This window comes from Paracoccaceae bacterium (assembly GCA_019454225.1).
Taxonomy (GTDB): domain Bacteria; phylum Pseudomonadota; class Alphaproteobacteria; order Rhodobacterales; family Rhodobacteraceae.
In genome coordinates this window covers 610,001-725,343 of sequence record CP075370.1, presented here as the reverse complement: position 1 = coordinate 725,343, position 115,343 = coordinate 610,001, and the positions used below count along the sequence as shown (strand labels likewise).

Annotated in this window: 102 protein-coding genes, 1 tRNA gene and 2 rRNA genes (2 of these 105 running past the window's edge); 29 read left to right on the top strand and 76 right to left on the bottom strand. The window is 67.4% G+C overall.

Annotated features, from left to right (window positions below; all coding sequences use genetic code 11):
- The 8 genes in view from KF887_03470 to KF887_03435 are tightly spaced (at most 38 nt apart) and all read right to left on the bottom strand, a layout consistent with a single transcriptional unit that may run on beyond the window.
- Positions 1-817, bottom strand: partial view of an aminotransferase class V-fold PLP-dependent enzyme gene (locus tag KF887_03470; GenBank protein QYK42201.1) — the 5' portion only. 452 nt of this gene lie to the left of the window's left edge; 817 of the gene's 1,269 nt are visible here — the first part of the coding sequence; it begins with the start codon at positions 815-817; its stop codon lies off the left edge, out of view.
- 9 nt (positions 818-826) lie between these two features.
- Positions 827-3,244, bottom strand: coding sequence for a GcvT family protein (locus tag KF887_03465; GenBank protein ID QYK43417.1), 2,418 nt, complete (start codon positions 3,242-3,244; stop codon positions 827-829).
- 38 nt (positions 3,245-3,282) lie between these two features.
- The gene (locus KF887_03460) at positions 3,283-4,821 is read right to left on the bottom strand and encodes a trimethylamine methyltransferase family protein (protein ID QYK42200.1); all 1,539 of its coding nucleotides are present in this window, start codon (positions 4,819-4,821) and stop codon (positions 3,283-3,285) included.
- Positions 4,818-5,387: a hypothetical protein gene (locus KF887_03455; protein ID QYK42199.1), complete on the bottom strand. Its 570-nt coding sequence runs from the start codon at positions 5,385-5,387 to the stop codon at positions 4,818-4,820. The genes KF887_03460 and KF887_03455 overlap by 4 nt, the downstream gene beginning before the upstream one ends.
- Positions 5,387-8,182 carry a (2Fe-2S)-binding protein gene (locus tag KF887_03450; GenBank protein QYK42198.1) on the bottom strand — a complete coding sequence of 932 codons (2,796 nt, stop codon included), beginning with the start codon at positions 8,180-8,182 and terminating at the stop codon, positions 5,387-5,389. The genes KF887_03455 and KF887_03450 overlap by 1 nt, the downstream gene beginning before the upstream one ends.
- On the bottom strand, positions 8,179-8,433 hold the full coding sequence (locus tag KF887_03445; GenBank protein QYK42197.1) for a sarcosine oxidase subunit delta: 255 nt from the start codon (positions 8,431-8,433) through the stop codon (positions 8,179-8,181). Before KF887_03445 ends, KF887_03450 begins: the two co-directional genes overlap by 4 nt.
- Positions 8,434-8,443: 10 nt before the next feature.
- Positions 8,444-9,685 (bottom strand): FAD-dependent oxidoreductase, encoded by a 1,242-nt coding sequence (locus KF887_03440; GenBank protein QYK42196.1) that lies wholly within the window; start codon positions 9,683-9,685, stop codon positions 8,444-8,446.
- Positions 9,686-9,687: 2 nt separating this feature from the next.
- Positions 9,688-11,043: an MmgE/PrpD family protein gene (locus KF887_03435; protein QYK42195.1), complete on the bottom strand. Its 1,356-nt coding sequence runs from the start codon at positions 11,041-11,043 to the stop codon at positions 9,688-9,690.
- Between the two features lie 147 nt (positions 11,044-11,190).
- Here KF887_03435 and KF887_03430 point away from each other — a divergent pair, with 147 nt between their 5' ends.
- Entirely contained in the window at positions 11,191-12,090 is a 900-nt protein-coding gene (locus KF887_03430; GenBank protein QYK42194.1) for a LysR family transcriptional regulator, read from the top strand.
- Positions 12,091-12,200: 110 nt separating this feature from the next.
- Here the strand turns inward: KF887_03430 and KF887_03425 are convergent, their stop codons facing one another.
- From KF887_03425 to KF887_03345, 17 genes are all read right to left on the bottom strand, one after another.
- Positions 12,201-13,118 (bottom strand): N-carbamoyl-D-amino-acid hydrolase, encoded by a 918-nt coding sequence (locus KF887_03425; protein QYK42193.1) that lies wholly within the window; start codon positions 13,116-13,118, stop codon positions 12,201-12,203.
- The gene (locus KF887_03420) at positions 13,115-13,462 is read right to left on the bottom strand and encodes a RidA family protein (GenBank protein QYK42192.1); all 348 of its coding nucleotides are present in this window, start codon (positions 13,460-13,462) and stop codon (positions 13,115-13,117) included. The genes KF887_03425 and KF887_03420 overlap by 4 nt, the downstream gene beginning before the upstream one ends.
- A 13-nt stretch (positions 13,463-13,475) precedes the next feature.
- Positions 13,476-14,594, bottom strand: a complete 1,119-nt coding sequence (locus KF887_03415; GenBank protein QYK42191.1) for an FAD-binding oxidoreductase — start codon at positions 14,592-14,594, stop codon at positions 13,476-13,478.
- Positions 14,591-16,072: an amidohydrolase family protein gene (locus KF887_03410; protein QYK42190.1), complete on the bottom strand. Its 1,482-nt coding sequence runs from the start codon at positions 16,070-16,072 to the stop codon at positions 14,591-14,593. Before KF887_03410 ends, KF887_03415 begins: the two co-directional genes overlap by 4 nt.
- Positions 16,073-16,089: 17 nt before the next feature.
- Positions 16,090-16,512 carry a RidA family protein gene (locus tag KF887_03405; protein QYK42189.1) on the bottom strand — a complete coding sequence of 141 codons (423 nt, stop codon included), beginning with the start codon at positions 16,510-16,512 and terminating at the stop codon, positions 16,090-16,092.
- Between the two features lie 88 nt (positions 16,513-16,600).
- On the bottom strand, positions 16,601-17,404 hold the full coding sequence (locus KF887_03400; protein QYK42188.1) for a hypothetical protein: 804 nt from the start codon (positions 17,402-17,404) through the stop codon (positions 16,601-16,603).
- A 60-nt stretch (positions 17,405-17,464) separates the two neighbouring features.
- A complete protein-coding gene (locus tag KF887_03395; GenBank protein ID QYK42187.1) occupies positions 17,465-18,862 on the bottom strand; it encodes an FAD-binding oxidoreductase in 1,398 nt (465 codons plus the stop codon).
- Between the two features lie 3 nt (positions 18,863-18,865).
- Positions 18,866-19,255 carry a rhodanese-like domain-containing protein gene (locus tag KF887_03390; protein ID QYK42186.1) on the bottom strand — a complete coding sequence of 130 codons (390 nt, stop codon included), beginning with the start codon at positions 19,253-19,255 and terminating at the stop codon, positions 18,866-18,868.
- Position 19,256: 1 nt separating this feature from the next.
- On the bottom strand, positions 19,257-19,820 hold the full coding sequence (locus KF887_03385) for a peroxidase-related enzyme (GenBank protein QYK42185.1): 564 nt from the start codon (positions 19,818-19,820) through the stop codon (positions 19,257-19,259).
- 4 nt (positions 19,821-19,824) lie between these two features.
- A complete protein-coding gene (locus KF887_03380) occupies positions 19,825-22,140 on the bottom strand; it encodes a molybdopterin-dependent oxidoreductase (GenBank protein ID QYK43416.1) in 2,316 nt (771 codons plus the stop codon).
- An 11-nt stretch (positions 22,141-22,151) separates the two neighbouring features.
- A complete protein-coding gene (locus KF887_03375) occupies positions 22,152-23,699 on the bottom strand; it encodes an acetolactate synthase large subunit (protein ID QYK42184.1) in 1,548 nt (515 codons plus the stop codon).
- Complete coding sequence (locus KF887_03370) at positions 23,696-25,207, bottom strand: carbohydrate kinase (GenBank protein QYK42183.1); 1,512 nt, start codon at positions 25,205-25,207, stop codon at positions 23,696-23,698. Before KF887_03370 ends, KF887_03375 begins: the two co-directional genes overlap by 4 nt.
- Before the next feature lie 5 nt (positions 25,208-25,212).
- Positions 25,213-25,890: a class II aldolase/adducin family protein gene (locus KF887_03365; GenBank protein ID QYK42182.1), complete on the bottom strand. Its 678-nt coding sequence runs from the start codon at positions 25,888-25,890 to the stop codon at positions 25,213-25,215.
- A 9-nt stretch (positions 25,891-25,899) separates the two neighbouring features.
- A complete protein-coding gene (locus KF887_03360; GenBank protein QYK42181.1) occupies positions 25,900-26,943 on the bottom strand; it encodes a 2-hydroxyacid dehydrogenase in 1,044 nt (347 codons plus the stop codon).
- 10 nt (positions 26,944-26,953) lie between these two features.
- Positions 26,954-28,150 (bottom strand): CoA transferase, encoded by a 1,197-nt coding sequence (locus tag KF887_03355; GenBank protein ID QYK42180.1) that lies wholly within the window; start codon positions 28,148-28,150, stop codon positions 26,954-26,956.
- 28 nt (positions 28,151-28,178) lie between these two features.
- A complete protein-coding gene (locus tag KF887_03350) occupies positions 28,179-28,934 on the bottom strand; it encodes a CoA synthetase (protein ID QYK42179.1) in 756 nt (251 codons plus the stop codon).
- Positions 28,931-29,767, bottom strand: coding sequence for a CoA synthetase (locus KF887_03345; protein ID QYK42178.1), 837 nt, complete (start codon positions 29,765-29,767; stop codon positions 28,931-28,933). Before KF887_03345 ends, KF887_03350 begins: the two co-directional genes overlap by 4 nt.
- A 306-nt stretch (positions 29,768-30,073) precedes the next feature.
- Here KF887_03345 and KF887_03340 point away from each other — a divergent pair, with 306 nt between their 5' ends.
- From KF887_03340 to KF887_03320, 5 genes are all read left to right on the top strand, one after another.
- A complete protein-coding gene (locus KF887_03340; protein ID QYK42177.1) occupies positions 30,074-31,171 on the top strand; it encodes an ABC transporter ATP-binding protein in 1,098 nt (365 codons plus the stop codon).
- The gene (locus KF887_03335) at positions 31,168-32,946 is read left to right on the top strand and encodes an ABC transporter permease subunit (GenBank protein QYK42176.1); all 1,779 of its coding nucleotides are present in this window, start codon (positions 31,168-31,170) and stop codon (positions 32,944-32,946) included. Before KF887_03340 ends, KF887_03335 begins: the two co-directional genes overlap by 4 nt.
- Positions 32,947-32,980: 34 nt before the next feature.
- Entirely contained in the window at positions 32,981-34,072 is a 1,092-nt protein-coding gene (locus KF887_03330) for an extracellular solute-binding protein (GenBank protein ID QYK42175.1), read from the top strand.
- 108 nt (positions 34,073-34,180) lie between these two features.
- Positions 34,181-34,936 carry an IclR family transcriptional regulator gene (locus KF887_03325; protein QYK42174.1) on the top strand — a complete coding sequence of 252 codons (756 nt, stop codon included), beginning with the start codon at positions 34,181-34,183 and terminating at the stop codon, positions 34,934-34,936.
- Between the two features lie 33 nt (positions 34,937-34,969).
- On the top strand, positions 34,970-36,409 hold the full coding sequence (locus KF887_03320) for an NAD-dependent succinate-semialdehyde dehydrogenase (protein QYK42173.1): 1,440 nt from the start codon (positions 34,970-34,972) through the stop codon (positions 36,407-36,409).
- Between the two features lie 321 nt (positions 36,410-36,730).
- Here the strand turns inward: KF887_03320 and KF887_03315 are convergent, their stop codons facing one another.
- From KF887_03315 to hutI, 7 genes are read right to left on the bottom strand one after another with little or no spacing between them, the layout of a single operon-like run.
- Positions 36,731-38,281: a TRAP transporter large permease subunit gene (locus KF887_03315; GenBank protein QYK42172.1), complete on the bottom strand. Its 1,551-nt coding sequence runs from the start codon at positions 38,279-38,281 to the stop codon at positions 36,731-36,733.
- A complete protein-coding gene (locus KF887_03310; GenBank protein QYK42171.1) occupies positions 38,278-38,778 on the bottom strand; it encodes a TRAP transporter small permease subunit in 501 nt (166 codons plus the stop codon). The genes KF887_03315 and KF887_03310 overlap by 4 nt, the downstream gene beginning before the upstream one ends.
- Before the next feature lie 55 nt (positions 38,779-38,833).
- Positions 38,834-39,925 carry a TRAP transporter substrate-binding protein gene (locus KF887_03305; protein QYK42170.1) on the bottom strand — a complete coding sequence of 364 codons (1,092 nt, stop codon included), beginning with the start codon at positions 39,923-39,925 and terminating at the stop codon, positions 38,834-38,836.
- 58 nt (positions 39,926-39,983) lie between these two features.
- Positions 39,984-41,669, bottom strand: coding sequence for a urocanate hydratase (locus tag KF887_03300; GenBank protein QYK42169.1), 1,686 nt, complete (start codon positions 41,667-41,669; stop codon positions 39,984-39,986).
- Positions 41,670-41,671: 2 nt separating this feature from the next.
- A complete protein-coding gene (gene hutG / locus KF887_03295) occupies positions 41,672-42,466 on the bottom strand; it encodes an N-formylglutamate deformylase (protein ID QYK42168.1) in 795 nt (264 codons plus the stop codon).
- The gene (hutH, locus tag KF887_03290; GenBank protein ID QYK42167.1) at positions 42,463-43,989 is read right to left on the bottom strand and encodes a histidine ammonia-lyase; all 1,527 of its coding nucleotides are present in this window, start codon (positions 43,987-43,989) and stop codon (positions 42,463-42,465) included. Before hutH ends, hutG begins: the two co-directional genes overlap by 4 nt.
- Positions 43,986-45,185: an imidazolonepropionase gene (gene hutI, locus KF887_03285; GenBank protein ID QYK42166.1), complete on the bottom strand. Its 1,200-nt coding sequence runs from the start codon at positions 45,183-45,185 to the stop codon at positions 43,986-43,988. The genes hutH and hutI overlap by 4 nt, the downstream gene beginning before the upstream one ends.
- A 68-nt stretch (positions 45,186-45,253) precedes the next feature.
- Here hutI and KF887_03280 point away from each other — a divergent pair, with 68 nt between their 5' ends.
- Positions 45,254-46,618, top strand: coding sequence for a formimidoylglutamate deiminase (locus tag KF887_03280; GenBank protein ID QYK42165.1), 1,365 nt, complete (start codon positions 45,254-45,256; stop codon positions 46,616-46,618).
- Position 46,619: 1 nt separating this feature from the next.
- Complete coding sequence (locus KF887_03275; GenBank protein QYK42164.1) at positions 46,620-47,312, top strand: UTRA domain-containing protein; 693 nt, start codon at positions 46,620-46,622, stop codon at positions 47,310-47,312.
- A gap of 30 nt (positions 47,313-47,342) precedes the next feature.
- On the opposite strand, the gene KF887_03270 is transcribed toward KF887_03275, so the two are convergent.
- From KF887_03270 to KF887_03215, 12 genes are all read right to left on the bottom strand, one after another.
- Positions 47,343-48,287: a hypothetical protein gene (locus tag KF887_03270; GenBank protein ID QYK42163.1), complete on the bottom strand. Its 945-nt coding sequence runs from the start codon at positions 48,285-48,287 to the stop codon at positions 47,343-47,345.
- A gap of 531 nt (positions 48,288-48,818) precedes the next feature.
- A complete protein-coding gene (iolB, locus tag KF887_03265; GenBank protein QYK42162.1) occupies positions 48,819-49,640 on the bottom strand; it encodes a 5-deoxy-glucuronate isomerase in 822 nt (273 codons plus the stop codon).
- Positions 49,637-50,533 (bottom strand): myo-inosose-2 dehydratase, encoded by an 897-nt coding sequence (gene iolE / locus KF887_03260; protein ID QYK42161.1) that lies wholly within the window; start codon positions 50,531-50,533, stop codon positions 49,637-49,639. Before iolE ends, iolB begins: the two co-directional genes overlap by 4 nt.
- Positions 50,530-52,353 carry a 3D-(3,5/4)-trihydroxycyclohexane-1,2-dione acylhydrolase (decyclizing) gene (gene iolD / locus KF887_03255; protein QYK42160.1) on the bottom strand — a complete coding sequence of 608 codons (1,824 nt, stop codon included), beginning with the start codon at positions 52,351-52,353 and terminating at the stop codon, positions 50,530-50,532. The genes iolE and iolD overlap by 4 nt, the downstream gene beginning before the upstream one ends.
- Positions 52,354-52,357: 4 nt before the next feature.
- Positions 52,358-54,262 carry a 5-dehydro-2-deoxygluconokinase gene (iolC, locus tag KF887_03250; GenBank protein ID QYK42159.1) on the bottom strand — a complete coding sequence of 635 codons (1,905 nt, stop codon included), beginning with the start codon at positions 54,260-54,262 and terminating at the stop codon, positions 52,358-52,360.
- Positions 54,262-55,263, bottom strand: coding sequence for an inositol 2-dehydrogenase (gene iolG / locus KF887_03245; GenBank protein QYK42158.1), 1,002 nt, complete (start codon positions 55,261-55,263; stop codon positions 54,262-54,264). Before iolG ends, iolC begins: the two co-directional genes overlap by 1 nt.
- Before the next feature lie 10 nt (positions 55,264-55,273).
- The gene (locus KF887_03240) at positions 55,274-56,044 is read right to left on the bottom strand and encodes an SDR family oxidoreductase (GenBank protein ID QYK42157.1); all 771 of its coding nucleotides are present in this window, start codon (positions 56,042-56,044) and stop codon (positions 55,274-55,276) included.
- The gene (locus KF887_03235) at positions 56,041-56,811 is read right to left on the bottom strand and encodes a sugar ABC transporter ATP-binding protein (GenBank protein ID QYK42156.1); all 771 of its coding nucleotides are present in this window, start codon (positions 56,809-56,811) and stop codon (positions 56,041-56,043) included. The genes KF887_03240 and KF887_03235 overlap by 4 nt, the downstream gene beginning before the upstream one ends.
- An 11-nt stretch (positions 56,812-56,822) precedes the next feature.
- The gene (locus tag KF887_03230) at positions 56,823-57,896 is read right to left on the bottom strand and encodes an ABC transporter permease (GenBank protein ID QYK42155.1); all 1,074 of its coding nucleotides are present in this window, start codon (positions 57,894-57,896) and stop codon (positions 56,823-56,825) included.
- A gap of 99 nt (positions 57,897-57,995) precedes the next feature.
- Complete coding sequence (locus KF887_03225) at positions 57,996-58,937, bottom strand: substrate-binding domain-containing protein (protein QYK42154.1); 942 nt, start codon at positions 58,935-58,937, stop codon at positions 57,996-57,998.
- 87 nt (positions 58,938-59,024) lie between these two features.
- Positions 59,025-59,843 (bottom strand): TIM barrel protein, encoded by an 819-nt coding sequence (locus KF887_03220; protein QYK42153.1) that lies wholly within the window; start codon positions 59,841-59,843, stop codon positions 59,025-59,027.
- A gap of 128 nt (positions 59,844-59,971) precedes the next feature.
- On the bottom strand, positions 59,972-61,003 hold the full coding sequence (locus KF887_03215; protein ID QYK42152.1) for a LacI family DNA-binding transcriptional regulator: 1,032 nt from the start codon (positions 61,001-61,003) through the stop codon (positions 59,972-59,974).
- 192 nt (positions 61,004-61,195) lie between these two features.
- Between KF887_03215 and KF887_03210 the strand changes: the two genes are divergently transcribed.
- From KF887_03210 to KF887_03200, 3 genes are all read left to right on the top strand, one after another.
- Positions 61,196-62,272: a fatty acid desaturase family protein gene (locus KF887_03210; GenBank protein QYK42151.1), complete on the top strand. Its 1,077-nt coding sequence runs from the start codon at positions 61,196-61,198 to the stop codon at positions 62,270-62,272.
- 10 nt (positions 62,273-62,282) lie between these two features.
- The gene (locus tag KF887_03205) at positions 62,283-62,597 is read left to right on the top strand and encodes a Rieske 2Fe-2S domain-containing protein (GenBank protein QYK42150.1); all 315 of its coding nucleotides are present in this window, start codon (positions 62,283-62,285) and stop codon (positions 62,595-62,597) included.
- Positions 62,598-62,680: 83 nt separating this feature from the next.
- Positions 62,681-63,808: a Gfo/Idh/MocA family oxidoreductase gene (locus tag KF887_03200; GenBank protein ID QYK43415.1), complete on the top strand. Its 1,128-nt coding sequence runs from the start codon at positions 62,681-62,683 to the stop codon at positions 63,806-63,808.
- Between the two features lie 8 nt (positions 63,809-63,816).
- On the opposite strand, the gene KF887_03195 is transcribed toward KF887_03200, so the two are convergent.
- The 4 genes from KF887_03195 to KF887_03180 all read right to left on the bottom strand — a co-directional run bounded on the left by KF887_03195 (position 63,817) and on the right by KF887_03180 (position 69,825).
- The gene (locus KF887_03195) at positions 63,817-64,584 is read right to left on the bottom strand and encodes a hypothetical protein (GenBank protein QYK43414.1); all 768 of its coding nucleotides are present in this window, start codon (positions 64,582-64,584) and stop codon (positions 63,817-63,819) included.
- A 38-nt stretch (positions 64,585-64,622) separates the two neighbouring features.
- Positions 64,623-66,083, bottom strand: a complete 1,461-nt coding sequence (locus tag KF887_03190) for an amidohydrolase family protein (protein QYK42149.1) — start codon at positions 66,081-66,083, stop codon at positions 64,623-64,625.
- 146 nt (positions 66,084-66,229) lie between these two features.
- Positions 66,230-67,879, bottom strand: coding sequence for an alpha/beta-hydrolase family protein (locus KF887_03185; GenBank protein QYK42148.1), 1,650 nt, complete (start codon positions 67,877-67,879; stop codon positions 66,230-66,232).
- Complete coding sequence (locus KF887_03180; GenBank protein QYK42147.1) at positions 67,876-69,825, bottom strand: adenylate/guanylate cyclase domain-containing protein; 1,950 nt, start codon at positions 69,823-69,825, stop codon at positions 67,876-67,878. Before KF887_03180 ends, KF887_03185 begins: the two co-directional genes overlap by 4 nt.
- A gap of 382 nt (positions 69,826-70,207) precedes the next feature.
- On the opposite strand from KF887_03180, the gene KF887_03175 reads away from it, so the two are divergent.
- The 10 genes from KF887_03175 (at position 70,208) to KF887_03130 (ending at position 79,440) form a co-directional block, all read left to right on the top strand.
- Positions 70,208-70,534, top strand: coding sequence for a LysR family transcriptional regulator (locus KF887_03175; protein QYK43413.1), 327 nt, complete (start codon positions 70,208-70,210; stop codon positions 70,532-70,534).
- 61 nt (positions 70,535-70,595) lie between these two features.
- A complete protein-coding gene (gene modA, locus KF887_03170) occupies positions 70,596-71,354 on the top strand; it encodes a molybdate ABC transporter substrate-binding protein (protein QYK42146.1) in 759 nt (252 codons plus the stop codon).
- 31 nt (positions 71,355-71,385) lie between these two features.
- The gene (modB, locus tag KF887_03165) at positions 71,386-72,084 is read left to right on the top strand and encodes a molybdate ABC transporter permease subunit (protein QYK42145.1); all 699 of its coding nucleotides are present in this window, start codon (positions 71,386-71,388) and stop codon (positions 72,082-72,084) included.
- Positions 72,081-73,169 (top strand): molybdenum ABC transporter ATP-binding protein, encoded by a 1,089-nt coding sequence (modC, locus tag KF887_03160; protein ID QYK42144.1) that lies wholly within the window; start codon positions 72,081-72,083, stop codon positions 73,167-73,169. The genes modB and modC overlap by 4 nt, the downstream gene beginning before the upstream one ends.
- 140 nt (positions 73,170-73,309) lie before the next feature.
- Positions 73,310-73,786 (top strand): formate dehydrogenase subunit gamma, encoded by a 477-nt coding sequence (locus KF887_03155; protein ID QYK42143.1) that lies wholly within the window; start codon positions 73,310-73,312, stop codon positions 73,784-73,786.
- Positions 73,783-75,300 (top strand): formate dehydrogenase, encoded by a 1,518-nt coding sequence (locus KF887_03150; protein QYK42142.1) that lies wholly within the window; start codon positions 73,783-73,785, stop codon positions 75,298-75,300. The genes KF887_03155 and KF887_03150 overlap by 4 nt, the downstream gene beginning before the upstream one ends.
- On the top strand, positions 75,297-75,503 hold the full coding sequence (locus tag KF887_03145; GenBank protein QYK42141.1) for a DUF4287 domain-containing protein: 207 nt from the start codon (positions 75,297-75,299) through the stop codon (positions 75,501-75,503). Before KF887_03150 ends, KF887_03145 begins: the two co-directional genes overlap by 4 nt.
- A gap of 4 nt (positions 75,504-75,507) precedes the next feature.
- A complete protein-coding gene (fdhF, locus tag KF887_03140; GenBank protein ID QYK42140.1) occupies positions 75,508-78,402 on the top strand; it encodes a formate dehydrogenase subunit alpha in 2,895 nt (964 codons plus the stop codon).
- A gap of 5 nt (positions 78,403-78,407) precedes the next feature.
- Complete coding sequence (gene fdhD, locus KF887_03135; protein ID QYK42139.1) at positions 78,408-79,229, top strand: formate dehydrogenase accessory sulfurtransferase FdhD; 822 nt, start codon at positions 78,408-78,410, stop codon at positions 79,227-79,229.
- Complete coding sequence (locus KF887_03130) at positions 79,219-79,440, top strand: formate dehydrogenase subunit delta (protein QYK42138.1); 222 nt, start codon at positions 79,219-79,221, stop codon at positions 79,438-79,440. The genes fdhD and KF887_03130 overlap by 11 nt, the downstream gene beginning before the upstream one ends.
- A 219-nt stretch (positions 79,441-79,659) precedes the next feature.
- On the opposite strand, the gene KF887_03125 is transcribed toward KF887_03130, so the two are convergent.
- The 11 genes from KF887_03125 to glpD form a co-directional block, all read right to left on the bottom strand.
- Positions 79,660-80,439 carry a carbohydrate ABC transporter permease gene (locus tag KF887_03125; GenBank protein ID QYK42137.1) on the bottom strand — a complete coding sequence of 260 codons (780 nt, stop codon included), beginning with the start codon at positions 80,437-80,439 and terminating at the stop codon, positions 79,660-79,662.
- Positions 80,436-81,290: a sugar ABC transporter permease gene (locus tag KF887_03120; GenBank protein ID QYK42136.1), complete on the bottom strand. Its 855-nt coding sequence runs from the start codon at positions 81,288-81,290 to the stop codon at positions 80,436-80,438. The genes KF887_03125 and KF887_03120 overlap by 4 nt, the downstream gene beginning before the upstream one ends.
- 18 nt (positions 81,291-81,308) lie before the next feature.
- Positions 81,309-82,442, bottom strand: coding sequence for an iron-containing alcohol dehydrogenase (locus tag KF887_03115; GenBank protein QYK42135.1), 1,134 nt, complete (start codon positions 82,440-82,442; stop codon positions 81,309-81,311).
- Positions 82,439-83,926 (bottom strand): glycerol kinase GlpK, encoded by a 1,488-nt coding sequence (glpK, locus tag KF887_03110; protein QYK42134.1) that lies wholly within the window; start codon positions 83,924-83,926, stop codon positions 82,439-82,441. The genes KF887_03115 and glpK overlap by 4 nt, the downstream gene beginning before the upstream one ends.
- Positions 83,927-84,150: 224 nt before the next feature.
- Positions 84,151-85,878, bottom strand: a complete 1,728-nt coding sequence (locus KF887_03105; protein ID QYK42133.1) for a carbohydrate ABC transporter substrate-binding protein — start codon at positions 85,876-85,878, stop codon at positions 84,151-84,153.
- 89 nt (positions 85,879-85,967) lie between these two features.
- On the bottom strand, positions 85,968-86,321 hold the full coding sequence (locus KF887_03100) for a DUF2160 domain-containing protein (protein QYK43412.1): 354 nt from the start codon (positions 86,319-86,321) through the stop codon (positions 85,968-85,970).
- A gap of 50 nt (positions 86,322-86,371) precedes the next feature.
- On the bottom strand, positions 86,372-87,175 hold the full coding sequence (locus KF887_03095) for a carbohydrate ABC transporter permease (GenBank protein ID QYK42132.1): 804 nt from the start codon (positions 87,173-87,175) through the stop codon (positions 86,372-86,374).
- A 1-nt stretch (position 87,176) separates the two neighbouring features.
- Positions 87,177-88,049 (bottom strand): sugar ABC transporter permease, encoded by an 873-nt coding sequence (locus tag KF887_03090; protein QYK42131.1) that lies wholly within the window; start codon positions 88,047-88,049, stop codon positions 87,177-87,179.
- Positions 88,049-89,137 carry an ABC transporter ATP-binding protein gene (locus KF887_03085; protein QYK42130.1) on the bottom strand — a complete coding sequence of 363 codons (1,089 nt, stop codon included), beginning with the start codon at positions 89,135-89,137 and terminating at the stop codon, positions 88,049-88,051. Before KF887_03085 ends, KF887_03090 begins: the two co-directional genes overlap by 1 nt.
- Positions 89,138-89,140: 3 nt before the next feature.
- Positions 89,141-90,229: an ABC transporter ATP-binding protein gene (locus KF887_03080; GenBank protein QYK42129.1), complete on the bottom strand. Its 1,089-nt coding sequence runs from the start codon at positions 90,227-90,229 to the stop codon at positions 89,141-89,143.
- Between the two features lie 10 nt (positions 90,230-90,239).
- Positions 90,240-91,898, bottom strand: coding sequence for a glycerol-3-phosphate dehydrogenase (glpD, locus tag KF887_03075; protein ID QYK42128.1), 1,659 nt, complete (start codon positions 91,896-91,898; stop codon positions 90,240-90,242).
- Between the two features lie 215 nt (positions 91,899-92,113).
- Between glpD and KF887_03070 the strand changes: the two genes are divergently transcribed.
- The 3 genes from KF887_03070 (at position 92,114) to KF887_03060 (ending at position 95,044) form a co-directional block, all read left to right on the top strand.
- A complete protein-coding gene (locus KF887_03070) occupies positions 92,114-92,878 on the top strand; it encodes a DeoR/GlpR transcriptional regulator (protein QYK42127.1) in 765 nt (254 codons plus the stop codon).
- A 123-nt stretch (positions 92,879-93,001) separates the two neighbouring features.
- Positions 93,002-94,150 carry a nitrite reductase, copper-containing gene (gene nirK / locus KF887_03065; GenBank protein ID QYK42126.1) on the top strand — a complete coding sequence of 383 codons (1,149 nt, stop codon included), beginning with the start codon at positions 93,002-93,004 and terminating at the stop codon, positions 94,148-94,150.
- Positions 94,151-94,219: 69 nt separating this feature from the next.
- The gene (locus tag KF887_03060) at positions 94,220-95,044 is read left to right on the top strand and encodes an SUMF1/EgtB/PvdO family nonheme iron enzyme (protein ID QYK42125.1); all 825 of its coding nucleotides are present in this window, start codon (positions 94,220-94,222) and stop codon (positions 95,042-95,044) included.
- A 171-nt stretch (positions 95,045-95,215) separates the two neighbouring features.
- On the opposite strand, the gene KF887_03055 is transcribed toward KF887_03060, so the two are convergent.
- On the bottom strand, positions 95,216-95,650 hold the full coding sequence (locus tag KF887_03055) for a pseudoazurin (protein ID QYK42124.1): 435 nt from the start codon (positions 95,648-95,650) through the stop codon (positions 95,216-95,218).
- Positions 95,651-95,749: 99 nt separating this feature from the next.
- Here KF887_03055 and KF887_03050 point away from each other — a divergent pair, with 99 nt between their 5' ends.
- Entirely contained in the window at positions 95,750-96,445 is a 696-nt protein-coding gene (locus KF887_03050) for a Crp/Fnr family transcriptional regulator (GenBank protein QYK42123.1), read from the top strand.
- On the opposite strand, the gene KF887_03045 is transcribed toward KF887_03050, so the two are convergent.
- The 12 genes from KF887_03045 to KF887_02990 form a co-directional block, all read right to left on the bottom strand.
- Complete coding sequence (locus KF887_03045) at positions 96,426-97,613, bottom strand: NnrS family protein (protein ID QYK43411.1); 1,188 nt, start codon at positions 97,611-97,613, stop codon at positions 96,426-96,428. The genes KF887_03050 and KF887_03045 overlap by 20 nt on opposite strands.
- A gap of 355 nt (positions 97,614-97,968) precedes the next feature.
- Positions 97,969-98,445, bottom strand: a complete 477-nt coding sequence (locus KF887_03040; GenBank protein QYK42122.1) for an Lrp/AsnC family transcriptional regulator — start codon at positions 98,443-98,445, stop codon at positions 97,969-97,971.
- Positions 98,442-99,161, bottom strand: a complete 720-nt coding sequence (cysA, locus tag KF887_03035) for a sulfate ABC transporter ATP-binding protein (GenBank protein QYK42121.1) — start codon at positions 99,159-99,161, stop codon at positions 98,442-98,444. The genes KF887_03040 and cysA overlap by 4 nt, the downstream gene beginning before the upstream one ends.
- A gap of 11 nt (positions 99,162-99,172) precedes the next feature.
- Positions 99,173-100,048, bottom strand: coding sequence for a sulfate ABC transporter permease subunit CysW (gene cysW, locus KF887_03030; GenBank protein ID QYK42120.1), 876 nt, complete (start codon positions 100,046-100,048; stop codon positions 99,173-99,175).
- Complete coding sequence (locus KF887_03025; GenBank protein ID QYK42119.1) at positions 100,045-100,482, bottom strand: hypothetical protein; 438 nt, start codon at positions 100,480-100,482, stop codon at positions 100,045-100,047. Before KF887_03025 ends, cysW begins: the two co-directional genes overlap by 4 nt.
- Positions 100,483-100,507: 25 nt before the next feature.
- Positions 100,508-101,359: a sulfate ABC transporter permease subunit CysT gene (cysT, locus tag KF887_03020; protein ID QYK42118.1), complete on the bottom strand. Its 852-nt coding sequence runs from the start codon at positions 101,357-101,359 to the stop codon at positions 100,508-100,510.
- A 1-nt stretch (position 101,360) separates the two neighbouring features.
- The gene (locus KF887_03015; GenBank protein ID QYK42117.1) at positions 101,361-102,500 is read right to left on the bottom strand and encodes a sulfate ABC transporter substrate-binding protein; all 1,140 of its coding nucleotides are present in this window, start codon (positions 102,498-102,500) and stop codon (positions 101,361-101,363) included.
- 155 nt (positions 102,501-102,655) lie between these two features.
- A complete protein-coding gene (locus tag KF887_03010) occupies positions 102,656-103,120 on the bottom strand; it encodes an Rrf2 family transcriptional regulator (GenBank protein ID QYK42116.1) in 465 nt (154 codons plus the stop codon).
- Positions 103,121-103,375: 255 nt separating this feature from the next.
- Positions 103,376-104,470, bottom strand: coding sequence for a tricarballylate utilization 4Fe-4S protein TcuB (tcuB, locus tag KF887_03005; protein QYK42115.1), 1,095 nt, complete (start codon positions 104,468-104,470; stop codon positions 103,376-103,378).
- Positions 104,460-105,851, bottom strand: a complete 1,392-nt coding sequence (gene tcuA / locus KF887_03000; GenBank protein QYK42114.1) for an FAD-dependent tricarballylate dehydrogenase TcuA — start codon at positions 105,849-105,851, stop codon at positions 104,460-104,462. Before tcuA ends, tcuB begins: the two co-directional genes overlap by 11 nt.
- Positions 105,848-106,516, bottom strand: coding sequence for a GntR family transcriptional regulator (locus KF887_02995; GenBank protein ID QYK42113.1), 669 nt, complete (start codon positions 106,514-106,516; stop codon positions 105,848-105,850). Before KF887_02995 ends, tcuA begins: the two co-directional genes overlap by 4 nt.
- A gap of 236 nt (positions 106,517-106,752) precedes the next feature.
- Positions 106,753-107,154: a VOC family protein gene (locus KF887_02990; GenBank protein ID QYK42112.1), complete on the bottom strand. Its 402-nt coding sequence runs from the start codon at positions 107,152-107,154 to the stop codon at positions 106,753-106,755.
- Positions 107,155-107,222: 68 nt separating this feature from the next.
- Here KF887_02990 and KF887_02985 point away from each other — a divergent pair, with 68 nt between their 5' ends.
- Positions 107,223-107,825 (top strand): TetR/AcrR family transcriptional regulator, encoded by a 603-nt coding sequence (locus tag KF887_02985; GenBank protein ID QYK42111.1) that lies wholly within the window; start codon positions 107,223-107,225, stop codon positions 107,823-107,825.
- A gap of 145 nt (positions 107,826-107,970) precedes the next feature.
- Here the strand turns inward: KF887_02985 and KF887_02980 are convergent, their stop codons facing one another.
- Positions 107,971-108,888 carry a hypothetical protein gene (locus KF887_02980; protein ID QYK42110.1) on the bottom strand — a complete coding sequence of 306 codons (918 nt, stop codon included), beginning with the start codon at positions 108,886-108,888 and terminating at the stop codon, positions 107,971-107,973.
- 116 nt (positions 108,889-109,004) lie between these two features.
- Here KF887_02980 and KF887_02975 point away from each other — a divergent pair, with 116 nt between their 5' ends.
- From KF887_02975 to KF887_02965, 3 genes are all read left to right on the top strand, one after another.
- Positions 109,005-109,445 carry a MarR family transcriptional regulator gene (locus KF887_02975; GenBank protein ID QYK42109.1) on the top strand — a complete coding sequence of 147 codons (441 nt, stop codon included), beginning with the start codon at positions 109,005-109,007 and terminating at the stop codon, positions 109,443-109,445.
- A gap of 379 nt (positions 109,446-109,824) precedes the next feature.
- A complete protein-coding gene (locus KF887_02970; protein QYK42108.1) occupies positions 109,825-110,331 on the top strand; it encodes a hypothetical protein in 507 nt (168 codons plus the stop codon).
- A gap of 521 nt (positions 110,332-110,852) precedes the next feature.
- Positions 110,853-112,042 (top strand): IS3 family transposase gene (locus KF887_02965; GenBank protein QYK42107.1). Its coding sequence is split into 2 segments (ribosomal slippage): positions 110,853-111,111 and positions 111,111-112,042, totalling 1,191 coding nucleotides; the frame shifts between segments, so codons are not numbered across the junction.
- A gap of 250 nt (positions 112,043-112,292) precedes the next feature.
- Here the strand turns inward: KF887_02965 and KF887_02960 are convergent.
- The 3 genes from KF887_02960 to KF887_02950 form a co-directional block, all read right to left on the bottom strand.
- Positions 112,293-112,369 (bottom strand) — tRNA-Met (locus tag KF887_02960).
- 94 nt (positions 112,370-112,463) lie between these two features.
- Positions 112,464-112,578, bottom strand: a 5S ribosomal RNA gene (gene rrf, locus KF887_02955).
- A gap of 120 nt (positions 112,579-112,698) precedes the next feature.
- Positions 112,699-115,343 (bottom strand): 23S ribosomal RNA (locus KF887_02950) (it continues 192 nt past the right edge of the window).

The following is a 115,343-nucleotide window of genomic DNA, read 5'->3' as shown; positions in this document are numbered from 1 at the left end:
TTGCATAGGCGCCGGAATCCCGCGTCCCCTGTTCCCAGCCGGTCGGCGCCCCTCCGATCACGGTTTCCTTCGTGCAGCCGGTCAGCCGGTCAGACGCCCAGCCGACACCATAGCCATGGCGCGAGAAGATCTTGTAGGGCGACACGGCATAGCCATCGACACCAAGCGCCCGCAGGTCGATGCGCCCATGGCTTGCATGCTGGATTCCGTCGACCACGATGAAACAGCCGGGCGCGACGGCCCGGATTGCCGCGGCGATGGCAACCACGTCGACCGAGATGCCGGTGACGGGTGAGGTATGCACGATGCTGGCCACGCGCAGGTCGGGGGTGATGTACGGGCGATAGGCATCGACCGTGATCGTGCCGGTCGCGTCATCGTGCAGCGCAAGCAGATGCGGCCGCCCCGTCACCTCGGCCCACCGCGCCATCGCGCTGCGCGACGCGGGATGCTCCAGCGTGGACCCCAGCATCGTGCCGCCCGGCGCTGCCCCCAGCGCCGCCGTCCGCGTCAGCCGGAACAGAACCTCGGTCCCGCTTTCGCCGACGAACACCTGGCCGTCCGGCGCATTGAACAGCGTGCGCATGTCGGCCTTGCCCCTGGCGATCATGCCCATCAGCGCCTTCGAGGCGGGATTGTCGCGCCCCTGGTTGTCCGGGTATCCGGCATGCAGCGCCGACGTCTGGATCACCGTATTCAGGTGCAGCGCACCGCCGGCATTCTCGAAGAACACGCGCGGCCCTTCGAACGGGCAGGCATCGACATGCGCGAACCGGCTGCGCACCTCGTCCATCAGCCCCGGAACATCCTCGATCATCCCCGTCTCCTACATTCGCAGCCTGACGCCGTCAGGGTCGAACGGCGGGCGCTCCAGCACCCGGGCGGTGTGGTCCCGCCCCAGGATAGCCACATGCACCGTGTCGCCTGGCGCGGCAATCCCTGCCCTGAGGTAGGCAATCGCCAGCGACTTGCCGACATGATAGCCGTAGGCGCCCGAACTCACCTGCCCCGCAGGCGTGCCATCGGGCAGGAACACAGGTTCGCCGCCCGATGCGTCGGCAGTGGTGGCGTCGATCTCCAGCATCGTCATCACGTCGCGGGGCGGTTGCGCGGCGATCGCCGCCCATGCCGCCTTGTTCAGGAACTCCTTGTCCCCCTTCACAAGGCGGTCCAGCCCCGACTCCTGCGGCCAGTATTCCGGTGAATAGTCGCGGCCCCAGCTGCCGTAACCCTTTTCCACCCGCAGGCTCATCAGCGCGCGTCCACCCACCGGCCCCGCCCCCAGATCGCGCCCGGCCTCCAGCAGGGCCGTGTACAGCGCCACCTGGTCGGCCTCGGCGCAATGCAGTTCCCACCCCAGATCGCCGGTGAAACTGACCCGCAGGGCGGTGCAGTCCACCCCCGCCACGGTGATCCGGGCCGATGACATGAAGGGGAAGGCCGCATTCGACAGGTCGGCATTGGTCAGCCGCGCCAGCAGGTCGCGCGCGCGCGGGCCCGCCACGTTGAAGCCGCAGGTCGCCTCGGTCCGGGATGCGAACGTGGTGCCATCGGGCAGCGGCACGGCGGTGAAGAAGCGGCGGTGGAACCGTTCGGCCATGCCGGAACCGACGATCAGGAATTCTTCCGCCCCGGTCCGCGTGACCGTGAAATCCCCGGCGATCCCGCCGCGCACCCCGATCAGCGGCGTCAGGCAGGACCGGCCCACGCGCGCGGGCATCCGGTTTGCAAAGACCGCGTTCAGCCAGGCTTCCGCCCCCGGCCCCCTTGCCTCGTATTTCGCGAAGTTCGAGATGTCGATGATCCCCGCCGCCGTCCGCAGCATCCGCGCCTCGCGCCCCACGGGGTCCCACCAGTTCTGGCGGGTGAACCCATAGGTCTCCGACCGGGGCTCCCCTGCCGCGGCGAACCACAGCGGGTGCTCCCAGCCGAAGTTCAGGCCGAACACCGCGCCCATGTCCTTTTGCATCGCATAGGCCGGGCGGGTGCGCACGGGGCGGCCCGCCTCGCGCTCCTCGTTCGGGAAGTGGATCTTGAAGCGGTGGGCGTACTGGTCCTGCACCCGGGCGCGGGTAAAGGACCGTCCCGCCCAATGGCCGAAGCGCGCCATGTCCCAGTTGAACATGTCCAGCGTGGGTTCGCCCTCCACCATCCATTCGGCGGCCAGCTTGCCCAGCCCGCCGGACTGCGAGAACCCCGGGATGATCCCGTTGCAGCAGAAGTATCCCGTCAGTTCCGGCACCGGGCCGAACAGCGCCGAACTGTCGGGCGACCAGATCATCGGCCCGTTGATCACCCGCTTGATCCCCGCCCGCCCCACCGCAGGCACCCGCGCGATGGCGCGCAGCATGTTCGGCTCGATCCGGTCAAGGTCATCGGCGAACAGCTCATGGCCAAAGCCGCCGGGGGTTTCATCCTCGGCCCAGAACTTCATGTCGCGTTCATAGGCGCCCACCAGCAGGCCAAGCCCTTCCTGCCGCAGGTAATATTCGCCATCGCGGTCCGCGACAGATGGCAGGCGCCGCCCCGCACCCGCGATCTCGGGGATGGTTTCGGTGACGAAATACTGATGCTCGGTCGGGATCAGCGGCAGTTCCAGCCCTGCCATGCGCCCCACCTCGCGCGCCCACAGCCCGGCGGCGTTCACCACCCAGGGCGTGCGGATGTCGCCGCGCGGGGTGCGCACGATCCAGGTGCCATCCGCCTGCGCCTCGGTCGCAGTCACCGGGGTGAAGCGGTGAATCTCGGCCCCCATCTGCCGCGCCCCCGCCGCATAGGCGTGGGTGACGCCCGAGGGGTCCACGTTGCCGCCGTCGGGTTCGTACATGATGCAGCGGATGCCGTCGAAATCGACCAGCGGATGCAGGCGTTCTGCCTCGTCCCGGCTGACCTCGTGGAAGTTCATGCCGTAGCGCCGCGCCTTGGCGGCCTGGATGCGCAACTGGTGTTCCCGCGCCTCGGTCTGCGCCAGATACAGGCTGCCGGGCTGGAAGATGCCGCATCCCTGGCCGGTCTCGGCCTCAAGCTGCTTGTAAAGGCCCATGGTGTAATGCTGCAACCGGCTGATGTTGGTCACGTCATGCAGGCCGTGGATGTTGGCCGCCGCATGCCAGGTCGATCCGCTCGTCAGTTCCGACCGCTCCAGCAGCACCGCCTCGGTCCAGCCCTTCTTGGCCAGATGATACAGGATCGAACAGCCGACCAGCCCGCCGCCGATCACCACGGCGGGCGCGTGGGTGGGCAGGGGCTTGGCATCCCGTCCGCCTGCCTCGGTTGTCTCGGTCATGGCTCGTTCCCTCCGATTTCCTCTTTGCGCTTGGCCACATAGGCGTCGAGTTCCTCGCGCACAGAAGGGTCCAGCTTCGGTTCCTCATATTCCGCCAGCGCCTGCTGCCAGATCGCGGTGGCGCGCTCGGCGGCATCCCTGGACCCCGCGGCCTCCCAGCCGCCATAGTTTGTCCAGTCGGACAGCAGCGGGCGGTAGAAGGCGGTCTCATAGCGTTGCATGGTGTGGTCGGCGCCAAAGAAATGCCCGCCCGTGGGCACGGACGCGATCGCGTCGAACCCCAGCTCATCGGCTGAAAAGTCGATGGGCCGCAGGATTTCCATGATGTTCTGCAGGATCTCCACATCCAGCACGAGCTTCTCGAAACTCGCCGTCAGCCCACCCTCCAGCCAGCCCGCCGCGTGATAGATCAGGTTCGCGCCGCCCAGCACCGCGCCCCATGTCGCCATTGCCGTCTCATAGGCCGCCTGCAGATCGCAGGCGTTCGAGGCGTTGGAGTTCGAGCTGCGGTAGGGCAGGTTGTAGCGGCGCGCCAGTTGCCCCGCGATGACGTTGGCCTTTGTATTCTCGGGCGTGCCGAATGCAGGCGCGCCCGACCGCATGTCCACGTTCGACGTAAAGGCCCCGTACATCACAGGCGTGCCCGGGCGCACCAGTTGCGTCAGCACCACGCCGAACAGCGCCTCGGCATTCTGCTGGGCCAGGGCTGCGGGCAGGGTCACAGGGGTCATCGCGCCCATCAGCGTGAAGGGCGTCACGGTCACCGGCTGGCCGTGTTCGGCCATGGCGATCAGCCCCTCCCCCATCGCGTCGTCGAACAGGCGGGGCGAGTTGACCGAGATGATGGTGGTCACGCCCGGGTCGGCGGCCATCTGCTCAACCGTGATCCCCCGCGCAATGGCCATCATGCGGATGCCGTCCATCGCCCGCCCCCGTCCGATGGCCGTGCAGTGGAACGTCAGGTCCGACAGCGTCAGGTTGGCGTGGTAGGTGTCCAGATGCCGATTGTTCGCAGGCAGTTCCTGCGGCGATGTCACTTGGTTGCCGATCATGTGGATGGCGTTGAAATGGTGCGCCAGGCGGATGAAATCCTGATAATCCGCCAGATTGCCCGACCTGCGCCCGCGCACCCGGTCATGCACGTTGGGCGGGCCCGCCACGAGGCCGAAGTTCAGCGCCCTTCCCCCGAAGGTCAGCCGCTTGGCCACGTTGCGCGAGGTCAGCGTGAAGGTCGCGGGCACCGTGCGCAGGGCCTGCGCCACGATGCTCTCGTCGATGCGGATCACCTTTTCGTCCCGGTCCACGATGGCGCCCGCAGCCTGAAACAGGTCCAGCACCCGGTCGCCCATGACGCGGATGCCCAGTTCCGACAGGATGCGGATCGAGGTGTCGTGCAGCGCCTGCATCTGGTCGGGGCTGGCCATCTGCATCGGCGGATAGGGGTTTTCCACCGACCGCCAGGGCAGTTGCGCCAGCCCGCCCCCGCTGCGGGCCGACTTGCCCCGCCGCCCGCCGCCGCGTTTCTCGTCGCTCATGGGATGGCTCCTTCGGTTGCGGCGGCGCGGATGTCGCGCAGGCAGGCGGCGGTGGCGGTCACATCGAACAGCACCTCGGCGCCGCCGTCACGGCGGATCACCACGGCATCCAGTTGGGCGAACCGGGTCTGCGCGATGGCATCCGGGGCGAACCGCGCCGGGCGCAGGTCCACCGCGCAGAGCCGCGCCAGCACCAGCGGCAGCGCCGGGCCGGACAGGTGCAGCCAGGCCCACCCCTCCTCGCGCCAGCTCGACCAGCCTTTCGGGCCGGGTTCCGCATCCCACCGCGCGCGCAGGTCGGCCAGCGGGGCGGGATCGGCGAGGTCGCCCAGGATCGTCACGTCATTCCCGCCAAGGCGCAGCACCGCCATTCCCGGCAGCGCGGCAATCAGGTTCGGTGCCGGCAGCGCCACGCCCGCCCCGGCCAGCCAGTCGGCCGCGCCCGGCCCCTTGATGCCAAGGCGCGGCCAGGGGGTGCGGTCGGCCACCGTCAGCCCGCCATCTGTGCCAAGCAGCCCCGCCTCGGCTTCGGCCGCCCCACCGGGGGAAAGGGGATAGATCGCCATCATCCCTCCTGCCGGGTGTTCTTGGGGTCAAGGAAGGCGTGCCCCGTCACGGTGCCCGTCACCGTGCTGCCATCGCGGGCGCGGATGGCGATCCCGGTCCCCGGCGCCGCCAATGCGGCAGGCACGAACGCCAGCGCAATGGGGTGCCCCAGCGTGGGCGACTGCGCGACCGATGTGACATGCCCCGCAGGCACGCCGTCCGCCAGCACAAGGCAGCTTTCGCCCAACCCCCTGGTTCCCGCCGGAAAGGCAATCGCCGCCAGCCGCCGCGTCACCCCCAGCCTGCGCCGCATCTCGACCGACCGCTTGCCCACATGGAAGGGCTTCTTCGACGACAGCGCCCACCCCATGCCCAGCTCATCGGGTGACGACAGCGCATCCGTGTCCTGCCCGATCAGGATATGCCCCTTCTCCAGCCGCAGGATCCGGCTCGCCTCCAGCCCGTAGGGCCGCACCTCGCCCGCGGCCATCACCGCGTCCCACAGGGCGGGCGCATGGCTGGCGGGGCAGTGCAGCTCATAGCTCAGCTCGCCCGTGAACCCGATCCGCATGGCCCGCACCGGCACGCCCGCGACCACCCCTTCGCGGCCGGACAGATAGGGAAAGGCGTCGCGCGAAAAATCAATGTCGCCGGGCAGGCGCGCCAGCACGTCGCGCGCCCCCGGCCCGGTCACGTTCAGCCCGGCAAAGGCGCCGGTCAGGTTGGCCACGTCCACCCGCAGCCCCCATTGCGCATTCCACATCGCCATGTCGGCATAGACCCGCGCCACCGCGCCCGTGGTCGCGGTCACATAGAACCGGTCGGGCGCCAGCCGCAGCGCCACGCCGTCATCGACCACCGCCCCCATCTCGTTCAGCATCAGGCAATAGCGCACGCGCCCCACCGGCTGCGTGCCATGCGACATGGTGTAGATGCGATCCAGGAACTCGCCCGCATCCGCCCCCCGCACCTCCAGCTTGCCCAGGGTGGACACGTCCAGAAGACCCACGCCGGTGCGCACCGCCGCCACCTCGGCCGCGATCAGCGCCTCGCGGTCGCCACGGCCGTAAAGATAGGGCCGCCACCAGGCCCCCACGGGCTTCATCTCGGCCCCGAGGCGCAGGTGCCGCGCGTGCAGCGCGGTGCGCCGCTCCGGAGTGTGGCCGTGACCCGCCAGCGTCCCCAGCGCCTCGGGCATGGCCGGGGGGCGGGCCGTGGCGACACCCACCTCGGCCACCTCGCGCGCGGTCGCCTCGGCCACGATACGGGCGGTTGCAAGGGCGGAATGGCGGCCCTGGCTGGGCCCCATGCCGACGGTGGTGAAGCGTTTCACCAGTTCCAGCTCGCGATACCCTTCGGCCACCGCGTTGATCAGGTCGGCCACCTGAAGATCCTCGTCAAGATCGACGAAATCCTTGCCGCCCGGGTGCGGGTCAAGCGGCTGGTGCCAGAACGACAGCGCGGCGTCGATATCCTTCGGCGCAGGTTCCGCCGCGGCGGACATGCCCAGCGCGCGCAGCGCCGCCGCCCCCGCCCGGCGACCATCCGCCACCACGGCCGCATGGCCGGCATAGCCATTCACCGTTCCCGCCAGATGCAGGCCGGGCCGGTCCAGCCGCAGCACGAAGCGTTCGCTGGCCGTATCGTGACCCAGCACAGCGCCCGCCTGACAGGGCAGTTGCCAGGCAGGGGCCTGCCCCACGCTGACCGCCACGCAGTCGCAATCCACCCAGGACCCCGCCACGCGCACCCGGGCCACGCGGGCACGGCCGGAAGCCTCCTCGATGCGGCCCGCGATGACCGGACACCCCAGCGCCGCGATCCGCCCCTCGTGCCCCGGCAGGGGGCGGGGCACAACCAGCGCCGCGATGGCGATGCCCGCCGCGGCCAGGTCCTCGGCCGCGTCCAGCCCTTCGGGCGTCCCGGCCAGCACCACCGCCCGACGCCCGGGGGCCACGCCATGCAGCCGGATCAGCCGCCGCACCGCCCCGGCCGAGATGATCCCCGGCAGGTCGTTGTTGCGAAACACGGCAGGCTGCTCGATCCCGCCCACCGCGAATATCACCTGCCGCGCCCGCACCCGCCACAGCGTGCCCCCCTGCACCAGCGACAGCCAGTTGTCGGCAAACCACCCGGTGCAGGCCGTGCGCGTCATCAGCCGCACGCCTTCGGGCGCGCTGGCCGCCCCCTGCGGCGCGTGGCACAGGCTGCCGCCCGGTTCCGGCCCCGCGTCGCACAGGATCACGTCCGCACCACCCCGGGCAGCCTCGGACGCCGCCGCAAGTCCGGCAGGCCCACCCCCCACCACCAGAACATCGCAATGCAGATGCGCCTTGTCGCCATGGGGGAACCGCGCGCCCGTGTCCACGCGGCCCAGCCCCGCCTTCGCGCGGATGCGCGGCTCCCAGAACCGCAGCCAGGCCTGCCGCGTCGGCCCCATGAAGGTGCGGTAATAGAACCCCACGGGCAGGAACCGCGCGAAAAGCCCGATCGCCGCGTCCCGGTCAAAGGCCAGCGACCCCGCGACGTTCTGCGCCGTCACCTCCATGCCCTCCGCCACCTCGCGCAGGTCGGCCTGCACGTTCGGTTCGGCCCCCACCTGCACCAGCGTGTTCGCCTCGGCGCCCGCAAGGCCGAACGCGCCGCGCGGGCGGTGATACTTGAACGACCGCGACAGCATCATCTGGCCGTCGGCCATCAGCGCGCTGGCGATGGTGTCGCCCGCATAGCCCTGCACCCTGCGCCCCTCGAACCGGAAGGACACAGGCCGCGTGCGGTCGATCCGCGTGCCAAACGGGGCGGGCAGGCGCGTCATGGTTTCGCCCCGGGCAGCCAGGTGCGCAGGATGGTGTCGGTCAGGGTATGGCGTTCGGCCAGGAACACCGTGTTCGACGGCGTGTGCCGCCACCATTCCACCATCGGGCCGGGGCGGTTTTCCGCCCGGAACAGATGCGCGGCCCAGTCGGCATCGGCGGCACCCTCGGCCAGATCGGGGCGCAACGGCCCCAGGTACTGGAATTCGTCGATGTTCCGTGGCCCGTTCAGGGGGCATGTGAGCAGCTTCATCCCATCCCCCCTAGTGACTGGCCGCCGTGGCGCCCATTTCGTTGACCAGATCGAACCGCGCGAACCGTGACAGGGCAAAGGGCGCCAGAACCTCGGGCACCCTTCCCGTCGCGATGCACTCGGCCATCCGCTTGCCCGCCACCGGCGTCGCCTTGAACCCCCAGGTGCCCCAGCCGCAATCCAGCCACAGGTTGTCCAGGGGCGAGGCGCCCATGATCGGGCTGTAGTCCGGCGTCATGTCGGTGATCCCCGCCCATTGGCGCAGCACCTTCAGGCCCCGCAGGAAGGGGAACAGATGCACCGCGCCTTCGGCCAGATGTTCCTTCAGGTCCAGGGTCGAACGGGTGGAATACAGTTGATAGGGGTCCGATCCGCCACCGATCACCACCTCGCCGCGCGACGACTGCACGAGGTAGGTATGCAGGCTGACCGAGGACACCAGCGTATGCAGCCAGGGCTTCACCGGCTCGGTCACCATCGCCTGCAACGGGAAGCACCGGATCGGCAGGTCCACCCCCGCCCGCAGCGCCATGTCGTAATTCATGCCGCCGCAGGCGATCAGCACCGCGCCCGCGTTGATCACCCCCCGGTCGGTCTGCACCTGCGTGACGCGGTCGCCGGTCACGCCGAACCCGGTCACCGCCGTGCGCTGGTGAATCTCCACCCCCCGCCGCGACGCCTCGCGCGCATAGCCCCAGGCCACCGCGTCATGCCGCGCCGTGCCGCCGTCGGGATGCCAGAGACCGCCGATGATCTCCAGCGCGCCCCCCCGGTCCATGTTCAGTTCCGGCACCCGGGCGCGCACCTCGTCGGGGCCGATCACCTCGATCCCGATGCCCATGTGCCGCCCGGTCTCCGCGCGCAGGTGAAAGGCGCGCAACGTGGCCTCGGAATGCGCCAGCGTCAGTTGCCCGCGCTGCGAGAACATGACGTTGAAATCCAGCTCCTCCGACATGCCTTCATACAGCGCCACGGCCTCCTTGTAGAAGGCGATGGATTGCATCGTCATGTAGTTCGACCGGATCGTGGTGGTGTTGCGCGCGGTGTTGCCGCCCGCCAGCCACCCCTTCTCCAGCACGGCGACGCTGCGGATGCCGTGATACTTGGCCAGATGATGCGCGCAGGCCAGCCCGTGCCCGCCGCCGCCCACGATCACCACGTCATAGGACGCGCGCAGGTCAGGCGTGGGCGGCAGGTCGCCGGTGACCGGATAGCCGCGGCTGAGGCCATATTTCAGAAGCCGAAGGACCATCCCTAGTAGAGATGCTGCGCGACATGCGCGAAACGGCTGCCGTCGCCGGGCAACGCCAGCACCGCATCGCGCAGCGCCGCCGCCCGGCCCGCCCCCAGCACCGGATCGGCGAACTCGTGGAACTTCGCCACGATCTCCGCCTTGCCAAAGGGCCGCTCGGGTCCGCCGCGGGCATGGGTGTCGCCCGATGACAGCACGCGCCCGTCCGTCAGCACCAGGTCGACATCGGCCCAGCGGCCCGCCGGATAGCGCGCCTCGTGGCGGGGGTCCGGCGCCACCGTGGTGCGCGCGACCATCGCCGCCACCACCGGATCGGACAGTCCCGCACCCGAGATATGCTCCAGCCCGATGCGTCCATGCACCAGCATCACCGCCACCGGGAAAGGCAGCGCATACTGCGCCTTCGACGTCGTGTCGGGCATCCCCTGGAACAGCGCGGCGGCATAGTCGAAGCTGCGCACATGCACCCGCGCGATCTGGTCGTGCCGCAGGCCGTGGGCCAGCATCACCTCGCGCGCCGCGTCCACCGCCGCATGGGCCCAGCGGCAGGTGGGATAGGGTTTCACATACTGATGCTCGATCTGCCAGAACCGGCCCAGATCGTCCCAATGGGGCGCCGCCTCGGGGGCCTCGACCGTCACGGCCGGGGCGCCGGTGAACCCGCGCTCGGCCATCACCGCCGCCGCCATCCCCGCCAGCGCGCCCCAGCCCGACCCGTCGTGCAGCATCGTCGGCGTCGCGATCTCGCGCATCATCTGGCTGCGGGGGCCGTGGTATTCGGCAATCCCCAGTGCCTCTCGCAACTGTGCGTCCGACAGCCCCCGCAACCGGGCCGCCATCGCGGCCACCCCCAGGGCGTTCCACGCGCCCGACGTGTGATAATCGCTGACCGTGGCATGCAGCGCGATGCCCGCGCGCCCGGCCACCTCATAGCCCACGACCAGGGCGGCCAGGGCCTCGGGGCCGGACAGGTCGCGCGTCTCGGCCAGCGCGGCCAGCGTGGGCACCGTGACCACGCCGATATGCCCCTTCGTCGGGTTGTAGCCGTCATGCCCGTCAAGGTTGTCGGTCTGCGTCGCGGCCGCAAACACCGCCCCCGCCGCGCTGACCCGGCGCCCGTCGAACAGCATCCGCGCCGCCGGGCCCCCGTCACCCGCACCGAACAGCATCGCGGCGGTATCGCGCGCGATGACCCCCGCCGCCATGGGCCCCGCCGCGGCCACGATGCCCAGCGTGTCCAGCAGCATCAGCGCGGCGCGGTCCATCGCCCCGGGCGGGATGTGCTGTGGCGAAAGCCCCAGGGCGAACCGCGTGACCCGGGCAAGCACATCGCCTGCGGCAGCCGTTGCGCCCTGCATGATGCGTCCCTTCCTGCACGGTCCTTTCCCTGTGATATAATTGTGCAGCGCCCCTTACACGCGATAGTTTCGGGGTCTTGGCACAAGAAAACTGTTGTCATGGGGCCGTCACCGCGGAATCTGTGACACCTGGGGACAAAGACACCGATGAACCGCCCGCCACCGCCGCTGAACTTCATCCGCTCCTTCGAATGCGCCGCCCGGCATCTCAGCTTTACCCGCGCCGCGCAGGAACTGGGCTATACCCAGGCCGCCATCAGCACCCATGTGCGGGCGCTGGAAAAATACGTCGGCCGCGACCTGTTCGTGCGCAACGCCCGCAGCCTGCAACTGACCGAGATGGGCGCGGCGTTCCTGCCCACCCTGCGGCAGGCGCTGACCCAGATCGACAACGCCACCGACGCGGTGATGACCGGCGGACGCGACCGCAGCGTGATCGTCGCCTGCCCCTTCAGCCTGGCAGAGAACTGGCTGCCCGCCTGCGTGGCCGAATTCCACCGGGCACGCCCCGACATCGAGGTGACGATCCATGGCACCGTCTGGGAAGAGGCGGATGACCGCATCGCGGATCTGGTGATCACCGTGAACCGCGACGACGAGGTTCCGCCGGGGGCGCAGCCCCTCTGGCGCGAGACCCTGTCGCTGCTCTGCGCGCCGGATGTTGCCGGAACCATCCGCGAACCGGCCGACCTGATCGACCACGGCAAGGTGCTGATCGCGGGGCGGCAGGAATACTGGGCCATCATGGCCGACGCGCTGGCGACCCCGGACCTGGCCCAGATCGACGGCGGCGGTCGTGTGGCGCATTTCAAGACCAACGCATCGAACGTCGCGCTCGAACTTGCGGCCGAGGGACAGGGCGTGACGATCGCGCTGACCTCGCTGGCGCAGGTCTATCTGCACCGCAAGCTGCTTGCCGAACCCTTCGCGCTGCGCCCGGCCAGCCCCTGGACCTATTACCTGCAGAACCGTGGCGGCGCGCGCGGGGCCTCGGTGGACCGCCTGTTCAATCACCTGGTGGCGGCGGGCGCCCGGCTGAACGGCTGACGCCCGCCAAGGCGTCCGCCCCTTTCACCGGCAAAGGTTACCGGATCATGAATCCGGAATCGTAACGCCTTGATTCCATTGGGCGCAGAAAATGTCCCACCGTGGGACGCTCAGGCGCCGACCGGACCCGCCCGCTCGGAAATGGCGCGATACTGGTCGGGGCGGCGATAGGCGGCAAAGTCGAAATTCACCCGGCGACAGGCGGCGATCAGGTCAAGGTCGGCCCGGTGCACGATCACCTCATCCCCCAGCCCCATCGCCAGCGCCGCGATCTCGCCCGTGGGCGCCACGATGCACGACCCCCCGATCAGCGCCTGCCCATCCTCCAGCCCCGCCTTGGCGGCGGCGGCCACCCAGAGCGTGTTCTGATACGCCCCCGCCTGCATCGGCAGGTGGTTGTGCAGCATCCGCAGATGCGCCAGCGCCGGCGCCTCGGCCAGAACCTGCGGCGTGTTGTAGCCGATCAGCGCCACCTCGGCCCCGTTCAGCATCAGCATCCGGTAGGTTTCGGGCCAGCGCCGGTCGTTGCAGATCGCCATGCCGACGCGGACACCCCGGTAGTCGAACACCGGAAAGCCCAGGTTGCCGGGGTCGAAATACAGCCGCTCCAGATGCACCGTGGTGCCGTCCTGCGGCCTGTCCGATCCGGGCACATGCACCTTGCGATACTTGCCGATCACCTGCCCGTCGGGGCCTGCAAGGATCGCGGTGTTGAACCGGCCATCCGCCGCCGCCTCGCAGTATCCCAGCGCAAATCCGCAGCGCAGCCGCGCGGCGGCCGCGAACAGGCGCGCGGTGTCGGGGCCGGGCATCGCCGCCTCGAAGAAGGCGGCGATCTCGTCCGCGTCGGTCAGGTGCCAGCGCGGAAAGAACGTGGTCAGCGCCATCTCGGGGAACACCGCCAGTTCCGCGCCCATTCCCGCGGCGGTCTCGAGCAGGTGCAGCAGGCGGTCCACCGTCTCCGCCCGTGTCGCGCTGCGCTGGATCGGGCCGGTCTGGCAGACCGCAATCGTCAGGGCGCGGGTCATAGCGCCGCCGTGACCTGGATTTCCACGCGGTAGGCATCGCCCGCCAGCCGCGCCTCGACCGTCGCGCGCACCGGCATGTTGTCGCGGTCGATCCAGGCATCCCAGGCGGCGTTCATCAGCGCGAAATCCGCGATGTCGCGCAGCCAGATGTTCGCAGTCAGCAGGTTCGCCTTGGAGGTGCCCGCGCGGGCCAGATAGTCGTCGATGGCGGCCAGGATCTGCTCGGTCTGGCCGGTGGTGCCCTGGGTCAGGTCGCCGGCGGTCAGCCCCGCCAGATAGACGGTTCCGTTGTGGACGACGGCCTTGCAGAAACGCAGGCCGGGGTCGATGCGGGTGATGGACATGGAAGGCTCCTGTTCAGGTGGCGCGCAGCCGCGCGGGGGAAAGGGTGGCAGGGTGAATCCCGCCTTCGGTCAGATCGTCGGGAAAGCGCCCGTTCAGGATCAGCGCGGCGGTGGCACGGGCCAGGGCGGGCGCGGTCTTGATGCCGTAGCCGCCCTGCCCCGCCAGCCAGAAGAACCCCGCCCCCTCGAACCCCACGACCGGCACCCGGTCGGGGGCAAAGCTGCGCAGGCCCGCCCAGGCATGCAGCACGCGCCGCACCGTCAGGGTGGTCGCCGCCTCGAGCCGTTCGACACCGATGGCCACGTCCATGTCATCGGGCCAGGCATCCATCGGGGGGGACGGCGTGGCATCACCGGGCGACACGAACAGGCGGCCCGCGTCGGGCTTGAAGTAGAACGCCTCGTCCACGTCGTTGATCATCGGCCAGCGCGCGGCATCCAGCCCATCCGGAACGGCAACCTGGAACGCGGTGCGGCGATAGGGGGTGATCCCGATCGGCGGCAGGCCCGCCATCTCTGCCACCTGGTCCGCCCAGGCGCCTGCGGCGTTCACGATCACATCGGCACGGAATTCGCCCGCCGGGCTGACGACGCGCCAGCCCGTGCCGTCGCGCCCGATGGTGCTGACCCCGGCCCCCGTCACCACCTGCGCCCCCCGCGCCCGCGCCTGCCGCAGATACCCCTGGTGCAGGGCGTCCACATCGATCTCTCGCTGGGTGGGTTCGAAGAAGGCTGCGGCGATGCGGCGGGGTCGCAGGATCGGCACCATCGCCTCGACCTCATCCGGCGGAATGGCGCGGATCGCGGGGGCAAGGTCCTGCGCCTTGGCCAGTTCGGCGGTCAGCCGGTCCACCTGATCGGCCCGCGCCACCGTGACCATGCCGCGCGGGCGCAGGATCGGCACCTGCGCGAACCCGGGGGGCGGCGTTTCGAGGAACGCGCGGCTGGCGCGGGCCAGGCGGCGGATGACGGGGGCACCGTAGGCTTCGGTAAAGCTGGCCGCGGATCGGCCCGTGGCGTGGGTGCCGCAGCGCGCCTCGGCCTCCAGCAGGGTGACGGATGCGCCAGTGGCAAGTTCGGCGGCGGCCGATGCCCCGGCGATCCCGCCGCCGATCACCACGATGCCGGTCACGGCATCACAGGCAGCGACAGCGGAAACAGCGCCGCGCGATCGCGTCCCGCATGGTCGTGGCGCGCCACATCGGCCAGCATGGCGTCAAAGCCCGGGCACAGTTCCGCCAGCGCGGCGGCATGGTCCACGAACACCGTTTCGCCCGCCGCCACCACCTGCCGCCCGTCCACCCAGACATCGCGCAGCGGGCGTTCCTGCGCATAGAAGATCAGCGAGCGCAGGGGGTCCTGCGTGGGTAGCATCTGCGGATGGTCAAGGTCGATGGACAGGATGTCGGCCTTGGCCCCCGGCGCCAGCCGCCCCAGATCGTCGCGCCCCAGGACATCCGCCCCGGCGATGGTCGCGGCGTGCAGGACATCCGCCGTGGTGGTGGACAGGCGCCACCCTTCGGCCACGCGGCTCATCACCGTGACCCAGCGCAGTTCCTCCAGCATTGACATCGGAGCGCAATCGGTGCCGATGCCCACCCGCAGCCCGTCGCGCAGGTATCCGGCGAAGGAATGCATGATCCGGCCGTTCTTGGCCTGTATCCACGGGCAATGGGCAACCGTCGCCCCGGTCGCCGCCAGGATGGCACGGTCGCGGCGCAGGCCAGGGGGCCAGTTGTTGTCGGGGTGGCAATCCATGAACAGGCAATGCGCGAGGATGGTGCGGTCATCCAGAAACCCCTGATCGGCCAGCCAGCCGATCGAGGTGCGCCCCGTGCGGTGCACCATCTCGCGGAACTCGATGGGCGATTGCGAGGTGTGGATCGAGGTGCTCCACCCGCGCGCCCGGGCCTCGGCCTTGAGGTCGCGCAACAGCTCGGGCGTCACGCTGTCGGCCTGCGCGGCAGCCAGCACGGCGCCGACGCGGCCAGAGCCATGGCGCACCGCCTCATCCGCGATGTCCACCGCCTCGCGCAGCGCGCGTTCGCCGCCGTCAGGCGCCCAGCGCATCGCGGGCGTGTGGCCGTCGGGGGTGTAGTGCACCGCGCTTGCCGCCTGGGCGCCCACATAGGCGCGGATGCCGCTGTCGGCCATCGTTTCCGCCCAGCCCTCGACCGCCGGATAGGTGCCGGCGGCGGGGACATAGGAGATATCGACCACCGTGGTGGAACCGCCCTTCAGCAGTTCGGCCAGCGAAGCCGACAGGCTGGCGCGCTTGTAGGCGGCGCCGATGTTGATCGACTTGTAGATGTCGTAGAGCAGCGACGACCCAAGTTCGATGGTCGCCACCTCCTCGATCAGGCTTTTCGCCTCGAGCGTCGAGGACGGATGCGCGTGGATGTTCACGAGGCCCGGCATCAGCATCCGGCGCGCGCAGTCCACGACCTGGTCAGCCTGTCCCTGCCAGCCCGCGCCGACATGGACGATCCTGTCGCCGCGAAACACCAGGTCGGCATTGCGCAGATAGATGTGGCGGCGCGCGGCCGCGTCCCAGGCAACCACCCAGTCGGCGCCCTTCAGATGGGTGACCCTTGCGGCATGGTCGGGCATGCAGTCCTCCTGCAGAGTCAGCCGGGCAGCACGGCAGTGGCCGAGATCATTACCAGTTCCGTGGGGCGCGGCAGGGCAATTCCGCCCATCACGGCGCGGGCCGGTGGGGCCATGCCGAAGAATTCGTGGCAGGCCGGGTTCACCTCGGGGTAGACGTCGCGCTGCAACTCGGTCGCCTGCACATAGATGGTGATGCTGCAGACATCGGCGATGGTGCCACCCGCAGCCTCCATCGCCGCTGCCATGTTGCGGAAGCACTGCCGGGTCTGTTCGCCCAGTGTCGTGCCGACCAGCGTCTTGTCCCGCGCGTAGGGCGACATCCCGGCAAGGAACACCATCTGTCCCCGCCGCACGACCCATGAATAGAAGGGGCTGCCGGGGGCCCCGGTCGGGGGGGACAGGGTATCGGGGTTGATGCAGATGCGGGGGGCGTCGGTCATGGCGCGTCCTTTCCTGTGACAGGGACGGACCCTGCGACAGAACGGTAGCGCCAAGCGCGCCGCAGCGGCGCGCAAAAAATTCCGCCCCTCAGACCACAGAAAAACCGACCGAACCGAAGCCGTCCATCTCGACCAGAACCGCTGCGGGTGCCGCGACGGGATGCACCGGCAGATGCGTGCCGCACATCAGGATCATGCCCGCGCGCAGCCGAAACCCCCGCCGCGCCAGCGCCCCCGCGGCCCACACCAGGCCCTCTGCCGGGTCTTGCGGCGCACCGTCCAGACGGGCGCCGACCTCCGCCCCGGCGATCGCCAGGCGGGTGGTGGTGCGGTGGCGCGCCGGCAGCAGACCGGGTGAGACCGGTGCACCCAGCACGACACCGGCGGTGTAGATGCCCTGCGCCACCGCCTGCGCCGCAGAGGGATCCAGCGCGAAGGCGCCGCGATGGTCCATCACCTCGACCGCCGGGCGGATCGCCGCCACGGCGGCCATGGCCTCCTCTGGCGTCATGTCGGGCCGGTGGGGCAGATCCGCGCCCAGTTCCAGGCAGATCTCGGGCTCGATCACCAGGCTGTGGAAATCAGCCAGCCGCAACACCGCGCCATCCTGCCGGATGTCGCGGGCATAGAGCGGCGCGATGCAGCCCTCGGCCAGCCCATAATAGACACGCGACGCCGCGCTGTTGAAGGCGAGCTTGTATCCGCCCACCGCGGCCGCGCCGCCCCGCAGACCGGTCAGCGCGTCCTGCACGGCATAGGCGCGATCCAGCGCGGCCGGATCGTCGTCCAGACCGCCGAACAGCCGAAAACCGCGTCCCCCCGCGATATCCGCAGCAATCTCCTGCGCCATCGCCTGCGCGTCGCCTGCCACGCGGTCGCCAAGCCCCGCCATCCGAATGCCCCCAGTGCCGACGATGCAGGCTTGCCCAACGGCGGCGCGGTTGCAATGGGCCTATGTCGCGGGAGCCGGGTCGAACACACGACCGCGGTTCAGGATGCCCCGCGGGTCAAGTGCCGCCTTGATGCGACGCATCGCGGCGACCTCTGCGTCGCTCCGGCTCAGACGCAGCCATTTCTTCTTGTCGAGGCCGATCCCGTGTTCGGCCGAGATCGAGCCGCGATGGTCGGCCACCAGCCGGTAGACCGCATCCATCGTCGCCTCGCGGTCCCGCGACCGGATCACGTAGTGCAGGTTCCCGTCGCCCAGATGACCGAAGATCAGGAACACGATGTCCGGGTCGATCCGGCGCAGGGCCGCGCGGCTTTCATCCAGGAAAGTGGCGATCCGGGGCACCGGCACGCTGATGTCGCCGCCCGCGATGTTGTCGAGCGTGCGGATGTGATCGCTGCAGGCATCGCGCAAGGTCCAGAGCGCCTGCGCCTCGCGCGCCGACTGGGCGACGACGGCATCGGTGGCCATCCCCGCCTCGAGCGCCGCCATGAGGCAGGCCATGAACCGTTCGGAGGTGTCGTCGTCTCGGTGGGCCTGAGCCTCGGCCAGGACATAGACGGGCGCTGCCGTGCGCAGCGGCGGCGCCATGCCCAGGAACCCCAGCACCCCCTGATAGATATCCGGCAGCATCATCTCATAGGCCGACAGCGCGGGCCCCATGTCGGCCCGCAGGCGTGCAAGCAGGTTCAGCGCGGCGGGCAGACCGGGCAGCGCCAGCAAGGCGTTGGTGGTCGACCGGGGTCTGGGATGCAGCCGCAACAGCGCCTGCGTCACCACCCCCAGCGTGCCCTCGCTGCCGATGAACAACTGGTTCAGGTCATAGCCCGTGTTGTCCTTGTCGAGGCCGCGCATCGAACTCAGCACCGTGCCATCGGCCAGCACGGTTTCCAGACCCGCCACCTGCGCGCGGAACATGCCATAGCGCAGCACCCGGATACCCCCCGCGTTCGTGGCAATGTTGCCACCAATGGTCGCGGTGCCCCGCGCCCCGATGTCGACCCCGAACAGGAAGCCCGCGGCGTCGGCCGCCTCCTGCACGGCTTGCAGGGTGGTACCGGCAGCGACGGTGACCGTGGGCCCCGTGCCATCGACCGGGCCGATTGCCGTCATCCGCGACAGTGACAGCACACCCTCGCCCGCCGCGATCCGGTGACCGCCCGACAGGCCGGTGCGACCGCCATGCAGGACAATCGGCTGACCGAAATCGTTGCAGGCTGCCAGCGCGGCCGCGACCTCGTCCGTCGATCCCGGCCGCAGGATGAACCGTGGCGGCCAGGATGGCCGACCGCGATGGTCAACGTGATACTGCGGGTCGATCGCGTCGCCGGCGAGCAGCGCCTGCCGGGGCAGCACCCGTTCCAGCCGCGCCATCAGCGCCGGATCTGCCGGGCTGGCCATGCCTCAGGCCCTGCGCGCGGGCTTTTCAACCACCGGCTGGCCCGCCTCTTTCCAGGCGCCGAGACCGCCGCGCAGGTTGCGTGCGTCAAGCCCCATGTCCTGTGCGACCTTGGTGGCCAGCAGCGACCGCCAGCCCGACGCGCAGTAGAACACGAAGGTCTTGCGCTCTGCGAAGACCGGCTTGTGATAGGGGCTTTCCCTGTCGATCCAGAATTCCAGCATGCCCCGGGGCGCATGGAACGCGCCCTCGATCATCCCCTCGCGTTCCAGTTCCCGGGGGTCGCGGATATCCACCATCACCACGTCGGTGCCGCGTGCCGCCATCTCGTCCGGAGTGACCGAGATGACCTGCGCATCGGCTTCGGCCAGCATCTCCTTGTAGCCCCGGGCCATCTCAGCGCCCCATCGCATAGAATTCATCATTGGGCCGCATGCTGGTGACGTTCGCCAGCCGGTTCGACATGCCGAAGAAGGCCGAGATTGCGGCGATGTCCCAGATATCGTCATCGGAGAATCCGTGGTCGTGCAGCACCGCCATGTCATCATCGCCCACCTCCTGTGCGCAGGCCGACACCTTCATCGCGAAGTCCAGCATCGCCCTCTGCCGGGGCGTGATGTCGGCCTTGCGGTAGTTGATCGCCACCTGATCGGCGATCAGCGGGTTCTTCGCCCGGATCCGCAGGATCGCACCATGGGCGACCACGCAATACTGGCACTGGTTGGCGTTCGACGTGGCAACCACGATCATCTCGCGCTCTGCCTTGGTGATCGGGCCGGGCTTGTCCATCAGCGCGTCATGATAGGCAAAGAAGGCCCGGAACTCGTCAGGCCGGTGGGCGAGTGTCAGGAACACGTTCGGCACGAAGCCCGATTTTTCCTGCACCGCAAGGATGCGGCTTCGGATGTCGTCGGGCAGGTCGGCGATCTCGGGCACCGGAAAGCGGCTGATGGCGGTCATGGGGCTATCTCCCTTGCGCCGCGATCGCGGCGAGCTGCGACTGATAGATGGCGATGGCGTCACCCGCCTCGCCGTGATGCGGTTCGATGCGGACAAGACAGGTGTGCGCGGAACAGCCCTGCCCGAACTGCGAGGTGCCGATATCCAGCGTCAGGACATTCGGGTTGCCCGCAATGTCGAGCCCGCTGTTGCCGGTGGGCGTGAACCAGGCGCCGGTCGGCAGCACGACGACCCCCTGACGCACCCCGTCGGTCAGCGTGGCGGTGGCCAGGCAGGCGCCGCGGTCGTTCCACATCCGCACCGTCGAACCATCCGCGATCCCCAGGCGTGCCGCATCCTGTGGGTTCATGCGGGCCTGTTCCCGGCCGTTGCGCTTTTCGGCCAGGCTGGACGGGCCGGTTTCAAGCTGGCTGTGCAGGCGTCCTGCAGGCTGGTGCGAAATCAGGTGGAATTCGTCAGGCCCCCGCGCGCGACCCAGCCATTCGGCGGGCTCCATCCAGGCGGGATGGGCGCGACAGTCTTCCAGATCCAGGCGGGCAAGTGTCTGGCTGCCAAGAACGATCCGACCGCTTTCCGTCGGCAGCGCGAAGTCCTCGGGCCGGTCGCGGAAGTCGGCCAGATAGGTATGCCCTGCCCGCACCGGGCAGGCGGCGTGGCCCTCGTGCCAGAACGTATCGAAATCCGGCATCTCGTGGCCGAACCGCGCCAGCGCATCATCACGGCTGGCGTCATACATGTGGCGCAGCCAGCCCATTTCGTCCCGGCCCTCGTTGAAGGCCGCCGCCACGCCCAGCCTGTGCGCAATGGCGTCGAAGATGTCGAAGTCCGACCGCGCCTGGCCCAGCGGCGCGATGGCCCTGTGCATGGCCAGGATCAGATCCGACCGCCTGTTGCCTGCGATGTCGTTCCGTTCGATCGATGTCGATGCGGGCAGGACGATGTCGGCCCGCCGCGCGGTAGCCGTGAACATCGGGTCCTGCACGATGATCGTCTCGGGGCGGGCCCAGGCCTCTGACAGGCGATTCAGGTCCTGATGGTGATGATAGGGGTTGCCGCCCGCCCAGTAGACCAGCCGGGTATCGGGATAGGTGCGCGTATCGCCCTGGTAGGTGAAGCTGCCGCCGGGGTTCAGCAGCATGTCGCTGATCCGGGCGACCGGAATGAAGCTGTCGATGGGTCTTCGCAATTGCGGGATGAAAGGCGACTTGCCCGGGTTGATGGGCGCCCCCACCCCGCCCAGCGAACCGTAGCCATAACCCACACCCCCCCCCGGCAGGCCGATCTGGCCGGCCACGGCCGCCAGACCCAGACCGGCCCAGAACGGCTGTTCGCCATGATGGGCGCGCTGAAGGCTCCAGCTGACGGTCAGCATGCTGCGCGTTGCGACCAGTTGCCGGGCCAGCGCGGCGATATCGCGCGCGTCCAGACCGGTGATCCGGGCGGCCCATGCCGCATCCTTGACGGTCCCGTCACCGCCCCGCAGGTAAGACAGAAATTCATCGGCGCCACTGGTGCAGCGCGTCAGGAAGTCACGGTCTTCGCGCCCCGCCTTCACGATCTCGCCCGCGAGGCCCAGCATCAGCGCGGTGTCGGTGTTGGGGCGGATCGGCCACCATTCGGCGCCCATCCAGTCGGGCAGGTCGTCGCGCAGGGGCGACACGTGGATGACCCGGATACCCCTGTCGGCAATGCGGCGCAGGTTCGATTCGAGCGTGTGCGGCCCGATCCCGCCTGCCTCGTTCTGTGCGGTGCGCGGCGACAGCGAGCCAAAGACCACCAGCGTTTCGGTATGGTCGGCTATCGTGTCGAGCGTGTTGGCCAGCCCCCCGCAGGCGTCCTCGCTGCCCAGCACATGCCGCAGGATCACCGGCCCGGCTGCGATGGAATAGGTATCGACATGGCCTGTATAGCCACCCGTCAGGTTCAGCATCCGCTTCAGCAGCGAGGGTGCGTGGTGCAAGCGCCCGCAGCTTGTCCAGCCGTAGGAACCCCCGAAGATCGCGGCATTGCCATGCGTCCGCGACACGCGGGCGATCTCGCCCGCGACAAGGTCGACGGCCTCGTCCCAATCCACGGGCACAAACTCCTCCTGCCCGCGGCCACGCCGGTCACTCGCCTCGCGCCGCTCCAGCCAACCCCTGCGGACCATCGGCCGCAGCACCCGCCGGGACGGATCGGCCCAGTCGCGCACCGAGCCGATGATGCGCGATGGCGCGGGGTCTTGCGGCAAGGGCTCGGCCCCGACGATCCGCCCATCCTGCACCAGCAGCGTGTAGGCCCCCCAATGGCTGCAATGCGGAACCCGTATGATCTTGCCCATCGCGGCCTCCATCAGATCATCGCCTCTATCAGGAAGGGCCCCTTGCGGCCGACCGCGGTACGCAGCAGGTCGGCAAAGCCCTGCGCCGTGTCGGTGCGCACCGCCTCGACCCCCATCCCGGCCGCAAGGCTGACCCAGTCCAGCGCGGGACTGTCGAGATTCAGCATGCGGCTCGCATTCCGGCCGGGGGTGCCCGCGCCCACGTTCTTCAGTTCGCCCAGAAGGATCTGGTAGCGACGGTTCGAGAAGATGATGGTCAGGACATCCAGCCGCTCACGCGCCTGAGTCCACAGGCCCTGCAACGTGTACATCCCGCTGCCGTCGGCCTGCAGGGTCACCACCTTGCGGTCGGGGCAGGCCACGGCAGCACCGGTGGCAAGCGGTATGCCCAGGCCGATCGCCCCACCCGTCAGTTGCAGGAAATCATGCGGTTCGGCCCCGTAGGTATGGCGAAAGAAATCGCGGCCCGAGGTCACGGATTCGTCGCAGATGATGGCGTCGACCGGCATGTGATGCGCCAGCGCGATGGCGATGGCCTCTGGCGTCAGCGCACCCGTGGGCATCGGCGGGCGTTCGCGGGCCGCGTGGCGGGGTGGCGTGGCACCCACGCCGATCTCGTCGGCAAGCGCCGCAACGGCCGCGACCACATCATCGCTGGGTTCCACGAGAGACAAGACCCGGCACCCTTCGGGCAGCATGGAGCCGGGCTTGCCGGGGTAGGCGAAGAATCCGACCGGCGCCTTCGCCCCGATCAGGATTACCTGGCCGGTGTCCGCAAAGGTCGCAAGAGCCTGGTCGATCACATAGGGCACCCGGTCCAGCGCGACACGCCCGGCCCCGCGCTGCATCCGGCCGTTGGCCTGCTGGGCCATCAGCCGGGCGCCAGTGGCAGCGGCAATCCGGTCCAGAAGGTCGGTCTGTGCCTGGCGCAGCGCAAGCCCGGTGATCAGGATCGTCGTGCGGCGCCCGGACCGCAGCGCCTGCGCAACGGCGCGCACCCGGTCCGCCGGGGGCGGCGGCGGAACGGGCGGTTCAGTCCGTGCAGCGCCGATCTGCACCACATCGTTCCACGCGGCATCGGCATGCAGCACCAGCGTCGCGATCTGGCCGCCCCGGTCACGCGCGGCGGCGATCGCCTCTTGTGTGCGAAGGCCCACCATGTCGGCCGTCTTTGCCCGGCCCACCCAGTGCGACATCGGGCGGGCCAGACTGTCGATGTCGGAAGTCAGCGGGGCATCGTGGATCAGGTGATGGGTCGCATGGTCACCAACAACGTTCACCATCGGGGTTCCGGCACGCCGCGCGTTGTGCAGGTTCGCCAGCCCGTTGGCGAGGCCCGGACCCAGGTGCAGCAGCGTTGCCGCAGGCTTGTCGGCCATCCGCGCATAGCCGTCGGCCGCGCCTGTGACCACGCCCTCGAACAGCCCGAGAACACAGCGCATCCGCGGCTGGCGATCCAGGGCCGCGACGAAATGCATCTCGGACGTGCCGGGATTTGCGAAACACACGTCGATGTCATGGGCGAGAAGGGTTTCGCAAAGCAGGTCGGCGCCGTTCATTGTGATCTTCTGTCCATCAGGGTTTCGGCCATGGTCCGAAGACCGGAAAGCGCGGGCCAATGCGCGGACGTGGCCTCGACCAGCCGGACAAACAACGCGAACTTGGCCGCGGCATAGGTGGCATCGGCGCCCGCAGCGGGTTCAAGCGTATCTTGTGGCGGCGGTATCCAGTCTCGCGCAAGCGTGGCATCGTCCGCGCCGAACAGATGCCGCGCACCCAGCAGCGCCAATCCCTGAAGCCCCGCCTGCCCGCCCGGTGCGGGCTGCACCGGCCCGCCCGTGACGGTGGCCAGGAATTGCGCGAAATCCCTGTCTCCCGCCAGCCCGCCCCCCAGCGAAAGAACACCCGGAGGTGCGTTCATCATGTCATGGCTCCTCCGGGCGACAAAGGCCAATGCCTCGCGCGCAGCCCAGGCGACCTGATCGGGACGGGTTTCGGCGGTCAGACCGAACATCGCGCCGCTGGCGTGGGGCGAGGTCCAGGGTGCCCGCTCGCCCCCCGGTTCCAGAAACGGGTGCATGACGAGCGCGGAATAGCTGGGCCCCCCGCCGACCGCGCCCGGGATCAGCCCCGCAACGTGAGAAAGCACTGTCGCGCCGTTGAATCCGGGATGAAAGCACAGATGACCGCCACCCATGACAAAGGGCTGGATCATCGCGCCCGCAGGCTTTTCCTTCATCGCTGCCGGATCGGCCACCAGGCAGGCGTGGATCGAGCTGGTGCCAAGGATGGACGCCCGGGTCACACCGTCGCGGATGCCAAGACCAAGGCCGATCAACGTCGCCTGCACATCGCCGGGACCGAGCAGCACCGGCACGCCTGCGGCCACGCCGATACGCGCCGCAGCCTCCGCCGCCAGCGCCGCACGGCACTGGCCCACCGGCGCAAATTCGGGCAGGCGCGCGATGTCGTGATCCAGCCCCAACCGGTCCCGCAGCGCCGCCACCATCGCGCCGGTCCGCCAGTCGCCCCACACCGGCAGCGCGGCGGTGGGTTCCGCCATCATCCGGCCGGTCAGCGAAAGGAACACCCATTCCTTCAGGCGCAACACATGCGCGATCCTTGCGAACCGCGCGGGATCGTGCCGCCCGAGCCAGAGCAGCTGCAGGCTTTGCGACGCGGCGGTCGGCCGCGCCCCGGTGATGCATTCGATCGCCGCCAGCGTCCCGTCGCGGTCAAGCTCGGCCACAAGAGCCCTTGCCCGACCATCGAGCCAGGTCATCGCCAGCCCCACGGGGGCCCCCGCACCGTCGACCGGCCACAGGCCGTCGCCCTGTCCCGTCAGCACGATCCCGGCAACGCGGCCCGCGACCTGTGCGCCGCATGACGCAAGCACCGCGAAAGCCTCGTCACGGCTGGCTTCCATGTCCTGCTCGACCCGGTCGCCAGACCGCCGCAGGGCCCCGTTCGGTGCCTGCGCCGACGCGACCAGACGACCGCGGCTGTCGAAGGCTGCAGCCTTGACCGCTGTCGTGCCGGAATCGAGACAGAGCAGGACCGGTTCCATCACCGTCAGGACGCCTGTCGCAGCCCGTCCAGGGCGGTAGTGCCCTGCTGCCCGTAGGACTTGAACTTGACCAGAACCTCGGCGATCTGCGCCTCGGACAGAACCGGCGGTTCTCCGAAGGGCAGGCACATCAGATACTGGTGCGCCAGCTCCTCGACCGTCACGGCCAGCGCCAGAGCGCGCGCGATCGAGACATGACCCGTGATGACCCCGTGATGCGCGAGCAGGCAGGCACGGCGCCCCTCCATTGCCGTGACCACGCGGTCGGCAAGTTCCTGCGACCCGAATATCTCGTAGGGCGCGCAGCGGATGTCGGCACCGCCCGCAGCGGCGATGACGTAATGGATCGCCGGTATGCCCCGCCCCATGATCGCAAGCGTCGTGGCGTGGGTCGAATGGGTATGCACCACGGCATTCAGGTCTGGCCGCGCCAGCAGCAAATCGCGGTGGAACCGCCATTCGCTGGACGGCAGCACGTCACCCGCGAAGGTCGCGTCCCAGTTCATCTGCACCACATGGTCAGGTGTCAGCTTGTCATAGGGGATGCCCGTGGGCGAGATCAGGAAGCCGTCGCCACTGCGCACGCTGATGTTGCCCGACGTGCCCTTGTTGATGCCAAGGCGGTTCATGCTGCGGCAGGCCTCGATCAGGTCGCTGCGCAAGGCCAGGTCGTCGTTCGTCATGTCATGCCCCTATGGTGTGGGATAGAGCGGCGGCCGCCCGTCGAGGATGCGCGCGATGTCCTCGGCGATCATGGCCGCAGCCTTGGAAATGGAAAAGCGCGATGCCCCGGCGATATGCGGCGACAGCGTCACGTTCGGCAGTTTCAGAAGCGGCCAGTCGGGCGGCGGCGGCTCGGGGTCGAATGTGTCCAGCGCCGCCCCCCTGACGTGCCCGGAAACCAGCGCGTCATGCAGTGCCGTGTAGTCCAGTACCTGCCCCCGCGTGGTGTTGACGATATAGGCGCCGCGCTTCATCCGCGCGATCTGGTCCCGCCCGATCATGCCCCGCGTCTGCGGCGTCACCCTTGGATGCAGCGTCACCACATCCGATCGTGCCAGCAGATCGTCGAAAGGAACCTTCTCGATCCCCGCCGCACGATCCTCATCGGTCAGCGTCTTGAACGGATCGGCAACCAGAATGGCGCAGCCGAAGGGCCGCAGCAGGCGCGCCACGCGTGTGCCGATGTCGCCATAGCCCACGATACCGACGGTCAGTTCGCGGAGTTCCGGACCGGCATGGTCGAAATGATAGAACTCGCGCCGGAACTCGCCTGCCGCGACCGTCAGGTGCCCCCGGATCAGGTTGCGCGTTTCCGCCAGCAGCGATGCCACCGTGAATTCGGCCACTGCCGAGGCATTGCGCCCCGGCGTGTTGACCACGGCTATGCCCCGCGCGCGCGCGGCCGACATCTCGATGTTCACCGGTCCGCCGCGCGAGACCGCGATCACGCGCAGCCTTGGCGCGTGGCAAAGGCTGTCGGCCGTGATCGGGGCAAGATGGGTAACCAGAACGTCCAGATCGCCCAGGAAATCGAAGTATTCTTCGGGGCGGCCGACAAATTCTGCAACCGGCAGCGTCGGGTCGTGTTTGGTGGACTGGCGCCGCAGCGGCCAGTCGATCTCCATCCGACGGAAGTCCAGCGGCCGGTCCGTCAGGCGTTCCCGCAAGGCCCGTTCAAAGAACTCCGGCTGCATGAAGCCGTCACCGATGATGCCGACGGTCAGTTGGTCCATGGTTGCGTCCTCAGGCCGTCTTTGCGGTCGCTGTCGGGCCAAGCCCCGGCAGAACGTCGCGCAGGCCCTCGCCGTCAAGTGCGTGTTCGGCAAGGATCTCGGACGTATGTTCGGCGAAACGGGGCGGCGCCAACCGATAGGTCGCAGGCGTGCGCGACAGCTTTATCGGGCTGCCGGTGCCGCGATAGGCGCCGATATCCACCACCATCTCGCGGTGGCGGGTATGCGGATCATCCACCACCTGGTCGATGGTGCGCACGGCACCGCAGGGCACCCCCGCCGTGATCAGGCGTTCGACAAGCGTTGCGCATTCGAAGGCCGCAAGCGCCGCCTCCAGTTCGGTTTTCAGCGAGTCGCGGTGGATATTCCGGTCGCCGTTGGTGGCAAAGCGCGGATCGCCCGGCAGATCGGGGCGACCGATCACGTCACACAATGTCTCGAACTGGCGGTTGTTGCCGACTGCCAGGAACACCGGGTCGGTGCCGGTGGCGAACGTGTCATAGGGGCAGATGTTCGGATGGGCGTTCCCCGAGGGCGCGGCGACCTTGCCCGAGAGATAGTAGTTGGGCAGATGCGGATGCAGCAGCGACACGCCGCAATCATAAAGCGCGGCCTCGACGAACTGCCCGCGGCCGCTGGTCTGGCGTTCGTGCAGCGCGGCAAGGATGCCGATCACCGCGTTCAGCCCGGTCACCATGTCGACCACCGGCAGGCCCGCGCGCAGCGGCGCGCCCCCCAGTTCTCCATTGACGCTCATGATTCCGCAGGTGGCCTGGATCGCCGCATCATAACCGGGCAGCCCGCCCATCGGGCCGTCGGCGCCAAAGCCCGAGATGCGGCAATGGATCAGGCGGGGAAAGCGCTCGGACAGTTCGTTTTGCCCGATCCCCCAGCGTTCCAGCGTGCCCGTCTTGAAGTTCTCGATGAACACGTCCGCCGTCGCCAGCAGATGCAGCAGCACCTCGCGCCCCGCAGGCCGTGACATGTCCAGCGCCATGCCGCGCTTGTTCCGGTTCAGGCCCAGGAAATAGCTGGCCGTCCCGTCCAGGAAGGGCGGCCCCCAGCCGCGGGTTTCGTCGCCCGCCGGGGGTTCCAGCTTGATCACGTCGGCGCCGTGATCGGCCAGCACCTGCCCCGCATAGGGGCCGCCCAGCACACGGCTGGCATCAATGACCTTCAGATCGGCAAGGGAACCTTGGGAAAACATGCAACGTCCAGTCGTTCGGTTCGGTGGTTCAGTCGGAATCGGTGGTCTCGCGGCGCAGATCGGCGGCATAGGCAGGATAGGTTTCCCCCAACTCGTCCAGCACGCGGCCACGCAGCAGGGCCAGCGTGTCCGGGTCCGGCGCCGGTGTTTCGGGCGGTTCGGCGTCGTGGCGGAAGCCGAACCCGGTCGCGTCAAGCACATCTGTCAGGTCATGGCCAGGATGCACCGACCGCAGCGTAAAGCCCGGACGATCGCGGTCAAAGCCGAACAGCGCCTTGCCGGTAACAAGGGCGATCGGGCCACCCGTGCGGTGCACACCCGGCGGACTGGTGCCCGGGGCGCTGACAAAGTCGACCCTCTCGACCAGAACGCGGGGCGTGTGCTCTTCGCGGAACAGGATGACACGGGGCACCACGAAATACAGATAGGCCGACCCGAACGACCCCGGCCACCGGACAGCCGTTTGCGGATAGTCGCCAGCGCCAACCAGATTCACGTTGCCCTGGCCGTCGATCTGGCCACCCCCCAGAAAGAATGCGTCGATGCGGCCCTGCCCGGCGCAATCGAACAGCTCAGCCGACCCGTTGGTGAAGAAATTGTGCTCGACCGACCCGAGGATCGAGATCCGGACATCGGGCGCACCCCTGCGGCCATTCCGGGCGCGCAGCAGCATCGCCGCTGCGGCCGGAATCGGTGACGAGGCGCCGACAGCCACGTGGCGCACCCCGTCCAGCAGGTCGGCAATCGCCGCGATCAGGATTTCACGGGGCGTTGCGTGGATCATGCCGGCACCCCGGCCATATAGGCGGCGAACCCCTCGGCGCTGCGCGCCGCTGCCGCATACCGCACGATTTCGGCGGTGTCCGCGGCATACTCGCCCCAGAGGCCATAGGGCCGGGCACCTCCGGGCGCCACCGCCAGATCGGTGACGTACAGCGCGGGCAGCGTTCCAGCCGCGGTCGTCTCGTTGGCAAGCAGGCTCTCGTCGACCACCCGCTCGACCGTGACGATGGTGATTGCCGAGGCATAGGCCATGGCCGCCAGTTCCCGCCGACGCCCGATCCAGACGTTGCCCGCGCGGTCGGCCATGGGGGCATGAAAGACCGTCAGGTCAGGCCGTATCGCCGGAATCAGCACGATCGGGTCGCCACCATCCGCAAGCGGGTTGTCGATCACCCGCCAGTCGTCGCGGTAGCGCAGCACATCGGTCCCGATCAGGCCGCGAATCGGCATGAAGGGCACGCCCTTCTGCGCAGCCATCAGGCCCGCGTGAATTGCCGGGCAGGTTGCGTCGCGCATCAGGATGGCGCCCGCACTGACTGCACGCGCGAACTGCGGCGCACCGCCCGCCTCACCCAGTGTCACGGCACTTGTTTCCACCGTACGCACCAGTCCCGCACCGATCAGCTGATCCACCTGCAACCCACCGGTGGGAACGCAGACCAGGTGCAGGTCGCCGGCAGCACGCTCGATGATCGGCCGCGTCATGGCCATCGACACGCCGGCATAGTCGACGGGCAGCGCGATGCGCATGCCTGCCTCGATGTGTCCGGCAAGTCTGCGAAGGTCGTCCTGCACCCCACCCCCCCTTCCGCAGCGATGATTGGGATAGGCCATCACCACCGGCAGTCATCTCTTGTTCTATATATTGGAACGCATTTCCGCTTTTCAGAATAAGCGCCGGTCGCGTTCGGTGTCAACTGGATTCCCCGTAACCTTTGGAAAAGAAAATCTGTTTCGTTTGCATATGGTTGCGCTTGACGGTTTTGACCGGCGCCATCACGGAACGGCTTGACAAAAGCAAAACATGTCAGAGAATGAAATACGGAATAGTGTTCTATATTATGGAACAATGGGGAGGTTTCAGTGTCTGACAGTTCGCCGCACCGTTCCGCTCGCCAGGGCGGCCAGGCCAACCCAGGTATGCAGAAGGACCGCACCGGAAGATCGGCTGTCATCGGCTCGGGCATCGCGATCCGCGATGTGGTCAAGACCTATGGCGGCTTTCGCGCGACCGATCGTGTCAGCCTTGCGATCGAACCGGGCGAGTTCATCACCCTGCTTGGCCCCTCGGGCAGCGGCAAGACCACGCTGCTGAACCTGCTCGCCGGATTCCAGCGGATCGATTCCGGCGAGATCCTGGTCGACGGGCGCCCCATCAACAACGTGCCGACCCACAGGCGCGGCTTCGGCATGGTGTTCCAGAGCTATGCCCTGTTCCCCAACATGACGGTCAACCAGAACGTCGCCTTTCCGCTGCGCATGGCGGGGGTGGACCGCGCCACGACCGAACGGCGGGTCGCGGAAACGCTGGAAATCATGCGTCTGTCCGAACACGCCCGCAAGTTGCCGTCCGAGATGTCGGGCGGCCAGCAACAGCGCGTGGCCATCGCCCGTGCGATCGTGATGCGCCCCAAGGTGGTTCTGATGGACGAACCCCTCAGCGCGCTCGACCGGCGCCTGCGCGAGTCGATCCAGATCGAGATCCGCGAACTGCACCAGACAATCGGCAGCACGATCCTGTTCGTAACCCACGACCAGAGCGAAGCCCTGACAATGAGCGACCGGATCGCCGTCATGGATGCCGGGCGCATTGTTCAGGTCGGACGCCCGTCCGAGATCTATCGCCATCCGGAGAACCGTTTCGTCGCCTCGTTCGTGGGCGAAAGCAACCTGATCGACGCCGAGGTTGTGCAGAAGCGCGGTCGCACGATGACGCTGCGCAGCCGGGGGGGTTACGTCTTTCAGGCCGAAAGCCGCGAGTCGTTCGATATCGGCCGCGCCACAGTGCTGGTGCGCCCCGAACGCATCGCCATCACGGATGAACCACGGCCGAACAGCATTTCCGCCACCGTCATCTCCGCCCTGTTTCTGGGCGAGACGCTGCGCATCGAGGTGCGGCTGGATGGAGGCGAAACCCTGCTGATCCGCTGCACCGACACTGCCCGCCGCCCCCTGCCCTCTGTCGGCGACACGTTGCATGTGGGCTGGGGCGCCGAAGATTGCTGGGTGCTGACATGACCGAGGCGTCGTTGTCCACGCCCGCGCGGCGCGTGTTGTCGGACCGGCTGAGCGATCCGGCGTTGCTGCTGGTTCCGGCGGTCGGCTTCCTCGGGTTCATATACCTGCTGCCGCTGATCGACCTTACGCGCATCAGCTTTGGCGGCGAGACCTGGTGGCAGCATTTCGAACGCGTGTTCGCCGTTCCGCTCTACTGGGAATCCCTGGTCCGCACGATCAAGATCTCGGTGACGGTGGCCTGCCTGTGCCTGCTGTTCGGCTATCCCACCGCGCTGCTGATCCATCGCAGCAAGGGCATTGTTCAGGTGCTGATCGCCACCGCGATCGTGCTACCCTACTTCATCGCCATCCTGATCCGCACCTATGCCTGGATGGTGCTTCTGGGCCGCAACGGGCCAGTCAACAAGCTGGCGGTCTGGCTCGGCATCTTTGACGAGCCCATGGCGCTTCTGTTCAACCGCGGCACCGTCCTGCTTGGGATGACAGCCGTGCTGCTGCCGCTGATGGTACTCAGCATCTATGCCAGCGTCGCGCGACTTGACCAGAGCCTGACGCGCGCGGCGGTGGCCAGCGGCGCGGGGCCGATCGCCGTGTTCTGGCGCATCCTGCTGCCGCTGACCCTGCCGGGGATCGGCGCGGGCTTCCTGCTGGTCTTTGTCAGCGCGCTCGGCTTCTTCATCACCCCGACGCTTCTCGGCGGACCAGGTGACCAGATGTTCGCCATGCATATCACCCAGCAGGCCGATTTCGTGACCTCTGAGGGTTTTCTTCAGGCACTGGCGGTCGTGCTTCTGGTGATCACGCTTGCCGTCGTCGCCGTGGCCGGACGCTTCATGGGGTTCGAGTTCATCTGGGGCGGCAGGAAGCTGACCGACGCCGCCCCACCCGTGGCATCGAAACGCGGCGCCGCCGGTCGTTCACGCACCTTGGGCATGGTGCTGGCCGACCTCGTGGGCTGGCCGCTGCTACGACTGCTCGGTCGGCTGCATGCCGGTTTCGGCACCTGGACGGTGCGGCTCATGGGCGGCTTCGTGGTTGCCGCGCTGATCCTGCCAATCCTTGTGGTCATCATCATCTCGTTCAGCAGCGCCAGCTACCTGACCTTTCCGCCGCCAGACTACTCACTTCGCTGGTACGAAAAATTCTTCTCCGACTCCACATGGATGCGCGCGTTCTGGAACTCCGCGCTGATCGCCGCCTTGTCGGCCTGCATGGCCGTGACCCTGGGTTCCGCGGCCGCCATGGGGATCGTCCGCAGCCGCATCCGCTACAAGTCCGCGATCATGCTGCTGCTGGTCAGCCCGGTGATCGTGCCGCCGGTGGTGCTTGGCCTTTCGCTCTACAGCCTGTTCCTGCGGTTCGACATGGTCGGCACCATCTGGGGCCTCGCGGCCGCCCATGCCATCGGTGGCCTGCCCATCGTGGTGATCATCGTTTCGGCCGCGCTGCAATCCGTCGATCCGAAGCTTGAACAGAGCGCGGCAGTGCATGGCGCATCGCCCGTGACCGTATTCCGCACGGTCACCCTGCCCGCCATCGCGCCGGGCCTGGCAGCGGCGGTGTTCTTCTCGTTCCTGCATTCATTCGACGAGCTGGTCCTGTCGCTGTTCCTGTCCAGCGCCCAGCTGCGGACCCTGCCCCTCATGCTGTGGGCGGACATCAACTATCAGCTCAATCCGGTGCTTGCGGTGGTCTCGACGCTCGAGGTCCTGCTGGTCGTCGGTGGGATCATCCTTGCACGGCCGGTTCTTGCCCGGTCGCGCGGGGCGGCGTGACGGAAAACCAGGCGGAACATTAGAGGAGGATGACATGCTTGGACGGACATTCCTGAAGGGTTCGGTGTCGGCACTGGCCGCTGCCGTTCTGGTGGCAGGCTGGGTGGCGCCCGCGGCCGCGCAGAGCACGCAGGTGGTCATGCAGGACCCCGGCGGTGGCTATGGCGAGGCGCTGCGCAAGGTGATGTACGACCCCTTCACCAAGGAAACCGGCATCGAGGTCGTGACCGTGCAAGAGGCCCGGTCCGGCCCGCGGATCAAGGCACAGGTCGAAGCCGGTCGAACCGAATGGGACCTGACGTTCATATTCGATCAGGAAACCAAACTTCTGGGCGATTGCTGCCTGGCAGACATCGACTACAGCAAGCTGTCCGAAGGCGCACAGAAGACCCTGGCGGCAATGCCCGACAACCTGAAGCGGCCGAAGGGCGTGGCGTTGCAGGTGATCGGGGTTGGCCTTGTCTACAACACCGATCGCTTCCCGCCCGAGAACGGCCCGAAAAGCTGGGCCGACTTCTGGAACGTCGAGAAGTTCCCGGGCAAGCGCTGCATGCCCGGTTGGCCGCGCTTCGTGATGGAAGCCGCGCTGATGGCCGACGGCGTCGAGAAGGAAGCGCTCTATCCGCTCGACATGGAGCGCGCGCTGAAGAAGATCGAAGAGATCAAGCCCCACATCGCCAAGTGGTGGACAACCTCGGCCCAGCCGCCGCAACTGCTGCTGGATGGCGAGGCCGACATGTGCATGACCTACACCGGCTCGACCAGCAAGCTGGCGCTCGAAGGCGCGCCGATCGAGGTCGAGTGGAACCAGGGGTTCGTCTACTACGACTTCTTCTCGATCCCCAAGGGCGCGCCGAACTACGACAACGCCCTGAAACTTCTGTCATGGCGGCTGGAGCCCGAGCGGGCGGCAGAATTGACATCGAACTTTCCGGTCGCCCTGCCCTCGTCCGTGGTGTTCGAGGCGGCGGATCCAGCGGTCAGCATCTACTGGGCGAACAATCCCGCCAACGTGTCGCGCGCCATCGAATGGAGCCCGGACTACTGGGGCGCCCCGTCGCCGGACGGCCGGTCGACGAACGAGGAATACGGCCAGGAACTGCTGAACGCGCTTCTGGCGAAGTAACACGTGGCTGGCAGGCGGCCGCCCACGCCGGGGCGGCCGCCGCAATCGGTTGATTCGTCGGGCGATCCCGCCATGATGCAGCAGCACTGACAGGGAGCCGGTCGCCGAATGGACAAAGCCTTCATCAAGGGCCTTCGACTGATCGAGGCGTTGGCCCTGAGCGAACAGCCGCGCGGTGTCACCGATCTTGCTGCCGAGCTGTCGATGACGAAAAGCAACATCCACCGCCTGCTGACCACGCTCATGGCCCAGGGATACGTGCGCCAGATTCCGCCGCATAGCACCTACGAGTTGACAACCCGCATCTGGGAACTGGGAAGCCACGTCATGCGCCGGATGGACCTGATCAAGGTTGCCCGGCCCGCCATGGCGCGGCTTGCCGAAACCACCGGCGAGACGATCCATCTTTCGGTCCTTGACGGCACCGACGTGGTCTATCTCGACAAGATCGAAAGCGCCCATCACATCCGTGCCCACACCAGCGTGGGGGCACGGGCACCCGCCTTCACGGTTGCGACCGGAAAGGCCATGCTGGCAATGTTGCCGGAAAGCTATCTTGACCGCTTTGCGCCGCACTTGCGCAGCTATACCGAAACCACCCGCACCACCCTTGACGCCCTGCGCGCCGACGTGCGGCTGGCCCGCGAGCAGGGCTATGCGATCGTCCTGCATGGCGAATGGCGTGACGGCATAGCGGCCTGCGCCTGCGCGATCCGTGGGCGTTCCGGCGAGCTTGTGGGTGCAATCGGCCTGTCGGGGCCGGACTCGCGTGTCAAACGCAAGCAGCTTCTGCAATATTCGGCCAACGTAATGGCGGCGGCCCGTGCGATATCGACCGCGTTGGGATATGGCGGTCAGCCATGAGGCACAGCAAACACGCATAATCAGGATACCCCGATGACCGACTATCCAGACACGAAGCTTCTGATCGCAGGTGAATGGCGCGACAGCGCAGATGGCCGCACCATCGATGTGGTCGATCCCGCGACCGGGGATGTCATCGGCACCGTAGCCCACGCAGGCCGTGCCGATCTGGACGCGGCGCTTGATGCCGCGCAGGCAGGTTTTGCCGTCTGGAGCAGCACCGGCGTCTTTGATCGCTACCGTATCATGCGCCGCGCCGCAGACCTGTTGCGTGACCGCGCCGACGCGATCGCCCGCATGATGACCCGCGAACAGGGCAAGCCACTGGCCGAGGCCAGGGCCGAGGTGATGAGCGGCGCGGATGTCATCGACTGGTTCGCCGAGGAAGGTCGCCGGACCTATGGCCAGATCATCCCTGCGCGGGTGCCCGGCGTCACGCAGATGACGATGAAGTTGCCGGTCGGGCCGGTCGCGGCCTTCACCCCGTGGAATTTTCCGATCAATCAGGTCGTGCGCAAGCTGTCCGGCGCGCTTGCCGCCGGGTGTTCGATCATCGTCAAGGCACCCGAGGAAACGCCAGCCGCACCGGCGGCCCTGATCCGCGCCTTTGTCGACGCCGGCGTGCCGGTCGGCACGGTGGGCCTGGTCTACGGCGTGCCCGCCGAGATCTCGGAATACCTGATCCCGCATCCGGTGATCCGCAAGATCTCGTTCACCGGATCGACGCCCGTCGGCAAGCATCTTGCCGCCCTGGCCGGTCAGCACATGAAGCGCGCGACGATGGAACTGGGTGGGCATGCGCCCGTCCTGGTGTTCGAGGACGCCGACGTGGACAAGGCTGCAACGCTGCTGGCCGCCACGAAATGCCGCAACGCAGGGCAGGTCTGCGTGTCGCCCACACGGTTCCTCGTGCAGGGTGCTGCCTTCGATCCGTTCCTCGAAAAGCTGACCCACGGAATGGCCGCAATCCGGGTCGGCAATGGGCTGGAGGACGGCATCCAGATGGGACCGCTGGCCAACCACCGCCGCCTGCAGGCAATGGAGACGCTGGTCACCGACGCCGTCGATCGGGGTGCACGGCTGATGACCGGCGGTCAGAGGATCGGCAACACGGGCAACTTCTATGCCCCCACCGTGCTGGCCGAGGTGCCGCCGGATGCCCGCATCATGCATGAGGAACCGTTTGGCCCCGTCGCGATCGTCAATCGCTTCTCGACGCTGGATGAGGCGCTGACCGAGGCCAACAGGCTGCCGTTCGGGCTGGCATCCTATGCCTTCACGCGGTCGGCCGAGGTGATGCACGCCCTTGGGCGCGGGATCGAGGCCGGAATGACGACGATCAACCACATCGGACTTGCCCTGCCCGAGGTGCCCTTTGGCGGCGTTCGCGACTCCGGCTATGGCACCGAGGGCGGGTCGGAGGCGATCGAAGCCTATCTGGTGACCAAGTTCGTCACGCAGATGGCGACCTGATCCAGACCCGGCGCAACCCAGCGGCCATCACGGCGTCGCCGGGTTGACAGCTGTCAACCAGTTCCCGCCGCGGAATCTGGAGAGACGCCCGGAGCCTTGACGCCCGGAGACAGCGCGTGACCTGCGACTGCTCTTTCATCCCGATGCGACCGGAACCGGTCGCTGGCTTGCGCCTTTCGGCGCAGCTTGAGCACTTGCGCGGCGCGCGAAACTCTCATCGCGCGCATTGGATCGGGCGTGACAGGGCATCGTGCCGGTCCTTCGCTGTGCACAAAGCCCGTCGCCCGTCTGCTGCCAATCCGCAACCTGCGGGTCGAGCGCCTAGAACACGGCACGGGGCAGCCAGGTGCTTGTCCCCGGCATCAGCCAGATGAGCGCCATCGCCACGATCTGCAACAGGATAAAAGGCACGACGCCCTGATAGATCATGCCCGTGGTGATGCTGGGCGGTGCAGCGCCCCGCAGGTAGAACAGCGAGAATCCGAAAGGTGGCGTCAGGAAGGAGGTCTGCAGGTTCACGGCGATAAGCACGGCCAGCCAGATCGGATCATGCCCCATCAGGATCAGCGGCGGCACCAGGAGCGGCAGCAGGATGACCGAGATTTCGACAAAATCCAGAAAGAAGCCGAGAACGAAGATGAAGGCCATTGCAAAGAACAGCGCCCCGGTCGGCCCGCCGGGCAGTGCCGTCAGGATGGCCGCAACCCGGTGCTCGCCCCCCAGACCTACGAAGACCAGCGAGAAATACGAAGCCATCAGGATGGTGGCGAAGATCATCGAGGTGACCACCATCGTCTGTCCCATCGCCGCGAGTGCGATGCCGCGTCTGAAGGTGGCCAGCAGGGCCGCACCGATGGCGGCAATACCGATGATGGCCAGGCCGGAATAGACCGCAGCAATGGCATACTGTGCCGTTCCGGCGTCGGACCGCTGCAGACGGACAGGCGCCATCCCCGCCGCGACCGCCAGCGCCAGCAGCGACGCCGCCCCCGCAAGGATCAGCCACCGCGGCGCGCCCTGCTTCAGTCCCGCAAGCAGGATCGCCCCGATTGCCCCCACCGCTGCCGCCTCGTTGGGTGATGCGATGCCGCCAAGGATCGCGCCGAGCACGGCAAAGATCAGCAGCACCGGTGGCAGGATGGCAGCCGCAATCTCGCGCCCTGCCGGTTTCTGTGCTGTTTCACGCATCGCGGGCGCGTCGCCCGGGATCAGCCACGCGCGCCCCAGGATGTAGAGGATATAGATCATCACCAGCAGCAGTCCGGGCACCAGGGCTGCCGCAAAGGTCTGGCCGACCGAGATCGTCTCGATGGAAAACTTGCCCTGCTTGTACTGCGCCTGCTGGAAGGCGGATGACATCACCTCGGCAAGGATGATGAGAAGGGTCGAGGGCGGAATGATCTGGCCCAGCGTTCCGGCAGTGCAGACCATGCCCGATGCCAGGCGGGGGTTGTAGCCATTGCGCAGCATGGCAGGCAGGGCGATCATGCCCATGGCCACCACGGTTGCGCCCACGATACCGGTCGAGGCCGCCAGAAGCGCGCCTACCAGCATGACCGACACACCCAGACCGCCGCGGATGCCGCCAAACAGGCGCCCCATCGTCTCCAGCAGTTCCTCGGCGATGCGGGACCTCTCCAGAACCACGCCCATGAGCACGAACAGCGGTATCGCCGTCAGCACCGGGTTGGTCAGCACCGCAAAGAACCGCTGTCCCAGTGCGCCCATCAGGTTCAACTGGAAGTCGCCCGTCAGATGGCCCAGCAGCGCAAAGGCCGTGGCCACGCCGGCAATGGAGAACGCAACCGGATAGCCCAGCAGGATCACCGCGATCAGCGCCGCGAACATCAGCAGGTCAAGCGGAAGGGTCATGTCCTGTCCTTCAGGCGGATCATGTCACGGATGAGGGCAGACAGGCCCTGCGCCAGCAGAAGCACGCAGAACGCGGGTATCAGGGTTTTCAGCAGGTATGATGCCGGGATGCCGCCGACTGAGATCGCCCCTTCGCGGATTGCCCAGGATCGGCTGACGGTCGGCCACGACCAGTACAGAAGCACGACCAGCGACGGGGCGAGCAGCACCAGATGGCCGAAGATGTCGACCATGGCCTTACGCCGCGCGGTCATGCCCGCATAAAAGATGTCGACGCGCACATGGCCGTTCATCAAGGCGGTATAGCCCGCCCCCAGCATGAAAAGCGAAGCATGCAGGTAGAGCACGCCTTCGTTCAGGAAGATCGACGAATAGCCGAAGACATAGCGTAGCAGCACGATGCCGAACTGCAGCAACACCATGGCAAGCGCCGCCCACATCACGACCGCGCCGACCATGCGGTTGATCCGGTCCAGCCCGTCTGCGATCCGTTCCATGCGCGTCTTTCCAATGGCCAGGCCGGGCGGGGAACATCCCCGCCCGGATCGCGTGTCAGCCGCCGTAGTTGTAGCCGAGTCCCCGTGCGACCATCTGGCCACTGTCGGCGTGGGGCATGTATTCGACCATCAGCTTGCGATACGCGAGGAAGCTTTCGGTGATCCGCACGACCAGTTCGTCGTCCGATGCACGCAGGTCGGCGATGACCTCGCCCATGGCGTTGCCCATCGCCACGATGATCTCTTCGGGCCACTCGCGCACGGTCACGCCATGCTGGCTGACCAGTTCGCGCAGGGCGAGCGCATGCTTGGTGTTGTACTCGGTCAGCACCGGGTTGTAGAGGCTTTCGGCCGCATAGGTCACCGCCTGCTTCAGGTCATCCGGCAGGTCGTTCCACACCGCCAGGTTCACTGCGCATTCTTCGGCGGATGACGGTTCCCCGACACCCGGTCCGTAGTAGTTCTTGGCCACCTGCTGAAGCCCCAGCGCGCTGTCCGACCACGGCCCGATGAACTCGCCCGCATCCAGCGCACCCGACTGCAACGCCTGGAACATCGCCGGGCCGGACATCGCCTCGACGGCCACGCCAAGCTTGGACATCACCTCCGAGTTGAGACCCGTGGTGCGGTACTTCAGCCCCTTCAGGTCATCGAGCGAGGTGATCTCGCTGCGGAACCACCCTGCCCATTGCGGGCCCGAGTTGCCGCAGAGGAACGGCTTGAGCCCGAAGCGGCCGTACATCTCGTCGTAGAGCGCCTGGCCGCCGCCGTGCAGCATCCAGCCGTGCTGTTCGATGGCCGTCAGGCCCAGCGGCTGGCTGCCGAACAACAGGATGCCCTTGGACTTTGATCCCCAGTAGGCGGGCACGGCATGATAGATCTCGGCAGTGCCTTCGGCGACCGCGTCGAATACGCCCGGGCCTGGCACGATCTCGCCGGCTGCGAACAGTTCCACCTCGATCCGCCCGCCGGAAAGGGCGGTGATCCGGTCGGCCAGCATCTGCGCCGCGACGCCAGGGCCGGGCAGATTGCGCGGCCAGGCAGAGACGAGGCGCCATTTGCGGACATCCTGCGCGATGGCCGGGGCCGCCAGCGTCGCGGCAGCGGCGCCGATGCCGGCGGTTGCAATGAATGAGCGTCGTTTCATGGGTCTCTCCTTGCTGGTTTTCGTTCGGTTCTTGTGGCCTGTCGCCGTCCTTGACCGGTCAGCGTTTCAGGATGGCCGGCAGGTTCAGGCCGTGTTCGCGGGCGCAATCCAGCGCGATATCGTAGCCCGCATCGGCATGACGCATCACACCGGTCGCGGGGTCGTTCCACAGGACGTTGGCGATGCGTCGGTCCGCATCGTCAGTGCCGTCACAGCAGATGACCATACCGGAATGCTGGCTGAACCCCATTCCGACGCCGCCACCGTGATGCAGACTGACCCATGTGGCACCCGATGCACAATTCAGAAGCGCGTTGAGCAGCGGCCAATCGGATACGGCATCCGACCCGTCCTTCATTGCCTCGGTTTCGCGGTTGGGGCTGGCGACCGATCCGCTGTCCAGATGGTCGCGCCCGATCACCACGGGGGCCTTCAACTCGCCCTTGCGGACCATGTCGTTGATGGCCAGACCGGCGCGGTGCCGGTCGCCCAGACCGATCCACATGATGCGCGCGGGCAGGCCCTGGAACGCGATGCGGTCGCGCGCCATGTCCAGCCAGTTGTGCAGATGGGCATTCTCGGGGAACAGTTCCTTCATCCGGGCGTCGGTCTTGTAGATGTCCTCGGGGTCGCCAGACAGCGCCGCCCAGCGGAACGGCCCGATCCCGCGGCAGAACAGCGGCCGGATGTAGGCGGGCACGAAGCCCGGGAAGGCGAAGGCGTTTTCCAGCCCCTCCTCCTGCGCGACCTGCCGGATGTTGTTGCCATAGTCCAGCGTCGGCACGCCTGCGTTCCAGAACTCGACCATCGCCGCCACATGCGCCCGCATGCTGGCGCGGGCGGCCTTCTCCACGGCCTTCGGGTCGGTTTCCTGCATGGCGCGCCACTCTCCCACGGTCCAGCCCTGCGGCAGGTAGCCATGCACCGGGTCATGCGCCGAGGTCTGGTCGGTCACGATGTCGGGGCGCATGCCGCCCGCCTTCATCCGCGCAAGGATCTCGGGGAACACGTCGGCGGCGTTGCCGATCAGCGCGACCGACTTCGCCTCGCCCGCCCTTGTCCATGTGTCGATCATGGCCAGGGCTTCGTCCAGGGTATGCGCCTTGGCGTCGCAGTACCGGGTGCGGATGCGGAAATCCGCGCGCGTCTCGTCGCATTCAACCGCCAGGCAGCAGGCCCCTGCCATCACCGCCGCAAGCGGTTGCGCGCCACCCATGCCACCCAGGCCGCCCGTCAGAATCCAGCGGCCCTTGAGCGACCCGCCGTAATGCTGCCGCCCGGCTTCGGCAAAGGTCTCATAGGTGCCCTGCACAATGCCCTGCGTGCCGATGTAGATCCACGAGCCCGCAGTCATCTGGCCGTACATGGCCAAGCCCCTGCGGTCGAGTTCGTTGAAATGGTCCCAGGTTGCCCAATGCGGCACGAGGTTCGAGTTGGCGATCAGCACGCGCGGGGCATCCTTGTGGGTGCGGAACACGCCCACCGGCTTGCCCGATTGTACCAGCAAGGTCTGATCGGCCTCCAGTTCACGCAGGCTGGCGCAGATCTGGTCGAAATCCTCCCAGGTGCGGGCTGCACGGCCAATGCCGCCATAGACGACCAGCTCGTGCGGGTTCTCGGCGACGTCGGGATGCAGGTTGTTCATCAGCATCCGCAGCGGCGCCTCGGTCAGCCAGCTTTTCGCGGTGATCTCGGTGCCGGTGGCAGGAAATATGTCGCGGGTGTTGTGACGCGGGTTGTTCATGATCAGGACCTCAGGACGTGGGCCAGCGCGGCAAGCCGGCGCAGCAGGTTGGACAGGATCGGGCGCAGGATCGCGGCCTTGGCGGACGAGTAGGCGAAGGGCGGCGTTTCGGTCTCAAGATGCGTGGACTGGGCCAGTTCCATCTGCACGGCATGGACCCCGTCGCCCGGGCGGCCGTAGTGCCGTGTTGTCCAGCCGCCCTTGAACCGGCCGTTCAGGACCGACGAGAACCCGTCCGCTCCGACAAGTGCCGACAACAGCGTCTCTGCGATGCGGCCGTCGCAGGCGGCGCCATCGGCCGTGCCGATATTGAAGTCGGGCAACGTGCCGGAAAACAGGAACGGGATGCGCGAGCGGATCGAATGGCAGTCATACAGGATCGCCACGCCATGCCGGGCGCGTACCCGTGCGATCTCCGCTGCAAGCGCGGCATGGTAGGTCGCGTGAAACGCCGCTCGCCGTGCCTCGATCTCGGCTGCGTCGGGCACATCGGTCCAAAGCGGTTCGCCGTCGAAATCGGTCAGCGGCACCAGCCCGGTGGTGTTCTGCCCGGGATAGAGGCTTGAGTCGTCCGGCGGGCGGTTCGCGTCGATCACATAGCGGTGGAACGTGGCGCGGACCGTGGTCGCCCCCGGCAGCAGGCCATCGTAGAGCCGCTCGACATGCCAGTCGGTATCCGTCAACTGCCGACCCCGGTCGTTCAGCCGGTTTCTGATGCGCTCCGGAACATGTGTGCCGGTGTGCGGCAGACCCAGCACGACGGGGCTGTCACCCTGGATGACCTCGACCGGGGTCACAGGCTGAACTCCGCAATTCCGCCGGCGGTGACCAGGCCGCCGTCACGAACCAGCCGGCTTGCCGCCTCGATGTCGGGCGCGAGGTAGCGGTCGGCCTCCAGTCGGGGCGATACGGCACGCACTGCCGCCAGAACCGATTGCAGCGGCCCCGAGGTGACCAGAGGCGAACGGCATTCGATCCCCTGGGCCGCGCACAGGGCCTCGACCCCGAGGATGACGGACAGGTTGGCATTCATCCTGCCCAGCCTGCGCGCACCGTGCGCGGCCATGCTGACGTGATCTTCCTGATTGGCCGATGTCGGCGTGCTGTCGGTCGAACAGGGGGTCGCCAGATGCTTGTTCTCGCTCATCAGGGCCGCCGTCGTCACCTCGGCGATCATGAAGCCGGAGTTCAGGCCCGGATCGGGTGTCAGGAACGGCGGCAGGTCATGGCTCAGCGTCGGATCGACCATCAGTGCCACGCGCCGCTGCGCGATGGCGCCGATCTCGGCCACTGCCAGCGCGATGATGTCGGCGGCAAAGGCGACAGGCTCGGCATGGAAGTTTCCGCCCGAGATGATGCCCGCGCCGATCACCAGCGGGTTGTCCGTGACCGCGTTTGCCTCGGTTTCCAGCGTCGTGGCCGCAAACCGCAGCAGGTCGACCGCCGCGCCTGCCACCTGCGGCTGGCAGCGGATGCAGTAGGGGTCCTGCACCCGGCTGTCGCCTTCACGATGGCTTTCACGGATGACCGATCCGGCCATGAGCGCCCGCATCCGCTCGGCCACCTCGATCTGGCCACGGTGTCCGCGCAGCGTGTGGATCTCGGGCTGAAGTGGTGCCGTCGATCCCATGATCGCGTCGGTCGACAGGCTGGCGGTGACAAGCGAACTGGCCGCATTTCGCCAGGCGTCGAACAGCCCGGCCAGCGCGAGTGCAGTGGAAAACTGCGTGCCGTTGATCAGGCCCAGGCCCTCCTTGGGGCCTAGCGTCACGGGTGTCAGCCCGGCCGCCGCCAGGGCCGCCGCGCTGTCCATCCGGCGGCCCCGATAGGTGGCCTGTCCGGCCCCGATCATCGTGGCGGTCATATGGGCAAGCGGGGCCAGATCGCCCGACGCACCGACCGACCCCTGACCGGGCACCACCGGCGTTACCCCCGCAGCCAGCATGCCCTCGATCTGTGCGATGATGTCCCACCGCACGCCGGATGCGCCGCGCCCGAGTGACAGAAGCTTCAGTGCCATCATCAGCCGCGTTGTCGCTTCTTCCAGCGGCTCGCCCACACCGCAGCAGTGCGACAGGATCAGGTTGCGTTGCAGGGTAGCGGTGTCTTCGGCCGCGATCTTCACGGACGCCAGCTTGCCGAAGCCCGTGTTGACGCCATAGACCGCCGTTTCACCCCTGGCAGCTTCCGCGACCTGCGCTGCGGCCGCCTCGACATCTGGCCGCGCAGCGGGATCCAGCCGTGCGGCCAGCCCCTCGCGCCACAGGTTTTCAAGCTGCGCCAGCGTGGTGGCGCCCGGCGTCAGGGTCAGGGCGGTCATGCGGATTCTCCGAAGATGCGGACGTGAAGCGGGTTGAACCCGATGCGATAGGCAAGCTCGGCGGGCGTCTCGACATCCCAGATGGCAAGGTCGGCGCGCAGGCCCGGTGCAATGGCGCCCGTGTCCCGCAGGCCAAGGGCAAGGGCAGCGTTCCGGGTCACGCCGCGCAGCGCCTCGTCCGGGGTCAGGCGGAACAGGGTGCAGGCCATGTTCATGGTCAGGAGCAGCGAGGTCAGGGGCGACGAGCCCGGGTTGCAGTCGGTCGCCAGCGCCATCGGCACCCCGTGGCTGCGGAACGCCGCCACAGGCGGCAGCTGCGTTTCACGGATCGCATAGAATGCCCCCGGCAGCAGCACGGCGACCGTGCCGGATGCCGCCATCGCGCGGGCATCGTCGTCGGTCGCATACTCCACGTGATCGGCCGACAGCGCGCCATATCGCGATGCAAGTGCGGCGCCGCCCAGATGCGACAGCTGTTCGGCATGCAGCTTGACCGGCAATCCAAGGGCCCGGGCGGCGTCGAACACGCGGGCGATCTGTTCGACGGAAAAGGCGATGCCCTCGCAGAATCCGTCCACCGCGTCGACAAGCCCCTCGGCATGGGCCGCGTGCAGGGCGGGCAGGCACTGCTCGGTGAGGTAGTCGTCAGAGCGGCCCTTGTATTCGACCGGTATGGCGTGCGCGCCCAGGAAACTTGTCCTGATCCGCACGGGGCGCAGGACCGCCAGCCTGCGGGCCACCCGGAGCATCCGGAGCTCCGTCTCGACATCAAGGCCGTACCCCGACTTGATCTCGACACAGGATACCCCTTCGGCCAGCAGGGCATCCAGACGCGGCAGGGCCTGCGCGATCAGCGCGGCCTCGTCGGCAGCGCGCGTTGCCGCGACGGTCGAGACGATGCCGCCCCCGGCGCGCGCCACCTCTTCATAGCTGGCACCCTCCAGCCGCATCTCGAACTCGCGGGCGCGGTGGCCGCCATGCACCAGATGGGTGTGGCAATCGACGAAGGCGGGCGTGACGAGCCGCCCCTGCAGATCGTGCCGGTCCCAGCCCGCAAGATCGGCGGGCAGGTCGGCCTCTGCCCCGGCCCAGGCGATCCGCCCGGCCCGCAGCGCGATGGCGCCGCGCGCGAGGAATGCGCCGTCCCCTCCGGCGAGGGCCAGATTGGCCAGAACGGTGGGCGCGGCGAATTCCATCTTGATTCCCCCTGAGATTGGCATAATATGTCCATACATAATAATCCTGTCAACCGGGGGATGGCGTGATGGCGGAAATCTGGGCGGCGCAGGCGCTTCTGGCCGATGGGTGGGCCGAGGACGTTACCGTGACAATCGACGACGGGCGCATCGCCGGGGTTCAGACCGGCACGACCGCACCAGCGGACGCCCGGCGCGTGGACGTCCTGCTGCCCGCGCCGACGAACCTGCATTCCCATGCCTTCCAACGTGCGATGGCCGGCCTGACGGAACGGCGCGGCCCCGATCCGCGCGACAGCTTCTGGACATGGCGGCAGCTGATGTACCGCTTCCTGGACCAGTTGACGCCCGATGACGTGCAGGCGATCACCGCCTTCGTGCAGATGGAGATGCTGGAGGCGGGCTTTGCCGCAGTGGCCGAGTTCCACTATCTGCACCACCAGCCCGGCGGAATGCCGCATGACGATCTTGCAGAAATGTCGGCGCGGATCGCGGCGGCCGCTGCCGATACCGGCATCGGCCTGACGCTGCTGCCGGTCCTGTATGAATACGGCGGCTGCGACCGACGGGCGCTCGGACCGGGACAGGTCCGTTTCGGCAACGATCCTGATCGTTTCGCGGCCCTGCTGGAGGCCGCCGCACATGCGCTGGCACCGCTGCCTGGCGATACCGTTCTGGGTGTTGCGCCGCACAGCCTGCGCGCGGTCACGGAAGAGGGGTTGCGGGCTGCCATAGCAATGCGCCCGGGGGCGCCGCTGCACATGCACCTGGCCGAACAGATTGCCGAGGTGGAGGAGGTGCTTGCACATCGCGGTGCGCGCCCGGTCGAATGGCTGCTCGCGAATGCACCAGTCGACCCACGCTGGTGTCTGATCCACTGCACCCAGATGGAACGCCCGGAAACACTGGGCCTGGCAGCGACGGGTGCCGTCGCGGGGCTTTGCCCGATAACCGAGTCGAGCCTGGGCGACGGCATATTCGACGGGGTTGCGTGGCTGGGTGCGCAAGGTCGGTGGGGAATCGGGTCGGACAGCAACATCCGCATCTCGCTGGCCGAGGAACTGCGCACCCTGGACTACAGCCAGCGCCTGCGGGACCGGTCACGTGCCGCGCTGGCGACCGCCGGGGAATCGACCGGCCGCGTCCTGTATCAGGGGGCGGCCAGGGGTGGCGCACAGGCCGCCGGACGTGATGCAGGCGTGATCGCCAAGGGCAAGCTGGCCGATCTGCTGGCCCTCGACGGCGCCGGCCCGGATCTGGCGGGGCGACGCGGGGATGTGGTGCTTGACAGCTATGTCTTCGCGGGGGATGACCGGCTGGTCAGCGACGTGTGGTCCGCGGGTCGGCATCTGGTGTCAGGCGGGCGGCACGCCAGGCATGCCGCCATCACCCGCGCCTATGTCGCCACCGTTTCGCGCCTGCGGGCGGCCTGAGATGGCGCCGCTGACCTGGCAGATGGTCCGCGCCGAGGCGCTGCGCCGCATAGGCGATCGCGAATGGATGCCCGGCCAGATGATCCCGCATGAAGCCGATCTGGCCACCGAACTGGGCTGCGCCCGCGCCACGGTGAACCGCGCGCTGCGGGATCTGGCATCGGCGGGGCTGCTGGAACGGCGGCGCAAGGCGGGCACGCGGGTGCCGCTGAACCCCGTGCGCAAGGCAACCTTCGAGATCCCCATCATCCGGCAGGACATCGAGGGGCGAGGCCACGCCTACGGCTATCAGCTGCTTCTGCGGCAAAGCCGGGTGCCCGATGCGGGTGTGCTCGGCGAACTGCGGCTCCCCCCGGGGACGCAGCTGATCCGCGTTTCGGCCCTGCATTCGGCGGACGGCCGCCCGTTCTGTTTCGAGGATCGCTGGATCAACCCCGTGGCCGTGCCGGAACTCGACCAGGCTGATCTTGCCAGGATCAGCGCGAATGAATGGTTGGTGCAGAATACCTCGTTCTCGGGCGGCGACATCTCGTTCGGTGCGGTGAACGCCGACCCGGCGATGGCCGAGCGTCTGTCATGCCCCCCGGGCACGGCGCTTCTGACCATCGGTCGGACGACCTGGGCAGGTTCGATGCCCATCACGTCCGTCTCGCTTACCTACATGGCCGGACACCGGATGCGCACCACGATCTGATGCCTGGCAAGGGGCTTGGGCGCAGGTCGATCACCCCCGAAAGACGCGCGCCAGGCTGACGGCGGCATCCCACAGGTCAAACGCACGGGCGTAGAAATGCTCGCGCGTGGCGAATGGCCTGTCGGCCGATCCCGAGGCTTCGGCCTCCAGCGTGTCGATGAGCCGCATCAGACGCCGCCGGTGAATTCCGAGCCATGCCTGAACCGGATCTGCCAGAATGCCGGCGAACGCAGCAACGACCGCGCCCGCCATCACCAGGACCACAATCGTGGCCGCGACCAGCCAAGGCGCGGGCCCGACCGGAAACACGCCGTACCAGACCCCGCCAAGTGATTCACCCAAGGGGAACTCGGCCACTGCCGTCCCGTGCGACACCGCCTCGGCCACGCCCGGTGCCATTGACATCACGCCCGGCGTCAGGGCCTGGAACACCGCGGCGCCAACCGCCAGTGTGAACAGGGCCGCAGTCATTTCGGCAACCGCAGCCCGTGTGCCGCTGTAGTCACCCAGAGCCCGCAGGATCCGTCGCGACATGACCTGCGCCGCCTCGACGCTGCCGCTGCGGCGGACGAGTTCACGCAGCTGCGGTGCCGAGAGCACGGCGCGGGACAACGCCGCCTCGTCCCCGAGCCGGGCGGATTCCGTCGCGGCAAGCCCGAGAAGTTCGGTGACGATCAGCACCTCGATGCGGCGGGCAACGGCTGTGGGAAGGTGGATGCGGCGCTGCGCGAGCCAGTCCGCCTGTCGTCGCATGCCCAGGCGGCGAAGAACCCAGCGAAGGATCAGTGCCAGGACCAGCAAAGGGGAAAGCGCGACGTTGATCGGCGCCCGCAGGATATCGACGCCAAGCGCGGCGCCATGCAGCCGCAGCGTGCCGGGCCATGTGAAGTGTCGGCTGACGAACGGGTCCACCCTGTCACGGCGGTCATGAAAGCATCCGCGCGCACCACCGGTTGGCGACGCGGGCCCTACCATGACAACATGCCCCCAGTTCCCTGCATCATTCCCGCCTCCGGGGCGACAAGCACCCGCCTAACATAGCATCGCCCGATGCTTGCGGTAGGGTCCTGTCACTGTCCGAACACCATTGGGGCATGGCGGCCATCCATCGCTCCGCGAGGTCGCGCAGGACCGGTTCGGATCACATGGTGAACGCGGTCAGCAAGGTCACGGTGGCATCCGGCGACAGGCAACGGCTTCGGACGGCGGAATGTCGGTCGGGGATCCGACACACAGCCGCAGCGGATGTGGTGCATAGGGGAAGTGCGCGCAGGCTTGGGCGTTCAAGCCGACGCCCAACCCCCGGGGAGGCAGCGCCTTGGCGGTGGGAATCGCCAAGGGGCATGCGGCGGGGGTCAGGCAGGACCTGCTGGCGCAGATGGAACGCGCCCCTCGGTTCAGGGCGGACGCCGCAGATGTTCGATCATCGGCGGCGAGAGATCGCGGCACATGCCCGAAGTGTCATGCGGCCGTCGTCCGAGCGTGGGCGGCCACCGGTTTCATGCCTCATGCGTCGCGCTGTGCGATCCAGTCGTGATCGGGATGGTTCCTGAACCGCCATTTGCGCAAGGGTCCGGCCATGACGTTCAGATAATACATGGCGTATCCATAGGGCGCCCCGCAGGGATGGTGTCCGCGTGGCACGAGCACCAGGTCGCCGTCTGCGACCGCCATGGTCTCGTCGAGGCTGCCATCCTCGGTGAACACCCGCTGGATGCCGAAGCCCTGTGCGGGATTCAGGCGGTGATAGTAGGTTTCTTCCAGATAGGTCATTGCGGGAAAGTCGTCTTCGTCGTGCCGGTGTGGCGGATAGCTTGACCAGTGGCCCGCCGGGGTGAACACCTCGGTCACCAGCAGGCTGTCGGCGACGTCGCGCTCTTCCATCGCGATGGCATTGATGTGGCGGGTGTTCGTGCCGCGTCCGCGCATGATCTGCGGCACGCCTGCGGGTCCGATCACGGCGGCATCGCGGCCCGGCTTTCCCGGTGCCGTGCAGACCGCGAGCGTCAGGTCGGTGTCGGCCGTCGCCGTCCAGCCGCTGTGCGCCGGAACATAGAGACAGTGGGGCGGCGTTGCCTCGAACACATCCAGCCGGTCGCCGAGGATGCCGAAATCCCGGCCGCAAGCGCCCACCCTCGCCCGCCCCTCGACCAGAACCAGGATCGCCTCGCGTCCGCCCGTCGCCTCGGCCGCGCTTTCGCCCGGCCGCAGGCGATACAGCGCAAAGCCCACGTATCCCCATCCCGCGTCTGCGGGGGTCAGGTCATGGACCTTTCCGTGTGTCCCGCGCGGCTTGCGCAGCAGGCCGGTCTGCGCAGGATGACTCATGCCAACCCAGCCTCGCGTGCCTGACGCCGCAGCGTGGCAAGGCCGAGCGTCTGGTAGAGCAGCGGGTTGCGGACCTGCGGATCCTGTTCGGCCTCGATCACGATCCAGCCGTCATAGCCAGCCCCAGCCAGGATGCGCAGCAGCGGCTCGAAATCGATCGCCCCCTCCTGGTCCCCCGGGACCGTGAAGGCCCCGGCCACCACGGCCTGAAGGAACGACAGCCCTTCGGCCCGCGCCCGGGCCACGACATCGGGACGGATGTTCTTGGCATGGAAATGCCGAACCCGGCCAACGTGACGCGCCAGCACGGCGGCCGGATCACCGCCGCCAAAGGCGCAGTGCCCGGCGTCGAACAGAAGATGGGTGTGGGGGCCGGTGGCGGCCATCAGCGCGTCAATGTCTTCGGGCGCCTCGATGATCGTGCCCATGTGGTGATGATAGACCAGCGTGATGCCCTGCCCCGACAGGTACGCGGCAAACGCCTCGAGCCGCGCACAGAATGCCTGCATTTCAGCCGCCGTCAGGCGTGGCCTGTCGTTGACCGGCTTCGCCGGGTCGCCATGAATCGCGTTCGACGTCTCGCAGACGATCATCACCGTGCAGCCGTTGTGCTTCAGCCGGGCCAGGTGCCTCTGGCAGGCGGCGATTTCCGCATCGACCGACCGGAGCAGCAGTTCGGCCGAGTACCAGCCCGAAATGAAGGCCAGCCCGTGCGAAGCCATCAGCACCCGCAGGTCTTCGGGATCGTCGGGCCAGCGGTGGCCGTTCTCGATGCCGTCGAATCCGATCTGCCGGCCGGCTTCGTCCAGGATGCGGGCGGTGGGGATGTCGGCGCCGATGCTGCGGTCGTCGTCATTGGCCCAGGCGATCGGGTTGGTGCCAAATCGGATCATGCCTGTTCCTTCCGTTGGATGTCATAGACTTCGCGGGCGGACCGCACGTCGGGGCGGGTGCTGACCTCGGGCACGGCCACATCCCACCAGTGTCCGCCGTGCGGCGTGCTCGGATAGGGATCGGTATCGATCACGATGACATAGGGCCCGGTGATGTCCGTCCGCCGCGCCAGTGCTGCCTCAAGCTCTGCGATGCTGGCGACCTTTGCGGCTGTCGCCCCCATGCTGGCGGCATGCGCCGCAAGGTCGATCTGCGGCTGGCGGTCGATCCGGGCATGGGCATAGAGATTGTTGAACTCGGCCCCGCCGGTGCTCATCTGCAGCCGGTTGATGCAGCCATAGCCCCGGTTGTCGGTGATCACGACCGTAAAGGCGACGCCCTGCATGGCCGCCGTGGCAAGTTCGGAATTCATCATCATGTAGCTGCCGTCGCCGACCATGCAGATCACGTCGCGGTCGGGTTCGGCCATCCTGATGCCCAGTGCGCCCGCGATCTCGTATCCCATGCAGGAAAACCCGTACTCCATGTGATAGGACATCGGCCGCGTGGCTTTCCACAGCTTGTGCAACTCGCCCGGCATGGTGCCTGCGGCGCACATCACCACGGTGTCAGGCCCGGCGGCGCGCTGCACCGCGCCGATCACCTGCTGGTCGGTCGGAAGGGCATTGCCTTCGGCCGGTGCGGCGGTCAGAGGGTCGACCGCAGCGAACCAGGCCTCCTTCAGCCCCGGCGGAACCGGCGGGGCCCTGTGGTCGCGCAACTCATGGGCAAGCACCGCCAACGCCATCGCGGCATCGCCGTTCAGCGGCTCGGCCCCGTGCTTCGCCGCGTCATAGGCATTGACGTTGATCGACACGAGCCTGCGCCCGGGCGCCTTGAACAACGACCAGCTTCCGGTGGTGAAATCCTGAAACCGCGTGCCCACGCCGATGATCACGTCCGCCTCGGCGCAGACCGCATTGGCCGAGGACGCACCGGTCACGCCCACCGGGCCGAGGTTGAGCGGATGGTTCCAGGGCAGCGCCGACTTGCCCGCCTGTGTTTCCACGACCGGGATCCCCGTTGTCTCGGCAAACCGCTGCAACTCAGCGGTCGCGCGCGAGTAGTGGACACCGCCGCCTGCAATGATTACCGGGCGCTTCGCCTTGCGGATCAGATCGCGCACGCGCCAGACCTCGGCCTGTTCAAGGCCGGGACGGCGGATGCGCCACACGCGGGGGGCGAAGAACGCCTCGGGCCACTCATGGGCTTCGGTCTGCACGTCCTGGCAGAAGGCAAGCGTGACCGGCCCGCAATCGGCCGGGTCGGTCATCACCCGCAGCGCGCGGGGCAGCGCGGTCAGAAGCTGCTCGGGCCGGGTGATCCGGTCGAAATAGCGGCTGACGGGGCGAAAGCAGTCATTGGCCGAAACGGTGCCGTCGGCGAAATCCTCGACCTGCTGCAGCACGGGGTCAGGCCCGCGCCCGGCAAACACGTCGGCGGGGATGAACAGCACGGGCAGGCGGTTCACATGCGCCAGGCCCGCCGCCGTGACCATGTTCAGGGCCCCGGGGCCGATCGACGATGTCACCGCCATGGCCCGCGTTCGGCCAAGCTGCTTGGCATAGGCGATGGCGGCATGGGCCATGCTCTGTTCGTTCTGCCCGCGATAGGTGGGCCAGACGTCCCGGATGCCATGAAGCGCCTCGCCCAGCCCGGCGACATTGCCATGGCCAAAGATCGCCCAGCACCCGGCAAGATAGGTCTCGCCCGTCTCGGTCTTCTGCGCGGCCAGCCAGCGCACCATCGCCTGCGCGGCGGTCAGTCGGATCGTCGTCATCGTCCTACCCCTTCGCCCTGGCCCGCGCGGCATCCCAGAGCGCGCAGAGCCTTCCGTAATTCTCGGCCATCATCGTCACCGCCGCTTCGGGTGCCATGCGTCCCTCCATGTAACCCTCGGCCGCCGCGCCAAAGATGGTGCGGCCGACGGCAAAGCCCCGGACAAGGTCGAACCGCGCTGCCTTGTCGAAGGACGCGGCCAGCGTGTCCTCATCCTCGCCAAGCCCAAGCACCAGGATACCCCGCGTGTCGGGATCATGTTCGGTGATCGTGTCGCACGCGGCCCGCCAGCCCGCATCCGTGCGCATCGGTTCCAGCTTCCACCAGTCGGGATAGACCCCGATCTGATAGAAGCGCCGGATCACGTCTGCGGTCGTGGCATCATCGACCGGCCCGGCCTTCGACGGGATCACCTCCAGCAGGAATTCCAGCCGGTTGCGCCGCGCGGCGTGGAACAGCCGGGTGACCGTTGTCTCCTGCGATGCCTTCATCTCGGCGGTATCGTCGGGGTGGTAGAAGCACAGCACCTTGACCACATGCGCCAGCGGCCATTCCGCCAGCCCGCCAAGGTCCGGCCCGATCTCGGGTTCCAGCAGCAGCGGCCGCGACCCGGGCAGTTCCACGGGCCGCCCGATCCAGAGGCCGGTTTCGGCCGCGGCATGCAGGGCGCGGCGGCCCAACCGGCTGTCGCAGAGGATGCCGTGGCCGGGCCGGCCCGCCTGCACCCGCACGGCGGCCGCCAGGCACAGTTCCTTGAACGCCGCGATCCTGGCGGCGTCGGCGCCCGGCAGCGTTTCCATCTGCATCCGGTGGTCGAAGGCAAAGATGCGGGCGGTTGACCAGTCGCCATGGCGATTGGTGGACCAGTGGATCTGCTCCAGCGTGTCGTCATTGCGCAGATCGGGCCGCACGATCCCCCGCCGCAGGAAGAACTGCAGCTCCGCCCATGACGGATAGGCGGGTGCGCAGCCGTGCCGCGACACGGCAAAGGCGCCGCAGGCATTGGCGTATTTCAGCACCACCGGCCAGTCCTCGCCGTCCAGCCAGCCCTTGAGAAGGCCCGACATGAACCCGTCACCCGCCCCCAGCACGTTGAACACCTCGATCGGAAAGCCCGGCCCCGCCGCGCCCTCGTCCAGCGCCTCGGGGATCGCCCCGGTGAATGCCACCGCACCCATCGGACCGCGCTTGCAGACTAGCGTGGCCTGCGTCACCGCCCGCACCGCCCGCAGGGCGGCAATGGTGTCGGTGGTCCCGCCCGCGATATGGAACTCTTCCTCGGTTCCGACGATCAGGTCGAACAGCGACAGGGTCGTTTGCAGCTTGGCCGTGACCTTGCCGCTCTCGATGAATCGGCTTTCGCCTTCGCCATGGCCCGCCAGCCCCCAGAGGTTCGGCCGGTAGTCGATGTCAAGCGCCGTCCGGGCCCCGCCGTCGCGCGCCAGGCGCAGCGCCTTGAGCACGGCGGCCTCGGTGCGCGGATGCGACAGATGCGTGCCCGTGGCCACCACCGCCCGGGCGCGGGCGATGAAGGTCGGGTCGATGTCATCCTCGCACAGGGCCATGTCGGCGCAGTTCTCGCGGTAGAAGATCAGCGGAAAACGGTGCTCGTCGCGGATCCCCAGCAGAACCAGTGCCGTCAGCCGCTCCGGATCGGTGATCACGCCGTCGGTGCAGACCCCCTCGCGCACCAGCTGCTCGCGGATGAAACGGCCCATGTGTTCATCGCCGACCCGGGTCAGCAGCGCCGACCGCAGTCCCAGGCGCGCGGTGCCCACCGCCATGTTGGTGGGGCTGCCGCCCACATATTTCTGGAAACTCGCCATGTCCTCCAGCCGCCCGCCGACCTGCGCGCCGTAGAGATCGACCGACGCGCGGCCGATGGTGACAAGATCCAGGTCGCGGACCATCAGAGAACCTCGGCCACCTTGACGGCCCGCCCCTCGGCCACCGACTTCAGCGCCGCCTCGGCCAGTGCCAGCGCCAGCAACCCGTCCTGCCCCGTCGTCGGCGTGGGGCTGCCCCCCTTCACGGCATCGATGAACGCCGCGATCTCGTTCGCATAGGCGGCGATGTAGCGGGTCATGAAGAAATTGAGCAGCGGCGCCTCGTGGAAGCCCTGGCCATCCGCCAGCGTCAGGCGGTTCTCGGCATGGTTCCGCGCCGCCACCATTCCCTTCGAGCCCAGCACTTCGATCCGCTGGTCATAGCCATAGGTCGCGCGGCGTGAATTGGTGATGATCGCCTGGCGCCCCGATGCCGTGCGCAGGATCAAGTTGACACTGTCATGGTCGCCCGCCTTCCCGATCGCCGGGTCGGTCAGCACCGAGGCGGCGGCCATGACCGTTTCAACCTCTTCGCCCAGCAGCCAGCGCGCCATGTCGAAATCATGGATCGTCATGTCACGGAAGATGCCGCCAGAGCGCGAGATGTAATCCAGAGGTGGCGCGCCCGGGTCGCGGCTGGTGATCGTGACCATCTCCACCGTACCGATCTTTCCGGCATCAATGGCCGCCTTGACGGCCATGAAATCGGGGTCAAAGCGGCGGTTGAAGCCGACCATCAGCGTGCCCTTCTCGGCCTCGACCGTCTTCAGGCAGGCGACGACGCGCGACAGCGACAGGTCGACCGGTTTCTCGCAGAACACGGCCTTTCCCGCGCGCGCGAAACGTTCGATCAGATCCGCATGCGTGTCGGTCGGGGTGCAGATCACCACGGCATCCACATCGGCGGCGGCCTCGATCGCGTCGATGCTGCGGATGTCGCAACCATGTGCGACGCGCAGCGCCTCGGCCGCTGCCGCGACAGGATCGGCGACGGCGACAAGACGCGCACCGGGCGTGGATGTGACCGCGCGGGCATGGACCTGGCCGATCCGGCCCGCTCCGAGAATGGCGAAGTTCAGCGACATGGTTCTTTCCTCACTCGGGGTAGGCCCCGGAGACATTCTGGTCAAAGTCGACAACGGCGCCCGTCATCACACCGGATTGCGGCCCCAGCAAGTAGGCAGCAAGCCCCGCAACATGCACGGGCTTGACCAGCATTCCGAAGGGTTGGCGTGCCTCGGCGGCGGCAAGCCAGCCATCATCCGCCCCGTGGTGGCGCCGCTGCACCGCATCCTCGCCCGGCGTGTCCATCCAGCCGCAGTTGATGCCGTTGACCCTGATCCGGTCATGGCGCAGCGCGTTGGCTGCGTTCTTCGTGATGTTGGCCAATGCCGCCTTCGACGCGGCGTAGGGTGCAAGAAAGCTCTGCCCGCAATGCACCACCATCGACAGGATCGTGACGATGCTGGCCGGATGTCCTGCGGCCCGCGCCAACTGCGCGGTGCGTTGGATCGCAAAGAACGGCCCCCGTGCGTTGGCCGCCATCATCGCATCGAAGGCCGCAGGCGAGGTGTCGAGGATCGACCCGCGCTCGGTCGAGGCCCCCGCGACGACCAGCGCATCGACCCGCCCCATCAGGGCTGCGGCGCGGTCCACGCAGGCGGTGACGTCCTGCGCATCGCCCAGATCGACCCGCACGAACGGCACCCCCAGACCATCCGACGCCGCGCGGCCCCGGTCCGGGTCGCGTGCCGCCAGCACCAGCCGCGTGCAGCCCTGTGCCATCAGTTCGGAGGCGATGGCAAGGCCAAGGCCCTGCGTGCCGCCCAGGATCAGGGCGTGGGTCGGGGCATGGACCGCTGTCACGCTGCGCCCTCGTACTCGGCGCCGGTCTTGGCACCGGTGATATAGGCCACCACGTCCTGACCGTCGGTGTCCTCCTTGCGCAGGTTGGCCACGATCCGCCCGCGCCGGAACACCACGATCCGGTCCACCAGATCGAACACCTGCCGCATGTTGTGGCTGATCAGGATCAGGGGCTCGCCCTGCTCCTTGAGGTTCCGCACGATGTTCTCGACCTGCGCGGTTTCCTGCACGCCGAGGGCGGCGGTCGGTTCGTCCATGATCGTCAGCTTGGAGTGGAAGGTGGCGGTGCGCGCAATCGCAACGCACTGCCGCTGGCCGCCCGACATGCGCTCGATCGGGTTGTGGATGTTCGGAATCTTCACGCCGGTCTTTTCCAGCGCCTTCAGCGTGGCCTCGCGCATCCCCCGGTAGTCGAGAATCGAGAACGGCCCCAGTCGGAACAGCAGTTTTTCCCGCCCCAGGAACAGGTTGTCGGCCACATCCAGATGGTCGGCAAGCGCAAGCGTCTGGAACACGGTCTCGATACCGGCCTCGCGGGCATCGAGCGGCCCCTTGAAGGCGACAGGCTGGCCGCGAAAGATGATCTCGCCGCGGGTCGGCTGTTCCACACCGGTGATCTGCCGCACGAAGGTCGATTTTCCGGCGCCGTTGTCGCCCATGATGGCGACATGCTCTCCACGCCGCAGCACGAAATCGGCTCCGGTCAGCGCGTGCACGCCACCATAGTGCTTGGTCAGGTCGCGGGTTTCCAGAACGATGTCCGACATGGTTTCCCTCCTCAGCCCCGTGCCGCGCTGCGGCGTTGCCGCCACTGGTCCAGCACCACCGCACCCACGATGATCACGCCCTTGACCATCTCCTGGTAATAGGCGTCGAGGCGCAGGAAGGTGAAACCCGAGATGATCACGCCAAAGATCAACGCCCCCAGCACCGTCCCCAGGATCGAACCGCGCCCGCCCTGCAGCGACACCCCGCCGATCACCGCCATGGCGATGGCATCCAGTTCGTACATCACTCCCATGCCGGCCTGAGCCGTCAGGTTCTTCGACGACAGCACCACGGCCGCCAGTGCCGCCAGCATCCCGGCGATGGTGTAGACCAGCACCTTGTGCCGGGCGACCTTGATCCCCGACATCCGTGCCGCATCCTCGTTCGATCCGATGGCATAGGTGTGCTTGCCATAGAGCGTGTAGCGCAGGATCAGGTGGAACAGGACCGCCAGCGCCACGAAGATCAGCACCGGGGTCATGCCCTTGCCGATGGCGGCATAGCCCTCGGTCGGAAAGGACACCGGCTGTCCGTTCGACCACCAGCGTGACAGGCCGCGCGCGAACACCATCATCCCCAGCGTGGCGATGAAGGGCGGGATCCGGGTCCAGGCCACCAGCGCGCCGTTGATGAACCCCATCGCCATGCCGCATCCCAGGCCAACCAGCACCGGCGCGATCACCGGCAGGTCCATCGCCCAGTCGCCGAAGATCGCCTTTGGGTTCGGGTTGCCGTTGACGATGGCGGTCTGCGCAAAGCTCATCGAGATCATCGCCGTGGCCCCGACGATCGAACCCGACGACAGGTCGATGCCGCCGGTGATGATCACCTGCGTCACCCCGATCGCGATGATGCCGATGATCGCGACCTGCAGGATGATGATGTTCAGACGCGCCCAGTTGAAGATCGCGTCCACGTTGGGTCGGGTGTTAAACAGGAAACTGTCGCCCATGAAGATGCGCCCGAACAGTTCGAAGGCCGCGGTGATCAGGACCAGTGCGATGAACACGTTCAGTTCGGGCGGCCTCGCCCGTCGTGCCGGATCATAGGTCAGGCCCCCGATGCCCTGCGCTGTTCTTGCCATGGAATCCGTCCCCCCCCTGCGTGGTCCGCGTCTCGCGCCGCACATGCGCGACCCTGGGGGCGGCGCGGCGCGCCGCCCCCGGTGCAACCCGTCGTCCGGTCAGTTCTTGGCGAGATAGTCGCCGATGTTGGCCGGCGTCACGAGTTCAAAGGGAATGTAGACCTTCTGCTCCACCGCCTCGCCCTTCGACAGCTTAACCGCCGCGTCGAGCGCGCCCGACCCCTGGCCTGCCGCGTTCTGGAACGCGGTCGCATCCAGATCGCCGGCCTGCATCGCCACCAGCGCATCCTGCGTGGCATCGACGCCGACCACCACGACATCGGCCATGTCCATGCCCGCCGCCTTCATTGCCTGGATGGCGCCAATCGCGCTCTCGTCGTTGTTGGCAAAGACCACGTCGAAGGGTTCGCCGGTGGACAGCCAGTTGGTCATCAGGTTCTGCGCCGTGTCGCGCGACCAGTTCGAGGTCTGCCGGTCCACGATGGTGATGAAGTTGCACATGTCGATGCCGACCACGTCATCCACGTCCTTCGTCCGCTGAATGGCGGCCTGGTTCGACAGCTCGCCCATGATGATGTAGCCGCGCGCGCCGCCAGCCTTGCCCGCCGCGCGCAGCAGCTTGCAGGCCTCGAAGGCTGCCAGGGTGCCGGACTCGATCTCGTTCGAGGCGACGAAGGCCTGATTGTCGGGCAGGCTGTCGACGTTGATTGGCTGCCGGTTCACATAGACCAGCGGCACGCCGCCGGCCGCCGCCGCGTCCGACATGGCCTGCGTGGCCGAGGTGTCGACCGGGTTCACGATGATCGCGTCGACGCCCGAGGCGATGAAGTTGTTGATCTGGTCCAACTGGCGCGCGACGTCGTTCTGCGCATCCTCGATCTGCACGCTGACCCCGGTGGCATCGGCATGGGCCTGGATGCCGTTGCGCAGCACGGTCAGGAAGTTGTCGTCGAACAGCGCCATGCTGACGCCGACGTTCTGGGCCATCGCGGTGGTCGTCATCAGACCGGCCAGGCTGGCGGCCAATAGGATCTTTTTCATTCTCTCTCTCCCTGTGCGGATGTCCGGCGCATCCGTGATCGTGCCGGAGGGGCCCCCTCTTCCCTGGACCCCGGACTCATCTGCGCGTCAGGCCGCCTTGCGGGCCAGGCCGTCGCGGATGAACTGGATGGAGGCGGCGAGGTCGCGCTTCGGGTCGGTTGCGGCGTGAACCTCGGGCGAGAACGCCTCGAAACTGATCGGGCCGGTCCAGCCCAGTGCCTGCAGGGCCGCGATCTGGTCGATGTTGCCCAGGCGGTCGGCCGCGTCGACAAGCACGCGATGCGGATCGCGCATTGATCCCACGGCCACCGCAGGGTCGGTCACGCCCGAGACATGGACGATGCCGGTGTGCTCGGGAAAGAACGCTCCGTCCCCGGCCAGCGTGTGATGAAAGGTGTCATGGACCAGCCGGAACCGGCCCCGAACGCCCAGCGCCTCGATGGCATCAACGGCCTCGGACTTGTGGCGCAGCGCGCAGACCTCGAAGCCCAACGGTTCGATCAAGCCGATCAGGTCATGGTCCTCGAGCATCGGTTTCAGCGCCTTCAGCGCCAGTCGCAACGCCGCCTGGCGCTCGCCGTTCCCCATGCCCTGCCCGTCGTTGCGCGGGATCAGGCTGACCGCCTCGGCCCCTGCGGCGCGCGCCGTCCGCATCAGTGCCAGCGCCTCGTCCGCCTTGTCGGCCGACCAGTCGTTGAACCGCTTGACCTCGGCCAGAGCCAGCAGCCGCAGGCGACGCTCCCGCAGCATCGCACCCGCCGTGGCAGGGCTCATGCCATCGAACAGCGGTTGCGGAAGGTCGTTGCGCAACTCGACCCCCACACATCCCAGCGCAGCCGCGAGATCGATTGTCGCGGCGAAACCTTGGGGGGCGACTGTCATGTGGTTCAGGGCAAACGCTGTCATGTCGTGGTCCCCGGGGGCGTCGGGGCGGACCTTGGGAGGGGGAGGTGATTCCGTCAACCACTGCGACGAAGGGTCAGGTGTTTTGCATCATTCCTGACGAAATCAGTGACCGCGCCGATGAAAATCCATCATACCGACTCGGGCAGGTAGAGGTCGGGCGACAGGAAATGCTGGCCTTGCACGGGGGTGATGCCCTCGGCCACGGCGCGGGCGGCCAGCGCCACCAGATCGGCGCAGAGCCGGGGCAGCGGGGTGGAGATCACCATCGTCACATAGCGCGAGATCAGCGCCGCGCGGCTTTCCGGGGTAAGCTCGTTGACCACCAGCGACACCTGTCCGGGCTCGCGCACCTCGCAGAGCGCGGCGATGGCGCCTTCCATGCCGCCACCGGCGCAATAGATGCCGCGAAGTTCGGGGTGGCGGCCCAGCAGGTCGAGCGTGGCCTCATAGGTCAGTTGCCGCGTCTCAAGGTTCACCAGCGTGTCGATCACGTGAAACTGCGGCGCGTATTCGCGGAAATAGCTGCGAAAGCCGGTTTCGCGCAGCTCGTGCCCGTGCCAGCGGTAACCCCCGACGAAAACGGCGATCTTTCCCGGCTGGTGCATCGTCTGCGCGATCATGTGCGCGGCGATGCGGCCGATCTTCATGTTGTTCAGCCCGAGATAGTTCTGCCGCACCCCCTGCGCGAAATCGTTCAGCAGGGCAAAGCAGGGAATGCCCCGCGCATTGGCGCGCATCACCGCCTCGGTCACCTCGGGGTGGGTCACGGCAGTGGCGGCGATGGCGTCGACGCGCCCGGCCAGGCCGTCGATCAGGGCGGCGAAATCCGCAGGGCTTTGCGAGGTCGCGAATTCAATGGCCGCAGAGGCGCGCAGATGCGTGGCGGCGGCCACGGCGCGCTCGATCTCGGCCTTGAACGTCTGATAGAACGCCTGCCGTTCCTTGTGCAACACCACCCCCAGCCGCAGGCGCGGAAGTTCGCCCTGCACGCGCTGCCCGATCAGGGGGGCGGCGTGATAGCCAAGGTCGCGCGCCGCCTCGTAGACCCGGCGCGCGGTATCCTCGCGCACCTTTTCGCGGGCGTTCAGCACGCGGTCGACGGTGGCGGTGGATACCCCCGCCTGACGCGCGACATCCTGGATGGTGGGACGACGAGACATGCGAGAGCCTGACGAAAACACATCACAAAGTAGACCAATCGTGATGGTTTATGAGAGGTTATGCAAGCACCGTATTGGTCCGGAATGCCGGTCGGGGATATCGGATTCGCTGTCTGGCATCTGTCTGGCACGCGTATGGCATGCGTCTGGCATCCGTACCGACACGGGCCGCCGCGCCGGGAGGAGAGAGCGATGGGAAAGCGCGACTACAGCCTGCTGGGCCGCGATGCGCGACGCGCCCTGGAAACCGGACTGGCGGCCGCCGCCTGGTATCATTCCGACGTGCCCCGGAAGGAAATGAAGGCGCTGATGGCGCGCGAGGACCGGCCGGCGATCCGCGACACCGCGATACTGTTCGGCTGCATGGCGGCCTTTGCGGGGCTGGGCATCGCGCTGTGGCCGTCGTGGTGGTCGGCGCCGTTCTGGCTGGCCTATGGCGTGCTGTACGGCAGCGCGATGGACAGCCGCTGGCACGAGTGCGGGCATGGCACCGCCTTCCGGACGGCCTGGATGAACAACGCGCTGTATCAGGTCGCCAGCTTCTGCATGGTGCGCAATCCGGTGACCTGGCGGTGGAGCCATGCCCGCCACCACACCGATACGGTCATCGTCGGGCGCGACCCGGAAATCGCGGTGATGCGGCCGCCGGAGTTCATCCGGCTGATCGCCAATTTCCTGGGGCTGGTCGATGCCTGGAACGGATGGGCACGGATGGCCCTGAACGCGACCGGACGCCTTGACCCCGAGGAGGCGACGTTCATTCCGCCAGCCGAACAGCCCGGGGTGGTCCGCGTCGCGCGGATCTGGGTGGCGGTCTATGCCGCCACGCTTGCCCTGGCCTGGGCCATGGGGTCGATCCTGCCGCTGATGGTGATCGGGCTGCCCCGGCTTTACGGCGCGTGGCATCACGTGATGACGGGCCTCTTGCAGCATGGCGGGCTGGCCGACAACGTGACCGACCACCGGCTGAACAGCCGCACCGTGCTGATGAACCCGGTCAGCCGGTTCATCTATTGGAACATGAACTATCACGTCGAGCATCACATGTTCCCGATGGTGCCCTATCACCGCCTGCCCGACCTGCATGCGCGCATCCGGCACGACCTGCCGGCGCCCAGCCCGTCGATCCGGGCGGGATTTGCCGAGATGTGGCCTGCGCTGCGGCGCCAGTTGCGCAACGAGGATCATTTCGTCCTGCGCGACCTGCCGCCGACCGCACAGCCCTATCGCCCGGAGTTTCACGCCACGCTTGCCGGCAACGCCGGATGAGGAGGATGACATGACCCAGTGGATCGACGCCTGCGCCACCGAGGATATCGACGCGGAGGATCTGATCCGCTTCGACCATGCGGGGCACAGCTATGCCATTTACCATTCGCCCGAAGGCAGGTTCTATGCGACCGACGGGTTGTGCACGCATGAGCAGGTGCATCTGTGCGACGGGCTGGTGCTGGGCCATCTGATCGAATGCCCCAAGCACAACGGCCAGTTCGACTATCGCACGGGCGAGGCGAAGCGGTCGCCGGTGTGTGTGAACCTGAAGGTCTGGCCGGTGAAGGTGGAGGGCGGCCGGGTGTTCATCGACATCGGCTGACGGTTGCGGGGGGTATCTGCGGCGCGGGGGCCGGGCGCGACCCGTCGCGACGGCGGCGGGGGCGGATCATGGGGGGACGGCGGATGGACGAGATCGGGGTCGGGCTGATCGGCACGGGGTTCATGGGCAAGGCGCATGCCCTGGCCTGGCGGAACGTGCGGGCGGTGATGGGCGATGTGCCGGCCGCGCGGCTGGCGGTGCTGGCCGACGTGCCGGAGACGCGCGCGCGCCAGATGGCGGGGCAGTTCGGCTTTGCCCGCGCCACGGCGGACTGGCGCGACCTGGTGGCCGACCCGGCGGTGGACGTGGTCAGCATCACCACGCCGAACGGGCTGCACCGCGAGATGGCCGAGGCGGCGCTGGCGGCGGGCAAGCATGTGTGGTGCGAGAAGCCGATGGCGCTGACGCTGGAGGATGCCCGCGCGATGGCGGCGGCGGCGCAGGCCGCGGGGTGCTGCACGCAGCTTGGATACAACTACATCGCCAACCCGGCCTTTGCCCATGCCTGCCGCCTGGTGGCCGGGGGCGAGATCGGCCGGATCGTCCACATCCGGGGCTGGGTGGACGAGGATTACCAGGCCGACCCGGCGCTGCCCTGGACCTGGCGCGCGCGGATCGACGAGGCGGGGCTGGGGGCGCTGGGCGACATCGGCTGCCATCTGGTCAGCCTGCTGACGGGGATTGCCGGGCCGATCGAGAGCCTGGTGGGCGAGATCGAGACGATCCACCGCACCCGGCCGCTGCCGGGTGGGGCGGGCGAGGCGGCGGTCGAGAACGAGGACGCAGCATCGGCGCTGCTGCGCTTTGCCTCGGGGGTGAAGGGGGTGATGACCGCCTCGCGCAGCGCCTGGGGGCGGAAGAACCGGCTGGGGTTCGAGGTGCATGGCACCGAGGGGATGGTGATCTTCGACCAGGAGCGGATGAACGAGCTGCGCCTGTTCCGGAACCGGGGGGAGAAGGCGACGCAGGGCTTTGCCACGATCCTGACCGCGCCGGAGCATCCGCCCTACGGCGCCTTCTGCCCGGCGCCGGGGCATCAGCTGGGCGTCAACGACCTGAAGCTGATCGAGCTGGCGGGGTTCCTGCGGGCCATCGCGCAGGGCACGCGGCCGGCCGTGGATTTCGCGGCGGGGCTGGAGATCGAGACCGCGATCCACGCCATCGCCCGGTCAGCGCGCGAGGGGCGCCGGATACGGCTGGACGAGATGTAGGCAGGCCGTCAGAAGCGCCAGCTGACCCCCAGGATCGGCCCGCCGAGCGTCACATCGGCCAGCGTGCCGCGATCGTCGTAGTCGATCCACATCGTGCGGTAGCCGCCCGAGACGGTGACGCGTTCGCTGACGTGATAGTTCAGCAGGCCGGACAGCACGACGGTCGATTCCGTTCCGACGCCGAAGCCGCCGACGTCGGCATAGAGCATGCCGGACCAGCGGGGGGCCAGCATCGCGCTGGCCCGCAGGCCGATGATGGGATCGACGAAGTTCCGGCGCGGCGAGGCGCTGACCGCGCCGCCCGCGACGGTCACGTCGGCCCCGAGCCAGAAGGCGCGGAACCCGGCGAACACGTCGACGCTGTAGGTCGGGCCGACAACCGCCTTGTAGCCGCCCGCGAGGGTCAGGGTGGTCTGTTTCAGCCCGCCCTCGGCGGGCAGGCCACCGGGCACCGTGCCCGCGCGCGAGGTCACGACACGGCTGAAGTCGCCCAGAAGCACCCAGCGATCGCGCTGCGCGCTGGCCGACAGGAAGAAGGCGGCGTCGAGATCCTCCAGCGTGTCGGAGAAGGATTTCGAGAAGGACACGGTCGGCGCCCCGGTGAAGGGGCGGATGCTGCCCGTCATGCCCGAGGCCCAGACATAGGGCATGACCTGCACCTGCCATTTCGGGGCGGGCGCGGGTTGCGCGACCACGACATCGGGTTCGACCGTGACGGTCGCGGGGCCACCGGCCGTTGCCATGGCCGGAGCGGCCGCCAGAACGGCCGCCGTCATCAGTGCCCTTGCGAATGCGCGCATCATCGCCAAGCCCTTCATGCCAGTTGTTCCTTGAAGATCCGGCCGCCCTTCATGATCAGCCGCATGTCGGTGGCGTGGTTCTCGATCGGGTCGAGGTTCGCGGTCAGGTCGCCGTCGAGCACCAGAAGATCGGCAAAGGCACCCGGGGCGATCACGCCCAGCGCGCCGTCATAGGGCGCGCGCGGACCGGACAGCGCCAGCAGGTCGCCCGCCGCGCCGGTGGCCAGGTGCAGGGCATCCAGCGCCGACATGAAGCGCGAGAACTTGTTGAGCTGGCGCCCCATCTTGCGGGTGCCTTCGGCGTTGAACAGCGTGTCGGTGCCGAATGACATGCGGACGGGGTATTTCCGCGCCAGTTCGAAGGCCCGCTCGGTGCCCACCGCCACCTCTTGCTGCTTGGCGCGCTGGACCGGGTCGGATTTGGGGTTTGCATCCTCGTCCGCCAGGAAGGGCTGGATCGACCACCAGGTGCCGCTGTCGGAGATCATGCGGACCGTTTCCTCGCCCGCAAGCTGTCCGTGCTCGATGCATTTCACGCCGGTCTCGATGCAGCGGCGGATGCCGGTGTCGGTATAGACATGGGCGCAGACATAGGTGCCCCAGTCGGCCGCGGCCTGCACCGCGGCGCGCATCTCGTCAGCGGTGTATTGCACGGTATCCAGCGGATCGTAGAGCGACGACACGCCACCGCCCGCCATGATCTTGATCTGGCTTGCGCCCTTCATGAGCTGTTCGCGGGTGCGGCGCAGCACCTCGGGCACGCCATCGGCGATGACCGCCACGCCTTCGCTTTCGGTGCGGTGCGGCAGCGATGTGGGCATGCGCGGCAGGTCGCTGAGGAACCTGAAATCGCCATGGCCGGACGTCTGGCCCACCATCGCGCCCGAGGGGAAGATGCGCGGGCCGGCCACCAGGCCGCGGTCGATGGCCAGTTTCAGCCCGAAGGCCGGGCCGCCGACATCGCGGATGGTGGTGAAGCCCTGCATCAGCATGGCGTTGGCGATCTGGCCGGACACCAGATGGACAAAGCCCACGTCACCGGCCAGCGCGGCAAGTTCGGTCACGCCCGCCAGCGTGGCATGGGCGTGGGTGTCGATCAGGCCGGGGATCACGCTGCGCCCGCCGCAGTCGATGCGTTCCGCATCCTGCGGGCCCTGGCCGACGGGCGGCAGCGCCGAGATGCGTTCGCCCTCGACCAGGATGTCGCGGCCTTCCTGAAGGGCGCGGGTGGTGCCGTCGAACAGGCGCAGGTTGGTCAGCAGCAGAGGGCGCCCGGGCGTCTGTGCCCGGACCTCGCGCGGGGCGAGGCCGAAGCCTGCGAACATGCCCAGCACGGCCGCGACGCCGCCCATGAACTCTCGCCGCCGAAGGTCGGTTTCCAGGCGCCTGTAGGCGGCGAAGGTTGCAGGCGACCCGCAGAGGCATGGATCAAGACCGGCAATCGCGGCGGCGCGGGCGTCACAGGCAAAGCACATGATCTTCTCCGCTGTCGAGGCCCGCGGGGTGGCCCCCGATTGCGGCCGGTATCGCTCTGTTCAACCTGGAGGCTAGATCGGCCATGCCGAAAGTCCACAGTGGCCGTGCATCTTATTTTGGCGGCGATCCTGCCCGCTGCGGACGGCTATCGCGCCTGCGCCACGCGATCCTTGAGCGCGGCAAGGGCGGCCGGGGTCCAGCCCGGGGGGTCGAGCAGACCGGCCCAGGCATCGACATAGTGCGGGAAGGCATAGAGGTGCCCATGCCCCAGCGGCGGCTGCACCGCCATCATGATGTCGACGCCGAGTTGCAGGAAGGTCACCACCGGGATCCAGACGACATCGGGCGACACGTCGGGACCGCGCGGACCGGCCAGCCAGGCGGGTGGCCGCCAGATCGCGCCGGGATCGAAGAACACCACGGCGTCGCTGGCATATTGCAGATAGACGATGCGGAAGCTGCCCCAGGGGGCGGCGGCATCGCCCAGCCGGTTTTCCTGCGCGGTGAAGCGGATCACGGAACCGTCGCGGAACGTCGGCAGCCATGCGGGGCTGCCGGGGTTGCGCGCCCGCGTCGCGGCCAGCCAGCCGGGGCTGTTGAACGGCGGCCCCGAGAGCAGCGCACCGTCATAGGGATCGGAGATCACCTGCACCAGATCGTGGCTGAGATCGGTGTTGAGCGCGCCGAGGCTGAGCCCGTGCAGGTAGAGGCGCGGCCGGCTGTCGCGCGGCAGGTCGCGCCAGTGGCCGTAGACGGCGGAAAAGACCGCCCGCGCGGTCTCGACCCCGTAGTCGGGATCGGCCAGCAGGGCGATCCAGCTGGCGAGATAGGAATACTGGACCGACACCGTCGCCACGTCGCCGCCCGTCAGGTATTCCAGCGCGGCCTGGCTTTCCGGGTCGATCCAGCCTGTGCCGGTGGGCGTGGTGATCACCACGGTGCCGCGCGAGAAGGCACCGATGCGGATCATCTCGGCCAGCGCGAGGGCGGCGCGGGCCTGCGGATCGGGCGCGGAGTTCAGCCCGACATAGACGCGCAGTGGCTCCACCGCCGGGCGCCCGGTGATCGCGGCGATGGTGGCGCTGTCGGGTCCGGCGGCGACCATCTCGCGCCCGGCGCGGCCCAGCCCCTCCCATTCCAGCAGCGATCCGGGGCCGCCGGTCTTGAGCCGGTCGACGGGCCGGGGGCTGGCGTCCTCGAACAGCGCGTCATACTGGCGGTAGCTGGCATCCATCGCGCGCATCGCGCCGCTGACAAGGACGCCGTTGCCGATGTTCCAGAACAGGACCGCCGTGAGCACGATGGCAATGACCGCGGCCTGCGGCCCGGGCAGCACGCGGCCGAGGCGGGCCGACATCGCCCGTCCGGTGGCCAGCACGAGGTTGCCCAGCAGGACGACCGCCGCAAAGACGGCCAGCGCGATGGCGGCCACCGTCGCGGGGCGTCCGGTGTCGACCGGCGGCAGGTCCATCAGGGCCCGGAGCGTGTTCTGCCAGCCGGAGGCCTTCCACAGGGCGATCGCCACCACGGCGGCGCAGAACAGGCCCGCAGCCGAGAGCAGCCACAGGCGCAGCCGGCCGGCCGGCACGGGCAGCCGCAGCGCCTGCCATATCTGCCGCAGGACCAGCCCGATGCCATAGCCCGCCGCAAGGCTGAGCCCCGAGAGCGCGCCCTGCACGGCCGTGGGGCGCGGGACCAGGCTGGGGGTCAGCGATGCGGTGAAGAACAGCGCACCCAGCAGCAGGCCCGGCGCGGTGAGGGACGGCCAGCGCAGCCACCGGCGCGCGGCGGTCATTGCGGGTCTCCGCCCGGGGGGGTCTGCGGTGGCGGCGCGGCGCCGGTGACCTCGTGGATGTCCAGAGACACCTGGCGTCCCTTGGCCATGGCGGTGCCGAGGGGGCGGAAGGCGATGCGCCCGCCGCAGCGTTCGACGACCGTGGAGCTGGCCAGGATGGTGGTTCCGTAGGTCTTGTTCATGCCCTCCAGCCGCGAGGCGACGTTGATCGTGTCGCCCATGGCGGTGTATTGCAGCCGTTCGCGCGCGCCGACGCTGCCGACCACGGCCAGCCCGCAGTGGATGCCGAACCGGGTGCGGAACGCGGGCAGGCCGCGGGCGGATTGCGCCGCGTTGAACGCGGCCAGCCGTTCCTGGGCCAGCAGCGCCGCGCGGCAGGCGTTTTCGGCATGGTCGGGATCGGGGACCGGCGCGTTCCACATGGCAAAGATCGAGTCGCCGAGGAACTGGATGATGGAACCGTGATGCGCCTTCACCGCTTCGTCGAGGATGTCGAAATAGTCCGACAGCATGGCGACGACCTGTTCGGGGGGATGCGCCTCGCTGATGGTGGTGAAGTCGTAGATGTCGGTGAAGAGGGCCGTAACCTCTTGCCGCGCGGCCTCGCGCCCGGTGAAGTGGCCCGTTTCCAGCCCCTTGCGCACGAATTCGCGCGGCACGTAGAGCGCGAAGGAGTTGATCGCGTCGCGCGCGCCGTTCATCGCGCGCCCGAGTGTCCCGATCTCGCGGATTCGCGACTGCACGTCGATCGGCGTCACGAAGTCGAGTGTGCGCAGCCGCTCGGCCCCGCCGGTGAGCCGGTCGAGCGATTGCGTGATCAGCCGCGACACCAGCAGCGCGACCATGACCGCGGCCAGCACGACCGCCGCCGCGACCAGCAGCCCCACGGCGGCGGCCCGGCGGGCCTCGGCCGTCAGTTCACGCAGCGGGGCGGCGACGACGATCCGATGGCCCGCCAGCATCGCGCGGGTTCCCATCGGCGCGGCCATGACCACGAATTGTTGTCCGCCCGCCCTGACCAGTCGGGCCGTGTCGGTTGCGTTGTCGAGCGTCGCGAAGGCGTCGAGGATCGGGTCGCCGCTGGCGCGCGGGGCACCGCCGGTCTCGGCCTGCGCCAGCAGCCGTGCCGTCAGGTCGCTGTTCGAATGGATCAGCGGAAGGCCGTCGCGGTTGACGATGAAGGCGACCGTTCCGGGCGTCAGACGTTCTGCGGACAGGAAGTCGACGATGGTGTCGAGGATGATGTCGGCGCCGATCACGACACCGGTGCCGGCGCTGTGGCGGCGCGCGACGGTCATTCCGATCCTGTCGGTGGTGGCCATCCGGTAGGGCCCGGTGGTCACGGCGGACTCGACGGTGGCGGCCGCCTGATACCAGGGCCGGGTCCGCGGATCGAAATCGACCTCTGCCGGACCTGTCCGGCCGATCGTCGCCCCGGATGCGTCATGGAACGTCACGGATTCGACCGGTGCGCCGCCCGTGACCTGGATGCTGCGGATTGCGAAAGTCGCGGCCTCGGGTGCGGCAAGCGCCGCGCGCCACCCCTGCCCGCGCAGGTTGACGACATGAAAGAACGAACCGTCGGGATAACCGGCATAGACGCCCTCCAGGTAGGGCGCGCGATCCATGATGCCGCGCAGCATGCGCGACTTGTCGGCCGTCCGGGCAGGCGGGGGCGACAGGAAGGCGTTGGGCACCGAGGTGATCAGGCCAAGCGCGGCGACGGTGGGTTCCGCCGCCCCCTCGAACCGCGCGACGAGGCGCGCCGAAAAGACCCGCATGCTGGTTTCGGCATCGGCGATTGCCACGTCGCGGGCGCGCATGAAGCCAAGGCTGACCAGTGCCGTCGAGACGACGAGGATCAGCGCGACTGTGGTCGTGGCCAGCAGGACCCGAAGCGACGAGTTCCAGCCGGCCCGTTCCTCGGGGGGGTGCGGTTCCGGCATCAGGCGATTCCGGGTCTGCGGCCCGGGCGCGGCCGGGACGGAAACGCGCCCCCCGAACGGGCGGATTGCGGAGTCCGAGACATGTGTCTGACAAGCATGAACCATCCACATCCGAAGCGGGCCCTTCGGGACTGTTGCCCGTGGGCGCCCGAGTCACAAGACGCCTGACATCCTCCTTTCCCATGAAACCCCTGTCGTGGAAACAGCATCGGGCGCAGCGGGGCGTCCGGACCGGAAAAGGGGCGCGCGGCGCCGGTCTTGACCTTTGGCGGGGGGCGGGCTGTCCTTGGGCAGGGCCGGCGGGGTCTTGCGCCGGACGGAAGCTGTCGAAGGGAGTCCGGCCATGACCCATCTGAAGCTGCGCATCATGTTCAACGATGCGATGCTGGGCCCGGGCAAGGCGGAACTGCTGGAGCGGATCCGGGATACAGGCTCGATCTCGGCGGCGGGGCGGCAGATGGAGATGAGCTACAAGCGGGCCTGGATGCTGGTCGAGGAGATGAACGCGGCGTTCCGCGAACCGCTGGTCAGCAGTTCCCGCGGCGGACCCGGCGGAGGCGGGGCGCGGCTGACCGTTGCAGGAGCCGAGGTGCTGCGGCTGTATCATCGGGTGGTCGCGCAGGCGATGGCGGCCGCCGCGGCCGAGATCGACACGCTGGAGGCGATGCTGCGCCCGGCGGCCAAGGCGGATATTCCCGCAGGAAAATAACGCTTGCCTCGCCTTTTCCCCTGCGTGATATGTTTCCTGAACCATATCGGGTGGAGGAATCATGTCCCACTGCGTCCCCCTTGGCGCCGCGATTGCCCTGTCGCTTGCCGCTCCGGCCGTCGCCGACGAGGTGGTGGTGTTCGCCGCCGCGTCCATGAAGACCGCGCTGGATGCCGTGGCGGCGGATTTCCAGGCGGCCACGGGGCATTCCGTGGTGATCAGCTATGGCGGATCGAATGCGCTGGCCCGGCAGATCATCGCGGGCGCCCCGGCCGACATCTTCGTCTCGGCCGCCGTCAACTGGATGGACGAGGTCGAGAAGGCCGGGCTGGTCATGGATGGCACCCGCAGGGACATGTTCGGCAACACGCTGGTACTGGTTGCCCACGGCAAGGATGCGACCCCGGTCGGGATCGGGCCGGGCTTTGACCTGGCCGGGCTTCTGGGGGACGGCAAGCTGTCGATGGCGATGGTGGACGCCGTGCCGGCGGGCCAGTACGGCAAGGCCGCGCTGGAGTCCCTCGGCATCTGGGGTGCCGTGGAACCGAAGGTCGCGCAGTCGGAGAACGTGCGCGCGGCGCTGACGCTGGTGTCGGCCGGTGAGGCGCCGTTCGGCATCGTCTATGCCACGGATGCCGTGGCCGATGACAACGTGACCGTGGTAGCCACCTTCCCCGCCGGAAGCCACCCGCCCATCGTCTATCCCGGCGCGCTGCTGACCGGCGCGGCGGATGCGGCGGACAGGGCGTTCTACGAGGCCCTGATGTCTGATATGGGCGATGCCAGGTTCGCCGGGCAGGGCTTTGCGATCCTCGACTGATCCGGTCGGACCGACATCTTTCCGAGGCTGAATGACGGACTGGCTTTCCCCCGAAGAATGGCGCGCCGTGGCGCTTTCGCTGCGCGTGTCGTTCTGGGCGACGGTGGTCAGCCTGCCGCTGGGTCTTCTTGTCGCCTATGCGCTGGCGCGGTGGAACTTCTGGGGCAAGCAGGTGCTGAACGGCATCGTGCATCTGCCGCTGATCCTGCCGCCGGTGGTGACGGGCTATCTGCTGCTGATGACCTTCGGGCGCCGGGGCACCGTGGGCCAGTATCTGGACCAGTGGTTCGGCATCGTCCTTGCCTTCCGCTGGACCGGTGCGGCGCTGGCAGCCGGGGTGATGGCCTTTCCGCTGATGGTGCGGGCGATGCGGCTGGCGATCGAGGCGGTGGACCCGAAGCTGGAACTGGCGGCGGGCACGCTGGGCGCGTCCCGGCCCTGGGTCTTTGCCACGGTGACGCTGCCGCTGATCCTGCCCGGGATCGTCGCGGGGGCGATCCTGGCCTTTGCCAAGGCGATGGGAGAATTCGGCGCGACGATCACCTTCGTGTCCAACATCCCCGGCCAGACACAGACCCTGCCTTCGGCAATCTATGCGTTCCTGCAGGTGCCGGGGGGTGAGGGAAACGCAGCGCGGCTGGTCTGGATCGCCATCATCATCGCCATGGCGGCGCTTCTGCTGTCGGAATGGGTCGGACGGGCCGTCGCGCGCAGGATTTCCGGCACATGACGCTGCGGGTCACGCTTCAGCATCGCTTTGCGGGCTTTGCGCTGGATGTGGCTTTCGAGGCGCCCGCCGGGGCAACCGTGCTGTTCGGGCGTTCCGGCTCGGGCAAGACCTCTGTCATCAATGCGGTGGCTGGGCTTCTGCGCCCCGACCGGGGCCTGATTGCCGCCGATGACGTGGTGCTTCTGGACACCGCGGCGGGGACAGACCTGCCGCCACATCGCCGCCGCATCGGATATGTCTTTCAGGACGCGCGGCTTTTTCCGCATCTGACGGTGCGGCAGAACCTGCTCTACGGCCGATGGTTCGCACCCCGGGGGCCGGGCGTCGACCTTGACCGCATCGTCGGGCTGCTGGGCATCGGCCCGCTGCTGTCGCGCCGCCCCGGTGCGCTGTCGGGTGGCGAAAGGCAGCGGGTCGCCATTGGCCGTGCCATCCTGTCGAACCCGCGGCTGCTGGCGCTGGACGAGCCGCTGGCATCGCTGGACGAGGCGCGCAAGGCCGAAATCCTGCCCTATCTGGAGCGGCTGCGGGATGAGCTGCACCTGCCGATCCTCTATGTCAGCCATGCCATGTCAGAGGTCGCCCGGCTGGCCACGACGGTGGTGCTGATGGAGGCGGGCCGTGTCACGGCCGCCGGTCCGGCCGCCGACATCCTGTCGGATCCGTCGGCCGCCCCCGGCCTTGGCCTGCGTGAGGCGGGCGCGATCCTGATGGCCAGGGTGATCGCGCAGGACGAGGACGGGCTGACCCGGCTGCAGAGCGCTGCCGGCCCGCTGTGGCTGCCGCGCGTGGCCGGCCCGGTCGGGACACGCCTGCGTGTGCGAATCCTGGCGCAGGACGTGATGCTGGCGACCGCGCGGCCCGAAGGCATCTCGGCCCTGAACATCCTGCCCGCCACGGTGCGGGACATCCGGATGGGTGATGGCCCGGGCGCGCTGGTGCGTCTGGACGCGGGGGGCGACACCCTGCTTGCCCGCATCACGCGCCGGTCCGCTGTCGCGCTTGAACTGGCGCCCGGCCGACCGGTCTTTGCCGTCCTGAAGGCCGTTTCCGTGGCGCAGGAGAATGTCGGCGCCCCGGGATAGCCGCGCGCCGTTGCGCGCCGGAACCGACTGGCTGCGGCTGGATTTTCGATAGCCATCTCCTATCGAAAGACGGAAATTCGATATTGATTTTTTATGGTCGAGACCGTCTTTGTCGATATGTCACTTGAGAGAGGCAAGCCATGTCGGCGTCTGCGCCAGCCCCGTCAAGCAGCGAGATCCGCGAGATCGTCGGCGCCCACCTGCATCTGGAGGGGGCGCTGCTGCCGATCCTTCATGCGCTGCAGGATGCCTATGGCTGCATTCCATCCGCCGCCGCGCCGGTGATCGTCGAGGCGCTGAACATCTCGAAGGCGGAACTGCATGGCGTCATTACCTTTTATCACGATTTCCGCGAGCATCCGGCCGGGCGCCATGTGCTTCGGATCTGCCGTGCCGAGGCATGTCAGGCGGTCGGCGCGACCGCGCTGGCCGAGGCGACGCTGAAGAAGCTCGGGCTTGACTGGCACGGCACGACGGCGAACGGAGCCGTGACGATCGAGCCGGTCTATTGCCTTGGCCTGTGCGCCTGCGGGCCTGCGGCGATGCTGGATGACCGTGTCGTGGGCCGGGTGGACGAGGCGCGGATGTCGGCGCTTCTGGCGGAGGCGGGGGCATGAGGATCTATGTTCCCGGCGACAGTGCGGCGAAGGCGGTTGGCGCCGATGATGTCGTGCGGGCAATCCTGGCCGAGGCGGCGCGGCGGGGCATCGAGATCGAGATCGTCCGGAACGGCACGCGCGGCATGATCTGGCTTGAGCCGCTGGTCGAAATCGACCGGGGGGCCGGGCGCGAGGCGTTCGGGCCGGTGACCCCGGCGGATGTGCCCGCCCTGCTGGACGGCACCCTGCCCGGCCACGGCCGGGTCGAGGACATCGCGTTCTTCGCGCGCCAGACGCGCCTGACCTTTGCCCGCTGCGGGGTGATCGACCCGCTGTCGCTGGCCGACTATCAGGCGCATGGCGGCCTTGCCGGGCTGCGGCGGGCGATCGGCATGACGGGGGCCGGGATCGTGGCCGAAGTCACCGCCTCGGGCCTGCGCGGCCGGGGTGGCGCGGGCTTTCCCACCGGCATCAAGTGGAAGACGGTGGCCGAGGCGAAGGCCGACCGGAAATACATCGTCTGCAACGCCGACGAGGGCGACAGCGGCACCTTCGCCGACCGGATGATCATGGAGGGCGATCCCTTCAGCCTGATCGAGGGGATGGCCATCGCTGGCCTCGGGGTCGGCGCGACCAAGGGTTATGTCTATCTGCGGTCGGAGTATCCCGACGCGATCCGCGTGATGGCGCATGCGGTCGAGATTGCCCGCAGCGCCGGGGTGCTGGGGGCGGATGTGCTCGGCTCGGGGCGGGCCTTCGATATGGAGATCCGCAAGGGGGCGGGGGCCTATGTCTGCGGCGAGGAGACGTCGCTGCTGAATTCGCTGGAGGGCAAGCGCGGCATCGTGCGCGCCAAGCCGCCGTTGCCCGCGCTGGAGGGCTTTCTGGGCAAGCCCACGGTGGTGAACAACGTCATCAGCCTTGCGACCGTTCCGGTGATCTTCGAACGCGGCGCACTGGCCTATGCCGACCTTGGCGTCGGCCGGTCCCGGGGAACCGTGACGCTGCAGATCGCGGGCAACGTGCGCCAGGGCGGCCTGTTCGAGACCGCGTTCGGCATGTCGCTGGGCGAGGTGGTGAACGGCATTGCGGGCGGCACGGCCAGCGGTCGGCCTGTCAAGGCGGTGCAGGTGGGCGGCCCGCTGGGCGCCTACATGCCGGTGTCGAAATTCGACACGCCGCTGGGCTATGAGGAGTTCGACCGCCAGGGCGGGCTGATCGGTCATGCGGGCCTCGTGGTGTTCGACGACACCGCCGACATGCTGCGCATGGCCCGGTTCGCGATGGAGTTCTGCGCCATCGAAAGCTGCGGCAAGTGCACGCCCTGCCGGATCGGCGCGGTGCGCGGGGTCGAGACCATCGACAGGATCGCGCAGGGCGATGGCGCCGCGATTCCGGTGCTGACCGACCTGTGCGAGACGATGAGGGATGGTTCGCTTTGCGCGCTGGGCGGGTTCACGCCCTTTCCGGTGATGTCGGCGCTGACGCATTTCCCCGACGATTTCTCGACCCTGCGGGAGGCTGCCGAATGACCGACAAGGTGAAGGGCCCCGCTTCCTACTTTCCGTCGATAGAAAAGACCTATGGCAAGCCCGTTGCGCATTGGCTGGGCCTGATCGCCGCACGCGCGGGCGCGAAACACATGGACATCGTGTCATGGCTGAAGGCCGAACACGGCCTGGGCCATGGCCATGCAAACGCGCTTGTGGCGCATGCACTTGCGCAGAAGGACTGAAACCATGAAGGACTTCATCCTGCCCGACGACCGCGATCTTGGCACCCCGGCCCGGCATGGTCCGCCCGTGACGCTGCGCATCGACGGGTTCGAGGTGACGGTTCCCGACGGAACCAGCGTCATGCGCGCTGCGGCGCTTGCCGGCCTTTCGATCCCCAAGCTCTGCGCGACGGACAGTGTGGAGGCCTTCGGTTCGTGCCGGCTGTGCGTGGTCGAGATCGAGGGGCGGCGCGGCACGCCTGCGTCCTGCACCACCCCGGTTGCGCCGGGGATGGTCGTGCACACCCAGTCGGACAAGGTGCGCAAGATCCGCAAGGGGGTGATGGAGCTTTACATCTCGGACCACCCGCTGGACTGCCTGACCTGTGCCGCCAATGGCGACTGCGAGCTGCAGGACATGGCGGGCGCCGTCGGCCTGCGCGACGTGCGCTATGCGGCACCCGAAGGGCAGGGCATGGCCAATCACTTCGCCCGCCGCGACACCAGCGGCGAGGCCAACCGCCAGTGGCTGCCGAAGGACGACAGCAATCCCTACTTTGCCTATGACCCCGCCAAGTGCATCGTCTGCAGCCGCTGCGTGCGGGCCTGCGAAGAGGTTCAGGGCACCTTTGCGCTGACGATCGAGGGGCGGGGCTTCGACAGCCGGGTGTCGTTCGGGGCCAGGACGGATGACGCGCTGGCGTCCGACTGCGTGAGTTGCGGCGCCTGCGTGCAGGCCTGCCCGACCGCGACGCTGAGCGAGAAGAGCGTGATCGAACTGGGCACGCCGAACCGGTCTGTCATCACCACCTGCGCCTATTGCGGCGTGGGCTGTTCGTTCAAGGCGGAACTGAACGGCGACAAGCTGGTGCGGATGGTGCCCTACAAGCATGGCAAGGCCAACCGTGGCCATTCCTGCGTCAAGGGCCGGTTTGCCTATGGCTATGCCCAGCATTCCGACCGCATCCTGAACCCGATGATCCGCGACAGCATCGACGAGCCCTGGCGCGTGGTGGGCTGGGATGAGGCGCTGCGCTTCGCGGCGGACCGGATGCGCGGATTGCAGCAGAAATACGGGCGCAAGTCGGTCGGGGTCATCACCTCGAGCCGCTGCACCAACGAGGAGACCTATCTGGTCCAGAAGCTGACCCGGGCTGTATTCGGCAACAACAACACCGACACCTGCGCCCGCGTCTGCCATTCGCCCACCGGATACGGGCTTGGCCAGACCTTCGGCACCTCGGCCGGAACGCAGGACTTCGACTCGGTCGAGGAATGCGACGTTGCCGTGGTGATCGGGGCGAACCCGCATGCGGGCCACCCGGTCTTTGCCAGCCGCCTGAAGAAGCGGCTGCGGCAGGGTGCCAGGCTGATCGTCATCGACCCGCGCCGGACGGAAACGGTGGAAGGCCCGCACTACAAGGCCGCGCACCATCTGGCGCTGCGGCCCGGCACCAATGTCGCGGTCGTCACCGCGATGGCGCATGTGATCGTGACCGAGGGTCTGATGGACGAAACGTTCATCCGCACCCGCTGCGACTGGGACGAGTTCCAGCATTATGCCGAGTTCGTCTCGCAGGAGCGCAACAGCCCCGAGGCGACCGAGATGCTCACCGGCGTTCCCGCCGAGGAATTGCGCAAGGCGGCGCGGCTTTACGCGACGGGCGGCAACGGCGCGATCTACTACGGGCTGGGCGTGACCGAGCACAGCCAGGGGTCCACCACCGTCATGGCGATCGCCAACCTTGCGATGCTGACCGGCAATATCGGCCGCAAGGGCGTGGGCGTGAACCCGCTGCGCGGGCAGAACAACGTGCAGGGGTCGTGCGACATGGGGTCGTTCCCGCACGAGCTGCCGGGCTACCGGCACGTCAAGCTGCCCGAGGTAAGGGCCCTGTTCGAACGGGCCTGGGGTGTCGAGATCGACCCAGAGCCGGGCCTTCGCATTCCCAACATGCTGGATGCCGCGGTCAGCGGCACCTTCAAGGGCCTGTATTGCCAGGGCGAGGACATCCTGCAATCCGATCCCGACACCAGGCATGTCGCCGCCGGTCTGGCCGCAATGGAATGCGTCATCGTCCACGACCTGTTCCTGAACGAGACGGCGAACTACGCCCACGTGTTCCTGCCGGGTTCCACGTTCCTGGAGAAGGACGGCACCTTCACCAACGCCGAGCGCCGCATCAACCGGGTGCGCAAGGTGATGGCGCCGCGCAACGGCTATGCGGACTGGGAAATCACCCAGATGCTGGCCAATGCGATGGGGGCCGACTGGCACTATACCCACCCCGCGCAGATCATGGACGAGATCGCGGCCACGACACCCTCGTTCGCGGGGGTCAGCTACGAGCGGCTCGAGGAGCTGGGATCGGTGCAGTGGCCCTGCAACGAGACGCATCCCGAAGGCACGCCATTGATGCACATCGATGGGTTCGTTCGCGGCAAGGGGCGGTTCATCGTCACCGAATACGTGGCCACGGACGAGCGGACCGGGCCGCGCTTTCCACTGCTGCTGACCACCGGGCGGATCCTGTCGCAGTACAACGTCGGCGCCCAGACCCGTCGCACCGCCAATGTGGTCTGGCATGCCGAGGACGTGCTGGAGGTGCATCCCCATGACGCCGAGATGCGGGGCATCAAGGAAGGTGACTGGGTGCGGCTGGCCAGCCGGTCGGGGGAAACCACGCTGCGCGCGACCCTGACCGACCGGGTCAGCCCCGGCATCGTCTATACGACGTTCCATCACCCCGACACGCAGGCCAACGTGATCACCACCGACTATTCGGATTGGGCGACCAACTGCCCGGAATACAAGGTGACAGCGGTGCAGGTCAGCCCGTCGAACGGGCCGAGCGAATGGCAGGAGGAGTACAACGCCCAGGCGGCACGGTCGCGCCGCATCCTGTCGGCGGCGGAGTGACGGCCATGACGCGGTCTCCGATGCAGAGCATGGCGGGCCTTTCGGTGAAGGGCGACGCGACCCTGGCCGTGCGCCGCACGCTGCCGGAAGAGGTCGCCGTGGCGATGGTGTTCGGCGGCTCCACGCTTGCCGTGATGATGGCGAGCCCCGGCGATATCGAGGATTTTGCCGTGGGGTTCGCCCTGTCCGAGGGGATCGTTGCCGATCGCGCCGAGATCGAGGATCTGGAGATTGCCGCGCATCCCGTGGGGCTCGAGGCGCGGATGTGGATCAACGCCGACCGCGACGCGGCGCTGGCGGCCCGGCGCCGGTTCATGGCCGGCCCGGTGGGCTGCGGGCTGTGCGGCATCGACAGCCTGGAACAGGCCGGCCGCGCGCTGCCGGTGGTGACCGATCGCGGAGTCCGGCTGTCGCGCGCCGATGTGCTGGGTGCGACCGATGCGCTGCGCGCCCATCAGCCGCTGCATGACCAGACCCGCGCCACCCATGCGGCGGGGTTCCTGCGCCCCGGCGCGGGCATCGTGCTGGCGCGCGAGGATGTCGGCCGCCACAATGCGCTGGACAAGCTGATCGGGGCCATGGCGCGCCAGGGGATCGACCCCGCGGCCGGTGCCTTCGTGATGACCAGCCGCCTGTCGGTGGAACTGATCCAGAAATGCGCGATGGCCGGCTGCCCGGCGATCCTCGCCGTTTCTGCGCCGACGGCCCAGGCTGTGCGGCTGGCCGATGCGGCGGGCATTACCCTTGCCGCCTTTGTCCGGGGCGGCGGGTTCGATCTGTATTCCCACCCCCACCGCGTGACGGACGAGGTGTCCGATGTCGCCTGAGAAACTGGTCTACATGGCCAACCAGATCGCCACCTTCTTCCGGAGCCAGCCGGGCAGCGACCAGGTCGACCGCATCGCGGCCCATCTGCGCGATTTCTGGGAGCCGCGGATGATTGCCGAGCTTCGGGCGCATGTCGAGGGCGGCGCGGCCGGGCTTGACGACAAGGCCATGGCTGCCCTGCGTCAGATTCGGCCCACCCACGCTGCCTGAAATCAAAACGCAGGCCGGTCGAGGCGCCGGCGTGACCGGTCTGCGCATTGTCCGCTGCATGCCGCGGTCGTCGTTCGGTCCTGTCGCGCTGGACAAGCCCGAAGAAAACCGACGGGCGCCCTGTTCATGCTGCGACACATGCGATGACCATCTGACGGGCGGCCCCGATCCGACCGGCAACCGCACTTGCGCGCCGGTGTGGCGGCGGGTGGCACCGCCTCAGGCGCGCAGCGTGAAACCCCTGGCGAGGTGATTGCGCACCAGCCAGATCATGGCCAGGCCAGGCACCAGCGACAGGCAGGTCATCGCCATGACCATGCCGAGGTCGGTCTGGAAACCGAACATCGCATTGATGGCCATCGTGATCGGCTTGCCGGCGGTCACCGTCAGGATGCGGGCAAAGACAACCTCGACCCAGGCAAAGATGAAGCAGAAGAAGGCGGCCACGCCGATGCCGGGGGCAATGGCGGGAACAAGGTGGCGAAAGAAGAACGACGGGCCGGAATGGCCATCGAGGAATGCCGTCTCGTCCAGCGCGCGCGGCACCGCGCGGATGAAGCTTTCCAGGATCCAGATCGCGACCGGAAGGTTGAACAGCGCATGCACCAGCGCGATGCCGACCGGCGAATTGACCAGACCCAGGCGCGAGAACAGGATGAAGATCGGCAGCGACAGCACCACCGGGGGCGTCACCCGGAACACGAGCAGCGCCAGCATGACATGCCTGTCCCCGACGAAGCCGAACCGCGCCAGGGCATAGGCGGCGGGCAGCCCCAGTGCGATGCAGAGCACCACATTCAGGATCACATAGGTCGCCGAACTGATCATGGCCGCCCGCAACTCCGGCGTCGCCAGCACGGCGGCATAGTTCATCAGCCCCATCGTCCCTTCCGCCAGCCCGTCGCGCGGCAGGGTCACCGTCAGGCTGAGCAGCACGGCCTGCGCCAGCGGCAGCAGAATGAAAACCGCAAGGGCCAGCAGGGCAAGGGCGCGGATCATGCGGTGTCATTCCCCTTTCGGGTCGCCACGATGAAGGCCCAGACCACCGCCAGCACGATCAGGAAATACAGCGTCGCCCGTGCCGCCGCCTGGCCATAGGAAAATCCCTTGATCTCCTCGCCCAGTTCGATCGACAGGAACCGTGTCGCGTCTTGCGGGCCGCCCGCGTTGATCGCGAAGGCTTCGGTGTAGATCATGAAACTGTCCACGAAGCGCAGCAGCAGCACGATGGCCAGCGCACCGCCCAGCCTGGGCAGCTCGATGTGCCGGAACACCGCCCAGCGGGACGCGCCGTCGATGGCGGCGGCCTGCCGGAACGCCTGCGGAATGGCCGACAGACCGGCATAGGACAGCACCACGACAAGGCCCAGCCAGTGCCAGGTGTCCATCAGCAGGATCAGGGCCCAGGTGTGCCAGGCGGTGAACCTGTGATCGAACCCGACGGCATCCAGCCCGGGTCCGAGCAGGCCGGACTGGCGGTCGATCATGCCCAGCCACAGCATCGGGATCATGTTCCACGGCACGACCAGCGGCAGCGCGCACAGCATCAGCCCCCAGACCGCGCGGCGCCGGTATCCCAGCAGCAGCATCGCCACCGCGATGCCCAGTGGCACCTGCACCGCCAGCGCCAGCGCCGAGAACAGCAGGCTGCGGCCAAGCGATGCCAGAAACCGGTCAGACCCGAGGATGTCGGCGAACCATTCCAGCCCAACCCAGTGGACATCGTTCAGCGTGAAGATGTCATGGAAACCGTAGTTGACCACCGCCAGCAGCGGCAGCAGGCCGATCACGACCAGCAACGCCATGGCCGGAAGAACCAGCAGCCATGCCCTGTTGTCATGCGGCGTCATGGGCGTGCAGCCTGGCGGTCAGGCCGCGGCATCCAGCGCCTCCCTCAGATCGGCCTCGGACAGCGCCACCGGGTTTCCCTTCATCGACGATGAACCCATCGCGTCGGCTGCGGTCCGGGCATGCAGCGCCGCGGGCAGGCCCAGCGCGCCGAGGCCGGGCAGACCGGCCTCGCGCACCCAGGCGGCCAGGGTTTCCGGGGCCTCCGCTGTCCGCCCGCCCAGCGTGGCGGCGATCTGGCCAAAGACATGGTCCAGCCGCGCGGCCGTGTCGCCGGTTGCCCTGTCGCGGTTCAGCCGCAGGATCGGAGCCAGCAGTGCGCCGCAGATGGCGCCATGCGCGGCCGGGATCAGCCCGCCGATCACGCCGGCAAGCCCATGGACGGCCCCCAGGCCGCTGTTCGCCAGCGCCAGCCCGCCGCACAGGCTGACCCAGGCCATGGCGTCGCGGGCCTCGGCCTCTTCGGCCTGCATCAGCCGCGCCAGCGCGGCCAGTCCGCGCGGAATCGCGGGCCCGGCGATGGCATCGGAAAAGGGCGTGGCCTTCGACGACACGAAGGGCTCGATCACCTGCGTGATCGCATCCAGCCCGCAGGCCAGTGTCGTGGCGCGCGGCGTTCCGTCGGTCAGGGCCGGGTCGACGATGGCCAGCCGCGCCAGCATGCGGTCATCCCGCAGGCTGACCTTGCGGCCCTCTGCTGCGATGACCGCATTCTTCGTCGCCTCGGCCCCGGTCCCCGCTGTTGTGGGGATCGCGATGAACGGCAGGGGGTCGGCGGTCAGCGGCAGGCCTTTGCCAATGACCTCCAGATGGTCCATCGGCGCGCCCGGCGCGGGGATCAGCGCGGCCAGCGCCTTTGCAAGGTCAAGCGCCGCGCCGCCGCCAAGGCCGACCACGACCTGTGGCTCAAAACCGCGCGCCTGGGCCAGGGCCTGCTCCAGCATGGCAAGCGTCGGCTCTCCGGTGCAGGGCTGGCCCAGGGTCTCGGCGCCCAGCCCTGCCAGTTCGGCCACGAGCCAGGGCGCATGCCGCCCCGAGGACCCATTCACGACAAGGACCCTTGTGCCATGGGCGCGGATCAGGGCCGGGGCCCGGGTGGCCTCGCCGCGGCCGAACAGGACGCGCGCGGGGGCAGCGATGGCGAAGGGGGTCATACCGCCATTGTCGCCGCCACGGCTCGACCCCAGCGGGCGTATTTGGCATCACGTGTGGCGGCGTCCATCGCTGGGGTGAAGCGGCGCTCCAGCGCCCAGGTTGTCTGGAACTCCGCCGGCGCGGGGCACAGCCCGGCCTTCAGCCCGGCCAGATAGGCGGCGCCCAGCGCTGTGGTCTCGGTGACAACGGGACGATCCACCGGCGCACCGAGGATGTCGGACAGGAACTGCATGGCCCAGTCCGATGCGGTCATGCCGCCGTCGACGCGCAGGATGCCGTCGGCTGCGGCACCCCAGTCGGCGCGCATCGCCTCGAGCAGGTCGCGGGTCTGGTAGCCCACGCTTTCCAGCGCCGCGCGGGCCAGTTCGGCGGGGCCGGAGTTGCGGGTAAGACCGTAGATCGCGCCCCGGCATTCGGGGCGCCAGTAGGGCGCGCCGAGACCGGTGAAGGCGGGCACCAGCACCACGTCCTGCGCCGGGTCGGCGGCATCGGCGAGGGGCTGCGTCTCTTTCGCCTCGCGGATGATCCGCAGCCCGTCGCGCAGCCATTGCACCACGGCCCCCGCGATGAAGATCGACCCTTCCAGCGCGTAGGTGGTCTGGCCGTCCAGCCGGTAGGCGATGGTGGTCAGCAGGCGGTTCCGCGACGGCACCATGTCGGCACCGGTATTCAGCAGGGCAAAGCAGCCGGTGCCGTAGGTCGATTTCATCATGCCGGGGGCAAAGCAGGCCTGCCCCACGGTCGCCGCCTGCTGGTCGCCCGCGACGCCGAGGATGGGTATCGGCCGTCCGAAGAGATCGGCGCGGGTCTGGCCGAAGTCGGCCGCGCAGTCCTTCACCTCGGGCAGGAGTGCCATGGGAATGTCGAGCAGCGCGCAGATCTCGGCATCCCATTCCCCGGTGACGATGTTGTAGATCAGCGTCCGCGAGGCGTTGGTGGCGTCGGTGGCGTGGACGGTGCCGCCGGTCAGTTTCCAGATCAGGAAGCTGTCCACCGTTCCGAAGGCCAGTTCGCCCTTTCGGGCGCGGTCGCGGGCGCCGGGAACGGTGTCGAGCAGCCACTTGATCTTGGTCGCCGAGAAATAGGGGTCGAGCAGGAGGCCGGTGCGGGCGGTGATCATGGCCTCGTGTCCGGCAGCCTTCAGCGCGGCGCAGGTGTCGGCGGTGCGGCGGTCCTGCCAGACAATGGCGGGGTGGATCGGCTCTCCGGTGGCGCGGTCCCAGATCAGGGTGGTCTCGCGCTGGTTGGTGATGCCGATGGCGGCGATATCGGCGGGGGTGAGGCCGGCGCGCTCGATGGCGGCGCGGGCGGTGCCGGCGACGGTGGCCCAGAGGTCGGCGGGGGCATGCTCGACCCAGCCCGGGGCCGGGTAGTGCTGGGCGAATTCTTCCTGCGCGGTGGCGACGACGCGGAGGGCGGTGTCGAAGACGATGGCGCGGCTGGAGGTGGTGCCCTGGTCGATGGCGAGGATGTGGTCGGTCATGGGAACCTCGGGTCTGATGGCAGGCGTCCCACGGTGGGACATTTTATTTCGTCATTCATATCAATGACATGACCAATCCATTTTAACCAGTTCTTAAGATCTCGCCGCCGCGCCGCGGACGGCGCAGGGGCTGCAGGTGCCGATCCGCCGGACGCCGGGCACATCAGACATCGTTCCCCCGCAAAGGCAGGTGGGCGGGGATGAGACACCCCCGCCCGCCCGTCTCAGTTCTGCCAGGACTTGATCAGCTCGGCATAGCTGATGGTTTCGCCCGCGGGCTTTTCGTTGTCGAGCTTGGCGACCGGGGCACCGGGCGCGTCAAGCCAGACCTGCGGGTCCTGCGGCTCGTTCATCTTCGGGCCGATGTCACCCTGAACGCCGGCACGCTCCAGCCGTTCCAGGACCCTTTCCTGTTCGGTGCAGAGCGCGTCCAGCGCTTCCTGCGGGGTCTTGGCGCCCGACATGGCGTCGCCGATGTTCTGCCACCACAGCTGCGCCAGCTTGGGATAGTCCGGCACGTTGGTGCCGGTGGGCGACCACTGCACGCGCGCGGGCGAGCGGTAGAATTCCACCAGACCGCCCAGTTTCGGCGCGCGTTCGGTGAAGCTTTCGTGCTGGATGGTCGATTCGCGGATGAAGGTCAGGCCGACATGGCTTTTCTTCACGTCCACGGTCTTGGAGGTGACGAACTGGGCGTAGAGCCAGGCCGCCTGCGCCCGATCCACCGGGGTGGACTTCATCAGCGTCCAGGACCCTGCGTCCTGGTAGCCGACCTTCATCCCCTCCTGCCAGTAGGTGCCGTGCGGGCTGGGCGCCATGCGCCACTTGGGCGTGCCGTCGGCGTTCATCACCGGCAGACCTTCCTTGACCATGTCGGCGGTGAAGGCGGTGTACCAGAACATCTGCTGGGCGATGTTGCCCTGTGCCGGAACCGGCCCCGCCTCGCCGAAGGTCATGCCCTGCGCTTCCGGCGGGGTGAACCGTTGCAGCCAGTCGATCGCCTTGGTCACGGCATAGACCGCCGCCGCGTCGTTCGTCGCACCGCCGCGCGCCACGCAGGACCCGACCGGACGGCTGTTCTCGTCCACCCGGATGCCCCATTCGTCAACCGGCAGGCCGTTCGGTTCGCCCACGTCGCCCATGCCGGCCATCGACATCCAGGCATCGGTGTAGCGCCAGCCGAGCGAAGGGTCCTTCTTGCCGTAGTCCATGTTTCCGAAGACGCCCGAGGACGGGCCGCCCGCATAGGACATGTCGCGGCCGGTGAAGAACTCGGCGATGTCCTCGTAGGCCGACCAGTTCAGCGGCACGCCGAGGTCATAGCCATACTTGGCCTTGAAATCCTCCTGGCTCTTCGGGTGGTCGAACCAGTCGGCGCGGAACCAGTAGAGGTTGGCGAACTGCTGGTCGGGCAGCTGGTAGACCTTGCCGTCGGGCGCGGTCACGAATTTCAGCCCGATGAAGTCGTTCAGGTCGAGATTGGGGTTGGTGACGGCCTTGCCCTCGCCGTCGACCCAGTCGGTCAGGATGCGGGCCTGCTGGTAGCGCCAGTGGGTGCCGATCAGGTCGGAGTCGTTGATGTAGGCGTCATAGATGTTTTCGCCCGACTGCATCTGCGTCTGGAGCTTTTCGACCACGTCGCCTTCGCCGATCAGGTCATGGGTGACCTTGATGCCGGTGATGGCGGTGAATGCCGGGGCCAGCACCTTGGCCTCGTATTCGTGGGTGGTGATGGTTTCCGAGACCACCTTGATGTCCATGCCCGCAAAGGGCTTGGCGGCGTCGATGAACCACTGCATCTCGGCCTCCTGGTCGGCGCGCGACAGGGTGGAGAGCGCACCGATTTCGGCATCGAGGAAGGCTTTCGCGGCGTCCATGTCGGCCCAGGCCGGGGCCGAACCCATGACCATCAGCGCAAGCGCCATGGCCGTTGTCGTGTGTCGCAGTCTCATGTCATATCCTCCCAGATTGTGAGACGTCGGTTTTTGCAGTCCAGCCGGGGGGGCGGGTCGCATCCGCCCCCCCGGCGCCTTGGTGCCGATCAGACCCAGCGGAACACGGCGGCCGCATAGATCAGGCAGCAGATCAGCGCCCCCCAGAGGGGGACACCGAAAAGCGAGAGCCAGCCGAGGCACAGGAAGGCCGACCCGAGCAGGGAAATGAACAGCCGGTCGCCGCGCGTCGTCTCGATGCGCAGGATGCCGCGGCGGGGGGTTTCGGGGTAGCGGATCGCCAGCAGCGTGAACAGGATCAGCAGGCAGGCGATGACAAAGAAGAACAGCGCGACCGGAAGCGTCCAGGCCATCCAGCCGCCGGGAACCATGGGTGCGAACCAGTTGATGCCGGAGTCGGTGCGCGGGGTAGCTGCGATCAGCCCGGCCAGCACGGCGGCCATGATGCCCCCGGCGGCCAGATAGATCAGCGTCCAGCGGGATGCGGCCATGGTCACACCCTCCCCAGGGCGAAGCCCTTGGCGATGTAGTTGCGGACGAAATAGATCACCAGCGCGCCGGGAATGATGGTCAGCACGCCCGCAGCGGCGAGCACCCCCCAGTCCATGCCGGAGGCCGAGACCGTGCGCGTCATGGTGGCGGCGATGGGTTTCGCGTTCACCGAGGTCAGCGTGCGGCTCAGCAGCAGTTCGACCCAGCTGAACATGAAGCAGAAGAAGGCCGCGACGCCGATGCCGCTGGCGATCAGGGGCATGAAGATCTTCACGAAGAACTTCGGGAAGGAATAGCCGTCGATATAGGCGGTCTCGTCGATTTCCTTTGGCACGCCGCGCATGAAGCCTTCGAGGATCCAGACCGCCAGCGGCACGTTGAACAGGCAATGCGCCAGGGCCACGGCGATGTGGGTGTCGAACAGGCCGACCGAGGAATACAGCTGGAAGAACGGCAGCGCGAAAACCGCCGGCGGCGCCATCCGGTTGGTCAGCAGCCAGAAGAACAGGTGCTTGTCGCCCATGAAGCTGTAGCGGCTGAAGGCGTAGGCGGCGGGCAGCGCCACGGTGATCGAGATCACCGTGTTCATCACGACGTAGATGATCGAGTTGACATAGCCCATGTACCAGGACGGGTCGGTCAGGATGACCATGTAGTTGCGGAACGTCAGGTCATGCGGGAACAGCGTGAAGGTCGAGGTGATCTCGGTATTGGTCTTCAGGCTCATGTTCACGAGCCAGTAGATCGGGATCAGCAGGAACAGCAGGTAGAGCGTCATCACGATGGGAGAGCCGCGCAGGCGCATCTTACTTGCCCTCCTCTTTGTCGAGGTTGGTCATCACGGTGTAGAACACCCAGGACACCAGCAGGATCACGAGGAAATACATGATCGAGAAGGCCGCGGCGGGGCCGAGGTCGAACTGGCCGATCGCCATCTTCACCAGGTCGATCGACAGGAAGGTGGTCGAGTTGCCCGGGCCGCCGCCGGTGACGACGAAGGGTTCGGTATAGATCATGAAGCTGTCCATGAACCGCAGCAGCACCGCGATCAGCAGCACGCCCGCCATCTTGGGCAGTTCGATGTAGCGGAACACCGCCCAGCGGCTTGCCTGATCCACCCGGGCCGCCTGGTAATAGGCATTGGGAATGGATTGCAGGCCCGCATAGCACAGCAGCGCCACGAGCGATGTCCAGTGCCAGACATCCATCACGATCACGGTGATCCAGGCGTCCCACGGGTCGTTGGTGTAGTTGTAGTCGACGCCCAGTTCCGCGAGGTAGCGGCCCAGGAGCCCGATGTCGACGCGGCCGAAGATCTGCCAGATGGTGCCGACCACGTTGAACGGGATCAGCAGCGGCAGCGCCATCAGCACCAGGCAGACCGAGGCCCAGAAGCCCTTTTTCGGCATGTTCAGGGCGATGTAGATGCCCAGCGGCACCTCGATGGCCAGGATGATGGCGGAAAACAGGATCTGGCGGCCAAGTGCGGCGTGCAGCCGTTGCGAGGCCAGCATCTCCTCGAACCATTCGAGGCCGACCCAGAAGAACTGGTTGTTCCCGAACGTGTCGTTCAGGGCGTAGTTGACCACGGTCATCAGCGGCAGGACCGCCGAGAAGGCCACGATCACCAGCACCGGCAGCACCAGGAACCACGCCCTGTTGTTCTGCGTCTTGTCCATCAGGCCGCCCCCCCCTGACCGGCCGGGGCGACGCGCCAGTCATCTGCATAGACGTTGATGCGGTCCGGGGCGAACCGGACATGCGTCATCGCGGCGCCCACCGGCATGCCCTCGGGCACGATGACGTTGACGGGGTGGCCCGCCACCTCGCCCCGCACGATCCTGTGCCGGCCCACGTCCTCGACCCGCCGGATTGCGATGGGTAGGCCGTCGCCCTCGGTCAGCACGGCATACTCCGGGCGAATCCCGATCTGGGTGCGGCCCGCCACAGCGCCATAGGTTGCGCCCAGCGGAACGGTGCCGCCGTTCAGATGCGCCGCGCTGCCGCTGATCCCGGCGGGCAGCAGGTTCATGCCCGGAGAACCGATGAAATAGCCGACGAAGGTATGGGCGGGCGTCTCGAACAGCTCTTCCGGGGTGCCCATCTGCACCACGCGCCCGTCATACATCACCACCACCTTGTCGGCGAAGGTCAGCGCCTCGGTCTGGTCATGGGTGACGTAGATCATCGTGTGGCCGAATTCGCGGTGCAGCTGTTTCAGCTGCGTGCGCAGTTCCCACTTCATGTGCGGGTCGATCACGGTCAGCGGCTCGTCGAACAGGATGGCGTTGACGTCCTCGCGCACCATGCCGCGGCCCAGGCTGATCTTCTGCTTGGCATCGGCGGTCAGGCCGCGCGCCTTGCGGTCGAGCATCGCCTCCATGCCGATCATGGCGGCGATCTGGGCGACGCGGGCCTTGATGTAGGCGGCATCCATGCCCCGGTTGCGCAGCGGAAAGGCCAGGTTGTCGCGCACCGTCATCGTGTCGTAGACGACCGGGAACTGGAACACCTGCGCGATGTTGCGCGCGGCCGTCTCGGCATCGGTCACGTCGCGGTCGCCGAACAGCACCCGGCCCTGCGACGGTTTCAGCAGCCCCGAGATGATGTTGAGAAGCGTGGTCTTGCCGCAGCCCGACGACCCCAGGAGCGCATAGGCCCCGCCGTCCTGCCAGACGTGGTCCATTTGCTTCAGCGCAAAGTCCTGCTCGCCGCGCGGGGCGGCGTGGTAGCTGTGGGCGAGGTTCCGGAGGGTGATCTGTGCCATGGGTCAGGCCGCCGCCGCATAGGCCGCAGCGGCGGCAAGCCGCCCGTCGGCATCGAAGATGTAGACATGCGCCGGGTCGAGCCACAGGCTTACCCCGGTGCCGGGTGCAAGGTCGTGCACGCCATGGATCAGGCCGACCCAGCGGTCGGCGCCATGGGTCAGGTGCAGGAAGGTTTCCGAACCGGTGATCTCGGACACGCCCAGGGTGCAGCGGAATTCGAGCGCGCGGCCCGAATGGCTGTCAAGATGCAGGTGGTTCGCCCGGAACCCGGCGGTGTAGCGCCCGTCGGGCAGCGTGGCGAACTGCGTGCCGGCCGATGGGGTGGCCGTGCCGCCGAGCGTGATGCGGTTCCCTTCCTTGAGGCAGGAGACGAAGTTCATCGGCGGATCGCTGAACACGCGCGCGGTGATGGCATCGGCGGGCTGGCGATAGACGGTCGGGGTGGGGCCGAACTGGGTGACGCGCCCTTCCCACATCGCGGCGGTGTTGCCGCCGAGGAGCAGCGCCTCTTCGGGTTCGGTGGTGGCATAGACGAAGATTGCCCCCGATTCCTCGAAGATGCGCGGGATTTCGGCGCGCAGCTCCTCGCGCAGCTTGTAGTCGAGGTTGGCCAGCGGCTCGTCCAGCAGCACCAGCCCGGCGCCCTTCACCAGCGCGCGGGCCAGCGCGCAGCGCTGCTGCTGCCCGCCGGACAGTTCCAGCGGCTTGCGGTCGAGCATCGGGGTCAGCTTCAGCATTTCGGCCGTGGCACGCACGGCGCGGTCGACCTCGGCCCGGGCCTTGCCCATCAGCCGCAGGGGCGAGGCGATGTTCTCGTAGACCGAAAGGCCGGGGTAGTTGATGAACTGCTGGTAGACCATCGCCACCTTGCGATCCTGCACGCGCTGGCCGGTGACATCGGTGCCGTGCCACAGCAGGCGGCCCGAAGTGGGCGCATCAAGCCCGGCCATCAGCCGCATCAGCGAGGTCTTGCCCGCCAGCGTGGGGCCGAGAAGCACGTTCATCGTGCCTTTTTCCAGCGTCAGCGTCGTGGGGTGGATGTGCACCTGCCCCTTCACCACGCGGCTGACGGCTTGCAGTTCCAGCGCCATGCTTCCCCCTTCATTCCGCCGCGGGGCTGACCGCCCCGTGGCCGATCGCGCCGGCCATCCATTGATCGAGTTCGGTGATCTGCCGTTCGGTCATCCGCAGACCGAGCTTGGTGCGGCGCCAGGCGATGTCTTCGGCGCGCCGCGCCCATTCGTGCTGCATGAGCCAGCGCACCTCGGCCTCGGTCAGCGTGGCGCCGAAGTCGCGGCCGAGGTCGGCGGCGGTGCGGGCCTCGCCCAGCAGGGTGGCGGCCTCGGTGCCGTAGGCGCGCACGAGGCGGGCGGCCCAGTAGTCGGACAGGAAGGGATAGCGCGCCATCAGCGCGGCGCGCAGCGCGGCGACACCGTCATGCGGGAAGTCGCCGCCGGGCAGCGCGACGCGCGCCGTCCATGCCCCCCGGGCGTCGGGGAAATGCGGGGCCAGCCGCGACATCGCGCTTTCCGCGAGGCGGCGGTAGGTGGTGATCTTGCCGCCGAAGACGTTGAGCAGCGGGGCGCCGCCCTGGGTGTCCAGCGACAGCACATAGTCGCGCGTCGCCGCCGTGGCCGATTTCGCCCCGTCGTTGTAGAGCGGGCGAACCCCCGAATAGGTCCAGACCACATCGTCCGTCGTCACCGGCCGCGCGAAGTAGCGGCTGGCGAAGGCCAGCAGGTAGTCGCGTTCCGCGTCGGTGCAGCGCGCCTCGGACGGTGCCCCCTGGTGGTCCTGGTCGGTCGTGCCGATCAGGGTGAAGTCCTGTTCATAGGGGATGGCGAAGATGATCCGCCCGTCGCTTCCCTGGAAGAAATAGCAGCGGTCGTGGTCATAGAGCCTGCGCGTGACGATATGCGACCCGCGCACCAGGCGCACGCCCTCGGTGGAATTGATCCGCGCGACATTGCGGATGATGTCCTCGACCCAGGGCCCGCCGGCGTTGACGAGGGCGCGGGCACGATGCGTGCGGCGCCCGGCTGGCCCCTCGGTGACGATTTCCCACTGATCGCCGATGCGGCTGGCCGAGACCACGCGGGTCCGGGTCAGGATCGTCGCGCCGCGCAGCGCCGCATCCCGGGCGTTGAGCGCGACCAGCCGGGAATCCTCGACCCAGCAGTCGGAATATTCATAGGCGCGCCGGAAGCGGGGTTGCAGCGGCCTGCCTGCCGGGTCCTGCGTCAGGTCCAGCGTGCGGGTGGCGGGCAGGATTTTCCGCCCGCCCAGCGTGTCATACAGGAACAGCCCCAGCCGGATCAGCCAGGCAGGGCGGCGCCCCTTCATCCAGGGCATGACCCGCGCCAGCAGGCGCCCTGTCGGCGTGTCGCCCTCGAACCGCATGTCGGGGGAATAGGGCAGCACGAATCGCATCGGCCAGCTGATGTGGGGCATGGCGACAAGCAGCGTCTCGCGTTCCTCCAGCGCCTCGCGCACCAGACGGAACTCGAAATACTCCAGATAGCGCAGCCCGCCGTGGAACAGCTTCGTCGAGGAGGACGAGGTCGCCTGCGCCAGATCGCCCTGTTCGGCGAGAACGACCGACAGCCCCCGGCCCGCAGCATCGCGCGCGATCCCGCAACCGTTGATCCCGCCACCAATGATGAACAGGTCGGCCAAGCCGGGCTTGTTCTCTGCGTTCACGCCAGTCTCCTCCCTGGTGGCACAAGAGTGATGCGAATGGATCGCGGAGGTCAACCACATTCTTTCGTTTGTGCGTGTTTCTGGGAGAAACGAACATCACGAGGCCATCTTGAGCCCAAATTCCCTGTTTTGGAAGGCTATTTCCATCAAATCGCGCGTTTTCGCGCTGCGCTGCGGCGAAAATCCTGCTGCGATTGCGGCGCATTTTCCTGCTTGAACGGACGCGGGGCCTTGACGAAACTTGACGATCACCTGCGCGGGAAAAGGAACGGGCCATGGCGCTGAGCTTTCGTCAGAGCGAGATCCTCGAGATCGTCCGTGCCGAAGGGCGGGTGATGGTCGACGACCTGGCCCAGCGGTTCGAGGTGACGTTGCAGACCATCCGCCGTGACCTGTCGGACCTGGCCGACATGGGCCATCTGGACCGGGTTCATGGCGGCGCGGTTCCGCGGACCGGCGTGACGAACCTTGGCTACGAACAGCGGCGCCGGATGAACCAGGAGGCCAAGGCGGCGATCGCGCGCGTCTGTGCCGCCGCGATTCCCGAGAACTGCTCGCTGATCATGAACCTTGGCACCACGACCGAGGCCGTCGCGCAGGAACTGCTGGCCCATCGCAACATCACCGTGGTGACGAACAACATGAACGTGGCCAACACGCTGGCCGCCAATCCGGGCTGCGAGATCATGGTGGCCGGGGGCGCCCTGCGGCGGTCGGACGGCGGGTTGGTGGGCGAGCTGACGACGCAGTTCTTCGAGCAGTTCAAGGTGGACTATGCGGTGATCGGGGCCTCGGCGCTGGATCGGGATGGCGACATCCTGGATTTCGACCTGGCGGAGGTTCGCGTGTCGAAGGCGATCATCCGCCAGGCGCGAAAGGTGTTCCTGGTCTGCGACGGGTCCAAGCTCGACCGCTCTGCCCCGGCCCGGCTGGCCTCGCTTGCAGAGATCGACACGCTGTTCACCGACCGGCCCTTGCCGCCCGATCTGGCGCGGAAATGCAGCGAGTGGGGCGTTGGCGTGGTCATCGCGCCGGGCTGACCGGCGCGGCCGCTTGCGTCGCATGGCCGCGCAATCGGCGGCAACGTTGCGGGAGCGCAACGAACGCCCGACAGACGCAGGGTAGATCCTCCGCAAACCCACAGGTTCCGGAAGGAGAAGCCGATGTTCACAAGACGCGCCGCGCTCATGGGGGCCGCACTGGTGGCGGCCGCCCCCCATGTCATCAGGACGGCAGAGGCCGAGGAGGTGATGGATACCTCGGCCGCTGCCCCGGTCGACCTGTCCGGCCTGCCACGCCGCAAGGTGAAACTGGTGGCGCCCCCCTTCGTGCATCCGCATGAGCAGGTGGCGACAACCGGCCCGCACATCGTCGAGTTCCAGATGAAGATCATCGAGAAGGAGATGCAGGTGGACGAGGACGCCTGGGTGCAGGCGATGACGTTCAACGGATCGGTTCCGGGCCCGCTGATGGTGGTGCATGAGGGGGACCATGTGGAGCTGACCCTGTTCAACCCGCCCGAGAACATGATGCAGCACAATATCGACTTTCACTCGGCCACCGGCGCATTGGGGGGCGGGTCCCTGACGCTGGTGAACCCGGGCGAGAAGACGGTGCTGCGGTTCAAGGCGACGCGACCGGGGGTCTTTGTCTATCACTGCGCGCCAGGTGGCCCGATGATTCCCTGGCATGTGGTGTCGGGCATGTCGGGCGCCATCATGGTGCTGCCGCGCGACGGGCTGAAGGACCATCTGGGCCGACCCGTCACCTATGACCGGGTCTACTATATCGGCGAGAACGATTTCTACATCCCGCGGGGCGAGGACGGCGCCTACATGCGCTTTGCCGACCCGGGCGAAAGCTATTCCGACACGCTGGCGGTGATGAACGGTCTGATCCCGTCGCATGTGGTGTTCAACGGCCGGGTGGGTGCGCTGACCGGCGACACGGCGCTGACGGCGGAACAGGGGGAAACGGTGCTGTTCGTCCACAGCCAGGCCAACCGCGACAGCCGCCCGCACCTGATCGGCGGGCATGGCGATCTGGTCTGGGAAACCGGCAAGTTCAACAACCCGCCCGAGCGCGACCTTGAAACCTGGTTCATCCGGGGCGGCTCTGCCGGGGCGGCGCTGTATACGTTCCTGCAGCCGGGGGTCTATGCCTATGTCAATCACAACCTGATCGAAGCAGTGAACCTTGGGGCCACCGCGCATGTGATCGTGGGCGGTGACTGGGACAACGAGCTGATGGAACAGGTCGTGGCCCCGGTCGAGTATGACGCAGCGCACGAGGGGCGCAGCGCGCTGCCGTGACCGTTCAGGGCCGATGACACCGGGGCTGCCCCTGACCGGGGTTGCCCCGCCTTTCTTGAGGGGGCTGCCATGACGCGCCGTGCTGTTCCGGGCATTCTTGTCGCCGCGGCGGTCCTGGTCGGCGGCGCGGTCCTGCTGCTGCCGCCAGTGGCCAGACCGCCGCTGCCGGAGACCGTGCATATCGCCGCCGGTCCGCAGCACTACCGCCCGGCGGGCGAGTTCCGGCAGGGAACCCGCATCGTCGATGCGCCGCCGCAGCGGCTGGATGCGCCCGCGCTGGAGATCATGAAATACCACGTGACCGAGGCCGACTATGCGCGCTGCGCGCAGGCCGGGGCCTGCCCGCGGGCGCCGGGCACGGCCAGCCCGCACCTGGCCCGGACCGGGGTGAACCATGCCGACGCCACCGCCTATGCCGCGTGGCTTTCACGGCAGACCGGGGTCCGGTGGCGCCTTCCGACCGATGCGGAATGGCTGCGCGCGGCCGGGAACCGTGGTTCTGACGATGCCCTGTCGGCGGAAGCGAGCGGCAACGACCCTTCGCGCCGGTGGATCGCCGCCTATCTGCGCGAGGTGGCGCTGCGCGGCGATGCCGATCCGAGGCCGCATCCGCTGGGCCATTTCGGGCTGAACGACCGGGGTGTTGCCGACATTGCGGGGAATGTCTGGGAATGGACCGAGACCTGCTTTCAGAACGGCCGGCTGACCGCCGACGGACAGACCGTCGCCTCGCGGTCCGACTATTGCGGCGTGCGGGCCGTGCAGGGCAAGCACCGCGCCTTTGTGATCACCTTCATCCGCGATGCCCGGTCGGGTGGCTGCGCCGCCGGTGTGCCGCCGGACTATCTGGGGTTCCGGCTGGTGCGGGACGAGGGCGATCATGCGTCATGGTGAGGGCGTCGGGCGCTGATCCCCGGGGCCTTCGCGGTGCGATCCTTGCGCCGGCATGGAAGGACGGGCGATCGCCGGACGCCGCAACCGCCGTCGGCGCAGCGGCACGACAGGTGCAACGTGCAAGGGCGGCCCCGTTTCCGGGGCCGCCCTTCGGGGCTTCGGATGGCGATCCTATTCGGCGACCTGCGCGAACAGCGGTTCGAACCGCGTCCTGGCCTTGCCCTTCAGCGGGACCGCCCTGAGTGCATCCAGATTGACCGGCGCACCGGCCTGGATGAGGGCGACCATGCCCATGGTGTAGTGCGGGGTGCATTTCAGCCCGTAGAGACCCTCGGCCGTGATGGTCAGCACATAATCCGCGCCCATCTTGCTCTTGAACCGTTCCACCCCCGGGGGCAGCATGCCGTCGATATCCTCGACGTTGTGGCCCTTGTCGGTGGAAATGAAGGTCACGGTGTCGCCGACCGCCACCTTCAGGAAGGCCGGTTCATAGACCATCGCGCCGTCAGCCCCCTTGTTGAGCATCAGCACGTCGAAGTTTTCGGCCTCGGCCGAGGGAACCAGCAAGAGAGCGGCGAGGCTGGCGGCGATCAGTTTCGGGAACATGTTTGTCCTTTCCGGGGGCGGCAGTGTTTCGTCATGCACCGCTTCTAGGCTAGGATCGCGCCCGGATCGTTGCGCTGCCGCAATATCGGAGGGTTTGGCTTGCACCGTCTCGACGAAAGCCTGCTGACCGGCCTTCCGCCCTTTCGCAGGCTGTCACGCCCGGAGATCCGCGAGATCCTTGATGCGGCCCAGGCGATGCGGTTCGATCCCGGCGTGGCCGTGTTCAGCGAGGGGATGCCGGTGGAGCGGTTCTTCCTGCTGCTGGATGGCCATATCCGCGTCGTCCGAACGACCCCGGGGGGCGAACAGATCATCGCGATGCATATCGCGCCGGGGCAGTTGTTCGGCATTGGCGCGGCACTCGGGCGGACCACCTATCCCGCCACGGCGATGACGGCGGATGATTGCGTGGCGCTGGCCTGGCCGAACCGGATGTGGGCCGAGTTCACGGGCCGCTATGACGGATTCGCGACCGAGACCTACAGGGTGGTGGGCGAGCGGGTGGCCGAGATGAACAACCGGATCGTCGAACTGGCCACCCAGCAGGTGGAACAGCGCATCGCCTGCGCCATCATGCGGCTGGTGAGCCAGATGGGCCGGCAGGTTGACGGCGGTATCGAGATCGGCGTGCCGATCACCCGCCAGAACATCTCGGACATGACCGGCACGACATTGCACACCGTCAGCCGGTTGCTGAGTGGGTGGGAACGCGAAGGCATCGTGGTGTCGGAGCGCCGCAAGATCACCGTGACGGCGCCGGACCGGCTGGTCACGCTCAGCGGGGCCGAGGACTAGAGGGTGTCCGGCGGCCCGGGTTGGGCAGCGTCAGCACCGGCGCCAGCCGCCCGACGAAGATGACAAAGCCGAGCGTCCAGAGACCGGCGGCGCACCACAGCCCCGGCATCCCCGGAACCGCCACGCGCGCCAGGGCCGCCAGTGCGACGCAGGCAAAGGCCAGCGTCAGCACTGGTCCGGCCTGCAGTTCGCGGCCCGTGTGGCCCAGCGAGGCGCGCATCATCACCGCAAGCGTCATCCCGCCGATGCCCCCGATTCCCAGCAGGTGCAGCCCCACAGCCGCGGACAGCTGGCCGATCTGTGCGGCGCTAAGCGCCGCAAGCCCGAGCGGAACGAAGCCGAAGGCGACATGCAGCATCAGAAGCAACGGCGACCGCACCGTCGCCCGGCCGCACCACCGCGACATGCGCCACCCCTGCGCCACGCCGCCAAGCAACAGGGCAAGCGCCGCGGCCGGTGTATCGGGCCAGACTACCCAGACCAGAAGCGCCGCCGCGGTCACGCCAAGGCTTGCCTTGTCGAAGCGCCCGAACGGAACCGGCAAGGGGCCCGGCCCGCGATGCGCCAGCCAGTTGCGGGTGAAACTGGGAATGATCCTGCCGCCGATCAGAAGGATCAGAAGCACCACCATCGCAAGGCCCAGGCTGCGCCCCACCGCCGCCTCGCCCCGTGTCATGGCCTCGAGGTGGAAGGTGAGGTTGGCCACCAGGTAGAGCAGCACCGGAACGACGACCTTGAGGTTGCTCCAGTTCCGGCCTGCCACGATCTCGGTCACCGCCGTCGCGCCGATGGCGGCCATGAAGGCGCAGTCCACCACCATGACCGGCAGCGGCCCCCACCCGAACGCCCCGGCGACAGCCACCCGCCCGGTCAGCCACAGCACGGCCAGCACCATCAGCGGCCAGCCTCGCATCGGCATCCGCCCGGTCCAGTTGGGAATGGCCGTGAACAGGAAACCTGCAATGACGGCAGAGGTATAGCCGAACAGCATCTCGTGGATATGCCAGTCGGTCGGCGAGAAGGGTCCGGCCAGCGTGACCCGGCCGGACCAGATCTCGATCCAGAGCGGCACGACCAGTGACGCGAACAGACCCGCCATCAGGAACAGCGGACGAAAGCCATAGCTGAACAGCGCGGGTCCACTGTAGGACGGGCGGGTTCGGTTGATCATTCTCGTACCTTTCGCGCGGTGGCCCGGTTCCCGCCAGACGTCGATGTGACGCTGCTTTCCACATCGGCGTTCTGGCAGCGCCGCGCCGCCCTGTCGTTGTGCTGGCACAAATCCGGCGGGGTCCCATCGCGATGGTTGACGAGCCGACGCTGCCCCGGGCACCGCGTTCCGGCCGCCTGACGCGCCAGGGTTGCGCGCCGCGTGCCGCCCCGGCCGTGTCAGGCGCGCGACGACGATATCGCGTTCTGAATCGGCGACCTTCCCCTCTGGCCGGGCTGAAGGATCCGCCGGATGCAACCGACTCCGGTTGGCGGTCAGTGGGGTGAAGCCACGGCTGCCGACCTGACCAGGCTCAGGCCGTGCCGATCGGCAAGGCGGTCGTGGCCTTCGTGCGCTCCATCGAGAACTTCGACGTCACGTTGCGGCAGGCGAGGCGCTGTGTCAGATCGAGATAGAGGGCATCGTAAGCGGCCATGTCGCCGACCACGACCTTGAGCAGATAATCGACCTCGCCCGCCATCCGGTGGACTTCCACGATCTCCGCATAATCCGCCACGACGGCGGCAAACGCCGCGCGCCATTCCGGCGTGTGGTCGGCAGCCTCGATCTCGACGAAGACGGTCAGGCCAAGGCCGATCGCGGCCGGATCGACAATTGCGACGCGGCCGGTGATGACCCCGGCCGCCTCGAGCTTTTGCACCCGTTTCCAGCACGGGGTTTGCGACAGGCCCACGCGTTCCGCCAGTTGCGAGACCGGCAGCGTCGCGTCGCGCATCAGCTCGTGCAGGATGCGCCGGTCGATCCGGTCGAGGGGGGGCGCGTCGCTCATGCCGTGATGAACTCGCGCACGAAGGGGGTCCTGGGGCGGGCGCGGATGTCTTCGGGCTTGCCCACCTGTTCGATGCGGCCCATCGACATGACCACGACCAGATCGGCGAGTTCCATGGCCTCTTCCTGGTCATGGGTGACAAAGACCGTTGTCAGGCCGGTGGTGTCGTGGATGTCGCGCAGGCCCTGGCGCAGTTCCTTTCGCACCTTGGCATCCAGCGCGCCGAAGGGTTCGTCCAGGAGCAGCATCCGCGGTTCGATCGCCAGCGCGCGGGCGAGTGCCACGCGCTGCCGCTGGCCGCCCGATAGCTGGCTGGGATAGCGCGCGCCGATGTCGGGCAGCTTGATCAGGTCGAGCAGCTTGTTCACCCGCCGCGCGATCTCGGCCGCGGGCGGGCGCGTCTTGCGGGGACGGGCGCGTAGGCCATAGGCAATGTTGTCGAACACTGTCATGTGCCGGAACAGGGCATAGAATTGGAAGACAAAGCCCGCACGGCGTTCCTGCACGGTCAGGCCAGTGGCGTCCGATCCGTCGAACAGGACCCGGCCCGCCGACGGGAATTCCAGCCCGCCGAGGATGCGCAAGAGTGTGGTCTTGCCTGACCCCGAAGGGCCGAGCAGTGCCACCAAGGTGCCCGAGGGGATGGACAGCGACACGGGGTGCAGAGCGGCGGTCGCGCCGAATTCCTTGGCGATGTCCTCGATCTCGATGTTCATGGGCCTCTTCCTCAATGGCGGTGGGATGCGGCCAGCTGGTCGGCATAGCGCCATTCCAGGGCCGTCTTGAGCGTCAGCGTGACGAAGGCGAGAAGCGCCAGGACGCCTGCCATCGTGAAGGCAGCGACCGAGAGGTATTCGTTGTAGAACATCTCGATCATCAGCGGCATCGTGGTGGTCTGGCCCCGGATCTTGCCCGAAACCACGGCCACCGCGCCGAATTCGCCCATGGCGCGGGCGTTGCAGAGCAGCACGCCATAAAGCAGCGCCCAGCGGATGTTGGGCAGCGTCACGGTCAGGAACATCCGCCAGCCGGACGCGCCCAGGGTCAGTGCCGCTTCCTCTTCGGCGCGGCCCTGTTCCAGCATGACGGGAATCAGTTCGCGCGCGACGAAGGGGAATGTGATGAAGAGCGTCGCCAGCACGATGCCCGGCACGGCAAAGACGATGGGGAACCCGCTGGCCACGAGCCATGCGCCAAGTGCCGAGTTCGCGCCGAACATCAGGACGAACAGCAGGCCCGCCACGACAGGCGAGACCGAAAACGGCAGGTCGATCAGCGTGATCACCCATGCCTTGCCGCGCCAGTCGAACTTGGTGATGGCCCAGGCGGCGGCGATGCCGAAGGCCGCGTTCAGCGGCACGACGATGGCGGCGACCGTCAGCGTCAGCCGGATCGCCGCCTGCGCGTCGGGTTCCGACAGCGAGGCCAGCGCAAGGGCCCAGCCGCGCCGCAGCGCCTCGTCGAAGACGGCGATCAGGGGCGCGAACAGGAGGATCGTCAGCACCGCAAGGCAGAGCGCGATCAGCGCCCATTTCACCACGGCAGGTTCCGTGGTGGCGGAGCGGAAGCGGCGGGTGGGACGGATCGCGGGACTGACGGTCATTGCGGCCACTCGGTATCCGCGGCCGTGGCGACCTCGGGGTCGAAAAGGGTTCCCGGAAAATGCTGGCGCAGATCGCCCGGCCCCGCGGTCAGGGTGGCGGCGGAGAGGTTCCGCAGCCATTGCTCGCAGGAATAGCTGCGGATCAGCTTCAGCACTTCGGTCAGATCGGCGACCTTGACCCGGAGGCTGTCGATTTCGGCGGCATAGACGTCAAGCGCGGCATCCAGCGCCAGTTCGCCTGGGGTTACGACCTCGTAGAAGGCCGCATGGGCGCGGCCGCGCAGAGGGTCCGAGGGCGAGGCCAGCTTTCTGTTGGCCCTGGTCTCTGCTTCGATGTTCCGTTTCTGCAGTTCGCCCACGAAGCGACGCCGCGCAGCAACCTGGCGGGCGCTCAGATGGGGACGGGTCGGTGTCACGGCCGGGGGAAGAATCATGGCAGGCTCCATATTCAACGGGGGGTCACACCGCGCCCATGCGGCGGCGGCTCCAGATCTGGATCAGGTTGATGGCCAGAAGCAGCGTGAAGGAAATCACCAGCATCGCGATGGCGATGGCGACGGCGCCGTCATAGTCGAACTCTTCCAGGCGGATGACGATCAGGAGGGGGGCGATCTCGGTCACGTTCGGCAGGTTGCCCGCGATGAAGATGACCGAGCCGTATTCCCCGACCGACCGGGCCAGCGCCAGCGCGAAACCCGTCAGCGCGGCGGGGGCGAGCATCGGCAGCACCACATGTGTCAGCGTGCGCAGGCGGCTGGCGCCAAGGGTGGCCGAGGCTTCCTCGGTCTCGCGGTCGATCTCTTCGATCACCGGCTGGACGGTGCGCACGACGAAGGGCAGGCCGACGAAGATCAGCGCGATCCAGATGCCCAGTTCGGTATAGGCCACCCGGATGCCGAAGGCGTTGCCGATCACCGATCCGAACACGCCGTTCGGCGCATAGATCGCGGTCAGCGCGATGCCCGCGACGGCGGTCGGCAGGGCAAAGGGCAGGTCCACCGCGGCGTCGATCAGCCGCTTGCCGGGGAAGCGGTAGCGCACCAGCACCCAGGCGAGCAGCACCCCGAACACCAGGTTGAACAGCGACGCCACCAGCGCCGCGCGGAACGACAGTTCCAGCGCCGACCAGACGCGGGGACGGTTGACCACCTCCCACATCTCGACCGCACCGAAGCCAATGAGGCCGCGCCACAGCAGCACGGCCATGGGGATCAGCACGATGACGGACAGCATCGTGACCATGATCCCGAAGGACAGACCCCACCCCGGCATCGGGGTGGGATTGCGCAAGGTGAAGGGACGCGCGGTCATGTCACTGCGCCTGATAGATCTGGTCGAAGATGCCGCCGTCGCCGAAGTGTTCGGGCTGCACCTTGGCCCATCCGCCGAAGTCGGCGATCGTCAGCCGCTCCAGTTCGGGGAAGCGTGCCACGTCGTCGGGTGCGGCCTTCGAGGTGTCCCAGGCGCGGTAGAAGTGCTTCAGCGCCAGCGCCTGCGCCTCGGCGCTGTAGAGTTGTTCCAGATAGGCCGTAGCCAGCGCGCGTTCGGCGTCATTGGCAAGGTTGCCCTCGACCAGTGCGACAGGCGGTTCGGCAAGAACGCTGATCGACGGGACGACGATGTCGAACTGGTCCTCGCCCAGTTCCTTGAGCGCAAGGTAGGCCTCGTTCTCCCACGCCAAGAGCACGTCGCCGATACCGCGCTGCGCAAAGGTGGTGGTGGCGCCGCGGGCGGCGGTGTCCAGCACGGGGACGTTCTTGTAAAGCGACGCCACGAAGACACGCGGGTCCAACCCGTTCTTCTCGGCATAGCCCCAGGCCGCAAGATAGTTCCACCGCGCCCCGCCGCTGGTCTTGGGATTCGGGGTGATCACGGCGACGCCTTCGGCGACCAGGTCATCCCAGTCCTGCAGGCTCTTGGGATTGCCCTCTCGCACAAGGAACACGATGGTCGACGTGTAGGGCGAGGAGTTGTGCGGCAGTTTCGACTGCCAGTCGGCCGGGATCTTGCCGGTGTCCTTGGCGATGCGATCAATGTCGCCCGCAAGCGCCAGCGTCACCACGTCGGCCGCCAGCCCGTCGATCACCGCGCGGGCCTGCGCGCCTGATCCTCCGTGCGACTGCTCGATGGTCGGGGCGGCGTTGCCCTGCGCCACCCACCAGTCGGCGAACCATGTGTTGTATTCGCGGTAGAACTCGCGCGTGGGGTCGTAGCTGACGTTGAGCAGCGTATCGGCCTGCGCCTGCGGGGCAGCCGAACCCAGCGAGCCGACCCCGATCAGCGCGGCGGCAATCACGGCTTTCCAGCCACGGGCACGCGGGGTTTCGCGTGGCACGGGATGTCCGGCAACCTTGCGGCCCCCGGCCTCGATCAGCAGGCGACCGTCGGGCAGCCGTTCGATCAGCGGGCCCTGTGCCTGGACATGCGGCGAGACGAAGACGGTGTGGATCATGACGAGGCCTCCTGTTCGTGTCAGAGGCGCGCTGCCTCCATGACGATAATCACGACAGAGGTAGTCGAGAAAATCAACGGAATAATCACGTCAAAGTTTGTCGTGAAAAGAGAGAAACATTCTCTCCAGGTGGACTCTGGCACGCGAAAGCGGGCTCAGACGCCCAGTTGCCGAGCCGCCTCGGTGGGGTTGGCCGATTCGGCCGGGCCGACAAGATCGGCCAGGGTCAGCGAGTCGATCAGCAGCAGGTAGGACCAGAACACCTGCGCGAACACCTTGCGCAGACGGCAGGTTTCTTCGTCGGAACAGTCCTCGCAGCGCTGATAGGCCCGGCGCGACAGGCAGGGCAATGGCGCGATGGGCCCGTCGATCAGCCGCATCAGTTCGCTCAGCGGAACCTCGCCCGGGCTCTTGATCAACACATAGCCACCGTGCCGCCCCCGGACCGAGGCGATGAAGCCCGCGTTCCGAACCTCGAGCAGGATGTGTTCGAGGAACCGCTTCGGCGTGCCGGACCGCTTGGCGATTTCCTCGATCCGCAGCGGCTGCCCCTCGCCCGCCCGCTCGGTGGCAAGTTCCATCAGGGCCTTCAGGGCATACTTCATCTTCTGCGTGATCATGACCCTGAATACGCTTGGCCGGGCTGCGGCTCAACAGACATCACGCCCAAGTCTATCGTGTATTATCGGGTCGTCGGATCAGTCTGAAAGGCAACGCCATCCGTGCCGCGCCGGCATGGAGCTTGCGTCGTTCGAACGCCCCAGGCGTGGCCGAACCGATCCGGGCGAACCCGGACCTGCGCAAGATCGCCATCGTCACCGAGAAGATTGCCGCGCCCGACACGCGGGAGGTCCGGGCGATGGCGCAGGCCCCCGTCATTCGCCCCCGCGCACGGGTTCGGGCTTGCCAGCCTCGGCGACCAGGGCGGCAAGACGGTAGAAGCCGTGCACCATCTTGGAGTAGGGCATCAGCAGGAACAGGACCATCACGCTTGCCAGGTGCAGGGCGAGCAGCGGGCCGACGATCCCGGTGCCGGTTGCCGCATAGAGCGCGAGCCCCGTCAGGGCGACCAGGCCCAGCAGCAGCACAAAGGCCATCTCTGCGCCCCAGACCCGCGCCGCGCCAAGCTCCGGGTCGGCGGCGAGCTTCAGCCGGACCAGCCCGATGGTGCCTGCAACCATCATGACCCCTCCGGGCACACCGAAGAGCTTTGGGAGCGACCACAGCGGATAGGGTGCTTCCCAGCCAAGGGCATAGTGCATCACCGTGGCGCTGGCGGTGGAGGCGAAGCACAGCAGGAAGCCGTACATCATCAGCTGGTGGAACACCCGGCGGCGGTCGGAAAAGCGGTCGCCGTTCTCGAAGTTGCAGCCCTCGCCATGGCCGCCGGACAGGTTCTTCATCCGGGCGGCACCGGACAGGGCAGTGACCAGATGGGCCAGCCGCACTTGACCCCCGCCCACCTCGCGCCAGAAGTCGCGGATGGAAAGCGCGATCAGGGCAAGCGGTGCCAGAAAGGCCGGGGCGAAGATCGCGACCATCGTGTTGTGGGCCAGATGGGCATAGAACCCCGCGCCCGTGTCGGGCCGCCAGGCGAAGAGCGCCCAGAAGAACCAGGCCAGCACCACGACCAGCAGGCCCGCCACCGCGACCCCGTGCGTCTGGAACAGCCGGGCCAGGGCCTGCGGGCGGGCCAGACGTTCCCAGCTTTCCACCCGCACCTCGGCCAGCGCGGCGGGGATGTTCAGCGCGAATTCATGCGGCGCCGTATACTGGCAGGCGTAATAGCAGCCCCGGCAGTTGTGGCAGAGGTTCGCAAGCTGCGTCAGGTCGCCGTCCGAGAATGCCTTCTGGCGGGTCATCGCCGGAAAGACCGCACAGAAGCCTTCGCAATAGCGGCAGGCATTGCAGATCTCGATCTGGCGGCGGGCTTCCTCGGTGGGGGTCAGGGTCGAAAGGTCAAGCGACATGGGCGGCGGCCTCCCTGCCTGCGATGCGTCCGAAGACGGTGCCGATGGTCATGCCGAAGCCTGCCAGATAGCCCTGGCCCAGGATCGAGCCGGCCATGATCTCGCCCGCCGCCCAGAGGTTGCGAACCGGGCCCTGGGAGGTATGGACCTGCGCGCGGGCGTCCACCTTCAGACCCAGATAGGTGAAGGTCACGCCGGGGCGCAGCTGGTAGCCGTAGAAGGGGGGCGTATCCAGCGGGCGGGCCCAGTTCGTCTTGGGGACGTTCAGCCCTTCGGTGCGCAACCCGTCCAGTTCGGTGGGGTGGAACGGGCCGGGGCGGCAGGCGGCGTTGAAGCCGTCGACCGTGCGGCGCACCGCCTGCGGATCAAGGCCCATCGCCGAGGCCAGCCCTTCGATCGTGTCGGCCTTCACCGGGGGGAAGACCGAGGGCATGAACAGGTCGATGGATTTCGCGTCGATCAGCGCATAGCCCACCTGGTCGGGCTGCGCCGCAACCAGCCGCCCCCAGATGGCATAGCGCTTTGGCCAGACATCCTCGCCCTCGTCATAGAACCGGTCGCCGTCGCGGTTCACCACAATGGAGAACGGCACGCAGTCCAGCCGGGTGACGATGCCGCCGTCGAATTTGGGCGCGCGCCCGTCGATGGCGACGGCATGGCATTGCGTCGGATCGCCCACCTGTTCGGCGCCCTGGTCCAGCATGTCGCGCAGCACCACGCCGCGGTTGTAGGGCGTACCCCGGATCAGGAAGTTGCGCGCGGCGGGGCCCCAGGCCCGGGCCAGCCAGTCGATATCGGCCTGAAACCCGCCCGAGGCGAGGACGAAGGCCCGCGCCCGGACCGTGACGGGCGTGCCGGCAATGGTTGCCTCCAGATGGGTGATCCGGTCGCCGTCCAGGTGGACATGCGTCACCTCGGCCTCGTAGGCGACCTTCACGCCAAGGTCGGCGGCGGTGTTGTAGTAGGCGTTCACCAGCGCCTTGCCGCCCCCCAGGAAGAAGGCGTTGGTCCGCGACAGGGATAGGGTTCCGGACAGCGAGGGCTGGAACCGCACGCCATGGGCCTGCATCCAGGGCAGGCATTCCTCGGAAGTGCGGATGGCCAGCCGGGCCAGCCCTTCGTCGGTCTTGCCCTTGGTCACCAGCATCAGGTCGTGCAGGTATTCGTCTTCCTCATACTGGCCGGTCAGGGGGAACATCGGCCCCTTGTGCATGCAGCGGAAGTTGCGGGTGTGGCGGCTGTTGCCGCCGCGATAGGGCAAGGGCGCGCTTTCCAGGATCAGGACGCTGGCGCCGGCCTCGGCTGCGGTGATCGCGGCGCAGAGGGCCGCATTGCCGCCGCCGACCACCGCCAGATCGAAGGCTTCGGGCCAGTCGGTCATGCGTCATCCTCCATCGGCAGGTCGCGGCCCCGCATGCCGCGCAGGCGGGCCGAGAGGGCCGCGCCGACATGGGCGCGCATCGCGGCCTCGGCTTCGGCCCCGTCGCGGGCGTTCAGTGCCGCAAGGACGGCGGCATGTTCGGCCACGGCAGCCTCGGCGCGCGCGGGGTCGGCCAGCGTGGTCGGGCCCAGGATCAGCAGGGTCTTTTGCAGCGCGCTCATGGACTTCAGCAGAAAGCGGTTGCGTGCGGCATCCAGCAGGCTGCGGTGGAACTGCCGGTTCACCTCGCGCGCGGCGGGGCCGGCCGGGCTCGCGGCCAGTTCCGCGTTCAGGGCCGCCAGTTCGGCCAGCTCGATGTCGGACGCCGCCCGCGCCGCCAGTCGCGCGGCGGTTCCCTCCAGCACGGCGCGCATTTCGTAAAGCTCGACCACCTCGGCATGGTCAAGACTGCGGATCGTGGCGCCCTGCCGGGGCAGGTGGATCACCAGTCCATCTGCCTCCAGCTGGCGGATCGCCTCGCGCACGGGCGTGCGGCTGATGCCCAGCCGGTCCGCCAGATCGGTTTCGCGCAGGCGCGCACCGGGAGGCAGGGTCCCGTTGCGGATGTCATCCAGCAGGCGACGATAGGCGTTCTGGCCCTGGGGAAGCTCGCTGTCATCGGACATGAAACGACTCGCTTGCGGTGATTGTGTCCTGATGTATACAGTTGGATACAAATCTGCGCAAGGAGACATCATGCCGCCCGACATGGCCCGACGCGGTGCGACGCCGAGGCGATCGGGCGGGGGCGGTGCATGGGCGACCTGCACCGGCTGCGCATGTTGGATCTTGCTTCTCGATGGATCAAGGAAGGGCAGACGCGACGACTGTTGCGTCCGAACCCTCACACCGCCCCTTCGCGCTAGGCATCTGCAAACTCGCCGGTTGGCGGGATTACCTTGATCACGTCGATCAGGACGCCGTTCGGGTCGGACGTGATGAAGTGGCGTTGACCAAAGGCTTCATCGCGCAACGACAGGTGGATCGGCAGCCCGGCCTTCACGAGCACCTCATGGATCGCGTCAACATCCTCGACTTCGAAGTTCAAGAGGAGCCCACCCGCCCGTCCGCGGCCGATTTCGGGGACGGTCTCGTGCTGGCCGTTCAGTATGGCAAGGTTCACCGCGTCGTTCTTCTTGGATTGCAGATGGACATACCAGTCTGTCTCGAAGAGTGGCCTGAAGCCGAAATGCGCGATGTAGAAGGCGGATGTGGTGGTCACGTCGTCCACCATCAGCACGGGGTAGTAGCTGGTCACTTTCATGTTGGCTCTCCGCTCAAAACATGCAAGCTGCCTGCATGTGACCCGTCATTAACAAACAGACAGACTGTATGCAAGTTGAAAGACGATCCAACGAAGTCCGATCTCGGGAGACCCAGACCGCCCTGCTCGATGCAGCGCGCGCGCTGTTTGTGGAGCTCGGTTTTGCAAGCAGCAGCACCCCGATGATTGCGCAGCGCGCCGGTACGACCCGCGGCGCGCTCTACCATCACTACCCGGACAAGAAGGCGGTTCTTCGGGCAGTTCTGGAACGCGAAGCAGAACGCGTGGCCGAGGCGATATCCGCCTCGGAGGCCGGTATCGGTGAACTTTCACCGCTTGATGCGCTGCTCAGAGGAACCGAAGCCTATCTGAAGGCGATGCAAGTCGCCGGAAGGACCCGGCTGCTTCTCGTTGACGGGCCGGCCGTTCTGGGCGAGGCCGAGATGGCCGAGATCGACCGACGATACGCACGTGCGAGCCTCGAACTCGGTCTGAGTGACCTCATGGGGCATGGCAAGGTCGATCAGCCAACGCTCACCGCGCTCTCGGATCTCTTGTCATCGTTGTTTGATCGGGCTGCGCTGGCTGTATCGGAGGGGGCACCCGCGACGTCGTATCGTGCCGCAATCGACCAGGTCTTGTCCGGGCTCGCGTCACGCAGTCGCGATTGAAGGGCTCTCGCCTCTCCACAGGAAGGAGTGGCCTTGGGCCGTCACCGGGATCGTTCTCCTGAGAGGCGCGACCACCGCTGCGGGTACATATGCGGCGGGGCGAACAGCCTGCATCGCCGGGTCAAGGCGCCCACTCCGGACCTGGTCAGGAAGCACGGCTTCGCGCGATCTGGAAGGCGCCCGCGCCCAGCAGGACCAACCCTGCGGCCGCCCAGAAGCCCGGCGGCAACGCCTCGCCTGCAAGAAGGACAGCCATCACCGCTCCCGTCACCGCCGCGACCGTGCCGATCTGGCTCATGTAGACCGGCCCGGCCGCTCTTTGCAGGCGGAAATGGAATGCGTATTGCGCTGCGAAGACGGCGACTGCCGCGGCCGTCAATGCGCCGCCGTTCGGCGCGAGGCTATGCGGCGCCCCCTCTACCAGGACCGCGACCGGAAGCGTCAGCGCAGCCGCTGCCAGGAGTGTGAGCGCGGCAAGCGGCAGCGGCCGCGCATCCCGCGGCCAGAACCGCGTCCGGTAGAGGTTCCCGATGGCAAGCAGGACCGGGATTGCGGAGGTCGCCGCGATCGCGACGGCATCGCCCCCCGGCGCTGCTGCCTTGCCAAACGCAAGGACCAGCCCGCCGGCAAGGGCGGAGGCGACGGCGGCCAGCTTCATTGGTGTCGCACGGTCCATCCGCAGGGCCAGCGCCAACAGGAAGGTGAGCAGCACCGGGAACGCCATCGTGAACGAGATGAACCCCGCACCGACCCGCGCAACCGTGAGATATCCGCAGGCCGTCGGCACGGCAGCAAACACGCCCGCGCCCATAGCGTAGATGAGAAATCGCCCGAGTCCACACCCCGTCCCGGCAGCCATCGCAACCGCGATCAGAACCGCACCTGACCCGCCCATCACGGCCACCAGGAACCACAGCATCTGCATCCCTGCCTCTGCGGCCAGCTTTGAGAACAGGATCGTCACGGCAAGCAACGTGCCCGAGACGACGAGGAGTGCGGGCGCGAGCAGTGCGGGTTCGGCCACGGCTGGTTCTCGGCTGGCTGCAGCGAGGGAGCTTTTCATTGATCGGAACTCCGTGAGGCCCTAGCTTCAAGATGTAAAGAAACTTCTTAGAAAGTATCTTGATGTCAAGTCAAAAAGATCGCGCCTCGCTTGCCGTCGCCCAATGGGCGCGCGAGATGCCGGGCCTCGACCTTGAAGGGATGGAGATCCTCGGCCGGATCTCCGAAATCGGCCTGCGCACCGCCCGCGACTGGATCGAGCCCCTGATCGCGCCGCACGGCCTGCAGCGTGCCGAACTCGATGCGATCCTCACCCTGCGCCGCTCCGGTCGGCCCTTCCGCATGACCCCAACCCAACTTTTCGATGCAATGATGATGAGCTCCGGCGGCATGACCGCACTGATCGACCGCCTTGAACGCGGCGAATGGGTCACCCGGACCCCGAACCCGCAGGACCGGCGCGGGACCCTCGTCTCGCTGACCGACAAGGCTCTTGCGCTGACCGATATGCTCGTGCCCGCAATGACCGAAGGCCAGACCCGCATGGTCGCCACCCTCGACCCCGGTGAACGCGCCGAACTCGCGCGGCTCCTGCGCAAGCTCCTTGCCAGCCTCTGATGGGTGTGCAGGCCACGCCCGACCCTCAGCTCCGCGAGGACCTAGCCGCCGGTTTCCGAATCTGCGGGTCAGTCAGTATCGAGACCTCGGCCCAATCCTGACGGCACGCCGGAAAAGCCCATGCTGCGCTCGGGGGGTAGACAGCATGGAGTCTCGGTGAAGAATCCTGTCGATATGGACGATTCCCTTCGCTCCCGGGACTCCCGGGACAGCCCGCAAGAGGCCCCTCATGAAGCGCACCTGGCCATTGCCCCCACCGCGAGAGGTCCCCTGGACCCTCAGGCCCTTGTCCTCTGCGCAGACGAATCTGTCCTACGACCTTCACGGCAGGATGGTCTGCAGCATTGAACACGCGCCCTTGCAGGGCATTTCACCGCGAATGCTTGTCTGGTGGTTTCGCAACATTGGCGGCGATATGGACATTGGCGGCGTCCTCATCCCGAAGTACCTGGTCTGGCACCCGTATGACCACATCCATTGGGAACTGGCAGCGCAAGCACCCGGGGGTGGCGCGGGCGTCGGCGCAAGGTTCCGGATCGTGGAAGCGTTCAATGCCGACCTTGCCAACTTCATCGACGTGGTCGAAGACGTCCTGCGCCTCGACGAAAGCGGCATCACACTCGTCAACCGACGCGCCGGCGTGGAAGTGTCGAGGCTCAGCCACGACTTCACCGCCGCCGCCGACGGAACAATCTACCGTTCCACCTTGACGGTAGGGGTTGCGCTTCCGGTGCTTGGGCGGCCGCTGAACGCGCTGATCCATCGCCTGGTATTTACAGAAGCCATGGGCCGCGGATGGCTTCGGCACAATGTCGAAGAGGTCGGCGCGCTGGAACATATCCTGCCGATGCACATTGCGCCTCTAGATGCGATTGCCGGATCCTGAAGAGCGGGGTTCGTCGCGGGCCGCGATGGCCGAGCGGGTGGGTCTGTCACCGCCCCTTGTTGACAGGAAGGGCGCCGTTGCGAGCCGATCACGGGGAAAGTCACTCCCCGGAGAGGTTCCCGCCCTGTACCGCAACCTCGAACTCACGGACGCAGCAGTTCATCCACCCTGCGTCGAATGCGGTCGAGTACCGACAGGGCGACTGCGTGTTCTTCCTCGCTGATGCCCTCGGCGAGACGAAACGTCTTGTCGGCCACCGCGGTTCGCCCCGCTGTCTGTGCGGCAGCACCGAGAGCTGGCGGCACGCCGTTCTTGTCGACAATGCTGCAGCGACGACCCGCGTGAGTTCGCCATCCAGTTCGTCGCGCCCGAACTTGAGCGCGTCAGCGACCGTCGTCCTACGGTTTCCATCTGGAATGTCGTCGTCGGCACGGCTCGTAGCGTTGAGGATGGCCGGTGACGTTGCCCCCTCCACCTAATCCAGTTCGAGATAGGTTCTGGCCCAACCGAGAGGACCAGAGATGAAGCGCAGCAGGTTCACTGAAGATCAGATCATCGGCATTCTGAAGGAGCATGAGGCCGGGGTTTCCGTTGCCGATCTGTGCCGCAAGCACGGCGTCAGCGATGCGACCGTCTACAAGTGGAAGGCCAAGTATGGCGGCATGGATGTCAGCGAGGCCAAGCGCCTGAAGGGGCTCGAGGACGAGAACGCCCGTCTGAAACGGCTGCTGGCGGACGCGATGCTGGATAATGCCGCGCTGAAGGATCTCCTTGGAAAAAAGTGGTGACGCCCGCCGCGAAGCGGCAAGCAGTCGCGCATCTGGTGGCGGGCCACGGGATGAGCGAACGGCGGGCGTGTCGGGTGATCGGCTGTTGCCGGATGACCATGCGCTACGAGGCGATCCGGCAGGACGACCCTGTGCTGCGCGAGCGGCTGAAGGAGTTGGCGAGGGTGCGCCGCCGGTTCGGCTATCGGCGGCTGCATGTGTTTCTGCGCCGCGAAGGCCACGAGGTGAACCATAAGCGCTTGTTCCGCATCTACCGCGAAGAACGGCTGCATGTCCGGCGTCGCGGTGGCCGCAAACGGGCCATTGGCACGCGAGCCCCGATGGCGCTGCCGCTGATGCCGAACCAGCGGTGGTCGCTCGACTTTGTCTCCGACCAGCTGACCGATGGCCGCCGCTTCCGGATCATGACCGTGGTCGACGACTGCACACGGGAATGCCTCGCCCTCATCGCCGACACCTCGCTCTCAGGCGCACGGGTGGCGCGGGAACTGGCCACGCTGTTCGAGACCCACGGCAAGCCAGGAACAGTGGTAAGCGACAATGGCACCGAGTTCACCTCGAACGCGATCCTGACCTTCGCGGACGACCGCAAGATCGACTGGCACTACATCGCGCCGGGCAAGCCGACCCAGAACGCCTTCATCGAGAGCTTCAATGGCCGCCTGCGCGACGAGCTTTTGAACGAAACGCTGTTCCCGTCCCTGAACCACGCCCGCGCCACGCTCGCGGCCTGGCGCAAGGACTACAACACCGAACGCCCCCACTCCCGCCTCGGATGGCAGACCCCTGCCGAGTTCGCCCAAACCTTCACCCCGCAATGGGGCCTGACGCTGCGCAACCCGCAAAGCTCCGCGCCAGCCCCCGTTGCCCAAACCGCCCAAATGGGCAAAACTCAAACCCGGAGTCTCGCTCACGCTGGATAAAGGTCGGGGGCAACGTCACCGGACTGATCCAGTCTGCGCATGGTCAGGGGAGATTTGGTTCAAAGCGGCAGCATAGACCGCAGAACCTGTCTACCTCCGTCTTCTGCGGTTTTCACACGTTTCTGATCCTGCTGGCCTACTATCCCACTGATCTTCCACGTAGTTTTGGCTCGTTTGTTGACCTATTGTTGACCTGCGTGGGAGATAGCAAAAAGCCCCGCAGCGTTGGCTACGGGGGCGCAAGTAAAGATGGTTGCGGGGGCAGGATTTGAACCTGCGGCCTTCAGGTTATGAGCCTGACGAGCTACCGGGCTGCTCCACCCCGCGCCATTTGGCAGGCAATGACATGTTCTGCCTGCCGGTTCCCTTTCGGGGACACTGCATGGTTTTGACTGTTGAGAGGGTTTTCGTTTCTTGTTTGGTCTGGCGGTGACCTACTCTCCCGCGTCTTGAGACGCAGTACCATTGGCGCGACGGCACTTATCGGCCGAGTTCGGGAAGGGATCGGGAGTTTTGCGCGTGCTATGGCCACCAGACCGAAGAAGAAACGCGCGGCGCGGGTGCCTGTGGCACCTTTTGCCGCATCATCAGTTCTGTTCCAAGTCCGTGTTGCTTCTGACGTTCCAGGCGCGGGGGTTTCCCTGCGGTTACTGGATCAAATCAAGCCTATCGGGCAATTAGTACCGGTCAGCTGAACGCATTGCTGCGCTTGCACCTCCGGCCTATCGACGTGGTGGTCTTCCACGGCCCTCAGGGGAGACCTTGTTTTGAAGGGGGCTTCCCGCTTAGATGCCTTCAGCGGTTATCCTGTCCGAACATAGCTACCCAGCACTGCCGTTGGCACGACAACTGGTCCACCAGTGGTTCGTTCACCCCGGTCCTCTCGTACTAGGGGCAACTCTTCGCAAGTCTCCTACACCCACGGCAGATAGGGACCGAACTGTCTCACGACGTTCTAAACCCAGCTCACGTACCTCTTTAAATGGCGAACAGCCATACCCTTGGGACCTGCTCCAGCCCCAGGATGAGATGAGCCGACATCGAGGTGCCAAACGATGCCGTCGATATGGACTCTTGGGCATCATCAGCCTGTTATCCCCAGAGTACCTTTTATCCGTTGAGCGATGGCCCTCCCACTTGGGACCACCGGATCACTATGGCCGACTTTCGTCTCTGCTCGACTTGTCAGTCTTGCAGTCAGGCGGGCTTCTGCCATTGCACTCGACGACCGATTTCCGACCGGTCTGAGCCCACCATCGCGCGCCTCCGTTACTGTTTGGGAGGCGACCGCCCCAGTCAAACTCCCCACCATGCAGGGTCCCGGACCCGGATGACGGGCCGCGGTTAGACATCAAGAAGGCGAAGGGTGGTATCTCAAGGGAGGCTCCACGCGAACTGGCGTCCACGCTTCAAAGCCTACCACCTATCCTGCACATCACATTCCTGATGCCAGTGCAAAGCTGGAGTAAAGGTTCATGGGGTCTTTCCGTCTAACCGCGGGTAGTGTGCATCTTGACACACAGTTCAATTTCGCTGAGTCCACGTTAGAGACAGCGGGGAGATCGTTACGCCATTCGTGCAGGTCGGAACTTACCCGACAAGGAATTTCGCTACCTTAGGACCGTTATAGTTACGGCCGCCGTTTACTGGGGCTTCAATTCGGAGCTTGCACCCCTCCTTTTAACCTTCCAGCACCGGGCAGGCGTCAGACTGTATACGTCGCCTTGCGGCTTCGCACAGCCCTGTGTTTTAAGTAAACAGTCGCCACCCCCTGGTCTGTGCCCCCCGCCAATACTTGCGTACTGACGGGGCCTCCTTCTCGCGAACTTACGGAGGCATTTTGCCGAGTTCCTTTAACGTGGTTCTCTCAAGCGCCTTGGTATTCTCTACCAGTCCACCTGTGTCGGTTTCGGGTACGGTCTGATGGAGGGCTATTTCCAGGAACCCCTAAGCAGCCCGTTCAATCCGATAAGAACGAACTACCCTCGGGATCCGTCACATCCTCCTGGCCCAGGAATATTAACCTGGTTCCCATCGACTACGCCTTTCGGCCTCGCCTTAGGGGCCGGCTCACCCTGCTCAGATTAGCTTTAAGCAGGAACCCTTGGACTTTCGGCGAGGGGGTCTCTCACCCCCTTTGTCGCTACTCATGTCAACATTCTCGCTTCCGATCTCTCCACCGGATGCCTTGCGGCCCGGCTTCACAGAAAGCCCTTCATGTCCACGCCACCCCGAAGGATGGACAAGACATGATGGACTGTATCACGGAACGCTCCGCTACCACGCACATCGCTGTGCATCCCGAGCTTCGGCTCATGGCTTGAGCCCCGTTACATCTTCGCCGCAGGACAGCTTGTCTAGACCAGTGAGCTGTTACGCTATCTTTAAAGGATGGCTGCTTCTAAGCCAACCTCCTGGTTGTTTTGGCCGTCCCACATGCTTTCCCACTTAGCCATGAATTAGGGGCCTTAGCTGCAGGTCAGGGTTGTTTCCCTCTTCACGACGGACGTTAGCACCCGCCGTGTGTCTCCCGGATAGTACTCCACGGTATTCGGAGTTTGCTTAGGCTCAGTAAGTCTGTGGGACCCCATCACCCATGCAGTGCTCTACCCCCGTGGGTATTCGTCCGAGGCGCTACCTAAATAGCTTTCGCGGAGAACCAGCTATCTCCAGGTTTGATTGGCCTTTCACCCCTAGCCACACGTCATCCAGACCCTTTTCAACGGGTGTTGGTTCGGACCTCCAGTTGGTGTTACCCAACCTTCATCCTGCACATGGCTAGATCACCTGGTTTCGGGTCTGATCCCACGAACTCATGCGCCCTGTTAAGACTCGCTTTCGCTGCGCCTCCACCTACCGGCTTAAGCTTGCTCGTGAGACCAAGTCGTTGACCCATTATACAAAAGGTACGCCGTCAGGGCTCAAGGCCCCTCCGACTGCTTGTAGGCGTCCGGTTTCAGGTACTGTTTCACTCCCCTCGTCGGGGTGCTTTTCACCTTTCCCTCACGGTACTGGTTCGCTATCGGTCAGCAAGGAGTACTTAGCCTTCGGAGGTGGTCCTCCGATCTTCAGACAGGATTTCACGTGTCCCGCCCTACTTGATATGTCCCGTGGAGCTTCCTGTACGGGGCTGTCACCCGCTGTGGCCCGCCTTTCCAGACGGTTCCAGTCACTCTTCCAGGCTCGGCTGGTCCGCGTTCGCTCGCCACTACTAGCGGAGTCTCTGTTGATTTCCTTTCCTCCGGGTACTTAGATGTTTCAGTTCCCCGGGTTCGCTCTAAACCCCCTATGTATTCAGGAG

Coding starts and splice junctions, on each gene's coding strand:
- glpD (QYK42128.1), bottom strand. CDS start 91,898: ATGTGGTTGACCTCCGCGATCCATTCGCATCACTCTTGTGCCACCAGG.
- iolC (QYK42159.1), bottom strand. CDS start 54,262: ATGGTCCGCGACCTGGATCTTGTCACCATCGGCCGCGCGTCGGTCGAT.
- KF887_03195 (QYK43414.1), bottom strand. CDS start 64,584: ATGACGGCGGCCGTTCTGGCGGCCGCTCCGGCCATGGCAACGGCCGGT.
- KF887_03440 (QYK42196.1), bottom strand. CDS start 9,685: ATGGTCCTTCGGCTTCTGAAATATGGCCTCAGCCGCGGCTATCCGGTC.
- KF887_03375 (QYK42184.1), bottom strand. CDS start 23,699: ATGAACGGCGCCGACCTGCTTTGCGAAACCCTTCTCGCCCATGACATC.
- KF887_03040 (QYK42122.1), bottom strand. CDS start 98,445: ATGAGCGACGCGCCCCCCCTCGACCGGATCGACCGGCGCATCCTGCAC.
- KF887_03325 (QYK42174.1), top strand. CDS start 34,181: ATGGACAAAGCCTTCATCAAGGGCCTTCGACTGATCGAGGCGTTGGCC.
- KF887_03180 (QYK42147.1), bottom strand. CDS start 69,825: ATGCCGGAACCGCACCCCCCCGAGGAACGGGCCGGCTGGAACTCGTCG.
- KF887_03390 (QYK42186.1), bottom strand. CDS start 19,255: ATGGCCCGGGGCTACAAGGAGATGCTGGCCGAAGCCGATGCGCAGGTC.
- KF887_03345 (QYK42178.1), bottom strand. CDS start 29,767: ATGGCCTATCCCAATCATCGCTGCGGAAGGGGGGGTGGGGTGCAGGAC.
- KF887_03060 (QYK42125.1), top strand. CDS start 94,220: ATGACGCGCCGTGCTGTTCCGGGCATTCTTGTCGCCGCGGCGGTCCTG.
- cysT (QYK42118.1), bottom strand. CDS start 101,359: ATGACCGCGCGTCCCTTCACCTTGCGCAATCCCACCCCGATGCCGGGG.
- KF887_03125 (QYK42137.1), bottom strand. CDS start 80,439: ATGATCCGCGCCCTTGCCCTGCTGGCCCTTGCGGTTTTCATTCTGCTG.
- KF887_03380 (QYK43416.1), bottom strand. CDS start 22,140: ATGGGCAAGATCATACGGGTTCCGCATTGCAGCCATTGGGGGGCCTAC.
- KF887_03370 (QYK42183.1), bottom strand. CDS start 25,207: ATGGAACCGGTCCTGCTCTGTCTCGATTCCGGCACGACAGCGGTCAAG.
- KF887_03340 (QYK42177.1), top strand. CDS start 30,074: ATGCAGAAGGACCGCACCGGAAGATCGGCTGTCATCGGCTCGGGCATC.
- tcuB (QYK42115.1), bottom strand. CDS start 104,470: ATGTCGCTTGACCTTTCGACCCTGACCCCCACCGAGGAAGCCCGCCGC.
- KF887_03230 (QYK42155.1), bottom strand. CDS start 57,896: ATGGCAAGAACAGCGCAGGGCATCGGGGGCCTGACCTATGATCCGGCA.
- KF887_03025 (QYK42119.1), bottom strand. CDS start 100,482: ATGATTCTTCCCCCGGCCGTGACACCGACCCGTCCCCATCTGAGCGCC.
- iolE (QYK42161.1), bottom strand. CDS start 50,533: ATGATCCGATTTGGCACCAACCCGATCGCCTGGGCCAATGACGACGAC.
- KF887_03080 (QYK42129.1), bottom strand. CDS start 90,229: ATGGCGCTGGAACTGCAAGCCGTCAGCCGCGTGGTGAAGGGGCAGGTG.
- KF887_03300 (QYK42169.1), bottom strand. CDS start 41,669: ATGAACAACCCGCGTCACAACACCCGCGACATATTTCCTGCCACCGGC.
- hutI (QYK42166.1), bottom strand. CDS start 45,185: ATGGAATTCGCCGCGCCCACCGTTCTGGCCAATCTGGCCCTCGCCGGA.
- KF887_03205 (QYK42150.1), top strand. CDS start 62,283: ATGACCCAGTGGATCGACGCCTGCGCCACCGAGGATATCGACGCGGAG.
- KF887_02975 (QYK42109.1), top strand. CDS start 109,005: ATGCCGGGCCTCGACCTTGAAGGGATGGAGATCCTCGGCCGGATCTCC.
- KF887_02990 (QYK42112.1), bottom strand. CDS start 107,154: ATGAAAGTGACCAGCTACTACCCCGTGCTGATGGTGGACGACGTGACC.
- fdhD (QYK42139.1), top strand. CDS start 78,408: ATGACGCGGTCTCCGATGCAGAGCATGGCGGGCCTTTCGGTGAAGGGC.
- iolB (QYK42162.1), bottom strand. CDS start 49,640: ATGAGTCATCCTGCGCAGACCGGCCTGCTGCGCAAGCCGCGCGGGACA.
- KF887_03365 (QYK42182.1), bottom strand. CDS start 25,890: ATGACGAACGACGACCTGGCCTTGCGCAGCGACCTGATCGAGGCCTGC.
- KF887_03225 (QYK42154.1), bottom strand. CDS start 58,937: ATGAAAAAGATCCTATTGGCCGCCAGCCTGGCCGGTCTGATGACGACC.
- KF887_03015 (QYK42117.1), bottom strand. CDS start 102,500: ATGATCCACACCGTCTTCGTCTCGCCGCATGTCCAGGCACAGGGCCCG.
- fdhF (QYK42140.1), top strand. CDS start 75,508: ATGAAGGACTTCATCCTGCCCGACGACCGCGATCTTGGCACCCCGGCC.
- KF887_03330 (QYK42175.1), top strand. CDS start 32,981: ATGCTTGGACGGACATTCCTGAAGGGTTCGGTGTCGGCACTGGCCGCT.
- KF887_03175 (QYK43413.1), top strand. CDS start 70,208: ATGCTGGGCCCGGGCAAGGCGGAACTGCTGGAGCGGATCCGGGATACA.
- KF887_03155 (QYK42143.1), top strand. CDS start 73,310: ATGTCGGCGTCTGCGCCAGCCCCGTCAAGCAGCGAGATCCGCGAGATC.
- KF887_02980 (QYK42110.1), bottom strand. CDS start 108,888: ATGAAAAGCTCCCTCGCTGCAGCCAGCCGAGAACCAGCCGTGGCCGAA.
- KF887_03105 (QYK42133.1), bottom strand. CDS start 85,878: ATGAGACTGCGACACACGACAACGGCCATGGCGCTTGCGCTGATGGTC.
- KF887_03455 (QYK42199.1), bottom strand. CDS start 5,387: ATGGCGATCTATCCCCTTTCCCCCGGTGGGGCGGCCGAAGCCGAGGCG.
- glpK (QYK42134.1), bottom strand. CDS start 83,926: ATGACCGACCACATCCTCGCCATCGACCAGGGCACCACCTCCAGCCGC.
- nirK (QYK42126.1), top strand. CDS start 93,002: ATGTTCACAAGACGCGCCGCGCTCATGGGGGCCGCACTGGTGGCGGCC.
- KF887_03310 (QYK42171.1), bottom strand. CDS start 38,778: ATGGAACGGATCGCAGACGGGCTGGACCGGATCAACCGCATGGTCGGC.
- KF887_03395 (QYK42187.1), bottom strand. CDS start 18,862: ATGGCCAGCCCGGCAGATCCGGCGCTGATGGCGCGGCTGGAACGGGTG.
- KF887_02985 (QYK42111.1), top strand. CDS start 107,223: ATGCAAGTTGAAAGACGATCCAACGAAGTCCGATCTCGGGAGACCCAG.
- hutH (QYK42167.1), bottom strand. CDS start 43,989: ATGACCGCCCTGACCCTGACGCCGGGCGCCACCACGCTGGCGCAGCTT.
- KF887_03100 (QYK43412.1), bottom strand. CDS start 86,321: ATGGCCGCCGTGCTGGCCGGGCTGATCGCAGCTACCCCGCGCACCGAC.
- KF887_03120 (QYK42136.1), bottom strand. CDS start 81,290: ATGACGCCGCATGACAACAGGGCATGGCTGCTGGTTCTTCCGGCCATG.
- KF887_03210 (QYK42151.1), top strand. CDS start 61,196: ATGGGAAAGCGCGACTACAGCCTGCTGGGCCGCGATGCGCGACGCGCC.
- KF887_03095 (QYK42132.1), bottom strand. CDS start 87,175: ATGCGCCTGCGCGGCTCTCCCATCGTGATGACGCTCTACCTGCTGTTC.
- KF887_03315 (QYK42172.1), bottom strand. CDS start 38,281: ATGACCCTTCCGCTTGACCTGCTGATGTTCGCGGCGCTGATCGCGGTG.
- KF887_03405 (QYK42189.1), bottom strand. CDS start 16,512: ATGACCGACGCCCCCCGCATCTGCATCAACCCCGATACCCTGTCCCCC.
- KF887_03130 (QYK42138.1), top strand. CDS start 79,219: ATGTCGCCTGAGAAACTGGTCTACATGGCCAACCAGATCGCCACCTTC.
- KF887_03185 (QYK42148.1), bottom strand. CDS start 67,879: ATGACCGCCGCGCGCCGGTGGCTGCGCTGGCCGTCCCTCACCGCGCCG.
- KF887_03215 (QYK42152.1), bottom strand. CDS start 61,003: ATGTCTCGTCGTCCCACCATCCAGGATGTCGCGCGTCAGGCGGGGGTA.
- cysA (QYK42121.1), bottom strand. CDS start 99,161: ATGAACATCGAGATCGAGGACATCGCCAAGGAATTCGGCGCGACCGCC.
- modC (QYK42144.1), top strand. CDS start 72,081: ATGACGCTGCGGGTCACGCTTCAGCATCGCTTTGCGGGCTTTGCGCTG.
- iolG (QYK42158.1), bottom strand. CDS start 55,263: ATGTCGCTGAACTTCGCCATTCTCGGAGCGGGCCGGATCGGCCAGGTC.
- KF887_03090 (QYK42131.1), bottom strand. CDS start 88,049: ATGGACAAGACGCAGAACAACAGGGCGTGGTTCCTGGTGCTGCCGGTG.
- tcuA (QYK42114.1), bottom strand. CDS start 105,851: ATGACCGACTGGCCCGAAGCCTTCGATCTGGCGGTGGTCGGCGGCGGC.
- KF887_03070 (QYK42127.1), top strand. CDS start 92,114: ATGGCGCTGAGCTTTCGTCAGAGCGAGATCCTCGAGATCGTCCGTGCC.
- cysW (QYK42120.1), bottom strand. CDS start 100,048: ATGACCGTCAGTCCCGCGATCCGTCCCACCCGCCGCTTCCGCTCCGCC.
- iolD (QYK42160.1), bottom strand. CDS start 52,353: ATGACGACGATCCGACTGACCGCCGCGCAGGCGATGGTGCGCTGGCTG.
- KF887_03450 (QYK42198.1), bottom strand. CDS start 8,182: ATGACGCGCCTGCCCGCCCCGTTTGGCACGCGGATCGACCGCACGCGG.
- KF887_03355 (QYK42180.1), bottom strand. CDS start 28,150: ATGTTTTCCCAAGGTTCCCTTGCCGATCTGAAGGTCATTGATGCCAGC.
- KF887_03435 (QYK42195.1), bottom strand. CDS start 11,043: ATGCAGGGCGCAACGGCTGCCGCAGGCGATGTGCTTGCCCGGGTCACG.
- KF887_03305 (QYK42170.1), bottom strand. CDS start 39,925: ATGAAACGACGCTCATTCATTGCAACCGCCGGCATCGGCGCCGCTGCC.
- KF887_03145 (QYK42141.1), top strand. CDS start 75,297: ATGACCGACAAGGTGAAGGGCCCCGCTTCCTACTTTCCGTCGATAGAA.
- KF887_03410 (QYK42190.1), bottom strand. CDS start 16,072: ATGCCCGACCATGCCGCAAGGGTCACCCATCTGAAGGGCGCCGACTGG.
- KF887_03335 (QYK42176.1), top strand. CDS start 31,168: ATGACCGAGGCGTCGTTGTCCACGCCCGCGCGGCGCGTGTTGTCGGAC.
- KF887_03275 (QYK42164.1), top strand. CDS start 46,620: ATGGCGCCGCTGACCTGGCAGATGGTCCGCGCCGAGGCGCTGCGCCGC.
- modA (QYK42146.1), top strand. CDS start 70,596: ATGTCCCACTGCGTCCCCCTTGGCGCCGCGATTGCCCTGTCGCTTGCC.
- KF887_02970 (QYK42108.1), top strand. CDS start 109,825: ATGCTTGTCTGGTGGTTTCGCAACATTGGCGGCGATATGGACATTGGC.
- KF887_03270 (QYK42163.1), bottom strand. CDS start 48,287: ATGGTAGGGCCCGCGTCGCCAACCGGTGGTGCGCGCGGATGCTTTCAT.
- KF887_03190 (QYK42149.1), bottom strand. CDS start 66,083: ATGTGCTTTGCCTGTGACGCCCGCGCCGCCGCGATTGCCGGTCTTGAT.
- KF887_03385 (QYK42185.1), bottom strand. CDS start 19,820: ATGACCGCCATCAGCCGCTTTCCGGTGCCCGAGATCGCCGACCTGCCC.
- KF887_03115 (QYK42135.1), bottom strand. CDS start 82,442: ATGACCCCCTTCGCCATCGCTGCCCCCGCGCGCGTCCTGTTCGGCCGC.
- KF887_03445 (QYK42197.1), bottom strand. CDS start 8,433: ATGAAGCTGCTCACATGCCCCCTGAACGGGCCACGGAACATCGACGAA.
- KF887_03055 (QYK42124.1), bottom strand. CDS start 95,650: ATGTTCCCGAAACTGATCGCCGCCAGCCTCGCCGCTCTCTTGCTGGTT.
- KF887_03150 (QYK42142.1), top strand. CDS start 73,783: ATGAGGATCTATGTTCCCGGCGACAGTGCGGCGAAGGCGGTTGGCGCC.
- KF887_03235 (QYK42156.1), bottom strand. CDS start 56,811: ATGTCGGACATCGTTCTGGAAACCCGCGACCTGACCAAGCACTATGGT.
- KF887_03350 (QYK42179.1), bottom strand. CDS start 28,934: ATGATCCACGCAACGCCCCGTGAAATCCTGATCGCGGCGATTGCCGAC.
- modB (QYK42145.1), top strand. CDS start 71,386: ATGACGGACTGGCTTTCCCCCGAAGAATGGCGCGCCGTGGCGCTTTCG.
- KF887_03280 (QYK42165.1), top strand. CDS start 45,254: ATGGCGGAAATCTGGGCGGCGCAGGCGCTTCTGGCCGATGGGTGGGCC.
- KF887_03320 (QYK42173.1), top strand. CDS start 34,970: ATGACCGACTATCCAGACACGAAGCTTCTGATCGCAGGTGAATGGCGC.
- KF887_03085 (QYK42130.1), bottom strand. CDS start 89,137: ATGGCACAGATCACCCTCCGGAACCTCGCCCACAGCTACCACGCCGCC.
- KF887_02995 (QYK42113.1), bottom strand. CDS start 106,516: ATGTCCGATGACAGCGAGCTTCCCCAGGGCCAGAACGCCTATCGTCGC.
- KF887_03460 (QYK42200.1), bottom strand. CDS start 4,821: ATGAGCGACGAGAAACGCGGCGGCGGGCGGCGGGGCAAGTCGGCCCGC.
- KF887_03360 (QYK42181.1), bottom strand. CDS start 26,943: ATGGACCAACTGACCGTCGGCATCATCGGTGACGGCTTCATGCAGCCG.
- KF887_03200 (QYK43415.1), top strand. CDS start 62,681: ATGGACGAGATCGGGGTCGGGCTGATCGGCACGGGGTTCATGGGCAAG.
- KF887_03010 (QYK42116.1), bottom strand. CDS start 103,120: ATGATCACGCAGAAGATGAAGTATGCCCTGAAGGCCCTGATGGAACTT.
- KF887_03430 (QYK42194.1), top strand. CDS start 11,191: ATGAACCGCCCGCCACCGCCGCTGAACTTCATCCGCTCCTTCGAATGC.
- KF887_03420 (QYK42192.1), bottom strand. CDS start 13,462: ATGTCCATCACCCGCATCGACCCCGGCCTGCGTTTCTGCAAGGCCGTC.
- KF887_03425 (QYK42193.1), bottom strand. CDS start 13,118: ATGACCCGCGCCCTGACGATTGCGGTCTGCCAGACCGGCCCGATCCAG.
- KF887_03220 (QYK42153.1), bottom strand. CDS start 59,843: ATGACAGCGTTTGCCCTGAACCACATGACAGTCGCCCCCCAAGGTTTC.
- KF887_03400 (QYK42188.1), bottom strand. CDS start 17,404: ATGGCGGGGCTTGGCGACCGCGTGGCAGGCGACGCGCAGGCGATGGCG.